This is a genomic window from Labrenzia sp. PO1 (genome assembly GCF_012273635.1).
Lineage (GTDB): Bacteria > Pseudomonadota > Alphaproteobacteria > Rhizobiales > Stappiaceae > Roseibium > Roseibium algicola.
In genome coordinates, this window is the sequence record NZ_JAAXCR010000008.1 from 1 (window position 1) to 91,101 (window position 91,101).

At 59.5% G+C, this 91,101-nt stretch carries 75 protein-coding genes; 37 read left to right on the forward strand and 38 right to left on the reverse strand.

Annotated elements, in window-relative coordinates; all coding sequences use genetic code 11:
* Nucleotides 1–200: 200 nt before the first annotated feature.
* The 7 genes from HCG46_RS27620 to HCG46_RS27650 form a co-directional block, all read right to left on the reverse strand.
* A complete protein-coding gene (locus HCG46_RS27620; RefSeq protein WP_168688090.1) occupies nt 201–956 on the reverse strand; it encodes an SDR family oxidoreductase in 756 nt (251 codons plus the stop codon).
* Nucleotides 957–1,031: 75 nt separating this feature from the next.
* Nucleotides 1,032–1,916, reverse strand: a complete 885-nt coding sequence (locus HCG46_RS27625; RefSeq protein ID WP_023000157.1) for a dihydropteroate synthase — start codon at nt 1,914–1,916, stop codon at nt 1,032–1,034.
* Nucleotides 1,917–2,015: 99 nt separating this feature from the next.
* Nucleotides 2,016–2,414, reverse strand: a complete 399-nt coding sequence (locus HCG46_RS27630; protein ID WP_055661569.1) for a dihydroneopterin aldolase — start codon at nt 2,412–2,414, stop codon at nt 2,016–2,018.
* A gap of 117 nt (nt 2,415–2,531) precedes the next feature.
* Entirely contained in the window at nt 2,532–3,713 is a 1,182-nt protein-coding gene (uxuA, locus tag HCG46_RS27635) for a mannonate dehydratase (protein WP_023000155.1), read from the reverse strand.
* Nucleotides 3,714–3,793: 80 nt separating this feature from the next.
* Nucleotides 3,794–4,534: an FCD domain-containing protein gene (locus HCG46_RS27640; protein WP_075283622.1), complete on the reverse strand. Its 741-nt coding sequence runs from the start codon at nt 4,532–4,534 to the stop codon at nt 3,794–3,796.
* Complete coding sequence (locus HCG46_RS27645) at nt 4,531–6,351, reverse strand: glycoside hydrolase family 2 TIM barrel-domain containing protein (protein ID WP_168688091.1); 1,821 nt, start codon at nt 6,349–6,351, stop codon at nt 4,531–4,533. The genes HCG46_RS27640 and HCG46_RS27645 overlap by 4 nt, the downstream gene beginning before the upstream one ends.
* 40 nt (nt 6,352–6,391) lie before the next feature.
* Nucleotides 6,392–7,372 carry a TRAP transporter substrate-binding protein gene (locus tag HCG46_RS27650; RefSeq protein ID WP_031269012.1) on the reverse strand — a complete coding sequence of 327 codons (981 nt, stop codon included), beginning with the start codon at nt 7,370–7,372 and terminating at the stop codon, nt 6,392–6,394.
* 247 nt (nt 7,373–7,619) lie between these two features.
* Here HCG46_RS27650 and HCG46_RS27655 point away from each other — a divergent pair, with 247 nt between their 5' ends.
* Genes HCG46_RS27655 through HCG46_RS27670 form a run of 4 tightly spaced genes read left to right on the forward strand, consistent with a single transcriptional unit; the run spans nt 7,620 to nt 13,303 of the window.
* Nucleotides 7,620–8,144 carry a TRAP transporter small permease gene (locus HCG46_RS27655; protein WP_088665207.1) on the forward strand — a complete coding sequence of 175 codons (525 nt, stop codon included), beginning with the start codon at nt 7,620–7,622 and terminating at the stop codon, nt 8,142–8,144.
* Between the two features lie 25 nt (nt 8,145–8,169).
* Entirely contained in the window at nt 8,170–9,471 is a 1,302-nt protein-coding gene (locus tag HCG46_RS27660; RefSeq protein WP_168688092.1) for a TRAP transporter large permease, read from the forward strand.
* 8 nt (nt 9,472–9,479) lie between these two features.
* A complete protein-coding gene (locus HCG46_RS27665) occupies nt 9,480–11,870 on the forward strand; it encodes a TIM-barrel domain-containing protein (protein WP_168688093.1) in 2,391 nt (796 codons plus the stop codon).
* Nucleotides 11,867–13,303: a mannitol dehydrogenase family protein gene (locus HCG46_RS27670; RefSeq protein WP_168688094.1), complete on the forward strand. Its 1,437-nt coding sequence runs from the start codon at nt 11,867–11,869 to the stop codon at nt 13,301–13,303. The genes HCG46_RS27665 and HCG46_RS27670 overlap by 4 nt, the downstream gene beginning before the upstream one ends.
* 42 nt (nt 13,304–13,345) lie before the next feature.
* Here the strand turns inward: HCG46_RS27670 and proC are convergent, their stop codons facing one another.
* The 12 genes from proC to HCG46_RS27730 all read right to left on the reverse strand — a co-directional run bounded on the left by proC (nt 13,346) and on the right by HCG46_RS27730 (nt 26,587).
* The gene (proC, locus tag HCG46_RS27675) at nt 13,346–14,206 is read right to left on the reverse strand and encodes a pyrroline-5-carboxylate reductase (protein WP_353621846.1); all 861 of its coding nucleotides are present in this window, start codon (nt 14,204–14,206) and stop codon (nt 13,346–13,348) included.
* 436 nt (nt 14,207–14,642) lie between these two features.
* Nucleotides 14,643–16,340 (reverse strand): hypothetical protein, encoded by a 1,698-nt coding sequence (locus HCG46_RS27680; RefSeq protein WP_168688096.1) that lies wholly within the window; start codon nt 16,338–16,340, stop codon nt 14,643–14,645.
* A gap of 136 nt (nt 16,341–16,476) precedes the next feature.
* Nucleotides 16,477–17,502, reverse strand: a complete 1,026-nt coding sequence (locus HCG46_RS27685) for a proline racemase family protein (RefSeq protein WP_023000145.1) — start codon at nt 17,500–17,502, stop codon at nt 16,477–16,479.
* Nucleotides 17,503–17,527: 25 nt separating this feature from the next.
* The gene (locus HCG46_RS27690; protein ID WP_152505445.1) at nt 17,528–18,631 is read right to left on the reverse strand and encodes a cis-3-hydroxy-L-proline dehydratase; all 1,104 of its coding nucleotides are present in this window, start codon (nt 18,629–18,631) and stop codon (nt 17,528–17,530) included.
* A 22-nt stretch (nt 18,632–18,653) separates the two neighbouring features.
* A complete protein-coding gene (locus tag HCG46_RS27695; protein WP_168688097.1) occupies nt 18,654–19,904 on the reverse strand; it encodes an FAD-binding oxidoreductase in 1,251 nt (416 codons plus the stop codon).
* Nucleotides 19,905–19,981: 77 nt separating this feature from the next.
* Nucleotides 19,982–21,412 (reverse strand): aldehyde dehydrogenase family protein, encoded by a 1,431-nt coding sequence (locus HCG46_RS27700; RefSeq protein ID WP_168688098.1) that lies wholly within the window; start codon nt 21,410–21,412, stop codon nt 19,982–19,984.
* Nucleotides 21,413–21,431: 19 nt separating this feature from the next.
* Entirely contained in the window at nt 21,432–22,364 is a 933-nt protein-coding gene (locus HCG46_RS27705) for a proline racemase family protein (RefSeq protein ID WP_168688099.1), read from the reverse strand.
* Nucleotides 22,355–23,314 (reverse strand): dihydrodipicolinate synthase family protein, encoded by a 960-nt coding sequence (locus tag HCG46_RS27710; protein WP_031269009.1) that lies wholly within the window; start codon nt 23,312–23,314, stop codon nt 22,355–22,357. Before HCG46_RS27710 ends, HCG46_RS27705 begins: the two co-directional genes overlap by 10 nt.
* Nucleotides 23,315–23,406: 92 nt before the next feature.
* Nucleotides 23,407–24,129 (reverse strand): amino acid ABC transporter ATP-binding protein, encoded by a 723-nt coding sequence (locus HCG46_RS27715; RefSeq protein ID WP_023000139.1) that lies wholly within the window; start codon nt 24,127–24,129, stop codon nt 23,407–23,409.
* Nucleotides 24,126–24,788, reverse strand: a complete 663-nt coding sequence (locus HCG46_RS27720; RefSeq protein ID WP_168688100.1) for an amino acid ABC transporter permease — start codon at nt 24,786–24,788, stop codon at nt 24,126–24,128. Before HCG46_RS27720 ends, HCG46_RS27715 begins: the two co-directional genes overlap by 4 nt.
* 10 nt (nt 24,789–24,798) lie before the next feature.
* Nucleotides 24,799–25,461 carry an amino acid ABC transporter permease gene (locus HCG46_RS27725; protein ID WP_055661559.1) on the reverse strand — a complete coding sequence of 221 codons (663 nt, stop codon included), beginning with the start codon at nt 25,459–25,461 and terminating at the stop codon, nt 24,799–24,801.
* A 325-nt stretch (nt 25,462–25,786) separates the two neighbouring features.
* Nucleotides 25,787–26,587, reverse strand: a complete 801-nt coding sequence (locus tag HCG46_RS27730; RefSeq protein ID WP_055661558.1) for a transporter substrate-binding domain-containing protein — start codon at nt 26,585–26,587, stop codon at nt 25,787–25,789.
* 391 nt (nt 26,588–26,978) lie between these two features.
* Here HCG46_RS27730 and HCG46_RS27735 point away from each other — a divergent pair, with 391 nt between their 5' ends.
* Complete coding sequence (locus HCG46_RS27735) at nt 26,979–27,638, forward strand: GntR family transcriptional regulator (protein ID WP_055661557.1); 660 nt, start codon at nt 26,979–26,981, stop codon at nt 27,636–27,638.
* Nucleotides 27,639–27,655: 17 nt separating this feature from the next.
* On the opposite strand, the gene HCG46_RS27740 is transcribed toward HCG46_RS27735, so the two are convergent.
* The 4 genes from HCG46_RS27740 to HCG46_RS27755 form a co-directional block, all read right to left on the reverse strand.
* Nucleotides 27,656–27,982: a hypothetical protein gene (locus HCG46_RS27740; protein WP_168688101.1), complete on the reverse strand. Its 327-nt coding sequence runs from the start codon at nt 27,980–27,982 to the stop codon at nt 27,656–27,658.
* 32 nt (nt 27,983–28,014) lie between these two features.
* Nucleotides 28,015–28,695 (reverse strand): L,D-transpeptidase, encoded by a 681-nt coding sequence (locus tag HCG46_RS27745; RefSeq protein WP_168688102.1) that lies wholly within the window; start codon nt 28,693–28,695, stop codon nt 28,015–28,017.
* Nucleotides 28,692–29,639, reverse strand: coding sequence for a glycine betaine ABC transporter substrate-binding protein (locus HCG46_RS27750; RefSeq protein ID WP_353621847.1), 948 nt, complete (start codon nt 29,637–29,639; stop codon nt 28,692–28,694). The genes HCG46_RS27745 and HCG46_RS27750 overlap by 4 nt, the downstream gene beginning before the upstream one ends.
* A 161-nt stretch (nt 29,640–29,800) precedes the next feature.
* Entirely contained in the window at nt 29,801–31,165 is a 1,365-nt protein-coding gene (locus HCG46_RS27755; RefSeq protein WP_205838737.1) for an MBL fold metallo-hydrolase, read from the reverse strand.
* Between the two features lie 390 nt (nt 31,166–31,555).
* On the opposite strand from HCG46_RS27755, the gene HCG46_RS27760 reads away from it, so the two are divergent.
* Entirely contained in the window at nt 31,556–32,698 is a 1,143-nt protein-coding gene (locus tag HCG46_RS27760) for a patatin-like phospholipase family protein (protein ID WP_081713373.1), read from the forward strand.
* An 18-nt stretch (nt 32,699–32,716) separates the two neighbouring features.
* On the opposite strand, the gene HCG46_RS27765 is transcribed toward HCG46_RS27760, so the two are convergent.
* The gene (locus HCG46_RS27765; RefSeq protein WP_077291668.1) at nt 32,717–33,403 is read right to left on the reverse strand and encodes a TetR/AcrR family transcriptional regulator; all 687 of its coding nucleotides are present in this window, start codon (nt 33,401–33,403) and stop codon (nt 32,717–32,719) included.
* A gap of 253 nt (nt 33,404–33,656) precedes the next feature.
* Between HCG46_RS27765 and HCG46_RS27770 the strand changes: the two genes are divergently transcribed.
* From HCG46_RS27770 to HCG46_RS27780, 3 genes are read left to right on the forward strand one after another with little or no spacing between them, the layout of a single operon-like run.
* Nucleotides 33,657–34,775, forward strand: a complete 1,119-nt coding sequence (locus HCG46_RS27770) for an efflux RND transporter periplasmic adaptor subunit (RefSeq protein WP_205838739.1) — start codon at nt 33,657–33,659, stop codon at nt 34,773–34,775.
* Entirely contained in the window at nt 34,775–37,912 is a 3,138-nt protein-coding gene (locus HCG46_RS27775; protein ID WP_168688103.1) for an efflux RND transporter permease subunit, read from the forward strand. The genes HCG46_RS27770 and HCG46_RS27775 overlap by 1 nt, the downstream gene beginning before the upstream one ends.
* A 10-nt stretch (nt 37,913–37,922) precedes the next feature.
* Nucleotides 37,923–39,428 carry an efflux transporter outer membrane subunit gene (locus HCG46_RS27780; protein ID WP_055661550.1) on the forward strand — a complete coding sequence of 502 codons (1,506 nt, stop codon included), beginning with the start codon at nt 37,923–37,925 and terminating at the stop codon, nt 39,426–39,428.
* A gap of 50 nt (nt 39,429–39,478) precedes the next feature.
* Here the strand turns inward: HCG46_RS27780 and HCG46_RS27785 are convergent, their stop codons facing one another.
* Nucleotides 39,479–40,369, reverse strand: a complete 891-nt coding sequence (locus tag HCG46_RS27785) for a LysR family transcriptional regulator (protein WP_156912416.1) — start codon at nt 40,367–40,369, stop codon at nt 39,479–39,481.
* A 99-nt stretch (nt 40,370–40,468) separates the two neighbouring features.
* Here HCG46_RS27785 and HCG46_RS27790 point away from each other — a divergent pair, with 99 nt between their 5' ends.
* Together HCG46_RS27790 and HCG46_RS27795 are read left to right on the forward strand one after the other, a co-directional pair.
* A complete protein-coding gene (locus HCG46_RS27790) occupies nt 40,469–42,031 on the forward strand; it encodes a proton-conducting transporter membrane subunit (protein WP_168688104.1) in 1,563 nt (520 codons plus the stop codon).
* A 15-nt stretch (nt 42,032–42,046) separates the two neighbouring features.
* On the forward strand, nt 42,047–44,425 hold the full coding sequence (locus HCG46_RS27795; RefSeq protein WP_168688105.1) for a DUF2309 domain-containing protein: 2,379 nt from the start codon (nt 42,047–42,049) through the stop codon (nt 44,423–44,425).
* Nucleotides 44,426–44,480: 55 nt separating this feature from the next.
* On the opposite strand, the gene HCG46_RS27800 is transcribed toward HCG46_RS27795, so the two are convergent.
* The 3 genes from HCG46_RS27800 to HCG46_RS27810 form a co-directional block, all read right to left on the reverse strand.
* Entirely contained in the window at nt 44,481–45,164 is a 684-nt protein-coding gene (locus HCG46_RS27800; protein WP_168688106.1) for a YafY family protein, read from the reverse strand.
* 65 nt (nt 45,165–45,229) lie between these two features.
* Nucleotides 45,230–45,625, reverse strand: a complete 396-nt coding sequence (locus HCG46_RS27805; protein WP_168688107.1) for a RidA family protein — start codon at nt 45,623–45,625, stop codon at nt 45,230–45,232.
* Nucleotides 45,626–45,841: 216 nt separating this feature from the next.
* On the reverse strand, nt 45,842–46,273 hold the full coding sequence (locus tag HCG46_RS27810; protein ID WP_055661544.1) for a nuclear transport factor 2 family protein: 432 nt from the start codon (nt 46,271–46,273) through the stop codon (nt 45,842–45,844).
* A gap of 171 nt (nt 46,274–46,444) precedes the next feature.
* Between HCG46_RS27810 and HCG46_RS27815 the strand changes: the two genes are divergently transcribed.
* From HCG46_RS27815 to HCG46_RS27865, 11 genes are all read left to right on the forward strand, one after another.
* Nucleotides 46,445–46,954 carry a sigma-70 family RNA polymerase sigma factor gene (locus HCG46_RS27815; protein WP_051990203.1) on the forward strand — a complete coding sequence of 170 codons (510 nt, stop codon included), beginning with the start codon at nt 46,445–46,447 and terminating at the stop codon, nt 46,952–46,954.
* Nucleotides 46,951–47,715, forward strand: coding sequence for an anti-sigma factor (locus HCG46_RS27820; RefSeq protein WP_168688109.1), 765 nt, complete (start codon nt 46,951–46,953; stop codon nt 47,713–47,715). The genes HCG46_RS27815 and HCG46_RS27820 overlap by 4 nt, the downstream gene beginning before the upstream one ends.
* A 154-nt stretch (nt 47,716–47,869) precedes the next feature.
* Nucleotides 47,870–48,667, forward strand: a complete 798-nt coding sequence (locus HCG46_RS27825; RefSeq protein ID WP_168688110.1) for a substrate-binding domain-containing protein — start codon at nt 47,870–47,872, stop codon at nt 48,665–48,667.
* 187 nt (nt 48,668–48,854) lie between these two features.
* Nucleotides 48,855–49,952 (forward strand): LacI family DNA-binding transcriptional regulator, encoded by a 1,098-nt coding sequence (locus tag HCG46_RS27830; RefSeq protein ID WP_152509413.1) that lies wholly within the window; start codon nt 48,855–48,857, stop codon nt 49,950–49,952.
* Nucleotides 49,953–50,351: 399 nt separating this feature from the next.
* The gene (locus HCG46_RS27835; protein ID WP_062491318.1) at nt 50,352–51,404 is read left to right on the forward strand and encodes a sugar ABC transporter substrate-binding protein; all 1,053 of its coding nucleotides are present in this window, start codon (nt 50,352–50,354) and stop codon (nt 51,402–51,404) included.
* Nucleotides 51,405–51,499: 95 nt separating this feature from the next.
* The gene (locus HCG46_RS27840) at nt 51,500–52,306 is read left to right on the forward strand and encodes an ATP-binding cassette domain-containing protein (RefSeq protein ID WP_055661540.1); all 807 of its coding nucleotides are present in this window, start codon (nt 51,500–51,502) and stop codon (nt 52,304–52,306) included.
* A gap of 14 nt (nt 52,307–52,320) precedes the next feature.
* On the forward strand, nt 52,321–53,568 hold the full coding sequence (locus HCG46_RS27845; RefSeq protein WP_075283601.1) for an ABC transporter permease: 1,248 nt from the start codon (nt 52,321–52,323) through the stop codon (nt 53,566–53,568).
* A 27-nt stretch (nt 53,569–53,595) separates the two neighbouring features.
* The gene (locus HCG46_RS27850) at nt 53,596–54,324 is read left to right on the forward strand and encodes an SDR family oxidoreductase (RefSeq protein ID WP_023000112.1); all 729 of its coding nucleotides are present in this window, start codon (nt 53,596–53,598) and stop codon (nt 54,322–54,324) included.
* A 3-nt stretch (nt 54,325–54,327) separates the two neighbouring features.
* Entirely contained in the window at nt 54,328–55,944 is a 1,617-nt protein-coding gene (locus tag HCG46_RS27855; protein ID WP_168688111.1) for an FGGY-family carbohydrate kinase, read from the forward strand.
* A gap of 32 nt (nt 55,945–55,976) precedes the next feature.
* Entirely contained in the window at nt 55,977–56,630 is a 654-nt protein-coding gene (gene fsa, locus HCG46_RS27860) for a fructose-6-phosphate aldolase (RefSeq protein ID WP_168688112.1), read from the forward strand.
* Nucleotides 56,631–56,756: 126 nt separating this feature from the next.
* Nucleotides 56,757–57,050, forward strand: coding sequence for a hypothetical protein (locus HCG46_RS27865; RefSeq protein ID WP_168688089.1), 294 nt, complete (start codon nt 56,757–56,759; stop codon nt 57,048–57,050).
* Nucleotides 57,051–57,077: 27 nt separating this feature from the next.
* Here the strand turns inward: HCG46_RS27865 and HCG46_RS27870 are convergent, their stop codons facing one another.
* The 7 genes from HCG46_RS27870 to HCG46_RS27900 form a co-directional block, all read right to left on the reverse strand.
* On the reverse strand, nt 57,078–57,761 hold the full coding sequence (locus tag HCG46_RS27870; RefSeq protein ID WP_023000108.1) for a hypothetical protein: 684 nt from the start codon (nt 57,759–57,761) through the stop codon (nt 57,078–57,080).
* 318 nt (nt 57,762–58,079) lie between these two features.
* Nucleotides 58,080–59,591, reverse strand: coding sequence for a caspase family protein (locus HCG46_RS27875; RefSeq protein ID WP_209009654.1), 1,512 nt, complete (start codon nt 59,589–59,591; stop codon nt 58,080–58,082).
* A gap of 324 nt (nt 59,592–59,915) precedes the next feature.
* The gene (locus HCG46_RS27880) at nt 59,916–61,256 is read right to left on the reverse strand and encodes an HlyD family type I secretion periplasmic adaptor subunit (RefSeq protein ID WP_031269001.1); all 1,341 of its coding nucleotides are present in this window, start codon (nt 61,254–61,256) and stop codon (nt 59,916–59,918) included.
* 42 nt (nt 61,257–61,298) lie between these two features.
* Nucleotides 61,299–63,260 carry a type I secretion system permease/ATPase gene (locus HCG46_RS27885; protein WP_168688114.1) on the reverse strand — a complete coding sequence of 654 codons (1,962 nt, stop codon included), beginning with the start codon at nt 63,258–63,260 and terminating at the stop codon, nt 61,299–61,301.
* A gap of 12 nt (nt 63,261–63,272) precedes the next feature.
* Entirely contained in the window at nt 63,273–65,237 is a 1,965-nt protein-coding gene (locus HCG46_RS27890; RefSeq protein WP_168688115.1) for a hypothetical protein, read from the reverse strand.
* Nucleotides 65,238–65,449: 212 nt separating this feature from the next.
* Nucleotides 65,450–66,202 (reverse strand): hypothetical protein, encoded by a 753-nt coding sequence (locus tag HCG46_RS27895; RefSeq protein WP_023000103.1) that lies wholly within the window; start codon nt 66,200–66,202, stop codon nt 65,450–65,452.
* A gap of 137 nt (nt 66,203–66,339) precedes the next feature.
* The gene (locus tag HCG46_RS27900) at nt 66,340–67,065 is read right to left on the reverse strand and encodes a hypothetical protein (RefSeq protein ID WP_023000102.1); all 726 of its coding nucleotides are present in this window, start codon (nt 67,063–67,065) and stop codon (nt 66,340–66,342) included.
* 730 nt (nt 67,066–67,795) lie between these two features.
* Here HCG46_RS27900 and HCG46_RS27905 point away from each other — a divergent pair.
* Complete coding sequence (locus HCG46_RS27905; RefSeq protein ID WP_168688116.1) at nt 67,796–68,515, forward strand: response regulator transcription factor; 720 nt, start codon at nt 67,796–67,798, stop codon at nt 68,513–68,515.
* Nucleotides 68,516–68,517: 2 nt separating this feature from the next.
* Nucleotides 68,518–69,027: a hypothetical protein gene (locus HCG46_RS27910; protein ID WP_286185567.1), complete on the forward strand. Its 510-nt coding sequence runs from the start codon at nt 68,518–68,520 to the stop codon at nt 69,025–69,027.
* Nucleotides 69,028–69,261: 234 nt separating this feature from the next.
* Here the strand turns inward: HCG46_RS27910 and HCG46_RS27915 are convergent, their stop codons facing one another.
* Nucleotides 69,262–70,755: an aldehyde dehydrogenase family protein gene (locus HCG46_RS27915; protein WP_168688117.1), complete on the reverse strand. Its 1,494-nt coding sequence runs from the start codon at nt 70,753–70,755 to the stop codon at nt 69,262–69,264.
* A gap of 2 nt (nt 70,756–70,757) precedes the next feature.
* A complete protein-coding gene (locus HCG46_RS27920; protein WP_168688118.1) occupies nt 70,758–71,864 on the reverse strand; it encodes a mandelate racemase/muconate lactonizing enzyme family protein in 1,107 nt (368 codons plus the stop codon).
* Between the two features lie 130 nt (nt 71,865–71,994).
* On the opposite strand from HCG46_RS27920, the gene HCG46_RS27925 reads away from it, so the two are divergent.
* The 7 genes from HCG46_RS27925 (at nt 71,995) to HCG46_RS27955 (ending at nt 80,607) form a co-directional block, all read left to right on the forward strand.
* On the forward strand, nt 71,995–73,482 hold the full coding sequence (locus HCG46_RS27925; RefSeq protein WP_055661528.1) for a PLP-dependent aminotransferase family protein: 1,488 nt from the start codon (nt 71,995–71,997) through the stop codon (nt 73,480–73,482).
* 115 nt (nt 73,483–73,597) lie between these two features.
* Nucleotides 73,598–74,674: an extracellular solute-binding protein gene (locus tag HCG46_RS27930; protein ID WP_023000096.1), complete on the forward strand. Its 1,077-nt coding sequence runs from the start codon at nt 73,598–73,600 to the stop codon at nt 74,672–74,674.
* A 128-nt stretch (nt 74,675–74,802) separates the two neighbouring features.
* Nucleotides 74,803–75,927 (forward strand): ABC transporter ATP-binding protein, encoded by a 1,125-nt coding sequence (locus tag HCG46_RS27935; protein WP_168688119.1) that lies wholly within the window; start codon nt 74,803–74,805, stop codon nt 75,925–75,927.
* Complete coding sequence (locus HCG46_RS27940; RefSeq protein WP_023000093.1) at nt 75,924–76,796, forward strand: ABC transporter permease; 873 nt, start codon at nt 75,924–75,926, stop codon at nt 76,794–76,796. Before HCG46_RS27935 ends, HCG46_RS27940 begins: the two co-directional genes overlap by 4 nt.
* Before the next feature lie 12 nt (nt 76,797–76,808).
* A complete protein-coding gene (locus HCG46_RS27945) occupies nt 76,809–77,669 on the forward strand; it encodes an ABC transporter permease (protein WP_055661526.1) in 861 nt (286 codons plus the stop codon).
* Nucleotides 77,670–77,677: 8 nt separating this feature from the next.
* Nucleotides 77,678–79,300: a choline dehydrogenase gene (locus HCG46_RS27950; RefSeq protein ID WP_168688120.1), complete on the forward strand. Its 1,623-nt coding sequence runs from the start codon at nt 77,678–77,680 to the stop codon at nt 79,298–79,300.
* Nucleotides 79,301–79,308: 8 nt separating this feature from the next.
* Complete coding sequence (locus HCG46_RS27955) at nt 79,309–80,607, forward strand: FAD-binding oxidoreductase (RefSeq protein WP_168688121.1); 1,299 nt, start codon at nt 79,309–79,311, stop codon at nt 80,605–80,607.
* 54 nt (nt 80,608–80,661) lie between these two features.
* Here HCG46_RS27955 and HCG46_RS27960 read toward each other — a convergent pair whose 3' ends face one another.
* Nucleotides 80,662–81,582 (reverse strand): LysR family transcriptional regulator, encoded by a 921-nt coding sequence (locus HCG46_RS27960; RefSeq protein ID WP_168688122.1) that lies wholly within the window; start codon nt 81,580–81,582, stop codon nt 80,662–80,664.
* A gap of 167 nt (nt 81,583–81,749) precedes the next feature.
* Here HCG46_RS27960 and HCG46_RS27965 point away from each other — a divergent pair, with 167 nt between their 5' ends.
* The 6 genes from HCG46_RS27965 (at nt 81,750) to HCG46_RS27990 (ending at nt 90,681) form a co-directional block, all read left to right on the forward strand.
* Complete coding sequence (locus HCG46_RS27965; protein ID WP_023000088.1) at nt 81,750–82,547, forward strand: alpha/beta hydrolase; 798 nt, start codon at nt 81,750–81,752, stop codon at nt 82,545–82,547.
* A 59-nt stretch (nt 82,548–82,606) separates the two neighbouring features.
* The gene (locus HCG46_RS27970; RefSeq protein WP_023000087.1) at nt 82,607–83,797 is read left to right on the forward strand and encodes an efflux RND transporter periplasmic adaptor subunit; all 1,191 of its coding nucleotides are present in this window, start codon (nt 82,607–82,609) and stop codon (nt 83,795–83,797) included.
* A 123-nt stretch (nt 83,798–83,920) separates the two neighbouring features.
* Nucleotides 83,921–87,109: a multidrug efflux RND transporter permease subunit gene (locus tag HCG46_RS27975; RefSeq protein WP_168688123.1), complete on the forward strand. Its 3,189-nt coding sequence runs from the start codon at nt 83,921–83,923 to the stop codon at nt 87,107–87,109.
* 362 nt (nt 87,110–87,471) lie between these two features.
* Nucleotides 87,472–88,611: a TRAP transporter substrate-binding protein gene (locus HCG46_RS27980; RefSeq protein WP_209009655.1), complete on the forward strand. Its 1,140-nt coding sequence runs from the start codon at nt 87,472–87,474 to the stop codon at nt 88,609–88,611.
* Between the two features lie 182 nt (nt 88,612–88,793).
* Nucleotides 88,794–89,369: a TRAP transporter small permease gene (locus tag HCG46_RS27985; protein ID WP_031268996.1), complete on the forward strand. Its 576-nt coding sequence runs from the start codon at nt 88,794–88,796 to the stop codon at nt 89,367–89,369.
* Complete coding sequence (locus HCG46_RS27990) at nt 89,335–90,681, forward strand: TRAP transporter large permease subunit (protein ID WP_205838738.1); 1,347 nt, start codon at nt 89,335–89,337, stop codon at nt 90,679–90,681. The genes HCG46_RS27985 and HCG46_RS27990 overlap by 35 nt, the downstream gene beginning before the upstream one ends.
* The last annotated feature ends 420 nt before the right edge of the window (nt 90,682–91,101 follow it).

Below are 91,101 nucleotides of genomic sequence, written 5' to 3' on the forward strand. Positions count from 1 at the left end.
CTAGGACCAATTTTCTGGAATTAAGGTCACAAAACCCTGTCGCCAGCGACGTTGCCGCCGTCGATGAACCGGGTTATACGCAGACCAACCCAACCCGTCAACACCGGTTTTGATTTTTTTTGAAAGAAAATTTGCCCCACTTTCGAGGCAGTGGATATTAACCATTCGCTAACCATGAAATCCCAAGGATTTCCTCAGTTTCATCCGATTGGCGCGTTTCCGAAGCCCATCAGCCGCTGCCCGGCATCCACCACCAGCGTATGTCCGGTCACCTGTTTGGCCCCAACCAGATAGATCACCGCATCAACCACATCATCAGGCCCGAGGCCCGGCCCCATTGGCGTCAGCTTCTGCCTAGCGTCAAAGTTTTCCTGGGTCTGGTCGCTCGGCAGGATCAGGCCCGGAGCAACCGCATTCACGCGAACGCCCCTGGGTCCCAGATCGTAGGCCGCCAGACGGGTTGCCCCGTCGAGCGCGAACTTTCCGCAAAAATAACTGAACCGTTCCGGGGACGCCGAAAGCATCTGGGTGTCGAGCATGTTCACGATCGCGCCGCCTGCCGGCAAGGGATCCTGGTTGGCGAATGCCTGCATCAGGAATACCGGCGCGGCCGCATTGACGTTCATCAGGAACTGCCAGGTATCGATCGTCAGGTCAGACAAGCTGTCTGTGTTGAATGCGGATGCGGAATTCACCAGCACCTCGACCGGTCCACCCAGTGCAGCGGCAGTGTCCTCGATCAGGCCACCGGCCGTCTCCGGCCGGCTCAGGTCTTTCTGCAAGAGTGCGGCCTTGCCGCCCTCGGTGACAATCTCGTCGTGAAGCTCCTGCGCACCCTCGGCAGAAGAGTTGTAATGGAGGCCCATGGCATAACCCTCATTCGCCAGCCCCCTGGCGATGGCCTTGCCGAGCCGTTTGCCGGCCCCTGTCACCAGTGCGATCCTGTCGGTTGCCATATGCGCTCCTCCGGTTGGCTCGGGCTTGTCTCGGCTTGCCCCTCAAGAAACAGACTCTAGGAAGCGGCCAACTCTTCAGGCGAAATCCTGCAGGTTCAGGACCGGCTGCACGCGCGGCACTTCATGGCTGCGCACCAGGTTTGCCCTCGACATGACGGCCAGAGTTGCCGCGCTGGTCTGCGCGACCCGAACTTCATCACGGAACAGATACACTGCCCCGGTCAACTGCACGGTCACCGGCCAACCGAGTTCCCGCAGGCGGAACGACTGGAGAATACTGTCGGTCTGATACCGGATCCGGTCCGGCCCGTCCGGCAAGTGCAGCGCAAAGCCGAAGCCGGGATCAACCCACAGCCGCTCGATCCCGGCTTCCGTGGCCAGATGGACCCTCTCGCGGAAGAATGTGAGCTGGTGATCGAAGATATCTTCAGCTGGCGGCAGGTAATCGTCGGAACGGGCATTCTTGCCCGGCGTGTAACACAGGACGATACCGGCCTGATGCTTCGCAATCGCCTCGTAGAAGGCCGGGTCGTCAACGCGTCCCGTCAGATTGACCACTCCTGCTCCGGCCTCCAGCAGGGCGACGCCCACTTCCGGATGATAGGTTTCAACGGAAACAAGAATGCCTTCGTCGGCAAGAGCCTTTACGACCGGGCGCATGCGGTCGATCTGCCGCTCGGCCGCGACGATGTCCGCAGTCTCGCCGGTCGACTCCGCGCCGATGTCGACCATCGCCGCCCCCTCCAGCGTCATGCGCCGGCCACGATAAAGCGCCGCTTCGAAGGTATGGCAGACCGTTTCGCGATAGGTGCTGTCCGGTGACAGGTTCAGGACGCCCATCTGATAGGTGCGGTCCTCGAACCGCCGGCCAAACTTTTCAAATTCGAAGGTTCGGATCGGTGCTTCGAGAGCATCGCGATATTTGAGCCAGAGAGGCAGCAGGCGGTCGGCGGAAATCATGTGAGGCGGGGCTCCCGGTGTCGAACCTCTTGCCCGGAAAAGCCGGGCGGGATCAGGCAGGTTTCAGGGCAGATAGGAAAATGCGGTGAGAGGGCAAGGTCAACGGGACGGCCGGCGGCGCTTGATGCGAATGCCGACACCCGCGGCTTCCTCAAAGATGTCCGGCTTGGTGACCTTCACGCTGACGCCTTCAACCAGCTCATTCGTCAAAACGAAATCCGCAACGGCTTCAGCCCAATCCTCGACCAGGTCGATATGACCGCCGGAGGCTGCCTTCTGCAGAATGAATTCGACCGCGTCGGCATAGGAAACAAACGCACCCGTTTCGCGCACAATCCGGCGATAGCCGGTAACGGTCTGCATTTCGATATCGAAGCAGACGGTTTGTGTCCGGTTTTTCTCGCTGTCCAGAATGCCGATCTGCGTCGCGACTTTCAGTCCTTCTATGAGGATGACATCGCGCCCGTCCTCTACAAGGGTATCGACATTCTTTTCCATTCAGGTCTCCGGGATCTCGGGCATGACCGGTGCCATCGCCATTGCCGTGAAGTTTCTCAGCAGATGGATGTAATCGGATACCGCGCCCGGTCAAGGTTGTTGCCTTGCCCGAATGACCTATTCAGCCGCCGCTTCGACTGTGTCCAGAATATCAACCGCCCGGGTCACACCGCGCAGCTCCGCCAGTCCCCGCAACCGGCCGATCGCCGGATACCCGGGCGTCGAGGTTCCGCTGAGATCGTTCAATATGCGATGCCCATGATCCGGCCGCATCGGGATCCACTTACCCGTTTGTCGTTCCATGCGCCGCAGTGCACGAATGATGGCGACCATATCGACGTCGCCCTCAAGATGCGCATCTTCGCGGAAACTGCGGGGATCCTGCTCGCGCCTGGTTGCCCTCAGATGGGCGAAATGGATCCGCTCACCCAATGCATCGATGATTTCGGGAATATTGTTGCCGGCGCTGACACCAAGCGACCCGGAGCAGACGGTAAAGCCGTTTGCCATTGACGGGTTCATGCCGGCAATTCGCTGCAGATCACCGAGCGATCCGACAATTCGCGGCAAACCGAAGAGAGACCTCGGCGGGTCGTCCGGATGGATGGCCAGGACGGCACCCTCCTCCTCGGCGGCCGGCACGACGATTTCAAGGAAGTTCTGAAGGTTCCGGAAAAGCTCTTCCCGGCCGATACCACAATAAGACGCGAGGCGGTCCCGGAATGTCTCCAGCGTGTAGCTTTCTTCCGAACCGGGCAGTCCTGCAATGATATTGGCGGTCAGCCTGTCCCGCTCCTCGATGGACATCCGGGCAAAGCGTTCCTCGGCAAGCGCAATATCGGCAGCATCATAGTCCGCCTCAGCGCCCTCCCGCTGCAGGATGAACAGATCGAAAGCGGCATAGGCCGCGAACTCGAACCGCAGGGCGGTTGCACCGTCTTCCAGTTCGTAGTCGAGATCCGTCCGGGTCCAGTCCAGCACGGGCATGAAATTGTAGCAGATCGTCCTGATGCCCTGGCGCGCGAGGGCGCGAACCGTCTCCGCCCAGTTTACCGCCCACTTTTCCCATCCGGGCGCCCCGGTCTTGATGTCCTCATGCACCGGGATGCTCTCGGTGACGACCCATTCCAGGCCGGCTGTCTCGATCATGCGACGGCGGGACGCGATTTCCTCTTCCGGCCAGAAGGTGCCGTTGGGAATATCATGCAGGGCGGTGACGATGCCGCGTGCACCTGTCTGGCGGATATCCCTCAGGGAGATGGGGTCCTGCGGTCCGAACCAGCGCCAGCTTTCGATCATCGCCTGAAGTCTTTCTTGTTGTTATCGCTGCAGCGTTTTGTGTTTGGGGTCTTGTGTATGGCGCACATGATGCCCGGCGCTCAGGGCGCGGCCTGTGCCGGGGTATAAAGGTAACCGTCGAAATCAGGATCGCCGACGTCCGAAAGCTCAAGCAGAGTCAGGCGAACGTTTTCCAGGTGCTGCCACATGGCAAGGCGCGCCTTCTCGGAGTTACGGTGGCGCAACGCCTCCAGAATTTCGGCGTGATCATCCAGCCATTTGGCCCGGTAGCTGAGATCGAAGATGCGGTCATGCAGCCGAGCCCACATGGAACTGTTTTCACGCTTGTTCCAGAGGTCTTCCACCTGGTCCACCAGAACACTGTTCTGGGTTGCCTCGGCGATCTGCCGGTGGAACTGCCGGTCGGCGGTGTAATCTTCCTCACCGTGCTCGATCGCCCTGCGCTCCAGATCGAGCGTCTCCCGCAGATGAATGATGTCGCTTTTGGTGATCGTGGTGGCGGCAAAGCCGGCAATGCTGCTTTCAAGGAGTTGGCGGGCCTGCAGCAATTCGAAGGGGCCGTAGTCTGCTTTCGGAATATGAAGCGAAATCTTCTCGCCGGCGGCCACATAGCTGCCGGACCCCTTGCGCACATCAAGATAGCCCTCGATTTCAAGAACGATGAAAGCTTCGCGCACCAGGGACCGGCTGATGCCGAGTTCCACGGAAATCTGCCGCTCGGTCGGAAACTTGTCGCCGGGCCTGTAGCCCTCCTCCTCGATACGCCTTGCGAGAAGTTCGGCGATTTCCTGGTACCGGCGCTTTGCAGCATCGCTGGTCATGAGGCCTTCCTTGCACCCTCCCCGGCAGCTGCAATCTCGCGATAATAGTCGGCCAGGATATGGAATGCTTTTTTCTTGGTTTTCTTGTCGGCGGCAATCAGCCCCTTGTGGTTATAGCCGTTCTGGAAAATATTTTGGCGCCGTTCGACACGAAAATCGTAAAGTATCCACGGCGACATGCCTTTGATATATCCAAGTTCGCGCAGAGTTGCGATCTGCCTGATGTAGACTTCGGCCATGTAATCTTCGCTGAAGAGGCCAGACTTCGGACCTTTCTCACCGATAACGCCGTCAGCGCCCGTTTCCGAAATCACCACCGGACGGTCCGGGTCCGAGTTCTCCCCGATCGCGGCAAGGTCATCGAAATTCTCTTCATACCAGCCGTAATATTCGTTGAGGCCGATGATATCGATATGCGCCGCGAGCCTGTCTTCGATCCGGTTCCGGGCGTGGTTCACCAGACAGGCTGCGGAAGTCAGCCGGGTCGGGTCGAGACGTTTGCAGGTTTCGGCAAGGCCTTTCATGAAGGTAAGCCGGGCATCCGTGTCAGGATTCTCGTTTCCCACGGACCAGATGACGACACTTGCCCGGTTGCGATCCCGCTTGATCAGTTCCGACAACTGGTTTTCAGCATCGCGATAGGTCGCCGGATTGGCGAAATCGATGGCCCAGTAGACCGGGATTTCCTCCCACAGCAAAAAGCCGAGTTCATCAGCAATCTGAGCCGCCCGTTCGTGATGCGGATAATGTGCAAGTCGCAGATAGTTGCAGCCCAGTTCGCGCGCATGGGCAAAGCGGCGGCGCAAATCATCCTCATTTGTCACCTTGCCGAGGAGTGCATCGTCCTCGTGGACGGAAATCCCGCGAAGGAACAGAGGCGCCCCGTTCAGCAGAATATCCGTGCCGCGGCGCTCGATCTGGCGAAAACCGATCCGGTCGCACACACGGTCTTCGCCGCACGAAACGCTGACATCATAAAGGACGGGCGCTTCCGGGCTCCATAATTGCGGCCGGGCTGAAATGTCGAGCGTTCCCTTGCCGTCCGCATCCAGCACAATATCTTTTTTGATGCCAAGCCCGGGAATGGAAAGCGTCACAGCACCAGCCGGCACACCGTCGACGGTGACTTCGGCTCGCAGCGTGGAGTATGTGCCGTCCGGCACAAGGTAGAGAAAGAAGTCCTTGATAAGGGTCTTCGGTGTTTCGAAGAATGAGACTTCCCGATAGAGACCACCGTAGTTGAACCAGTCGGTATTGCGCATCGGCACCCGGTCGCGTGTCCGGGTGTTGTTGACGCAGGCCATGATCCAGTTGCGGCCGGTCTTCAGTTTGCCCGTCAGCTCGACGCAGAAAGGTGTCGACGCACCGTAGTGGTTGCCAAGGAACTCGCCGTTCAGGAAGATCTTGCAGTCGTAGCTCGCGGCACCGAACCTCAGAAACTGGCGTTTGGAACTGTCCACCGTCTCCATGTCGAGAGCCCGCGTGTACCAGGCGCTGCCTTCGAAGAAGTACCACTTCTCCTTCATCGTCGCCCAGTTGGATGGAACCGGCACCGTTTCCCCCATGTAGGGATCATAGTCCCAGGGTTCAGTGCGGTTTTCCGGCGCCTCCGGCAGCATGGCGAACCATTTCTGCCGGAGGCCGGTGTCGAGCAGATCGACACAGAAAGTCCAGTCGCCATCAAGGCTTTCCGATGCCCGCCCACCCATGAAGATCAGGCCGTCATGACACAAGGACTGCGTGTTGAAGGGCACGTCATAGTCTTCGTCATGCAGCGCCTGCAAGGCGTTGTCGGCGAGATGGGAGCGTTCGAGCATCGGTCAGGTCTCCGGCGGGACTTTAAGGTGTTTTCAGATGTTATTGCGCAGCTGCCTTGATGCGCTTGATCAGGTCGGCAACGACCGGAGACTTGGCCGCCGCTTCCTCATGCATCGGCAGGACCGCTTCGATGAACGGGCCCTTTTCCACTTCAACGAATTCCACACCGAGTTCGCTCTTCGCGGTCTCGACCGCTTCCGCACTCATGGCATCCCACTGCTCGCGGTGGAAATCCATGGATTCACGTGCGGCCGTGCGCATGGCTTCCTTCTGCTCGTCGGTCAGATCGTTCCAGGAGCTGGTGGAAATCATCACGACGGACGGGATCATGGTGTGGCCGTCGTCGGAATAGAACTTGGAAACCTCGCCGTGACGGGCGGAAGTAAGCGCGATCGGGTTGTTTTCAGCGCCATCGACAACACCCTGCTGCAGGGCGCTGTAAAGCTCGCCCCAGGCAATCGGGGTCGGGTTGGCACCGAGCAGCTCAACCATGCGAATGGCGGACGGGCTCGGCTGAACGCGGATCTTCATGCCTTTCAGGTCGGCCGGGGAATGGATCGCCTTGTTGGCGTAGAAGGAACGTGCGCCCTCGATGTAATAGGCAAGGCCGATGAAGCCCTTGTCTTCGGACGAGGCAAGAATGTCCGCGCCGATGTCATTGGTCAGAACGTCGTAGTAGTGGTCGGCACTGACGAAGATGTAGGGCAGGTTGAGCGCACCGTAGGATTCCTCGAAGGCCTCCAGCTCGGATGCGTTGGAACGGGCCATGTCCAGGGAACCGTTCTGCATCAGCTCCATGGATTCACGCTGGGTACCAAGCTGGGCGTTGGCATAGATGCGGATTTTCAGATCGCCGTCTGTCAGCTCTTCAACGCGCTCGGCCATGAACTGCATCGACTTGTGCAGCGGATGGTCTTCCGGGTTGTTGTGGTTGAGGCGCAGCGTCTTGGCGCTGGCGGCAGAACCCAGAGCGACGACGCCCGCGGCAAGAACAGCCGCCAGCTTAACGAATTTCGACATGATTTCCTCCCAATTGCAGCCTTGGCCGCAGGACTTGCGTTCCGTGCCGGAACGGATCGGTTGGCCGCGGGACTTGCAAGGCCAGACCGCCGCGGATGAGGAATTGTTCGTCCAATTTTCAAAATCAGTCAACCTTTTTTGGAAAATTGGTTGACCAATTTAATTTCCTGACGCATGTCTTAAAGTGTCGGAGCCCACGCCGCGCCTGTTGCCGCGGCAAGAACGAGGCCTGCGCGGGAGGAATATCGTGACAGTCATCACCAGAGGCGTGGACATGGTCCTGCGTCTCGTCATCACCATCGCCTTCGCCGTCCTGGTTGCCTGTGTCGTCTGGCAGGTCGTCTCGCGCTACGTGCTGCAAAGCCCGAGCACGGTGACAGATGAAATGGCCCGCTTCCTGTTCATCTGGGTTGCTCTGCTGGGCGGGGCTTACACCTTCGGCCAGCGACGACACCTTGCCATCGACCTGCTGCCCGTCATCACCACCGGCATCCTGCGCCTTCTTGTCAATGTCGGCATCATTGCCGCCATCGCACTCTTTGCAGGGGTCGTGATGGTCTACGGCGGGCTCGACCTGGTCAGCCGGACGCTGGAAACCCAACAGGTATCCCCGGCGCTGCGCCTCCCCATGGGCCTCGTCTATATCGCGATCCCGTTCTCCGGGCTCTGCATTCTCTACTACTGCCTGACATTTCTGGCCGACCTCTTTCGCACTGGCCGCGGCCCGAACGAACAGGAAGGTACCGCCAGCGTTGGCGGCCCTCTGGACTGAAACCTGACCGGGAACGAGTAACTTCATGGATATCCAATCTGTCCTCGTCCTGTTCGGGACATTCGCCTTTCTGATGATCCTGGGCGTACCGATCGCCTTCGCCATCGGTCTTGCAGCTTTCGCCACCTTCCTGCTGTTCATGTCGTTCGACCAGTCGGTCTATATCGTCGCGCAGCAGGTCGCCTCCGGTCTCGACAGCTTCACCCTGCTGGCCATTCCGTTCTTCATTCTGGCGGGCAACATCATGAACCGGGGCGGCATCGCCATGCGCCTGATCGAGTTCGCCAAGGTTCTGGCCGGCCGCCTGCCCGGCGCGCTTGCCCACTGCAACGTCATTGCCAACATGATGTTCGGCTCCATCTCGGGCTCAGCCGTTGCCTCGGCCGCCGCTGTCGGCGGCGTGATGTCTCCACTCCAGAAGAAGGAAGGCTACGATCCGGCGTTCAGCGCGGCGGTCAACATCGCCTCCTGCCCGACAGGCCTTTTGATCCCGCCGAGCGCAACCTTCATCATCTATTCGCTGATTACCAACGGCACCTCCATCGCGGCCCTGTTCGTTGCCGGATACATTCCGGGCATCCTGATGGGGCTCAGCTTGATGGTCGTCGCCGGCATCATTGCCAAGCGCAGGGGATACCCGGTTGCCGAACGGCCCAGTGGCCAGGAAGTTATCGCCAAGACGCTGGACGCCATGCTGCCGCTTGGCCTGATCGTGATCGTCATGGGCGGCATCATCGGCGGCATCTTCACCGCAACCGAAGCTTCAGCCGTTGCTGTTGTCTATACGCTCTTCCTGGGCGTGATCTGGTACAGGGAAATCTCGCCGCGCGAACTTCCGGGCATCATCCTGGAAAGCGCGGTGACAACGTCCATCGTGCTGCTGATGATCGGCTGTTCCATCGCCATGTCGAAAGCGATGGCCTTTGCGGATATCCCCTATTCGATCTCCGACACGCTGCTGAGCCTTTCTGAAAATCCGCTCGTCCTGCTGCTGATCATCAACCTGGCGCTGCTTGTGGTTGGCACCTTCATGGACATGACGCCCGCATTGCTGATCTTCACCCCCATCTTCCTGCCGGTGGTGGAAGATCTCGGCATGGACCCGGTGCATTTCGGCGTCGTCATGACCTTCAACCTGTGTATCGGCATCTGTACACCGCCAGTGGGGTCGGCACTCTTTGTCGGCTGCTCGGTCGGCGGGGTGAAGATCGGCCAGGTACTCAGACCCATGCTCGGCTTCTACGCGGTGCTGGTCGCTCTCCTGCTGCTGGTCACTTACGTACCTGCCCTCAGCCTGTTCCTGCCGCGCGTTCTCCTCGGCTACTAGGATCTGTCATGAAAGCCCTCAAAAACTGGCGTTACCTGGGCCGCTCCAGCGCCGGGATCGCACTTGAAGTCGAGAACCGGCACCGCCTGGTGGTCAAGGTTCTCGAAAATGCGCTCATCCGCGTTGTTCTGCTGAAGGACGGGACCTATCGTCTGGACCGGACCTGGGCCATCGCACCGGAAGGCGACGTGCCGTTCGACGGCCGTACGCGGGACGACCTCGCAGGCTTTTCCTGCCCCGACTTCATGCTGGAAGAGCAGGACGGCAGGCTTGTCCTGGAAACGGAAAACCTGCGCCTGACCATCAATACTCCGCTTGCCTTCGTTTGGGAAAGCCGGCCCGCTGCCGGCGAACCCTGGCAGGAGATCGCCCGCGACCGGCCCCAGGACGCCTACATGATCGGGCGCCGCGACCATCGCAATCATCATTTCATGCGGCGAAACCCGGATGAGCGATACTACGGTCTCGGCGAAAAGGCCGGTGGCCTGGAGCGCACCGGCAGGCGGTTCGAGATGCGCAATCTCGATGCCATGGGCTACGACGCGCAAACCACAGACCCGCTCTACAAGCACATTCCCTTCACCATCACCGACAAGGGCCGGCTCGGCGCAGTCGGGCTCTACTACGACACGCTGGCTCCCTGCTGGTTCGACCTCGGCAACGAGAAAGACAACTACCACCTGCCTTTCCGCGCCTTCCGCGCTGCCGATGGTGACCTTGACTATTACTTCAGCTGGGCACCGAGCGTTCTGGATATCGTCAAGCAGCATCACGGGCTGACAGGCGGCACCGCCTTCATGCCACGGTGGGGGCTTGGGTACTCCGGCTCGACCATGGCCTATACCGATTCCGAAAATGCACAGGAACGGCTGATGGAGTTCCTTGGCAAGCTGTCGGAAGAAGACATGCCATGCGACAGTTTCCAGATGTCGTCGGGCTATACAGCCATCAAGGGCAAGCGCTACGTGTTCCATTGGAACACCGACCGCTTCCCCGATGTCGAGACCATGACCCGGGCCTATGCCGAGGCCGGCATCAACCTCATCGCCAATATCAAGCCGGTGCTTCTGGACGACCACCCGCTGTTCAAGGAAGCAGCCGAGGCCGGGCTCTTCATTCGCGACAGTGAAACCGGCACACCCGAGCAGTCACCTTTCTGGGACGGCTATGGTTCACACCTTGATTTCACCAACGAGGACACCGTCCGCTGGTGGAAGAAGAACCTTGAAGAAAAGCTCTTTTCCAGAGGCATACCCTGCACCTGGAATGACAACAACGAATATGAGGTGTGGGACGACGAAGCGGTCTGCGCCGGTTTCGGAAAACCGATACCGGTCAATCTGATCCGTCCGCTGCACAGCCAGCTGATGACACGGGCCTCGTTTGAGGCCCAGGTTGCCCACCAACCGAAAAAGCGGCCCTACCTGATTTCCCGCTGCGCCTGCCCCGGCACGCAACGCTATGCCCAGACCTGGACGGGCGACAATTTCACCAGCTGGGACACGCTGCGCTGGAACATTCCGATGGGCCTCGGCCTCAGCCTCTCCGGCTTCTACAACATCGGCCACGATGTCGGCGGCTTTGCCGGCCCGCGGCCGGAGCCGGAGCTGTTCCTGCGCTGGGTACAGAACGGCATTTTCCATCCGCGTTTTACGATCCATTCCTGGAACGACGACGGCACCGCCAACGAAGCCTGGATGTATCCGGAAATAACGCCGCTCGTGCGCAACGCGCTGAAGTTCCGGGCGCAGCTGATCCCTTATCTTTACGGCCTGCTGCACCGTGCCGTGACCGAAGGCGAGCCGATGCTGCGGCCTCTGTTCCTGGATTATCCGAACGACCCTGCCTGCCGGGAGGCTGAATTCGATTTCCTGCTGGGCCGGGATCTTCTGGTCGCGACAGTGGTCGAGGAAGGCGCAACGTCGCGGCGCGTCACGCTGCCTGCCAACGAAGAAGGCTGGTGGGCCTTTGACGGCAGCAGCTGGTATGAAGGCGGCCAGATGATCGACGTTCCGGTGGCTCTTGATACCATTCCGCTGTTCGTTCGAGGCGGTACGGTGCTGCCGATGGCAGCCGAAAACCTGAGGTCGACACCGTCTTCCGACACCTTGCGCACGTGGCGTATCTACCCACAGCCGGAAGGAACACCGGACAGGCACTCGCAGTTTTATGACGATGACGGTGATACGGTGGACGCACTGGCTGGCGAGAGCTGTTTGACCCGGCTTTGCCTCTCCCGAACAGGGGAAACAGTCCATCTGGATTGGCAAATATCCGGCAACTGGCAACCCGCCTTCGACAAGGTCACCCTTTGGCTGGCCGGTGCCGGCACCTTGGCCATCAACGGGACCGAGCGGAAAACGGGCGAAACAATCGCCTTCACGGTGAGCCAGTCATGAGCAGCGTCAGTCACTTGGTTGAAACGGTCGACTACGACCGGACAAAGCTGCGCATCCGACTGCTGCACATCGGTTTTGGTGCCTTTGCCAAGGCGCACGTTCTGGTGTTTCACGACGAGATGCTACGCGGAACGAAAAGCGACTGGGGCGTCGCAGTTGCCCGGCTCAACTCCGGTGCGGACGAACTCACCGGCCTTGACGAGGCGGACCGACTTTTCACTGTCGGCGAGATGTCCGGTGACGATCTCTTCTTGCGCCAGGTCGGCGCTATCTGTGCGACGGTACACCCCAAGCGTGATGGCGTCGATGCCTTGCCGAACCGGATCGCCGATCCGGATCTCGCCGTGATCACACTGACAATCACCGAGAAAGGGTATTGCCTGAAGGACGGCAGGCTGGATGAAGACAATCCCGGCATCCGGCGAGACCTTGCAACGCCAGATGCCCCTTCCACGGCCATCGGCGTGCTGGTGGAAGGCCTCAGGCGGCGACAGGCAGCAGGTCTCGCCGGTTTGACGATCCTGTCGTGCGACAATCTCCCAGCAAACGGCGAGCTGTGCCGCCGTGCGGTTCTGGATTTCGCCGCGCGGCTCAACCCGGATTTGGCAGAATGGATCGAAGGCAATTGCACTTTCCCCTGCTCCATGGTCGATCGCATCACACCGGCAATGACCGACAGTTCGTTCGCAACGCTTGAGAACGCACTAGGTCACGCTGACCGGAACGGTATCCTGTGCGAGACATTCCGCCAGTGGGTAATTGAAGACCGGTTTGCCGGCCCACGTCCGGATTGGCATCTGGCAGGTGCTGAATTCGTTGAAGATGTGGCGCCGTTTGAAGACATGAAACTTCGGATGCTGAACGGCAGCCATTCGTTTCTCGCCTATCTTGGGGCGCTGGCAGACAAGGAAACGATTGCCGACTGCATGGCCGATCCGGCCTTCCGGCAGGCAGCCCTCACCCTGATGCTGAGTGAACAGGCCCCGACGCTGTCCGTGCCGGACGGTGTCGATATCAAGGCCTATGCCGAAGCCCTGATTGCCCGGTTTGAAAACACCGCGCTTCATCACAAGACCACCCAGATCGCTTCTGACGGCAGCCAGAAACTGCCGCAACGGCTACTGGCCCCGATCCGGCAACATCTGAAGGACAACAGCCCCTGGCCGCTATCGGCACTCGCCGTTGCCGCATGGATGCTCTATTGCCGCGGTGTTTCAAGAACGGGCGCCTCGCTGCCGTTGAACGACCCCCTGTCCGCAAGGATTGGCACCATTGTGCAGGAAACGGACGGCAATGCGTATGTCGACAGGATGCTGTCGCTCTCGGAGGTTTTCGGAGACGACCTGCCAGGGTCAGCGGCCTTTGGCAGCACAATCCAATCTGCGTACCAACGGCTGCAAACCTCGGGTATAGCCTCAGTTCTGAAGGCCTAGAGACCTGCGGAAGAGCCAGGTGGCTTCTGCTGGAAACCGCCGCTAGTCCCTGACGAGCCGCAGGGTTCTGGGCTGCTCGGCAGGTTTCAGTCCGGACAGTTCCTTGCAGCGCTCGGCAGCGGCTTCAACCGTGCGGCGGACGAGATCCTGAATGCCGTTCTCGTCAGCCATGAACTCCAGCATGCCTGCTTCGGTCGTGCCGCCTTTGGACGTCACGGCGACGCGGAACCCGGTCGCATCCGCGTCCGGCTGCGCAAGCATGCGCCCGGCTCCGGCCACTGTGCGCACGGCCAACTCATGAGCAAGGTCCTCCGGCAGACCAAGGCGTGCCCCTGCCGCGGCAAAGGCCTCGGCCATGGCAAACACATAGGCAGGCCCCGCACCGGACAAGGCAGTAACCACCGGCAGCAGGTCTTCGTCCGGCAATTCAACAACCGAGCCGAAGGCGGCAATTAGCTTGAGGGCTTCCACCTTCTGGCTGGCAGTCAGCGCCTCGTTGGCAACAAAGGTCGAGACAGCAGAGCCGACCGTTGCCGGCAGGTTGGGCATCGCGCGAATGATTGGCGTTCCATCCGGGAATTGCTTTTCCAGCACCGAAATCGGTTTGCTGGCCGCAATCGACAGGATCACCGTTTCGCCACCACCGAAGGAGCCGAGCGGCGCCAGAACCTTCTCCACGATCTGCGGACGAGTGGCGATGACAATCGCGGCCGGAGACTCCGGGAAAGGCTCGTTGATGTTGACGCCCGCCTGGCTTTGCAGCCAGCCGGATGGTCGGGGATCGCGCACGTAGATGGAACCGGCAGGCATTCCCTTTGCCAGCCAGGCTTCCACCAGAGCCTTGCCCATGAAACCGCAACCAATGAGGCAAACGCCTCTTTTCGCCAATTTGTCCATAATCATGCGTTCGCAAATATTCAGGTCTTTGCGCTAATAGAATGCTTTCCTGCACCACTCACAAGTCTTAACCGGTCGATACTGGTAATTTTTCCTTTCCTCCAAAATTCACTTTAGAGGAATGGAGTTGAGGAATTCAGTTTACTTAACGTTTTTCCTTATAGACGAATGACGTAAGGAAGCTTGCCAGTAGATCCATATCGATATTTATGACAAGTCCCGCTAGGGAAACACCCCAACAAGACCAGTCATTCTCTACGTCACCTCAGCCGACAGTCACGCAACTCAGGTGTCGCTGAGCTTGTAGCCGCCCGGCCAGGGGTCGCTTGGGTCGAGCATGTGTTGGTGAATGCAACTGAAGAGACAGTCTTTAGAATGCAAAGAAAAATAATCTTAATCGAGACACACCAGCATACTTTCGATGACCAGCTGCTGAAGTGGCTTATTGAGCATACTTGGCTGGCAGAGTGCCGTCTAATGCTTCGGCGATGGACAGAAAGGACGCAGCCTTGGCTTTAAAACTCATCTTGTTCGCCAAAATGTAAGCCTGTTTCAACGTGGCATGCGCATCGTCCACAAAACCTAGCTGAACCTGTTTTGCACCTATGCCGCACAAGCGGAAAACATCATAGCCAGTTCGGCTTGCTGTCCATTCGAAATTTCTGATCCTGTGATTGCTTCTGGCCCATTCATGCAGCTCATTTAGCAACCTGCGTGCTTCTGAAGTCGACGTTTTGCTGGCAACGGCAAAGACACCTCTTGCCCTGACAACCCAGGTATTTGCGCTTTCAGCGACTTGTTCAGCGCGTTCGAACTTTCCGGCTTCAATGTCTTTTTCGATAAGAGGCAACATCAGATCATCGGTAACATTGTATCGGCGATCATTTGCATCAAGCGCAATGATCGCCTGATACATTTCCTCGTCGAATCCAGCATCGAGCAAAGGCTTCACTTCGGACAACAGAGATCGCTCAAAAGTCTTCTCTGTGCGAAGGATCCTGTAGATGACTTCCCGGTCGGATTGCGTGGCCTCACGAGGTCCGGCCAGAACCTTGTTAACATGAAATGCCATGCGGGCCTCCTGCCCCTTGGCACTTCGTTCCAAATGAAGTTGTTCAGCCTGCTCAAAGGCGGCACGCCCTTTATCAACCATGCCAGACCAAACGAGAAAGCGCCCCGCAACGGCCAGACGCCGAACTTTGTCATCATTGGAAGTCCCTGTTGTCTGCTTTGCTGCCCCAGAAGCTCTTAATGCCATAACCTGAGCAGACTTTCTGTTGCCAAGCTTTAGCAGCAAATCTGCGGCCTCTACGAAGACTTGAAACTCTGTGTCTGTTGCCTCGTTGAGGTCAGGAATCAATCCCATCGTTCGTTTTGAGGCGGTGACTTCCCCTGCTTCCAGCTGGCCACGCGCTATAGCGAGATAAGCCATATAAACACGGGGCAAAAAATGAGGATCAACCAGCGCCAAGGTTTTTAGCGAATGCGCCACTCTGAGTGCCGCCTCAAATTCCTTCCTGAAAACGAGCCTCACCAGGATTTCGCTCAGAACAGCCGCTCTATGAAAATGGCGGGTAAGGTTGTCAGCAATTTTCAGAGCCTGCTCATGATTGCCGCGATCAAGCAGGTGCTTCACTATGATCAGATGAGCTTCCAGCCGCTCATTCCAAACATCACCAAGGCTTCCAGCAGCCTGTATCGCCAGCTCGATTTCTCCCTGCTCAAGTTGAGCGAGTATCATTTGTTTTATGAAGATTCCCCTCGGCGATCCGAACTCAAAGATCGTACTTTTATGGTATTCAAGAAATAGCCTTTCGGCTTCTGCCCATTGTCCGGCATCAAGCAGCGTTTCCACCGTTGGCGGGCTCATATCCCTGAGTTGCTCAGAGCGAATTTCGTCGTCTGCATTAATTCGCCAAAGGAACGACTTGAACAGTTTGCTCGAACCGGTACGCCGGTCTTCCTCATAAGCTTGGCCCAATGCCAACGTGTGCAGACAATCCTTCGAGAGCGCTTTCTCACATTGAAATCCGGCGTCTTTTACTTCCTGTCCGGAAGGAGGATCAAAGTCCTTCGCCTGAGCATGTTCCAGAAACAGAACGAGTGAAACCGCAAAAATAATATTCTTTAAAAGTCGCATATTGCTTGCTCGGAGGAGACGGCACACCAACGGCTAATGCTTCAATCGAGCCAATTTGAGGCCACCTTCCACGAACTGAATTTTCGGCAAACTCTCCGATCAATATTGGCACTCACGCTTCACCAGTCTTCAGCCGTCACGCACCCCAGGTGTCGCTGAGCTTGTAGCCGCCCGGCCAGGGGTCGCTTGGGTCGAGCATGTGTTGGTGAATGCCGGTGACCCAGCCACGCCCGGAAATTTCCGGAACAATCCCAGCCCGGTCGCCCGCCATCTGTTGTGAAACGATGCGGCCGGTGAAGGTGGACCCGATGATGGAAACGGCTTCGAAGGTGTCGCCGACGTTCATTTGCCCCTTCGCCGCCATCAGCGCCATCCGGGCAGAAACGGCCGTACCCGTTGGGGAGCGGTCGACCTTGCCCGGCTGGATGGCAACAGCGGACCGTCCGGAGAGGCCCGTCGGCGTCTTCGACAGCGGGCCGCAGAAGGCGCAGAAGGAGATGTGGTTCCAGTCGGCATTTTCCGGATGGGAAAAGCCGAGCTGTTCGTTGGCTGCATTGGTGATCCGGACACCCAGGCGGGCAATGTCCTTGGCCTCGTCTTCGACGATCCCGAACCCGAGCGCCTCGGCGTCGACAACCACGAAACTGTCGCCGCCATAGGCAGTGTCGACTGTCAGCGTGCCGATGCCTTCCACTTCCAGCGGCACTGACAGTTTGTCGGCAAAGCTGGTGACATTCTGGACGAAGATGCGCTCCGCCTTGCCATTCCGGCATTCGGCCTTCACCCGCACCAGTCCACCGGGCGCTTCCAGAACCATCTCCGTGACCGGTTCGACCATCGGAACAATACCGCCGTCAAGCAGTACCGTGGAGACGCAGATGGAGTTGGATCCTGACATCGGCGGCGTGTCTTCCGGCTCCATGATGATGAAGGCGGCATCCGCCTCCGGATGTTTGGGCGGGACAAGCAGGTTCACATGCCGGAACACACCCCCGCGCGGTTCGTTCAGCACGAAATTGCGCAGCGTCTGGTCCTTCGCGATGAAGCTTCTCTGTTCCCAGAGCGTTTCGCCCGGCGGAGGGGCGACGCCGCCGACGATCACGTCGCCGACCTCGCCTTCCGCGTGGCAGGAAATCACATGGATGGTCTTGCTGCTGCGCATGTCTCTGCCCTTGAGGTCAGCCGGTTCAGGAATAGCGAGCGACAGGTTCGCCCAAAGCATCAAAGATCGGCGTGATGCCGAGACCCGGCCGCTCGGAAGCCGTCATGCGGCCATTGACACGCTTGGGCGCGCCTTCCGCGATATCGACCGTGCCGTAGCTGTTGAAGTCCGTTGCCGAGAAAGTGAAATCCGATGGGGTCGAGCGCGCCAGATGGGCGATCGCCGCCGTGACAATGTCCCCGCCCCAGGTGTCTTCGATCGTCATCGGAATACCGTGGGCAATGCAGAGATCACGCATCAGCTTGGCCTTGGTCAGGCCACCGACCTTCGAGATCTTCAGGTTGATGCAATCCATCGCGTCTTCGGCAATGCCGCGCACCAGCGTGTTCGGCCCGTCGATCACCTCGTCCAGAACGAAGGGCAACGCCGTCCGGCGGCGAATGGAGACGCTTTCCTCATACGTGAGGCAGGGCTGCTCGATATAGACATCAAGCGAGGACACAGCCCCGACGACGCGCGCGGCTTCATGCCGGGTCCAGCCGGTGTTGGCGTCGGCCACCAGCAGATCCGATTTCTTCAAAACTTCGCGGGTGGCGTGGATGCGGTCGATATCGTCATTGGCATCGCCGCCGACCTTCAGCTGGAACTTGGTATAGCCTTCGGCCGCATACCCCTCGATCTTCTTTGCCATGATCTCCGGCGCTTCCTGGCTGATCGCCCGGTAAAGCACCACGTCGTCCTGGGCTGCACCGCCAAGCAACGTATAAAGCGGCTGGCCTGTCGCCTTGCCCAGCAGGTCCCAGCAGGCGATGTCGATCGGCGCCTTGGCATAGGGATGACCGCGCAGCGCAGCATCCATCACCCGGTTGATTTCACCGATATTGAGCGGATCCTTTCCGATCAGGTGGGGCGCCAGTTCCTGAAGTCCTGACCGCACCCCAAGGGCATAACTCGGCAGATAGGCAGACCCGAGCGGGCAGCATTCGGCATAGCCCTTGAGGCCTTCGTCGGTCTCGATCTCGACAACGGTGCTGTCGAAGACTTCCACGAAATTGCCGTTGGACCAGCTGTAACGCCCTTCTTTCAGGGGAAGGTCGACCTGAAAGACGTTGATGGCCGTAATTTTCATGAAGTTCCTCCTCCAAAAGAGTTTAGAAGCGCCGCGCGGAAAAGGCGGCCATATCGACGGGGTTTTGTGTATCGGATACGAGATTGGCGACCAGTTCGGCCGTCCCCGCGGACTGCGTCAGGCCGAGGTGACCATGCCCGAAGGCATAGACGATCCGGCGGTCACCGGGTGAACGGTCGATGACGGGCAGGCTGTCGGGCATTGAAGGCCGGAAGCCCATCCATTTCTTGCCGCCGTCTGTCTTCAGGGCGGGCAGGAACCGCCTGGCCTTGTCCAGCAGGATGTCGGCGCGCTTGAAATTCGGCGGAAGCGTCAGCCCGCCCAGTTCGACGGCCCCTCCGACACGGACGCCGCCATTGATCTTGGTAACGACGAAGCCGTGACCGGAAAAGGTCAGGTGGGTTTTCAGGTCAAAGGAGCCTTCCGGCAGCGTCGTGTTGTAGCCGCGTTCGGTCTCAAGAGGGATGCGGTCGCCGATCGTCTTTGCAAGGTGGTGCGACCAGGCACCTGCGGCCACGACGACCTGTTTCGCCATCCAGGCCTTATCGGAAGCGTCGATCTGAACACTGTCTTCACTCGGCTTCAGACCTGATACGTCAGCGCTTTCGATCCGTCCGCCCCGCTGCAGGAAGACAGACGTCAGATGCGCCAGCCAGCGGGCGGGATCACAAGTGTTGGTCCAGTCCGGCGTGAAGGCGGCATGAGTGAAGCGACGGTCAAGACCCGGCTGAATGGCGGCGATAGCTTCCGGGCTCTCAAGCAGTTCGAAGCGGATGCCATGTTGCTTGCGCAGCTCCCAGCCGGGCAGGCTGGCACGGAATTCCGCTTCGCCTTCATAAAGCTGCAGCTGCCCTTCGGCCTGGATCAGGGAGGCTGCTCCGGTGTCCGAAACCTGCCGGGCAAGCGCCTCCTGCGCCAGCTTCATCAAGGCGGCCTGTGCCGACATCGACGCCTGGTAGCGATCCGGCCAGCTTGCCCGCCAGAACCGCAACATCCAGGGTGCGATCTTGAGGGCATAGGCGGGCGGAACGGAGAGCGGACCCAGCGGATCGAGCAACCATTTCGGTGCCTTGCGCATGATGCCGGGCGTTGCCAGCGGAACGATATCGGTAAAGGCGAAAGCTCCGGCATTCATCTCCGATGCGCGTGCCGTTTCCGCCTGCCGATCCAGCACAAGCACCTGCCGCCCCCTTGCCTGCAGGGCAAGCGCGGAACTGATGCCGATGATGCCGGCGCCGATCACGATGATATCCTGGACGGTCTCGTCCGCCATTTTCAAAGTCTTTCAAAAAAGGCCTGCGAGGCAGGGCGAAGTGCCCCGCAGGCAGTTTGCTGCCCGTTGGCCACACTTTAGGGGAGCGTGTAGGCAGTCTTGACCGAAGTGTAGAATTCAGCGGCGTAACGGCCTTGCTCTCGCGAGCCGAAGCTGGATCCTTTGGTGCCGCCAAAAGGCACGTGATAATCGACACCTGCCGTCGGCAGATTGACCATCACCATGCCGGCCTCGGCATTGGCCTTGAAGTGGCTGGCATGTTTCAGCGACGTGGTACAGATACCAGCGCTCAACCCGAATTCCGTATCGTTGGCGACAGCCAGCGCTTCCTCGTAATCCTTCACACGAATAACGGATGCGACCGGGCCGAAGACCTCTTCGGTGTTGATCCGCATGGCGTTGTCGGTTTCGCTGACCAGGGCCGGCGCCATGTAGAAACCTTCCGTGTCGCGGTTGAGCTGTTCCCCACCCTGCACCTTGCCGCCTTGCTTTGCTGCGATATCGACATAGGAAAGGTTCTGCTGCAGTTGCCGCTCATCGACCACCGGCCCCATCTGCACGCCATCTTCCAGGGCGTTGCCGACTTTCAGCGCCTGCATGCGCTCGGCAAGGGCTTCGACGAACCGGTCGTGAATGCCCTCGGTCACGACCAGCCGCGAGCTTGCGGTGCAGCGCTGACCGGTCGAGAAGAAGGCACCGTTGAGCGAAGCTTCGACGGCGATGGCAAGGTCGGCATCGTCCAGAACCACCATCGGGTTCTTGCCGCCCATTTCCAGCTGCACCTTCTTCAGGTGCTGACCACAGGCCGCGGCGATCCCCCGCCCCGTCGGCACCGAGCCGGTAAAGGAAATCGCCTTCACCTTCGCACTTTCCACCAGGCGCGGACCAATCTGCGAGCCACGTCCCATCACGAGGTTGACCACGCCTTCCGGCAAGCCGGACCGGGACAGGATCTCGATGAGCGCATGCGCGCAACCCGGCACCAGTTCAGCCGGTTTCAAGATGACTGCGTTGCCGTAGCAAAGTGCCGGAGCAATCTTCCAGGCAGGGATCGCAATCGGGAAGTTCCAAGGTGTAATCAGCCCGACAACCCCGATCGGAAACCGGGTGACGTCAACTTCGATACCGGGCCTGACGGATGCCAGTCTGTCGCCAGCGAGGCGCAATGCTTCGCCGGCAAAGAATTTGAAGATCTGCCCGGCGCGCGCCACCTCGCCAATACCTTCCGGCAATGTCTTGCCTTCCTCACGCGAAAGCAGACGGCCTAATTCGGCCTTGCGAGCCAGAAGTTCTGTCCCGACGAAATCCAGCACATCAAAACGCTGTTGCGGCGTCGACGCCGCCCAGCCGGGAGCTGCCTGATGCGCTGCATCGATGGCCTGGTCCAGCTGATCGACACCGGCCTTCGCCGCGTAGCCGAGGATATCGCTGATATCGGACGGGTTGACGTTGGGCGTGCTGTCGGTTGTTTCGAGCCACTGCCCGCCGACAAAATTCCTGTAATCCATGACTTGGCTTATCCGGGGCTTAAAGGCGTATCCCTGCGCGGTAGGGGTCCGCCGGATTGAAAATCAGGTTGGCATCGGACGTGACGAAGGCCTGTCCGGTGATCGTCGGAATAACGCCGCCGCCCGGGCCGGGCTGGTAGCTGATCTTGTAGGTGCTGCCGATGACGCTTTCCTGCAGATAGTGCTCACCCGGTGCCAGCGCACCATCGGCGGCAAGGCAGGCCAGCTTGGCCGAACAGCCTGTTCCGCAGGGCGAGCGGTCATACGCACCACCCGGGCACAGCACGAAGTTGCGGCTTTGAGCGGACGGGTCTTCGGCCGGCCCGAACAGCTCGATATGGTCAATCCAGGCACCGTCCTTACCGGTAACACCGGCCTTTTCCAGCGCATCGCGGATCTTCAGCGTGAGGTCGGTCAGCGGGCGGATATTGGCACCCGTCAGGGCAACCGGGCTGTTCTTGACCAGGAAGAACCAGTTGCCGCCCCAGGCGACATCACCGGTGACCGGACCAATGCCTTCGACCTCGACCGTGACATCCTTCGCCAGCCGGTAGCTCTCGATGTTGACCACCGACACCGTGTTGGCGTCGATCAGATCGATCTCGACCACGCCCACCGGCGTTTCAAACTTGTGCCGCCCCGGCCCGATCCGGCCGAGGTGCGCCAGGGTGACACCAAGGCCGATGGTGGCATGGCCGCACATGCCAAGGTTCTGCAGGTTGTTGAAGTAGATCACACCGGCAACACAATCCGGATTGGACGGCGGCACCAGCAGCGCACCGATAATGGCATCGTGACCGCGCGGTTCCAGAACGACCGAAGCGCAGAAATCGAGATGCTCGGCTTCCAGCCGGGCGGCGCGTTCCGCCAGTGTCCCCGATCCGAGATCGGGGCCACCATCAAGCACGACGCGGGTCGGTTCACCCGCGGTATGGCTGTCGATTACGCGCATTCGGCGATCACGCCACCTTGCGTGCTCCAGTCGGCGTACCAGGTCTTGAACAGCTTGTACTGCGCTTCGACATAGTTGCGCTGCGCATCGTTGAGGGCATCGGTCTCGTTGAAGTGCAACGTGTATTCGGTGTCGCCGTTCAACACCATCAGGTGCTTGTAGTAGAGCACCAGGTCCGGGCCTTCATCGAAACTGGACAGAACAGCCAGCGCCTCTTCCAGTTCCTTTGCCCGCAGTCGCGCTTCCGCATGACCTTCTGCAGCCTTCTTGCAAAGCGCCACCAGATGCAGGACTTCCTTGGGAATGGCATTGCCGATACCTGTGATCGCACCGGTCGCACCACAGTTGATGAAGCCGTGATAGACAGCGGTGTCGACACCGACCATCAGCGTCACCTGGTCGTCCTGCGAAGTGATGTTTTCAGCCGCATAGCGCAGGTCTGCAAGGCCGCCGAATTCCTTGAAGCCGATCAGGTTCGGGAATTCCCGGCGCAGGTCGAAGAACAGGTCGGCGCGGGTGGCGAAACCGTAGTAGGGGCTGTTGTAGATCACCGCCGGCAGGTTCGGAGCCGCCTTCAGGATATCGCTGAAATGGTTGCGCTGCGCCGACACGGAGATGCCGCGAGACAGAACGCGCGGGATGACCATGAGACCATGCGCGCCAACCTTTGCCGCATGAGCGGCATGGGCAACAGCGGATTTGGTGTTGACCGCACCGGTTCCAACGACCACCGGTACACCTGCCTTCACCAGACGCTCGACGCCTTCCATGCGCTGCTCGTCCGTCAGGAGAGGCCAGTCGCCCATGGAGCCGCAATAGACGACGGCGGACATGCCGGCTTCGATCAGTTCCTTGCCCTTCTTCACGAGGGCATCGAAATCGGGCGAACGGTCGGCCTTGCACGGGGTCATCAGGGCAGGCATGCAGCCGGAAAAGATATTGGACGTCATCATTCACTCCTGGATGGGTCAGGCCTGTCGGTTGGCTCCCACGTGCGAAGCACGGGTCTTGAGGCCTGACGGTAAGGTCTAGTTGCGCCGGGTCAGCGCACGTTAGCAAGAAATTTTCGGGTGTTCTCGGATTCAGGCTGACCGAAGATCTGGGCCGGCGGGCCGATCTCCTCCATTACGCCCTTGTGGAAGAAGGCGACCCGGTCGGAGACGTCCCGGGCAAAGCCCATTTCGTGGGTAACGCAGATCATCGTCATGCCTTCCTCGGCCAGCAGGCGCATCGTGTCCAGCACTTCGCCGACCAGCTCCGGATCGAGAGCGGATGTCGCCTCGTCGAAGAGCATGTAGGTTGGCTCCATGGCCAGTGCCCGCGCAATCGCGAGACGCTGCTGCTGCCCGCCCGACAGATTGTTCGGATACACCTTCAGCTTGTCCGCAAGGCCGACATGGCGAAGCTGCTTTTCCGCAATCGCCTCGGCTTCCGCTTTCGATTTGCCTTTCACGATCCTCGGCGCCAGCGCAACATTTTCCAACGCGGTCAGATGCGGAAAGCTGTTCCATTGCTGGAACACCATGCCGAGCTTCTGGCGCAGCTTGTTGATGTCCGTCGCCTTGGCGTGAACGTCGGTGCCGTCGACCACCACCGATCCCTTCTGGATCGGCTCCAGGCCGTTGATGCAATAAAGCAGTGTCGACTTGCCCGACCCGGACGCGCCGATGACGGAAAGCACTTCGCCCTTTTCGACATCAAGGTCGATGCCCTTGAGCACCTGAAGAGCGCCGAAATATTTCTCAAGGCCGCGTATCTCGATCATTGGGCCCACCTTTTTTCCAGTTTTGCGGCATAGCGCGAGATCGGGAAGGACAGCGCGAAGTAGAACGCGCCGGCGAGGGAGAGGATCAGGAAGGGTTCCTGTGTCCGCGTGATCAGGATCTGGCTGGCCTTGAGCAGCTCGACATAGCCGAGCACGGACACCAGCGCGGAATCCTTCATGACGCCGAGCGCAACACCGACCCAGGCCGGAAAGACGGCCCGCCCGCCGATGGGCAACACCACGTAGCGCATGTCCTGCCAGTAGCTGAGCCCCAGCGAACGCGCCGCCCGGCGCATCGGCTTGCCGACAGCCTCGATGCCGCCGCGGGCAACGTTGGCTACCAGAGAAGCGGTGTAGGCGGTCAGGATCACCACGCCCGACGCAAACGGATCGAAATCCAGACCCACGATGGGCGCAAAATTGTAGAACAGCACAAGCTGGATAATCAGCGGCACGGAGCGGAACACATCCAGCACCGGCCCCAGCAGCAGCGTCGCCGCCAGCCGGCCCTCGTAAAGCATCCAGCCGAACAGACCGCCGAGCACGGTCCCGATGGTAATCGAAACAGCCGAGATCCAGAGGGTCCGGAGTGCAGCTTCACCGAGGAACCAGAAATCGTGAATGTTGAAGCCTGAAAAGAAGCTGATGGTTTCTTTCATGTCAGCCCCCTCAGTACCGGAACAGGCGCATGGCAAGGAGCCGGGACGCCGCCAGGATGAATTTGACGATCACGTAATAGATGACGGCCGTGACTGCGAAATATTCGAAGATGCGGAAGGTGCGGCTGGCGAAGAACTGGGTCTCGCCTGACAATTCGCGGAACCCGACCAGCATGCCGAGCGAAGACATCAACACCGCCCAGACCATCTGGTTGGTGACCGGGTGATAGACGATGCGAAAAACCTGCGGGATGACGATGCGGGTATAGGCCTGCCAGGAGGTCATTCCCAACGACCGTGCCGCCCGCAGCTGCGTCTCGGGCACAGCCTGAAAGCCGCCGCGAAAGTTCTCCGCCAGATAGCCGGCACAGTTGAAGCTGAGCCCGGCAAGTACGATGAAAAACGGCGTCAGGTGAATGCCGAAGGCGCCGAGCCCGAAGCCGAAGAAGAACAGCTGGAACAGCGCAGGCGTATTGCGCGCCAGTTCCACCCACGTTGTCGCAAGCCAGTAGAGCGGCCCCTTCAGCTTCAGCCGGATCAGCGCCAGCGCAAGACCGACCACGATGCCGATCACCATCGACAGGGTCGCGACTTCAAGCGTCAGCAACCCGGCCTCCAGCAGATCGGGCAGGCTTTTCAGCACCGGCCGCCAATGGAAATTATAGTCGAACATTTGTTACGAATTGCTCCGGCTATCCCGCCTTATCGGGGCAAGGCATACGCATTCGTGAGATCCCGTCAGACAAGAGCAATGCCGAGGTTGGTATTCCGGGTGTCACCCCGGACAAGCGCGGCGCAGATCCGGGGCCTTCTCTTGGTGAAACTTGCTGAAGCCGCGGATCTCTTCGCCGAGGATCAGCACACGCTTCAAACTTTCCGGGGGTGAGTGAGCCCCGGGTCTCCCTTCGGTCGCCCGGGGTGGCACTGTATTTGTCGCAAGTAGCAGGTGACCCCGCGCTCATCCGAGGAGGATAGGATCACCCGTCACGGCATCACCCTCAGTACATCACGCCCGGGATACGCAGTTCCGGAGCTTCGCCACCGACATATTTGCCCCACAGCTCGGCATAGCGGCCGGAGCGGACCTGGTGGGTGACGAAGAGGTTGAGGAAGTTCAGCCAGGTCACGTCTTCGCGCTTGGCGACAACGGAAGTGTAATCCGTGGTCCAAGGCATGCGCGGGCCGGGCTCCAGCGTTTCATACTGGTCGGTGACCGGCTTGACGGCGGTGTTGGTGGTCAGGCCGATATCGGCCTTGCCCTGGGCAACAGCAAGAAACACTTCGTTTTCGGACTGATAGCCCTGGTAGAGATGCTCTTCGCCCCATTCGGCCGCGATCTTGAGCCACTCCTGCTCCGGCACGGTACCGATGGCAGCAGCGACACGCTTGCCGCGAATATCTTCGAATGCGCTGATCCCGCTTTCCGTGTTGACGACGCCCTGCGCGTAATAGATCGCGTAGGGAATGGTGAAACCAACGGTACGAGCACGGGCGAGACTGTCGGAAGTTGCGCCGAACACCACATCCGCGCGGCCGGTCACGATCACCGGCAGGCGCTCGGCCCAGGTTACCGGATAGATGATCGGTTCGACTTCAAGCGCTGCGGCGAGGTCATTGCAATATTCCACGTCGAAACCGGCCGGCTCGTTGTTCTCGTCCCGATAGCCGATCGGCGGAAAGTCCAGCACGACGCCGCATTTCAGCTGACCGCGATCGACAACATCGTCCAGCGTGTCGGCTTTGACCGGCAGCGCGGCGGCGAATGAAAGGGCTGCGGCAGCCACGAATTTCCTGATCATGAGTTCCCCTCTTCCTTCTGAAGCATTCTGGCCCCGGCGCTTGCTCGCTCCGGGTTTTTTCTTGCCCGGCCGGCGGGTTTCCCGCTCGATCCGGACCAGGTCTTTGCCCGACAGTCTCCCGTGCTGTCGGGGTATTCCGGCTCAGCCGCCGGACGGCAGATGCGCCTCCCGTCGGTCTTCGCTCATCGTGCGCCGGGCCTTCCAGCCTTCGGTGCACCGCACCCGGATCTCGCAGCAGCTGTTCCATCAACTGCTGCCTGCTGCGTTCCCCAGGGCTCGAGATTGATAAACCAAATTGGATCCAATATTCAATATAAAATATTCGAAATCATTTTCACTTCACCAATCAAGGGCGATCCCGTAAAAGGTGGCTTCAGGGAGAATTGGTCCTATGAAACTGAAAACGATGGATATTTCCGCGACTGCTTCGGCATCGTCGATTGTGTTCGACGCGCTGCGGAAAGCCATTATCGAGGGCCAGCTTGAAGAAGGCGAACCTCTCCGCCAGGACGAAATCGCCCGCTTGTTCAACACCAGCCGCATTCCGGTGCGCGAAGCGATCTCCCGCCTGGAGGAACAGGGCCTCGTCAAGACCCAGCGCTACAAGGGGGCTGTCGTCGCCGGTCTGTCACCAAGGGAAACGGCGGAAATCTTTGACCTGCGTGCGCTGGTCGAACCGGAAATCATTCGCAATGCCGTTCCGCTGATGTCGAAGGAGCTGCTGGCAGACGCAAGGGAAAAATGCGCGGCGTTCTCCTCGGCCACCGATCCGATGGCCTATGGCGACCTCAACCGCGATTTTCACGAAACACTCTACAGTGCCAGCGATCTGAAGTTCTTTCAGGAGATTGCCGACAACGCCATCGACCGGGTGGAACGGCAGATCCGGGCCCAGCTGGTCATGTCCAACGGCATGGAACGGGCAGGACGCGAACATTTCGCCATCCTGGAAGCCTGCGAAAAAGGCGACGCGGACCTCGCCTCCAACCTCACCCGGGAACACATCCACGGGGCCAAGGCTTCACTCTTGAAGCATCTGCCGGAGGCTTGAAGCCGCCCGACTCTTCCTTAAACGCGATTGATCGACTGAACGGTGCCAGCTTCGTCAATGACGCAAACCGCCTGCCCGCCATCGAAGGTCAGGTTGACCTGATAGGCGTTTTCGCCCGAAGGCATGGAGCTGACGGGCAGAACATTGCCGCCGGAAACCTGCAGCTCTTCTGCGGCCTTCGAGGCACAAAGCAGTTGCAGGTCGGTTGGTGCGGTTTCGCCTGACGAGCGCACGGCACCGGCGGTCGGTGTCTGGTTGGAGCTGGTGTTGCAACCCGCGACGACGGAAAGACAAAGCCCGGCAGCCAGTCCCGCAGCAAGCCTGTTCGATACCCTGATGTTCATTTCAAGTTTCTCCCACCCTTCACCGACAGGTCTCAGACGCCCTTGTAAAGGGCAGCCCCCTGCATCAGCACAATCACCTTCGCGCCAACTTCCACGCGGCTGTAAAGATCCGAGACATCCTCGTTGTTCAGGCGAATACAGCCCGATGAGATATTGAGACCGATCGTCCAGGGCTGGTTGGTGCCATGGATGCGGTAGATGGAATCCTTGTTACCGATATAAAGATACATCGCACGGGCGCCGAGCGGATTGTCGGGCCCGCCTGGCATGCCGCCCGCCCACTGGGCGGATTCAGGATCACGGGCAATCATTTCCGGTGGCGGTGTCCAGGTCGGCCATTCCTGCATGCGGCCGATCTTGACGATGCCGGCCCAGCCGAAGCCGTCGCGGCCCACGCCAATCCCGTACCGGATCGCCTGAAAGTTGGGCTGAACCAGGTAAAGGAAGTGCCTGTCTCCATCGATGATGATGGTACCGGGCTTTTCAGCCGTGCGGAACGGAACCACCTGGCGCCGGAATTCTTCAGGCGACTGGCCATGCCGGTTATAGAATTTCGCCGCCGCGCGCGGGGTATAGTCCACCCATTTGCGTGTCGTCGGATCGTAGATCTGCGTCTGGAAGGATTGCGCCAGCGCCATGCCGGCAAAGGCCAGCACCGCAATGGCCGGCACCCAGTTCAAGACAGTGCGAAATGCGCTCGGCAGCCTGATCATTTGGTCCACTCCCCGATCCTGTCCGCATTCGCGGCAATCCAGTCCCTTGCAACATCTTCTGCCGGTTTGCCCTCGACAACGACGGCATAGCTCATCCCGGTCACATCGGCCGGTGTCAGTTCCATGGCAGACAGGAACGAGGCCACTTCGGGCATGCCGCTTTCAAGGGACGTTGCAAAGGCAATCTTGAAACTGGAAGTGTCCCAGGCGGTGTCGGCGTGTGACTTTTCCAGCCAGTCGTTGTCCTGGGCGCGGGTGACGATTGTCCAGCGTGCCGGGTCGTACGCGGGTTCTTCCAGCTTCACGATGTCATGAAGTTCAAAAACATGGTGCGGTCCGTAGCAATAGAAGACCACGGGCTTGCCGAAGGACACGGCAGCATCAACGGCGGCCATGGCGACATCTTCCGGCATTTCCAGCAGCGTCATTGTCTGGTCGTAGCCGTAGGAATGCGCCCTGATCTTTTCGATCTCCGTTGACGACCAACTCGGGGCGCCAATCCAGATCTCGCCCTTGCCATCGCCGTCACTGTCGAATTGCGCGGCCATCTCGGGCTTCACGAGGTCTGCGACCGCCTTGATGCCGGTTTGTTCAACCGTTGCGCGTGTCGCGCAGATATTCTGCGTCGCGGCGACGCTCTTGGGGCTGAGCGACAGAACATGTTTTTCCTCGCTCAACCGCCCTGCCATTGCAGACAGGTTGGGGAACCAGACTTCCGGATGTACCTGGACCTCGCCCCGGCCGATATCGGAGAGAATCGTCAAGGTGCCTCGGTCACGCAGTTCCGTCTCTACACCGAGGCGCTCTTTGAGAATATCATCGATGATGTAGGCGGTGACCTGAGCCGAGGGCCAGGCGGGTACGCCGATCACAACGGCATCGGCCTTGGCAGACGTGACGGCGGCGACCGCCATGATCGAGGACATGAGAACAGAACGCCACACAGCCAGTACTCCCTACACACCTTGGCCCCTACCTTAAACACTGCGACAATTCTGACGCAACGGCAAATAGCAGAAACAATTATTTCCAGTGCCTCGCAGATTTCGATATCGGCATTCATTCCTGCTGTAGGGAAGCTGGGAGAAGGAGCGCTTGGCGATCGTTATTCCAGTTCAACGTCTTCCCGGTAGTCCGGCAGCCAGCACGGCCAATCCATCTCGCTCTCGATCCTGTAGCGCAGGGCGTCGGCGGCATCCGGTTCGCCATGCGTGATGTAAGTCATCTTTGGCGGCCGCTCGAAGTTTCCCAGCCACCGCATGATTTCGTCCGCATCCGCATGCGCTGACAGCATGTGCAGGTTGCCGACTTCAGCCCGGATCGGTACGTCGGAGCCATGGATCCGGACACTTGCCGCACCGGACGTGATCGCCGCGCCTCTCGTCCCCCCTGCCTGAAAGCCCGCGAACAGGATCATGTTGCGATGGTCGGGCGCATAGTGTTTCAGGTGATGCAGCACCCGGCCGCCGGTCGCCATGCCGCTGGCCGAAACGATGACCTTGGGCATGCGATTGCGATCGAGATCCTTGGATTCTTCCACATCGGCCACATAATGCGCCGCCCCGTTGGACCAGTCGCATTCTTCCGCCGTCAACCGGTGGTCGTCCGGGTGTTTGCCATAGATGTTGGAGGCGCTGACGGCCATGGGACTGTCGAGAAAGATCGGCAGGTCGGGAATTCGGCCTTCTTCCTTCAGGCTCTGGATATGGAACAGCAGTGATTGCGCCCGGCCGACCGCAAAGGAGGGGATGACAACGGTGCCACCGCGCCGTGCGGTCTTGGTGATGGCTTCGGCCAGGATGTCCTCGGCATCAAGGTTTTCGTGCCGGCGGTTGCCATAGGTGGATTCGACCAGCAGGTAATCCGCCTCGCGGATCGGCGACGGATCGAACATCGTCGCATCACCGTAGCGCCCGAGGTCTCCGGAAAAGACGATCCTTGTGCCACCCCAGGTCAGCTCCACAATCGCCGCCCCCAGAATATGCCCGGCCTTGCGGAAGGTAACGCTGAAAGCGCCCAGCATTTCATGCACGTCATCGAAGTCCACTGGCCGGAACCGGTCCAGCGACACTTCCGCATCCTTTTTCGTGTAGAGCGGCAGGGCCGGACGGTGCTTCGAGAACCCGTGACGGTTGGCGAATTCCGCGTCCTTTTCCTGCAAGAACCCACTGTCCGGCAAGAGGATCGCGCACAGATCCCGCGTCGCCCTTGTGCAGACAACCGGCCCCTTGAAGCCGTTGCGAACCAGGAGGGGCAGATAGCCGGAGTGATCCAGATGGGCGTGCGTCAGGATGACCGCGTCGATTGTTTTTGGATCGACAGGCAAAGGCGCCCAGTTCTTGAGCCGCAATTGCTTATAACCCTGGAACAGGCCGCAATCGACCAGCACACGCGTGCCGTCTTTCTCCAGCAGATATTTCGAACCTGTAACAGTGCCGACGCCTCCGAGAAAAGTCAGTTTCACGCTCATTGCGCTGCATCCTCCCGATCGTCTGCACAAAGTTTCAGCCAAAACGACATCACCTGCCCGTGCATTCCGGGAAGGTATCTGAATTCAGACATGGAATCAGGAACTTGCGCAAGCCTCCCTTTTGTCACGCAGACTTCGAAACATCGCATCGCAGCAGTATTTTTCCCGCGGAAGGCTGCCGTTTCTCACCGTAAAAGCCTGTCGAAACACTTGCACGCATTGAAAGATGCTGCATTGCAGCATATCTTAGTCTTCCGATGCACCGGCAGGCCGTAAAATGGTTTACCGCCGAAATCCGCTCACCAGCGGCCGAGCACGAAACTCAAGCAAAAAATATCACGAGGAAACGTTTCGGGGCTGGACACTACTTCGTGGAAAGGAACCCGGACCTTGAAACATACTGTTTCACATAGCGCCAAGGGAGCGCGCAGGACACGTGTGAACCTTGCGCTCCAGGGTGGCGGTGCCCATGGCGCCTTCACCTGGGGCGTATTGGACCGTCTCCTGGAGGAAGAGACACTCGAGATCAACGCCCTTTCGGGCACATCCGCCGGCGCGATGAATGCGGCGGCTCTGCTGACCGGCCTAATGAAAGGCGGGCGCGAAGAAGCGCGCACGTCACTGGAGGGCTTCTGGAAAACGGTTTCCAAACGAAGCCGGTTTACCCCCTTCAACATGACGACATCGAGAGCAGTGCTCGGTGGATTGGGAATAGATTTCGAAAGCCTGCCGTTTCTCTTCGGCGCGGGAATGAACTTCCTGTCGCCCTACGATCTCAACCCGGCAGGCTTCAACCCTTTACGGGAAATCATAGACGAAACGATCGACATCGACGCCATTGCCCGCTCGGCCATACCGCTGCATGTGACCGCGACCCATGTCGGTTCGGGTGAAGCGCGCATCTTTTCCAACGGCGCCGTCAGCACCGATGTGCTTCTGGCATCCGCCTGTCTCCCGTCCCTCTTTCACGCGGTCGAAATCGACGGCGAGCATTACTGGGACGGCGGCTATACCGGCAACCCCAGCCTGATGCCTCTGGTTCTGGAGCCGGGTGATGCGGATCTGTTGCTGGTCCAGACGAGCCCCACCGAACGAGCTGCCCTGCCGCAGGATGCCCAGCAGATCGCCGCGCGCGAAAAGGAGATCTCCTTCAATGCGCCTTTGATCAAGGAACTGCGGTTGCTGGCGGAATTGCAACATCAAGCTGGCGCTGGCACACAGTCGCCCCGGCAAGGTTTCCTGCCGAGCCTGACAGGCCTCAACGCCAATCGTGCCGCCAGCCCGGTTTCCAATCCGGTCGCCAACCTGCGGATCCACCGGATTGCAGGTGCCGGCATGAATGGCCGCAGCGGTCAATCCAAACTCAACTCCACCTGGCCGTTCCTGGAGGAACTGCGCGAGGAAGGCCGCACTGCTGCCGATGAGTTTCTTGAAAAGAACCGTGCAGAACTTGGTCAGCGGTCGACGCTGGATCTCGGTCACTGGCTGCAAAGAGCTGATCCCGCCCCTCTTCGCAAGGCCAAGGCATCCTGATGCATCCCTCCTGAACGGTCAGCGTGGCAGCAGGCCGTTCAGGATGAGCTGGATCGTGTGATTGAGGTAGGTGCGAATATCCGACAGGCCCGTGATCATGTCGGGCGTCTTCGGGCGGAACAGCCGAGCCGCAATGAGGACATCCAGAAGATACTTTGCCGTGTCGCGCGAAGACTGGACCACGATCCGGCCTTTTGCGACCTCGTCCTCCACCCAGGCAGTCACCACATCATGCAGTTCGCTGCCGCAGTGTTTCCTCAAAAGCATGCCCAGCTCTTCGTTCGCGACCGCCTCCACATAGAACAGACGCATTTCGGCAGCCTGCTGATTGTGTTTTTCATCGCTCTGGTCAACCTTGAAGACCGCCCTCAGAGCTTCTTCAAGGGTTTCGGCCTTTCGGCCTGCCGGCACATCAAGAAGATTGGCACGGTGGCGTATCGCGAGTTCCGCGAAGAGCTCGATTTTCGACGGAAACAACTCGTAAAGCGTCCGCTTGGAAATCCCGGCATTCTTGGCGACCAGTGCCATGGTCGTGCCGTTGTAGGAATGCTTCTGGAACGTGCCGAAGGCGACCTCGACAACGCGCGCCTTCAGCGTCGCCTCGTCATGGACCTTCTGCCGTCCGCGTTGCCGCTGCTCGTTACAGTCATCAAGTCCGCCTGGACAGGAACCCGTTTGCACAATTTTTGTTCTTGAAGAGCTCATTTTGTCTCCTCCCCGTTACGAACTGATACCGAAATTCGATTGACGAGGGAACCTTGAAGCGAATAATGGTACCCGAGAGTTTTCTAATACTCCACAGCATTCGCTTCCAAAGAGGTTCCTCCCGGAAATGACGTGTACCCCTCTCGGTTCGAGCACTGCGTACCTGTGCTCTACGAAGAAGCCGTTCCGTGCTTTTCTCTTCGCTTTCCTGATTTCCACCAGCCTGGGGTCCGGCATTGCTCAGGCCCAGCAGATGCGAGGCGCCGCGCCCAAACCGGAAGTCGGCGTTGTCGAACTTGAGCCCGAGTCGGTCGCGATCACGGCCAAGCTTTCGGGCAGGATCGCAGCGTCCCTGGATGCGGAAGTCCGGCCCGAGGTCGGCGGCATCATCAAGGAACGCCTGTTCAAGGAAGGCACGGAGGTCACCGCCGGAGACGTGCTCTACCGGATCGAGGACGATCTCTACAAGGCAGCACACGACAGCGCCCAGGCTGCTCTCCAGAAAGCGGAAGCCGCCCTGCCGAGCGCCCAGACCAAGGTTGAGCGCTACGAGGAACTGATCACGCAGAACGCCGTGGCCAAGCAGGAGCTGGACGACGCCAAGGCGGCGCTCGCCCAGGCAAAGGCGGACATCGCCTCCGCAAAGGCCAGCGTGCAGACTGCAAGGATCAATCTCGACAACACCGTCATCAAGGCACCGATTTCGGGCCGCATCGAAGCCTCGACGCTGAACGTCGGCGCATTGGTGACCGCCAGCCAGTCGGCCCCGCTGACCATCATCCGTCAGCTTGACCCGATCAATGTCGACGTCACCCAGTCGAGCACCAACCTGCTGAAGCTGCGAAAGGCCGTACGCGAAGGCCGGATCAAGTTGTCCGGCGATAACGTGCAGGTGCGCCTGCTGCTGGAAACAGGGGAGGAATACTCCGAAACCGGCAAGCTGGAATTTTCGGAAGCCCACGTTGACCCGACAACCGGCACCTACACGCTGCGCGCCGAATTCCCGAACCCCGATCGTTTGCTCCTGCCGGGCATGTACGTCCAGGCGATCGTCGAGGAAGGCATTGCGCAGAACTCGTTCCTCGTGCCGCAGCGCGCCGTATCGCGCAACGCCAGAGGCGAACCGACGGCATTGTTCCTCGACCAGGACGGCAAGGTGGAAGAGCGCGTCCTGAGGGTCGAAGGCGACATCGGCAACAACTGGCTGGTCAACGAAGGCATCTCGGAGGGAGACCGGGTCATCGTTGAAGGCTCGCTGTTCGTGCGGGCCGGCCAGGAGGCAACAGGCACTCTGGTGACCATTGACGAAGCGACGGGGGAGGTGGAAAGCCGCGGTGAGGCGGTGTCGAACACAAGTGAGACTTCCGACTGATGTCAGCTTTCTTCATCGACAGGCCGATCTTTGCCTGGGTTATTGCCATTGTCACGATGCTGGCAGGCGCACTGGCCATCACGACCCTTTCCGTTTCGCAATATCCGCAAATTGCACCGACCACCGTCAACATCAGCGCCAATTATCCGGGCGCCGATGCGGCGACGGTCGAAAACTCGATCACCAAGGTGATCGAGCAGGGCATGTCCGGGATCGATTACCTGGACTACATGACCGCGACGTCTTCGAACTCCGGTTCAGCCCAGATTTCGCTGACGTTCTCCTCCAAGGCGGATCCGGACGTTGCCCAGATGCAGGTGCAGAACAAGCTGCAGCTCGTCTCCAGCCAGCTGCCGCAGATCGTCCAGAACACGGGCATCACCGTCACCAAGTCGACTTCCGGCTTTCTGATGGTGCTCGGCTTCGTTTCGACGGACGGACGCCTGACTTCCACCGACATCGCCGACTATGTCGACAACACGCTCAACGACACGCTGAAACGCGTCGAGGGCGTCGGTGAAACCCGGCTGTTCGGCTCCGGCTATGCCATGCGCATCTGGCTCGACCCGACGAAACTGCTGAAATACAACCTGATGCCGAGCGATGTCAGTTCCGCCATCCAGGCCCAGAACACCCAGGTTTCCGCCGGCCAGCTTGGCGGTCTGCCACAGGCCGAGGGTCAGCAGCTCAACGCAACCATAACCGCCTCCAGCCGCCTGCAGACTGCACAGCAGTTCCGCGACATCATTCTGAAGAGCTCCGAAGACGGTTCTGTCGTTCGCCTCAACGATGTCGCCCGGGTGGAAGTTGCCAACGAAAGCTACAGCACCTCTGCCTTCTACAACGGCATGCCGGCGTCCGGCCTTGCGGTCTCGCTTGCGACCGGTGCAAACGCCATCGACACCGCCCAACGGGTACGCGACACCATCGACCGGCTCTCCTCGACGCTGCCTGCCGGGGTCGATGTGGTCTATCCCTATGACACCACCCCCTTCGTGAAGCTCTCCATCGAGAAGGTGGTCCACACACTGCTGGAAGCAGTCGTGCTGGTGTTCCTGGTGATGTATCTCTTCCTGCAGAACCTGCGCGCGACCATCATTCCGACACTTGCCGTGCCCGTGGTTCTGCTCGGCACCTTCGGGGTGCTTGCGCTGTTCGGCTATTCGATCAACACGCTAACGATGTTCGCCATGGTGCTCGCCATCGGGCTATTGGTGGATGACGCCATCGTCGTGGTGGAAAACGTCGAACGCGTAATGGCGGAGGAAGGTTTGCCACCACGCGAGGCAACCCGCAAATCCATGAACGAGATCACCGGTGCCTTGATCGGCATTGCGGTGGTGCTGTCCGCCGTCTTCGTGCCGATGGCGTTTTTCGGCGGCTCCGTCGGGATCATTTACCGCCAGTTCTCGATCACCATCGTTTCGGCCATGGTGCTGTCGGTATTCGTTGCGCTCATCCTGACGCCTGCGCTGTGCGCCACCATGCTGAAGCAGGGTGACCACGGCCATAAGCGTGGTCCCTTCGCCTGGTTCAACAAGGGTTTCGACGCAAGCGCAAACGGCTACAGGGCGGCAAATGGTGGCATCCTGAAGCGTGGCAAGCGCTTCCTTGTGCTGTTCATCGCAATCGGCGTTGCCATGGGCTGGATGTTCAATCGCCTGCCAAGCTCCTTCCTGCCGCAGGAAGACCAGGGCATTCTGATTGCCATGGTCAACCTGCCCGTTGGCGCGACCCAGGGCCGGACACTGACCGTGCTCGACAAGGTACGCACCCACTTCATGGAGAACGAGCCGGATGCGGTCGACAGCGTCTTCACCGTCGCCGGCTTCGGTTTCGGCGGTCAGGGACAGAATGTCGGCCTCGCCTTCATCCGCATGAAGGACTTCACCGAGCGCGAAGAGCCGCGGCTTGCCGCCCAGGCAGTTGCCGGCCGTGCCATGGGAGCCTTCTCGCAGTTCAAGGACGCCCGTGTGTTCGCCCTTGCCCCGCCTGCCATTCAGGGCATGGGCAACACCAACGGCTTTTCGTTCTACCTGCAGGACATCAATGGCGCTGGTCATGACCGGCTGATGGAGGTTCGCAACCAGTTGCTGGGCATGGCGGCACAATCCGGCAAACTGGCGGCGACACGGCCCAACGGCCAGGAAGACCAGCCACAGTTCAAGGTCGACATCGACACGCAGAAAGCGCGCCTGCTCGACCTCGGCATTCCGGACATCAACGACACCCTGTCGATTGCCTGGGGGTCCGACTACGTCAACGACTTCATGGACCGTGGCCGCATCAAGCCGGTCTATGTGCAGGCCGATGCACCGTTCCGCATGCAGCCGTCCGATCTGGACCTGTGGCACGTGCGCAATTCCAATGGCGACATGGTGCCCTTCAGCGCTTTCGCCTCATCGCGCTGGACCTATGGTTCCCCGCGGCTCGAGCGCTTCAACGGCGCGTCGGCTGTGGAACTGCAGGGCCAGGCGGCTCCCGGCATCAGCTCGGGTGACGCGATGGCGGAAATCGATGCGCTCGTGGCCCAGCTTCCGGCAGGCTTCGTTCATGAATGGACCGGCCTGTCCTATCAGGAACGGCTTTCAGGCGATCAGGCCGCATCGCTTTATGCGATCTCGATCCTGATCGTGTTCCTGTGCCTTGCCGCCCTTTATGAAAGCTGGTCGATCCCCTTCGCGGTGATGCTGTCGGTCCCAATCGGCGTCTTCGGCGCCCTGGCGGCGGCCCTGATTTTCGGGCAAACCAACGACGTCTACTTCAAGGTCGGCCTGCTGACGACCATCGGCCTGGCGGCGAAGAATGCCATCCTGATCGTGGAGTTCGCCATCGAACAACAACGCCAGGGCAAGGACCTGCTGCAGGCGACACTGGACGCCGCTCGCCAGCGGCTCCGGCCGATCCTGATGACGTCCTTCGCCTTCATCCTGGGTGTGACGCCACTGGCGATTGCCACCGGGGCAGGTTCGGGTGCGCAGAACTCCATCGGCATCGGCGTCATGGGCGGCATGATCGCCTCCACCGTGCTCGGCATCTTCTTCGTGCCGCTTCTGTTCGTCACCGTGCGGCGCATCTTCAGCCGCAAGCAGACGAACGAAGCAGCCCCCGACACTTCAGGCAGCAAAGCCCATTGAGAGAGTTTCGATGACCCTTTTCAAACCTGAGACCGGCTCTGCCTGCGCCGTCCCCTCTCGACGCCGCAAGACCTGGTTGCGGCTGGGTGCGGGCCTGATGGCGGCGACCCTGCTGGGTGCCTGTTCCGTCGGCCCCGACTACCAGCGCCCGGATGTCTCCGTGCCCGGCAAGTGGCGCAACACGACAGGCGAAACGCCTGCCTCCGTGCCGCAACTTGCCAACTGGTGGACGCAGCTGGGCGATGCCCAGCTCAACAGCCTGATCTCGCTCGCGGTTCAGAACAACCTGGATGTCCGCACCGCCAAGGCCAAGGTGCGTGAAGCCCGGGCCAGTTACAAACAGGCCTCCTCATCGCTCTTTCCGAGCCTTGACGGTGCGGCCGGCTTGACCCGCTCCAAATCGAGCGGGTCCGACAGCGTCGGCACGCTCTGGAACGGTGGTTTCGATGCCGCATGGGAGATCGACATCTTCGGCGCCAACCGCCGAGCAAAGGAAGCGGCCAAATACGGTCTTGATGCTGCCGAGGAAGAGCTGCGGGCAAGCTTGCTGACCCTGATTGGCGATCTTGCCACCAACTATGTCGAAGCGCGCGGCTTTCAGCAGCGGCTGAAACTGGCGCAGGACACCGCGAAATCGCAGCAGTCCTCGGCCGATCTCATTCGCAAGCGGTTCCAGGCTGGTTCGTCCTCCGGTCTCGACGTTGCCAACGCGGAAGGTCAGGCGGCATCGACAGAGGCCAATATTCCGGCCCTGAAGACAGCTCTTGCCGCTTCCATGCACCGGCTGAGCGTTTTGACCGGTCAACAGCCGACTGCCCTTACCGACCGGTTGCTGGCAAGCAGCCGGATTCCGACACCCAAGCTGCCGATCCCTGTCGGGATTCCGGCAAGCATCCTGCTGACCCGCCCGGACGTTCGCCTGGCTGAACGCCAGCTTGCGGAGGCAACCGCGAAAATCGGTCAGGCAACGGCAGCACGCTATCCCTCGGTCAGCCTGACAGGTTCCATCGGCACCGCCGCAGCCGACATTGGCGATCTCGGCAAGAATTCCTCGATCAGCTGGGCCTTCGGCCCGTCGCTGTCCGTGCCGATCTTCAATGCAGGCAAACTGGCGGCAGGCGTCGAGATTGCCGAAGCCCAGCGCGATCAGTATTTCCTCGCCTACCAGGCATCGGTGCTGACGGCACTGGAAGATGTCGAGAACGCTCTTGTCGGCTTCACCCAGGAACGCAAGCGTGTCGCCAGTCAGCGGCGTTCGGCGGAAAGCTACAAGTCGGCCGCCGAGCTTTCCAGGTCGCTCTACCAGACCGGCGCCGCCAGCTTCCTCGATGCCCTCGATGCTGAACGCTCGACCTACTCCGCCGAAGACACGCTCATCCAGAGCCGTGTCCGCCTGACCACCTATTACATCGCCCTGCAAAAGGCGCTTGGCGGCGGCTGGACCGGCAAGGTTGAAACCGACAAGCCGGAAGTGGTCGACAAGAACACCGGCCCGCATTTGTCGGTTGCGTACTGACGCGACCTCGGCACCACCCTTCGGACTGGGCAAAGGCTTGAAACCCTTGCTCAGTCCGTCTTGTTTTTGAAAGCCTGAAGCAAGTCGGCGACCAGCGGGTTCGGGAAGCGCCGGTGCAGCGTGACGGCGAAGAACTCCTCCTTGAGCCCTTCCAGCCTGCCCAGCTCGATCAGCCGTCCCGAAGCAAGCTCGTCTCTCACGACGATCGGCGGAATGACGGCAAGCCCCGCGTGCGCACGCGCAAGCAGACGGATCATCGCCATGTCGTCGGCTTCCGCGGCAACTTTGGTGACGACACCCAGTTGCTCGACCATCGCGTCGAAAGATGCCCTTAGGGCCGATTCCGGCGTCGGCAGGATCAGCGGCTGCGAAGACAGAAGCTCAGGCAAGGGGAGCCCCGCCAGATCGACTGCGGTTGCGGGTCCGATCAGGCTGACCGGCTGTTCGGAAAGTCCATGTACGAGATAGGGACTGGAGGCATCGCGGGCGGGCACAAGGTTTGTCAGGACCACATCGATCGCCAATGCTTCCAGGGCCCTCAGAAGGTCTGCCTGAGCTCCGGAGCGCAGCACCACTTCGACATCTGATCGTCCGATCAGGGGTTCCAGGAAGCCGATCTGGAAATTTCGCGAAAGCGTTGCAAGTGCCCCCACCCGCAAAGCCTTGCGCTCGGTGCCCGTGTTGCGCAGGGTCGCCGTCAGGTCCTCGGCGGTCCGAAAGATCGCTTCCGCGTGATCAAGAGCGATCCGTCCGGCCTCCGTCAGCACCAGCCCACGTCCGCGTCGTTCAAACAGATCGTGTCCAAGGGAGGCTTCCAGCGTCTTGATCTGCGAGGATAGTGCCGACTGCGACAGGTTCAGCACCCTGGCAGCCCCCGTCAGTGTTCCATCCCGTGCAACTGCCCGGAAAAGCCGCAGATGATGAAGGTTCAGCACGAGGATACTTCCAAATTATAGAACGATTTCGATTATAATATGTAATTTTTTGCAAGAAAACGAGACGGTATATCCACGGCGTCTTTCAGCGTTCGTGAGGTTCCCATGCCGTATCTGTTCCCCCTGCCCCTTCTTGCGCCGGTGCTGTTGCTGGCTTCAGCGGCCGTTTCAACAATGTGTCCGGGCCGCCGCCCAGGGCTCTATCCCAAGGCTTCGGAAGCAAGTGCATTTATCGCCCTTGTTCTTGCCCTTGCCGGTCTGGTGCAGCTTCTGGTCTTGGGAGCAACGGAAGTAACCTTGTTCGAAGGTCCGTTTACGCTTGTTGTGCGGCTCGACCCCATCAGCGTGACGATGACCCTGTTGGTCGCCTTCATCGGCTGGGTGGTGATGCGTTACTCCCGGACCTACCTCGACGGCGAAACGCGAGAAGGGGCCTTCCACGGCTTGATGCTCACGGCACTTGCGGCCGTACTGGTGGTCGTCCAGTCGGGCAGCCTGTTCCTGCTTGTCCTCGGCTTTGCCGGGATCGGCCTCTGCCTGCACAGGCTTTTGCTGTTTTACCCGCAGCGCGCCGCCGCCCAACGAGCCGCTACCAAATTCGCGCTTGTCTGGCATGCAGGTGACATCTCGCTGCTGCTGGCCGCCGGGCTGTTCATGGCAAGCGCCGGCACCGCACAGCTTGGACAGCTTTCTGAAACGGTCGGGCCTGATCTCTCCTTCGTCGAACATCTGGCTGTGGTGTTCCTGGTGCTGGCAGCCGTACTGAAAACGGCCGCCTTCCCCCTGCACGGCTGGCTGACGGAAGTCATGGAGGCGCCGACCCCGGTTTCCGCCCTGCTTCATGCAGGCATCATCAACGCCGGCGGGTTTCTTCTGATCAGGACGGCAGATCTGGTTCAGGCCAGTCCTGGCGCCATGGGCACGCTCGTGGCTCTTGGTGGCCTGACCGCTCTCTTCGGGGCAGTGGTCATGCTGACCCAAAGCGCGGTGAAGACAGCCCTTGCCTGGTCAACGATTTCCCAGATGGGTTTCATGCTGTTGCAGTGTGGTCTCGGTCTTTGGCCACTCGCGCTGCTCCATGTGGTCGCGCACTCCCTCTACAAGGCCCATGCCTTCCTGTCCTCGGGTGGAGCGGTTCTGGCCGTGGCCACGCTGCGGCGTCCCGGCCCGATCGCAATTCCCAGCGTTGCCAACGTGCTCCGGTCCTTCGCGATCGCCTTGTTTCTCTACGCGATAGTCTCCTTAGCCTTCTCGATGATCGCAGGCCCGAAAACCCCTCAGGCGCTTGCCATCGGAGCAATGCTCATCTTCGGTGTGGCCTATCTGGTGGCGCAAGGTCTTGCAGATGCGGCCCCCGCTGAACTGACGTATCGCACCTCGCTGGCCGCAGTCATCGTTGCCTTTGCCTATTTCGGCTTCCAGCAGGTTGCCAACCTTCTGTGGGGCGCAGCTCTGCCGCAGGCACCTGTCGCCGGCCCCCTCGAATGGGCACTGATCGTCCTGGCGGTGCTTTCCTTCGGCATCGTTGCCGTTGCGCAGACGCTTTTTCCGCTCTGGTCACACCACCCGTCGACCGCCGGCTTACGCGTTCACATCGCCAACGGCCTTTACCTCAACGCCCTCCTCGACCGCTTCATCGGCGGATACCGGGTTGCGAACTCCAAGTAAGACGAGGCATTTCAGATGTTTATCAAGCACACCCAATTCAGCTCGCTACGGGTTTCGGGCATCCTCGAGGCAGGCACGTCAGCCATACGGGCCATCCCGCCCGCCTTTCCGCTGGATGCAACCGTTGCCGTCAATCCCTTCCTCGGCCAGGTTGGAGAAGGCCTCGCGGAAGCATCCGCGCGCCTTGCCAGAACGAGCGGCATCAGCCTGACCCGGCCCAGAAGCAGCTACGGCGCCGAGATCGCCTGTGGCCGCATCTCGGATGAAGACCTGACGGCCGCCCTTGAGGCAAGCAACGCCGGCAACAAGCCGGCAGATGTCGCGCAGCTCAAGGCATTCGCCCAAATGGATGGACCGGCACCGGCAGCCGTACCAACCATTGCCGAACTCGCAGCTTCTGTATCCGGCATCGACTGGCCGTCGGTTATCGAAAAAACCGTTGGGCTGTGGGCCGCCGGTTACTTCGACCGCGGCCAGGCGCTTTGGTCTCCAGCCCCGGGCGAGGGCGCTTATGCTGCCTGGCGGTCCTGGGCGAGCCGTGACCTGACACCCGAAATTGCCGGACTGACGGGGTTCTGCTCCCATGTAACCACGTCTCCGGACACTTCCGAACAGGCAATACTGCGGGTAACCGACCGGCTGGGCATCAGCGTTCCGGCTGCCGAAACCCTGTTTCACCGGCTGCTGATGGACCTGGGTGGCTGGGCGCAACATGCACGCTGGCTGCTGTGGCGTGCAGAGCAGGACGGCACGACGGACGGCACGCTCGGCGACCTGCTGGCCGTCCGGTTGATCTGGGAAGAGGCGCTTTTCAACCGCTTCCCGGCTGTCGCCGACCAATGGCAAGCCACGCTTCAGCTTCATGCCGCACCTCTTGTTCCGGACCGGGACCAGGTTATCGATGCCATTTTGCAGGACGCGGCAGAGCGGGCATACCAGCGGTCTCTCGGCCAACAGCTGAAGGCGCCGACAAAGAACATCGGGGAGCGCCCTGCCCTTCAGGCGGCGTTCTGCATCGACGTGCGCTCGGAAGTCTTCCGGCGGGCGCTGGAAAACCAGAGCCCATCGATCGAAACATTCGGGTTTGCCGGTTTCTTCGGTCTTCCTGCTGCTCACAGAGACCACGGCTCCGATGTTGAAGAAAATCACCTGCCGGTCTTGCTGAAACCGTCCATGACCTCAACTTGCCACGGTTCTCCCGGTGAGGAAAAGACGGCACGCATCGGTGCGCGGGCCATACGGGCACTGGACAGGTTCCGCCAGGCCGCTGTCTCGTCCTTCGCCTATGTGGAAGCTGCCGGCCCTCTGTATGTGACCAAGCTGGTGAAGGATTCCCTCGGCCGCCCCACAAGAAAGGTCTCAACGAGTGCCGCCCCCAGGCTCGACCCGGCGCTTGATGCCGAGACGAAATCAGCGACCGCCGCTGCGATCCTGAAGGCCATGAGCCTCACGAACAATCATGCGCAGGTGGTTCTGCTTGTTGGCCACGGAGCCAATGTGAAAAACAATCCGCATGAAAGCGCTTATCATTGCGGCGCATGCGGTGGTCATTCAGGTGAGGTTTCAGCGCGGTTGCTTGCAAGCTTGCTGAACGATGCCGAAACCCGCTCCGGCCTTGCTGCTCACGGTATCGACCTTCCTGACGACACCCGGTTTGTCGCGGCGCTCCACGACACGACAACGGACGAGATCACCCTGTTCGACAAGGACCAATCCGGCCCGATGAATGAATTCGATCTTCTGCAAAAATGGTTGAAACGGGCGGGAGCCGAGGCACGGGCCGAGCGCGCCTTGCGCTTGCCGGGCACGAATGCTGCCTCCATTGCTGCCAGAGCATTCAACTGGGCCGAAATCAGGCCGGAGTGGGGACTTGCAGACTGCGCCGCGTTCATCGCTGCCCCCAGACATCTGACATCGAAGGCCAATCTGGAAGGCCGGGCCTTCCTTCACAGCTACGACTGGCAGACGGACGAGGACTTCAAGACGCTTGAACTTATCCTCACCGCCCCGGTGGTCGTGGCGAGCTGGATCAGCCTTCAATACTATGGCTCTTCAGTCGCGCCGGATGTCTTCGGTGGCGGCAACAAACTCATCCACAATGTGGTTGGCGGCATTGGCGTTGTGGAAGGCAACGGCGGGCGCCTGCGGCCCGGCCTACCTGCACAGGCACTGCATGATGGCGAGAAAGGGATGCATACCCCTCTCCGGTTGTCGGTTCTGATCGAAGCCCCCGAAGAGGCAATATCTGCCATTCTGGATGCGCACCCGGATGTCCGGAACCTTTTCGAAAATGGCTGGCTGCATCTGTTCACGCTTCGGAACGGACGTATGGCAGCACGCTACCAGCCGGACGGTTCCTGGGCAGAGGAAGAGATGACCAGCCTGGCAGCCTGAACCTGAAAGGGCAGGTCCAGTGGCCGGTGGTCGCTGGACCTGTAGGAGGCTCCGGCTATCCCTCTTCCTCGCAAGGCTCGGTTGCCAGGAAAGCACGCAGTCCTCTTGTCTCGTCGTCCTCGAAAACCGTGCTTGTGACACTCAGTTTTACGACACGGTCGAAACGGAAGGTTCGGAAGGCCTGCCGCATTTCGCACCACGCACTGAACATCCACCCGTCTGTCATGTTCCAGATGACAAGCGGTCGGACGCTGCGCTCCGTGGGTTTTCCATCGGCATCCTCGTAACAAATATCGACAACGAGCTGCATCCGGATGGCCTCGCGGATCAGACTGACGGTCGGTGGGGTGCTGTTCTTGATCTGCAGGCTGAAATACGGCGCGTCGGCCAGCTTGCGTTTATCGGGATCCGGCATGCCGGCCTGGATCATGGCACGCACTTCATGTGCCGCCGATGCCAGCGCCGGGTCGCCCGTGCGTTCCACAAAGGAAAGGCCGATCGCCAGCGCATCGACCTGATCATGGGTAAACGTCATGTTGGGCAGATCGAAGCCCGGACGCAGCAGATAACCGATACCGGCCTCCCCTTCGATGGGAAGGCCGGACGCCTGAAGGTGGGCGATGTCACGGTAAATCGTGCTGAGGCTGACTTCGAACCGTTCGGCAAGTTCTGCGCCCCGGATTACGTCGCGGGTCCGCATCTCGTTGATGATCCGAAACAGTCTTTCCGCGCGTCGCATTCCGTTTCCTCACGCTCCAGAAAACCGGATGCAGCCGCTTCGAGACTGCTTTCAGGTGTCGGGCCTCAGTCGGCAGCGATCGCTTCGATCTCGAACATGAGAGGAGGAAGCGCAAGCCGGCTCACGCCAAGTAGTGTCATTGGCGGCGCAGCGTCAAGACGGCCGAACCGCGCTCCCAGGACGTCGAAATTCTTCAGGGCCTCGTCCACATCCGTTGTGTAGACCTTGACCTGAATGACGTCGGCAAGGGTCATCCGCGCTTCGGCCAGTACGGCTTCCAGGTTGTTCAGTGAAAGCTCGATCTGACCGCGCATATCCGCGGCATGCTGAGGATTTCCCTCCCCGTCGACAGCGGTCTGTCCGGCGCAGATCAGCTGCCTGCCCATGCCTTCAACAATTTCGGCCTGATTGTAGCCGAGCCTGAGCGACCAGGGCCAGGGATTGACGGGTGTTCTGTTCATGGGGCGTCCTTTCGATCTTCCAAAACAAGAGAACGCCTATCAACCACAGGCCTCCTGTCACCGTGGTGAGAGGAGTGATCGCACCTGGGCCAGATTTTGCAGAACCTTGGCCTTGCCCTGCACAAAAAGACATCCTGCGTTCTTGCAAACGCAGGATGCTTGCGCGCCGGTTTCCCCTGCCATGCAGGCGGGAACAGCAGGCAGGGAAATGCCGGCTTACTTCGCGAGCTTGGGGTCGATCTGCCAGACTTCGCTTGCCAGCTTGCCGCTCCGATAGGTCAGGACGTAGCGGACCGGGATCGTGTTCTTGCCGGAAAAGCGAACATTGGCGGTCACCGTCACGCCAGCTGGATTTGCGTTTTCCTGAACATTCGAGACATCCACCTTCAGCTTGCCCTGCGCGCCTGTGAACTTGGTCCAGACCGTGCCTATGTCTGCAGCACCGGTATAGACACCATCCAGCGGGCCACCGACCCATTCCAGCACGGCCTTGTCGGAATAGGACGCCTTGAGGGCATCGACCTTGCCGGTTGCGATGTTGTTGAAATGGGTACGTGCCAGGTCTTCACCCGGCCCTGCCAGGGCTGCGGATGCAAACAGAACCGTACCTGCGAAGGCAGTAGCGGCAAATTGACTGATCGGCTTCATTTCAGATCTCCATTCGTTCACTGTTCCAGATGCGATCGGCCGCATCCGGTGCTGTCCACGCAGGTGGTGGTGTTTTCCTTCCCAAAGGAGCCGAAATATCTTTTTCACCGGCGACGGAATAATTCGCGCAGCACAGGCGTTGGTGTCAGTAGTGTCCACGAGGAAGAGCTCTTGCCCGACAAAACCCAAAACCTGCTCAGGGAGACGCCGGCGCTGCATCGATACGCGGTAACGCTGACCTGCGACCAGGCGGAAGCGGAAGACCTTGTGCAGGACTGCCTGGAACGGGCCTTGCGCAAATGGAGCCTTCGCCGGTCGTCTGTACCACTGCGGCCGTGGCTCTTCCGTATGATGCGCAATCTTCACGTCAGCCGCTGGCGGCGCTTGCGGCGCCATTCGAACCATATCGACCTGGACGATCTGGAAAACCAGCTTCAGGCGCCCGCCTCGCAGCAGGACAGCGCCGAGCTCAAACATCTACTGAACCGCATGCTGGCCTTGCCCGAAGACCAGCGCGAAGCACTGTTCCTGGTCGGCGTGGAAGGCTTTACCTATGCAGAAGCCGCCGCAATCCTGAACGTTGCCGAAGGAACCATCATGTCGCGCATCAGCCGCGCTCGTGCCAGACTGAGAGAAGACCCCCGCGCCTCCGAGCGTCCCCATCTAAGGAGCGTGACATGAATTCCCAGACGGTGCCTCCCATCCGGGAGGAAGACCTCGTTCGATACGTCGACGACGAGCTGCCTGCGGACCGCAGACGCGAGGTCGAAACCTATCTCAGGGACAATCCGGAAGCTGCCGCCCGGGTTGAGGCGGACCGCCGGATCTCGGCAAACCTGAAGTCAGCCTATTCCCGCGTCACTGCAGAACCTCCCGGCCTGACCGCGCCTTCAGGGGGCAGATGGCTGCCGCGCGCCGGCATGGCTGCCTCCATCGCTGCGGCCCTGCTGGTTGGCGTCTTTGCCGGCTGGTCCCTGAAACCGGATGCAAGCCTGCCAGCGTATCAGCCCTTCCTGACCGACGCCCTGACGGCTCACCGAACATTCACCGTTGAGGTTGCCCATCCGGTCGAGGTGGCAGCCAGCGACCAGCGGCATCTGGCAACCTGGCTCGGCAATCGGCTGAACCATCCGTTCCGCATTCCCGATCTGCGGGTTGCCGGACTGACGCTGATGGGCGGACGCCTGCTGCCCAGCGGGGCGGATCCGGCAGCACAGCTCATGTATGACGATGCGGACGGCAACCGGGTGACCGTCTATCTGCGCCGCGGGGTCGACGGTGAACCGAAATTCCAGTTCGCGGAATCCGGCACTGAACAGGCGTTCTTCTGGAGCGACACCGGGTTCACCTACGCGGTGACAGGCGACATGCCGCGCTCACAGCTTTTGAACCTTGCCCACCTGATCCAGACCCAGCTCGACCCGGCGCAACAATCGAACTGAAAGTCGCCAGATCATTCTGAAAGAGACCTCGCGCTTTCGTGACCCAGCTCTTGGGAAGACCAGGCAGCCGGCCAGCGTAGTCAGGTGCGGGGGCGGTGCAAGACCGCCTCCGGCGCGCATGCGTCACAAGCCAACAGAATTCAGGAATTCCGATATGAAAACCTCCCTTTGTGCTCTCGCGCTGCTGGTTTGCGCCGGCCCTGCACTCGCCCAGGAAAGCGCACTCGCCGATCCATCCATCAAACACCGCCCCGCCGACGGAGTTGTCAGGCTTTATGGTGCGGGCGGCCCGCACACGGCGTTCCAGAAAGTTGCAAAGGCCTTTGAAGAAAAAACCGGCAACAAGGTCGAAATCACGGCCGGCCCGGAAACCACCTGGTCCGCAAAAGCCCAGGCGGATGCCGATATCCTCTGGGGCACATCCGAACAATCGATGACGGCGTTTCTGGAAACCTATGGCAATTTTGACTCTTCCCAGGTTCAGCCGATCTACATCCGGCCTGCCATCATCGCCGTGCGCGCAGACAATCCGAAAAAGATCGAGGGCTTTGAAGACCTGCTCAAGGACGGGATCAAGATCGTCGTGACCGAGGGTGCCGGTGTCGCCAACACATCCGGCACAGGTGTCTGGGAAGACATCGCCGGAAGGACCGGAAATCTCGGTGACGTGTCGGCGTTCAGATCGAACATCGTCGCGTTTGAAAAAGGCTCCGGTGCCAGTTTCCGGGCCTTCAAGGACCTTGAGGCCGATGCCTGGATCACCTGGCCGAACTGGCCTATCAACAACCCGGACGTTCTGTCCCTTGTCGAACTGGACGAAAACCGCCGTATCTGGCGCGATGTCAACGTCGTGCTTTCCCCCGACGCCGACCCGCAAGCCAAGGCTTTTCTGGACTTCCTCCAGACCCCGGAAGCCGCGGTCCTGATGAAAACCGAGGGTTGGAAGCGCTAACACCGCGCTTTCGCCTTTTGCCAAGCCCCTCTGCGCGCCCATGCCTCCCAGGGCGCGCAGAGGGGGACGCAACGCCTTTCCGAAACGCGCTGAGCCTACCTTTCCCATTTTTCCGCTTGCCAACCTCAAACCGCACTGTTAAACGTTTAACTGTAAAACGTTTAACAGCGTTGGGAGGCGCTGGCAGATGTCCAGGAAAAAACCGTCCATCAAGGAAGTCGCCGCTCTTGCGGGCGTGTCGATCGCGACGGTATCGAACGTCTTTTCCGGGCGCAAACCGGTCAACGACGAGCTGAAGGAGAGCGTGCACAAGGCTGCGCGCGAACTCGGTTACCAGCTCGACCGGGCCGCTTCCCAGCTGCGCTCGGGCCGAACCCGTATCATCGCGGTAATTGTCCCCGACCTCACCGACACCTTTTTTGCCACCATCGTCTCCAGACTGGAAACCGCCGCATCAGCGGAAGGTTACGACGTGATCGTCGCCAGCTCCCATAACGACCGCGCGGTTGAATCCTCACGTCTGAAGGCGTTGCTCGCATGGCGGCCGGAAGGGCTGATTGCCGTGCCCTGCTCAAGCACCATGCCGCCGGAACTGAAGGAAGCAAAATCCACCTTGCCGATGGTTCTGGTCGACCGTGTTGCTGCAGAAGGGGCAATTGCCGATACGGTGACCATCGACAACCGCGAGGCAGGCGAGATTGCCGCAAGGCATCTGCTGGAGCGTGGCCACCAGAACATTGCAATCGGCGTTTCCGACCTGGATCACCCTCCGATCCTGGAAAGAACGGAAGGGGCTGCCGCCATCATCGAGGCGCAAACCGGCAAACGGCCGACCATTCTCAATCTGGGTTCCGATATCACCGCAGGCACCAGAACGCTCCTGGACTGGATGGAACGCAATCCCCTGCCGGAAGCAATCATCGCGCTTACCAACGTCACGACACTCAGCGTGTTGTCGGCCCTCGCCGAGCACCGGATCGACATCCCGAGCCGCGCGTCTGTCGTCGCGTTTGACGACTATGCCTGGATGTCCGCCCGCAACACCGGACTGACGGCCATCCGACAGCCTGTCGACAAGATCGCGGAAACCGCCTGGCGCCGGCTGCTGCAGCGGATCGAGGGTGACAGCAAGGCACCCGTTACACCGGCAGTGCTGAACGCGAGCCTGATCGTCCGTGCCTCGGTGCGCGATCTCGAAGCAGGCGAAGACATGCATTCGCAAACACACACCCCGGCACCGAGGGACAGCGCCTCGGCGGAAGGGCAGGAAAAGAAGATCCACTGATGCCATCCGCCACAACTGGGCACGACGGCAAACAGGCGGCAAAGACCGCACGGACACATGGGAGGAAGAGGAGGAAAATCGGACTTCAGGATCAACGGACACTTAAACGCTATCAGTCCCGTTGATCCGGACGAGAAACGCGCGGAGTGCGGTGAGCAACCCCGCGCGTCGGCAAGATCGTCCTGAAATACCCACTAACCGAAGCGGCAGGTAGATCCTCTCATCCGCCGGAACCCGTAAAGACGCCCCGTGCCGTTGCACCGGCTAAAGCGTCAGGGTTTCTGCGCGGACTCGATCATGCTCGGCCAAGATTAGCAGTGGTCTTTCAGGAAACCAACCGGTCTTGAGCGCACCCGAGGACGGGGCCGACGGACCGTTTTATTGATGGAGGAAACTGAAATGAACCCGATGAACAAGAAACTTGCCGGCGCGGCCATCGTTGCCGCCGCCCTGCTGCAGGGAACCGCTGTCCAGGCTGCATCCGGCACCGTCGCATTCCTGATGCCAGACCAGGCATCAACCCGCTACGAGGAACATGATTTCCCGGGCTTCAAGGCGGAAATGGAGAAGCTTTGCCCGGATTGCACCGTCATCTACCAGAACGCGGATGCAGACGTGGCGCGCCAGCAGCAGCAGTTCAACTCCGTTCTGACACAGGGCGCCAAGGTGATTGTGCTTGATCCGGTGGATTCCAGCGCGGCCGCCTCGCTCGTCGCCCTTGCCCAGAGCCAGGGCGTGAAAGTGATCGCCTACGATCGCCCGATCCCGGACAAGACCGCCGACTACTATGTCTCCTTCGACAATGAAGGCATCGGCAAGGCAATCGCCGAGTCCCTGGTGCGCCATCTGGAAGAACAGGGCATCTCACCGGAGGCAGGCGGCCTGTTGCAGATCAACGGCTCGCCCACCGATGCCGCTGCCGGCCTGATCAAGGACGGTATTCATGCAGGTATCGCCACCGGCAAGTACAAGACCCTGGCCGAATTCGACACGCCGGACTGGGCACCGCCCAAAGCCCAGGAATGGGCCAGCGGCCAGATCACCCGCTTCGGCGATCAGATCGTCGGCATCGTAGCGGCCAATGACGGCACCGGCGGCGGCGCCATTGCCGCCCTGAAGGCTGCCGGCGTCGACCCGCTTCCGCCTGTAACCGGCAACGATGCCACCATCGCGGCCCTGCAGCTGATCATCGCCGGCGACCAGTACAACACGATCTCCAAGCCTTCTGAAATCGTTGCCGCGGCGGCTGCCAAGGTTGCCGTGCAGTTCCTGAACGGGGAAACGCCGGAAGCCAAGACAACGCTCTACGAAACACCTTCCGAGCTGTTCGTTCCGGCCGTGGTCACGCGCGAGAACCTGAAGGAAGAGATCATCGATATGGGCATCCAGACGGCTGAGGAACTGTGCACGGGCCGCTATGCCGAAGGCTGCAAGGAACTCGGCATCCAATAACTCCTCCTCCCAAGCAGGCCGCCCGACCCCAAGGGTCGACACCCGGAAGGCCGGGCGGCCATCCAGAGGACCCAGAAAACCATGAGCCGGACAAGATGACCGCCACTTCTCCCCAATCCGCCACGGATCGGCAGCCGATCCTGAGCCTCAAGGGCATTTCGAAGAACTTCGGCGCGGTGTCGGCATTGACCGATATCGAGCTGGACGTCCATCCAGGTGAAGTCGTTGCCCTTGTCGGTGACAACGGCGCCGGAAAATCGACCCTCATCAAGGTGCTCTCCGGCGTCCACGCGCCGACTTCCGGCACCATTCACTTCGAAGGCAAGCCGGTGACGATGCACGGGCCGAGCGACGCCCTGCACCTTGGCATCGCAACCGTGTTCCAGGATCTCGCCCTGTGCGAGAACCTCGACGTCGTTGCCAACATCTTCCTGGGCCAGGAACGCAGTCCCTGGCATCTGGATGAAGTGGCCATGGAAGTCCGCTCCTGGGAGCTGCTCAACGAGCTGGCGGCCCGCATTCCAAGCGTGCGCGAACCGATCGCCTCGCTGTCCGGCGGCCAGCGCCAGACCGTCGCCATTGCCCGATCCCTGCTGCTCAACCCGAAGATCATCATGCTGGACGAGCCGACCGCCGCCCTTGGCGTTGCCCAGACGGCGGAAGTGCTCAACCTGGTGGAGCGGGTCCGCGACAAGGGCCTCGGCGTCATCATGATTTCCCACAACATGGAAGACGTGCGCGCGGTCGCAGACCGCATCGTGGTGCTGCGGCTTGGCCGCAACAACGGTGTGTTCTCGCCGCAATCGTCCAACGAGGAACTGGTCGGAGCCATTACCGGCGCAACCGACAATGCCGTCACCCGCCGCGCCAGCAAACGGGCGGCCGCAGGCGCCACGGCATAAACAAGGAAACCACCATGAACGGCTCCGCTCCCGAACCCCGGCTGCTCGACCGCAGCGATACGCGCGTCAAGCATGCCAGCAGCCTGACCGACGTCATCAGCGCCTTCATCGATCGTGTGAAGGCAGGCGACCTCGGCTCCCTGCCCGTCATAGTCGGCCTCATCGTCATCTGGACAGTCTTCACCATTCTCAATCCGCTGTTCGTTACGCCGAACAACCTTGTGAACCTCTTGTTCGACTGCTCGACAGTCGGCGTCATCGCGCTCGGTATCGTCTGCGTGCTGATGCTCGGCGAGATCGACCTCTCGGTCGGCTCCATGAGCGGCGTCGGCTCGGCCCTGATCGGCGTGCTCTGGGTCAACCAGGGGGTTCCCCTGCCACTGGCGATCCTGGCGGCGCTCAGCACCGGCGCGGTCATCGGCTCGGTCTATGCGCTGCTGCGCACTCAGCTTGGCATGCCCAGCTTCGTCTCGACCCTCGCCGGTCTGTTGGCGCTTCTCGGCCTGCAGCTCTACATGCTCGGCTCCACCGGCTCCATCAACCTGCCCTACGGCTCCTGGATGGTGAACTTCGGCCAGCTTCTGATGATGCCGGCCTGGGCCTCTCACGCAGTCGCACTGTTGCCTGGCGTCGCCATTCTCGTGATGGGAATTCGCAACCGGCGCCAGCGCCAGGCAGCCAATCTCTCCGTTGGCTCTGTTGGCGGGCTTGTGTTCAAGGCGCTGTTCACCACCATCGCCTTCGAAGCCGCCGTCTTCTATCTGAACCTCGGTCGCGGCGTGCCCTGGATGTTCGGCCTCTTCGCCCTGCTTGTCGTTGTCATGAACTATGTCTTCACACGCACCCAGTGGGGGCGGTCCGTGAAGGCCGTCGGCGGCAACGCGGAGGCTGCGCGCAGAGCCGGCATCAATGTCACCTTCACCTACCTCACGTCCTTTGCGCTGTGCTCGCTGCTGGCGGCCCTCGGCGGTGTTCTGTCTTCCGCACGGCTTGCCTCCGCCAGTCAGCAGGCAGGCACCGGTGACGTCAACCTCAACGCTATCGCAGCCGCCGTTATCGGTGGAACCAGCCTGTTCGGCGGACGCGGGTCGGCATGGTCGGCGCTGCTTGGCATCATCGTCATCCAGTCGATCTCCAACGGGCTGACGCTTTTGAACATGTCGTCCTCGCTCCGCTACATGATCACCGGCTGCGTGCTCGCCATTGCCGTCATCGTCGACAGTCTCGCCCGCCAGAGCCGCGTCTCTCACGGCCGCGCCTGACCGGATTTCAATTCAAGGATTTCGAACATGACCGATGAACTCAAAGGCAAGGTCGCGGCCATTACCGGTGCCGCGTCCGGGATCGGCCTGGAATGCGCCAGGAGCCTGCTTGCAGCCGGCTGCCGGGTGGTCCTGATCGACCGTGCCGAAGACAGACTGAATGCGATCTGCCAGGAGCTCGGGCCGGACGCCATTCCACTGGTGGTCGACCTGATGGACGGGCCCGCAGTTGATGGCATGCTGGACCGGATCGTGGAAAAGACCGGACACCTCGACATCTTCCACGCCAACGCGGGAGCCTATGTCGGTGGCAGCGTCGTCGACGGCGACCCGGACCAGTGGGACAAGGTGCTCAATCTCAACATCAATGCCGCGTTCCGCTCCATTCGCGCCGTGTTGCCGCATATGGTGGAACGCAAGACCGGTGACATCATCGTCACCAGTTCCATCGCCGGCCTTGTGCCGGTCGTCTGGGAGCCGATCTATACCGCCTCGAAATTTGCCGTGCAGGCCTTCGTTCACACGGTACGGCGCCAGGTCGCCGAACACGGGGTGCGCGTTGGAGCGGTCGCGCCGGGACCTGTGGTTACAGCCCTTCTCGATGACTGGCCCAAGGCAAAGATGGACGAAGCCCTTGCCAACGGCAGCCTGATGCAGCCTCGGGAAGTCGCTGATGCCGTCCTGTTCATGCTTAGCCGCCCGCGCGGCGTCACCATCAGGGACCTTGTCATTCTGCCGCAAAGTGTGGACCTTTGAGGCATGAGCAAATTTCTGATTGGTATTGATGTCGGCACAGGCAGTGCCAGGGCTGGTCTGTTCGACCAGTCCGGCAATCTGGTTGCATCGGCAAAACGTGACATCGCCCTCTTCAACCGGGGCCCAAACCTTTACGAACAGTCATCCAACGACATCTGGCAAACCGTGGCCGCCACCGTACGCGAAGCGGTTGGCACGGCCGGGATCGATCCGGGCGATGTGGCCGGGATCGGCATGGACGCCACCTGTTCGCTGGTGGTCATCGGCCCGCAAGGCAGCCCGCTGCCGGTAGGCGATACGGACCATCCGGAGCGCAACATAATCGTCTGGATGGATCACCGCGCCCTTGACCAGGCCGAACGCATCAACGCCGGTGGCCACGACGTGCTGCGCTATGTCGGCAGCCAGATTTCACCGGAAATGGAAACTCCGAAGCTGCTCTGGCTGAAAGAGAACCGGCCAGAGATCTTCGGCAAAGCCGAGCATTTTTTCGACCTGACCGATTTCCTGACATGGCGGGCAACCGGCAGCCTTGCCCGGTCCATCTGCACGGTTACCTGCAAATGGACCTACCTTGGTCATGAACGCCGCTGGGACGCCGATTATTTCCAGTCCATCGGTCTTGCCGAACTCTGCGCGAATGATTTTGACCGCATCGGCACCACCATTGTCGATGCGGGAACGGCTCTGGGCAACGGACTGACGGCAGAAGCGGCGGCAGACCTGGGTCTGCGTGAAGGGACACCCGTTGCTGCCGGGCTGATCGATGCACATGCGGGCGGTGTCGGCACGGTCGGGTGGCAGGACCAGACAGAGGCGGGATCGGCGACAAGCCGGATGGCCTATGTCTTCGGCACCTCTGCCTGCACCATGACCTCGACAACAGAACCGGCCTTCGTGCCAGGCGTCTGGGGACCTTATTTCTCCGCGATGGTTCCAGGCCTCTGGCTGAACGAGGCGGGCCAGTCGGCGGCAGGTGCCGCCATCGACCATCTGGTCCGTTTCCACCCGGCCTCCACTGAGGCCCTCAAGCAGGCAAGGGAAGCAGGTCTCGGCCTCAACCAGTGGCTTGCTGCGGAAGCCGAGCGGCTTGCACCGGAGGGGACAGACATATCAAGGCTGGCAGACGGTCTGCATGTGGTCCCTGAATTTCTCGGCAACCGTGCACCGTTTGCCGATCCGGAAGCCAAGGCCGTCATTGCAGGCCTCGATATGGACACATCCATTACCGCTCTCGTCAGGCTCTATGTCGCGGGCATCTGCGGTCTCGGATACGGCCTCAGACAGATTGTCGAGGCACAGTCCGCAAAGGGCATCCGGACGGACACCATCGTCGTCAGTGGCGGTGCAGGCCAGAGCCCTTTGGTGCGCCAGCTTCTGGCGGATGCCACGGGCCTCGTGATCGCCGCTCCCAAAACCGCGGAACCGGTCCTTCTCGGCTCGGCCATGCTCGGCGCTGTCGCTGGTGGCCTGCAAAAGGACATTCCGGCCGCCATGGCCGCCATGTCGGCAGCCGGCGAAACCTATGCACCCGGCGGCGCCGAGGCCACATCCTACCACAACAAGCGGTACGAGGCTTTCGAGCTGCTGCAGCAGGCCGCCCGCAAGATCCGCGGATAACGCTGCCCGCCATTCCAAACGGAAAGAGAGACATGAAGTTTTTTGTCGACACGGCGGATGTCAGCGACATCCGCGACCTCACAGAACTCGGCCTTATCGATGGTGTTACCACCAACCCGTCCCTGATCCTCAAGTCCGGCCGGGACATCACCGAAGTGACCCGCGAGATCTGCTCCATTGTCGAAGGTCCGGTTTCCGCCGAAGTCACGGCGACCGAGTTCGAGGCAATGGTGCGGGAAGGCAAGACGCTTGCAAGGATCGCCCCCAACATCTGCATCAAGCTACCGCTGACGTTGGATGGTCTAAGAGCCTGCCGTGCACTGACTGCCGAAGGGTTCAAGACCAACGTCACCTTGTGCTTTTCCGCCAATCAGGCGTTGCTGGCGGCCAAGGCCGGAGCAACCTTCATTTCCCCGTTCATTGGCCGACTGGACGATATGGTCATGGACGGAATGGATCTGATCCGCGAGATCCGGCAGATCTACGACAATTACGGCTTTGAGACCGAAATTCTTGCCGCCTCCATCCGAACGGTCAATCACGTCAAGGAAGCCGCGTTGATCGGCGCCGATGTGGCAACCGTGCCGCCGGCAACGATCAAGGCGCTGGTCAAGCACCCGTTGACCGACAAGGGACTGGAGCAGTTCCTTGCGGATTGGGCAAAGACCGGCCAGACCATCACCTGATCGACTGAAGAGTACGTACAAGCAACTTGCCGGTTCCACCCATTGGCGGAGCCGGTCAATCCACTCGAATTGAACCCGATGACGGTTCGGGCGTTTCCAATGGAGAGACATCCATTGGAGGATAGTATGCGCCCGCACGAAAATGTCCGGACGATTGCAGCCCTTGCCACCGCACTGACCCTTGTGTGCGGCACCGCTCTTGCAGACAACAAGAGCGACGACTGCAAGGTTGAGCCCGGCGCAAAGTCGCAAGACAGGGTTCCCACCGAGACTGAAGAAACTGCCAGCCTCTCTGACTGCGATGGTGTTTTGAAGCCAGCCCCGGTCGGAGACCGCGAGCTTGTCGAACCTGCCCCCGATGTCGGTGAAACGCCGGTCATCACTCCGGAGGAGATCCCGGATCAGCAGCCGGCGGACTGAGGCGACCGCCAGCCAGGTCGATGATACTTAAGACCGCAGCAAACGCTTGGTGGACCCGACAGCGGTTGCGATCTGGGAATAATGCGTCTTGCGCTTTTCCGAGTTTCCAGCAGAACGCAGCAGCTTGGTGACGCTCTCGTCGATGGCTTCCGATGCTTCACGGCGAGCCTGCTCGAGATTGGCCGTGGAAACGGCCCGGTAGGTACGCTGACCCACGGCCGCGCGCGGAGCGCTCCGGTCCTGGTATTTCGAAACAATGCCATCGAGCTTGCGGGAAAGGCTCCGCAATTCCCGCGCCGCGTCGCGATAGTTTGGCCGGTTTTCAATTGTCGAGGCGGCGCGCCCCAGAACATTCCTCAAACAGTCGAAGCGGTATTCGGGCCGGATGGAATTGCGACACTCGTTGCTGCCGTTCTGGATTATCCAGATGACACCGCGGGTGACCCTTTCGTCGAGATCATAGGATGCGCTCAGCTTCGGGTCGCGTTCCTGCCTATCGACATCATAGGAAGGGCCAGACGGCTCGCTACTCATGGAAGAGCTGTACTGGGCAAGCAGAAGCTCCTCCAGAACCGAACCCAATGGATCTGCCGGCGCAAGCGACTGGCCACCCGGCACGGCGACCGCATAAGCAGGCACACTGGCAGCCGTCACGACTTGTCCGGCGAGCACGGCAACGGCCACACCTGCGCAAAACCTGTTTCCAAACATGACTTCCTCCAATCAACTATTCAAACACATCGAACAAATCACCAGAGACAACTGATCGAACCGGGCAGCAATCACGATTGGCGCGACACCTGCTATCGGAAAAGCAGCAAAAATCTGCAATAAGACTTAGAAAAACGTCTGCACTGTCTACATTGAAATCAGGGATTGATATTTCCCGAAATGTTTCTTTTGATTGTTCTTTTTCAATTTTAACCCCTTGGAATAAAAGAACAAGTCAAAAATTACCTTGCGTCATGCAACGCGCAACAAAGGCTTTGGAAGGCGGAAATCGATCTCAGCCGGAAAACGCTTTGGCCCCTATTCGGAAAGCCCGTAAGCTTTGCGCAGACCTCTCTGGGTCTGCGGGCCGAACTGGCCGTCGATGGTCCCGGTATAGAAAGAGCGTTCTGAAAGTTTCCGTTGAAGGGAGCGCCGTGTCGTGGCCTTGAACATCTTCGGGTTTTCCGAGAGCTGGCTCAAAACTTCTTCGTTGCCGGATCTCAAGGCGCGATAAAGATATTCTGCCGCATCGTCCGGTTCCTTGCCATCGACCACACCGTCATCGATCAGGGCTGCGTAATTGAACATTGCTTCCGGGTGCCGCTGATCGGCAGCCTTTCCGAACAGCTCGATTGCCTTTTTCGGATCACGCGCGATCCCCAGGCCACCCTGATAATAAAGGAACCCGAGATCGTTGATGGCATCCGCAAAGCCCTCGTCTGCGGACTTGCGAAACAGTTCCAATGCCTTTTCGACATCCTGTTCGACGCCAATGCCGCGCTCATACATGCGGGCAAGCTCGAACATGGCTTCAGGATCACCCGCTTCCGATGCGGTTTCCAGAAATGCTGCCGCACGGGAGGGATCGTAGCGGTCCTCGCTCGGGTTGAGGCGCATGTAGGCAAGGCCTTTCAGCGCCCTGCTGTCGCCCTCCCTTGCTGCCACCTGCAACTGCTCTTCCTGGCTGATTTCAAGGCGCCCCCAGGCGTTAAGACGGTCTGCCGCCGCAAGCACGTTGACCTCCTGGCTGCCGCCCGCAAGGAAGTAGGGTTTGCCGGACAGTGAACCGTAGGTGTGCGGCTCCTGCGCGTTGGCGGTGGCTTTCAGCACGGAATCGCGCACCTGCCGGAAGGCAAGGCCTATTTCCAGATCCCTGATCTTCAAGGTCTGGGCCAGTGCCGATGCAAACGGACTGTTTTCACCCGCCCCATCCAGTGCAACGGCTCCTGCTTCGGCGGCGTAGGCCACCAGCGTGCCGCGTTCGGGAGAAGGTGCTGCCAGCCCGCGGCGGTAAGCCCCCTGATTTACGGTGAGCGTTTCCTGCCCGCCCACATCGGCAAACGGGTCGTTCCGGCAGGAATCCAGGATCACGATCCTGAGCTGCCGCGCCTTGTCGACCGCTTCCAGAATGTCATCGAGAGAAATCGAGGTATCGGCAACCTGCTGCCGGCTGCCGGCCTTGGCGTCGGAGGGAACCAGGAAATTGCGTCCGCCGACTTCGATCCCGTGTCCGGCAAAATAGACGAGAGCCACATCCGCCGTCTCCGCCTCGAAGGCGAAACGGTCCAGCAGTTCCCTGAACTCCGCAAGCCCGATGTTGAAATGCTCGGACACTTCGAAATTCAGTTCGTTCAAGGTATCCGAAATCAGCTTGCCGTCATTGGTGGTGTTGCTCAGATCGGGAGCGTTCTCATAGCCCGCAATGCCGACCACAAGCGCCATGCGCCGTTCCGCGAACGGGTCCGTCGCCGCGTGAGCTGACAGGCCCGTCAGCACCAGAAACACCACAACAGACCAGACAGCCAATCCGTTGATTTTAAAAGTCTTCAACAGCAGTTCGACCCGGTTTCGCATTTGGCGCAATCACATGAAAACCCTGTTTCCGGCTTGGTACAAGTCCTGGAAACACCGCTTTCATAATTGGCGGATTACCTTGCGAAAACAAGCCCTCTTTTCGCAGCGTCACCTGACTGCAGCTGTCCCACTTCAACCAGTACAATCCCAAAAAAGCGGCCGGTCCGCGACTAACGAACCGGCCAAGGCGGACATTGCCTGAAGACCACATCAGACAATCCGGGTTGATCAGCCACCTTGCGCAGTCCCGCAAATCTTGCGCTGAAAAGCGGCTGTCGACCGTAAAATGCTTCCAGTTGCCTACTCCTCCCGGAAGGCACGTGACATGCTGTCGACGATCGGCTTGGTCAGATACTGCATGAAGGTTCGCTCGGCCGTCTGGATCATGATTTCCGCGGGCATGCCCGGGGTCGGAACGAAGTTAAGCACCCTTGTCAGTTCGCCCGGCGAGATATCGATGCGAGTGACGTAAACTTCACGCATGATGCCCGTACTGTTGTCGGTGATTGCATCTGCAGACACATATTGCACTTCGCCTTCCAGCACCGGAGTGGTGCGTTGATTGAGGGCGGACAGGCGAACAGTGGCCTGCTGGCCGATATGAACGCTGTCGATATCGGTTCGCGAAATCAGTGCCTCGATGATCAGCGGTGCGTCGGACGGCAGAATCTCGACAATCGTCTTGCCGCTTTCGATAACCCCACCGGCTGTGTGGTAGTGCATGCGTACGATGGTGCCCGAAACCGGTGCCTGAATGACGGCACGTTCAAGAACGTTGCGCGCCTTGCGGGACTGCTCTCTTGCCGCATCCAGCTCGGCCTCGATCGATTGCAGGTCATCAAGCACCTTCTCGTTATAGGCAGCCCGTGTCTGCTTGACCTGTTCCTGGTGTTGCAGGACCTGGGCATTGGCCTCCTGCATGGACGATGCCAGTCTCCCGATCTGCCCTTCCGCTTCTGCGATCGCTCTTTCCAGTGCATTCAGGGTCGGCTTCAGTAGAAGGCCTTTTTCGAAGAGAAGTTTCTTGCCCGTGTGTTCTTCCTGCAGGATCGCAAGCTGCCTGATCATGGCATCATGCTGTTCACGGTAGCCGTCGCGGCGGTGCTGAAGGGATTCGATCGTGCTCTCCAGAATCCTGATATCGCTCGTCAGCTTGGCCTGGGATCCGATGAAACTCAGCTTCTGGCCGGCGATGATGGTGGCAATTTCCTCATCGTCCTTCAGGTCCAGCAATGTTTGCGGGAATTCCACCTCCTTCAGCCAGAGATATTCGGCGCGCAGACGGGCGTTGATCGCTTCTAGCCGCGCCAGCTTGAGTCCCAGCTGTCGCTCGTTTGCGGATGCGACGGTTTCGTCGAGACGAACAATCGGATCGCCTTTTTGAACGCGCTCGCCTTCCTGCACCAGGATCTCCTTCACGATCCCGCCTTCGTAGTGCTGAATCTGCTTGTTCTGTCCGGTTGCGACAAAGGTTCCGCTTGAAATCACGGCGGCTGCCAACGGCGCGGTAAAGGACCAGGCGGCAAAGCCTCCTATGAAGAAGACCAGCATGAAAACGCCGATCAGCGTGTGCCAGAAAATCGATCTCGGCACTGCCGAATACCAGTCCATCGGTTCGTGATGTGTCAGAGCGTTGCTCATCTTTTCCCCCTGGCTTGAGCCGTCCCTGGCGGCTGCCAACGCTTATCCTTGTTGCTGAACCGCTCTTTGTTTCTTCCGGTCGGCAAGGAGTTCCAGCACCTCGTTGCGGAAACCGAACATGCTGATGGAGCCGTCGGCCAGAACGAGGATCCGGTCGACACATTTCAGCAGGGACGGCTTTTGCGTGATCGCGACGACGGTGATGCCTTCGGCCTTGGCATGTGCCATTGCCCGTGCAAGCGCTTCGTCGCCATTGGTGTCCAGGTTTGAGTTGGGTTCGTCCAGAACGACGAAACGTGGATTGCCGAAGAACGCCCTGGCAAGCGCGATACGCTGCTTCTGACCGCCTGACAGCGGTGCACCGTCGGCCGCAACGACCGTTTCGTAGCCGTGGGCCAATTCGGAAATCATGGCGTGCACGTCGGCCAGACAGGCAGCTTCGTAGATCTGCTCGTCCGAAGCATCTTCGCGCATGCGGCCGATGTTCTGCTTGATCGTGCCCGGGAAGAGCTGAACGTCCTGCGGCAGATAACCGATGTTCTCACCCAGCTGCCGCTGGTTCCAGTTGCGCAGGTCCATCAGGTCCAGACGCACCGCGCCCGATGTCGGCAGGATGGATCCCACCAGCATCTTGCCGAGTGTGGTTTTTCCGGCTCCCGAGTTGCCGATGATCGCAAGAGAGTCCCCGGCTTTCAGCGAGAAGGTGATGCTGTTGAGCACGACCCGCTTGGTCCCCTGCGGCACGTAAAGCAGGCGTTCGACATCAAGCCGACCTTGCGGCTTGGGCAGAACGAGACGTTCGGAGTTGAGCGGCGAGGATTTCAGCAGTGTCGAGATCCGGCCATAGGAATTGCGCGACAGCAGATACTGGTTCCAGCCTTCGATCGCACCCTCGATGGGCGACAGAGCCCGGCCGCCGATAATGGAGGCGGCAATCACCATGCCCCCGGTCAGTTCACCCTGGATGGCAAGGAAGGATCCCCACCCGAGCATCGCCACCTGCGTCAGAAGCCGGACAGCCTTGGTGATGGAGGCCGAGACAATGTTTCTGTCCTGCGCACTGACCTGCGCGCGCAGCGAAGCAGCCGTATCGCGCCCCCACAGGTGAACCGCTTCCGGGATCATGGCCAGGGCGTTGATGATCTGCGAATTCCTGGACATGGCATCCAGATGCAGGTTCGCCTTGCTCTGGTTCTGGTTGGCATCGCTGAAATGCCGGGACGTGATCTTCTGGTTGATCACCGCGATCACGAGCAGGATCACACAGGTGCCGCCGACGATCATCCCGAGGTGCGGATGAATGAGGTAGATCGCGACCAGGAAAAGCGGCGCGAAGGGACCGTCCAGAAATGCCATCATGGTGCCGGACACCAGAAAACCCCGCAATTGCTGCAGGTCGTTCAGGATCTGGTACTCCTTGCCGTTGCTGTTGAGCGAAGCTCGTGCGGCGGCTGCGAGGATGGGTGAACCCAGTTGCGATGCGAGTTCGACCGCCGTGCGCATAAGAATGAAGCGGCGGATGGCATCGAAGGCTGCCTGCAGCAGGACCGCCCCGACGATCACGCCTGTCAGCATCACCAGCGTGTCCAGCGAGCGGCTGGTCAGGACCCGGTCCGAGATCTGGAACAGATAGACCGGAATTGACAGCACAAGCACATTGATGACGCAGGAAAACATCAGCACGATGAGAAGATTGCGCCGAACGGCGGCGACGCCGTTTTCGAGTGCCTTGGAAAGATCGGGCGGTGTCGTCCGTCGGTGGAACTCGGGCTTTTCAGCCTTGGCTTTGCCAGTGCCAGTGCCTGTGCCTGTCCGGGCGGACTTGCCGCCGTCCGCCGGTTTCGCTCTTGCGTCTCCCGACTTCAGGGTTGGTCCGCCCGCAGCGGCTGCTGCCTCTGCGCCGACAAGTCGTGCATCACCCTTTTTCGCATCGGGGCCCAGCACCTGCGGCTCACCCGCCCGGTTCGTCCGCTGCCCATCGGCAACATCATATGAAATGGTCATGAGCTGCCTCCCCTAAGCGACCATTGTCGCCATCGGATCGACACAGACCTCGTCCGGCACCTGGTTCAGGTTGACGGATTCAAGATCGTTGTCACCATTGGTCAGCATGCCGTCGGCCAGGAAGACAACGGCCTCCGACGCAAGACCCGCCCCGCCGTGATCAGGTTGCTCGACATCTGCGGTCAGGATCTCCGCCTGGTAAAGCAAAGCTTCCGAATAGGTGTCGCCACCGACGCGAACAACATTGTCCACGCTGGCTTCCTGGATCACCGCGGCATTGTAGAGAAGGTTTGAATCGCCGTTGATGCTGGTGCCTTCGCTTGAGACATCGACCCCAAGCGTGGCGATGCTGTCGCTGTCGCCCAGGATATTGACCTGTTCGAGGTAATTGATGTCGTAGACATCACCGGAGATATAAAGAACGTTCAGCTGGTTGAAAGGCGAAGCTTCCCCGCTGAAGAGCCCGGACAGGAAGTCATCGCCAAGATCCTCCTCACCTGCCGTTGCGAGCCGGTTCGCGCTTGCCGGATCCAGGTCGACGACGGAACTGTTGTAGTTGGAAACGATATAGGCCTCGTTCCAGAGCAGATTGTCGATCTGCCCGTCAGGCATCGGCATGGAAGCGTCTTGTGTACCTTCGGCAATGACCTGATCGAAATTGACCATGACGTTGGTCTGGCTGATCACATTGGCCGAGTAATAGTCGCCTCCGATCAGGATCAGATCGAAGAAGGTGCTCAGTTCCGTAAGGTTGAGAGCATTTGTCAGAATATTGCCACCGGACATGATCGTCGTGCCCGAGCCGTCTTCCTGGTAGACGATGGTATCGTTGTCGACCAGGTAGTTCTTCTGGGTCAGCCAGTTCACGAAGGTCATGTCGCCGTCGTGGAAGGTGATATCCCAGAGTGAATGATTGCCGACCGGAGCAACATCCATGGGCAGATCCGAACCGGTGTTCATGATCGATGCGATGTTGTAGCTGCCGGTACTCGGATCCGTCGCCCACTCGCCAAGACCCGCCAGATGCGGCGCTGCCAGAACATTTGTCTGGCTGATAATGTCGAGATCGTAATAATCGCCGGCCACAGCTATGGTCGCGGCCTTGCCCCAGACGTCCACCAGAATGGCCTGATTGATCAGTGTGTTGTTGCCGGCACTGATTTGCAGCGAAGCGGAAGTTCCGGCGGTGTCCACCAGCGAAGCGAACTCGCCCGAGACACTTTGCGGTCCCTCGAGTACCACGTCATCGGAGTTCGCTTCGGCGTCATCGTCCGGAGCACGGCCCCTCAAATGCTTGATGACTTCGTCAAGACGGGCGGCTTCCTCGACAACGATACCGTTCTGATAGAGCTGCCCGGTGTCATCTCCGGTTGCCAGAACCTGTTGCCCGACACCGGGAGCGCCGGTTTGCATGGTTTGGGCTGTTTCCGTCCAGGCGGCGACGGTCGCGCTCAGATTGCCAGCCGGATTGTCTGCTTCCGTAAAGCTGAACCAGCCGGTGATCCCGGCAGCCTCCAGCGCATCGAGGAAGGAGAGGAGCGATGGTGCTTCGTAATCGAAATGATAGTGGAGACCCGTGTTGGACAGATAGTCGTTGTCCTCCAGCACGTTTTCGGACCGGGACACAACGGCGAAGCTGTTGGGCAGCACTTCGTGCTGGAACGTTATGAAGCGGACACCGCCTGTCAGCGCGATGGTGTAGGGATTGAAAGTCCCCTCAACCGGCGGCGGCATCAGATGTGCCCGCATGCCAATGCCATCCCACTCATAAAAGTTCAGGGCGGCGGGAACGTCGTCGTAGTAGCTGTAACCATCGAATTCGTAATGGATATTCGGATTGAGGTCGAGCAGCTGATAGTCCGGCCAGACTGTCGGCAGCGCCTCCATCGTCTCACCTTGCTCTGCCTGTTCGGCAGCAAGCTGTGCCGCGCGGAATTCAAGATACTCAAGGCGGGCGCGAGCCTCCTCGAGTGACATGGAAAAGCTTCCTACAAAATGCGAAATCGCTTCACGCGTAAGGTCATCATAAAAAAACATGTCAGCCCCCTAATCTGAATGAAGGGTCGTTTTCGCGGTCAAACTCGCGCGAATCCAATAACGAGAGGCCGCGTTCAGCAGGCGCGGAGCAAGTGAGCTCCGCGCCTGCTGCTGTTTTCCGGAATTGAAAATCAATTCAGGAACAAACCGGATCAGCTCAGGGAGCCGAGATCTTCACCGGTCATCAGGCTGTCCATGTTGCCGCCGACAATGGTCATGTCGACAGAGTTGTTCAGGATGTTTTCGCCCTGCACAAGCGTGTTGGTGAATGCCGATGCATCGTTGGAAGCGGATGCTTCAGCCGCATTCATGCCCTGGACGAGCGCATCGTCATCAGCAATGACGCTGACGCTGCCGGAACCGAGGTCATCGATTTCCAGATTGCCTTCCAGGTCGACCGACATGCCATGGAAACCGGCATGACCGAACCAGGTGCCGACATGGCCACCGAATGCCTGCATGTCAGCATCGACGTATGCCGACCCGCTGGAGCCGCCTGCCGAAATACCGTCATCGGTTTCGGCATCGCCACCCTTGGCACTCAGGGTCTGGTTGAAGCCGGCGTTGTTGGTTGCCGTCGTACCGTTGGCCCAGTCGTTGTCTTCCAGCTGGTTGCTGTTGTTGAGCACGACACCGGCATCATTGCCGCCACCATTGAGGGCTTCGTTCAAAATGTCTTCAACGGTGATGTCGTCGCCCGGGCTGTAGTCGATGCCGCCGTTGACGCTCACGAGCATCTCGTCGACTTCAGCGCATTCTTCCAGGTCGATGTCCACGACATCGTCGTCGTCATAAACAAATCCTTCTTCGAAGTTCATCACGACTTCGGCCTTGTTGATGATCTTCGAGTCATCGACTGCATCGAAATCAGAGTAATTGAATTGAGTTCCACGCTTACCAGACATGATAATAGTCCTTGTTCATCGCGGCGAGCCAGGTCTCGCAAGACCGGCGTTCACACCGCATTCTGACTTGGAAACGGGCGCAGCTGGCGTTTCGGAAACAGGTTCGAAACAGAAAACCGCAGCGCCGATCGAACATCTTAGAGCTCGTCTTCACCAACGCTGTCGGTGTAGAGATCACCGCCGACAATCGTCGTGTCGACCGAGTTGTTGAGAATGTTCGCACCCTGCACCAGCTCGTTGACGAACGCTTCGGTTGCGTTGGCGGCATTGGCAGCGGCCATCACTTCACCAATCACCGTCGCATCATCGAGGGCGTCCACGGTCATGGACGACCCACCGAAAGCCAGACCGTCGTCAGCTTCCGCCGAACCGCCGTTGGCAGTCAGCTTCTGCGTGAAGGACCCTTCATTGGCGACAAAGGTGTCTTTTGCCCAATCGTTGTCTTCCAGCTGGTTGCTGTTGTTGATTGCAATGCCGGTATCGTTCCCAAGGCCGTTCAGCGCATCATTGAGGACGTCTTCGACCTTGATATCGTCGCCCGGGTCGAAGTCGATGTTGCCTTTCGCAATCAGAATGTCCTCGACACTCGCATGGTCGCCGATGTCCAGGTCAATGTTGTCGACGTCCGAAGGACCGTTCTCGAAATCCACATTGATCACGGGATCGAAGTCACTGTCGACATACTTGAACACCTGGTTGTTCACATCCTGGGTGTTGTCGTCGTCCGAGTATTCCCACTCGTAGCTCTTCGAATTGTCGATGTTTATTTCGTGATTATAGTTGGTGTTGTACTCGCTAGAATAAGTCGGATTGAACGACTTATCGATGTTCAGCTCGTTTTTATGCCAAACGTATTCGCTCATGGTTCTGTCCTCAGATCGGACAGCTCGGCAGATCGTCTTCTATCGATTTGCATAGGGCTGTCGTGGTTAAGAGGAGCGTTACCGCCCCAGATCAAATGGAAAATGGCAAAAACAACCACATCAGCTAATCAAAATAGATTTAGCTGCTCCATTTACTCTTCGGCTGGAAGTCAAATTTGAGGATAGGGATCCACAAACCGAGGATTTACACAAATACGAGAATCTCCCAGCCGATGAAAACAATGACAGAACAGGGGGCTTGCAATAAGCCGGAAATCTTAACTAAACATTTACCATTCAAGTTTCGCGGATATCTAGCGACATAGGTAAATCACGCGAGGTCAAAAAAAGTATTTAATTGCAATATCTTGAAGCAAAATCTGATCCGCGACTAGATCGAATTATTAATATAACCTAAGGTAAGTTTGTTATATACAAGTTATGGGTGAGGAGAAATTCAGACTAGGGGGTCACTGCACAAATCCCTGTTAATACTGCGATTTGGACGGCATGTTCATTTTCCGACAGCCACCCATTTCCCACACCTATCCTTGGTCTGAACAAACAAGATAAGAAATTTTATTATTTTAAGAACCGCATGGCTAATGCCGACGGCAGAATAAGCCGGATGAATATTTACAAAAACGCTTCTCCCAGGCCCTGTTTCTGGCAATTGCAAGTGAAAGAGAGTCCAAATTAAATTTTATCTTAGTTTGTAGGGGTGACAGTAATGACTAGCGTAAATTACGAGAATAAAGGTTCAATCTATTATATTGGAGCGTCCGAAAAGTTTCCGAAGGAACTGGAAGGAGTAATCGACCGGGAAATAGAAGATGGACGTTTTATCCGTATCACTCAGAAAATCGATCTTTATCGCTCGGAGCGCCGTGGGGAATTTTCAAAACGCCTTTTCCTGATTGACGAAGGCTTCAGCGCGGAGCGCAAGGAAGCTGTTGCCTGCCTGCGGAAAAACTTCCCCGAAGCAAACCTCTGCATGCTGATCAATGACGATCTGTCGTTCCCCTCGATCATCAGCGATTATTTCCAGGAAGGCCTGATCAAGAGCGTGCTGCCGATGAACCTTCGGATCGATCTCTGGCTAGGCGCTATCCGTCTCATGCTCAACGGCGGCCATTATCTGCCGGCTGATGCCATCAAGTACATGGGAATGGAAAGGCCTTACGGCGCAGCCCCGGCCATGCATCAGCGCAGGCACCGCAGCCGTACCAGGAACCGCTTCGGCAAGCTGACGAAACGGGAAACCGAAGTTCTATGCCTCATCTCCGAGGGATATCAGAACAAGAATATCGCCGAAAAATTGTCCCTGTCGGAGCACACCATCAAGCTCCATATTCATCACATCATTTCAAAGCTCGGCGTTTCAAACAGAACGGAAGCAGCCGCGATCTACATTCAGACGGAACAACGACCACCCAACCTAGAGGCCTGAAGATGAGCGCGGCAGATGCGCCCACAATGGCGGACGAATTCCAGACGTTTCTCGCCCTCATGGGCCGGCTGAACTATACGTGGACCAACACGGAGAGCCTGCTGATCCACATGATCGCGGGCCTCGCCGGCGTCACCAAGGAAGTCGCGACGGTGATCTTCCTGACCCTCAACACGTCGCGTGCCCGAATTGATCTGGTCGAACGGTTGGCCAAGCTCGACGAGCAGAAACCGGACTTGAGGGAAGAGGTGCTGAGCCTAACGCGGGACATGCACAAGACGTTGAAATTGAAAAACAAATATAATCACTGCATCTATTCGTTCGACAACGAGGGGCGCAATGCCTCAACCATCCTGATGCGCATCAGCGACCAGAAACACAAGATCGAATACGGCAAGTCCAGCCCGATCAATGCCCGGGAAATCACGCTCGTCAGGGAAACGATCCAGAAGACACAGACGCTGAACAAGTCGCTCTGGGAGTTCTTCAAGCAGCGCAAGTTTCCGGTGTGAGATCATCCCGCGCTACACGCAGCCTCAACAAAAAAGAGGCCGGATCGGTAAACCGAACCGGCCTTTCAGGGGAGGTAACAGGATGTTTGAGCAGGTTCGGATCGCTCTGATCCGGCTGACTGAACTCTGCCCTGGAGCGTGCCGCGTCTAACTGGAAAGATCTTGCATCGCTTTTTGCGCCGAAATCCCCGATTTCAGGCAGTGAAAAGCGTTTCCGACAAAACGCGACAAGTTCTAGCCGATCCTGGCGGCAATGCTTTTGGTCTTGCAGTAGCTCTTGAGACCTTCGAGACCTTTTTCGCGGCCGAAACCGGATTTCTTGTTGCCACCGAACGGCACCTCGATCCCGCCGGCGAAATACTCGTTGATGTAGATCTGGCCGGCATCGATCTTGCGCGCGAGCTGATGGGCTTTTGCGAAATTCGACGTGTAGATGCCTGCGACCAGGCCGTACTGGCAATCGTTGGCAAGTGCCAGTGCGTGATCGGCATCATCAGCCACCTGCACCGTCAGCACCGGCCCGAAGATTTCCTCCTGCGCCAACTCGTCACTCGCAGAAACGCTGTCGACGATTGTCGGCTCATAGAACCAGCCCTTGCCGGTTTTCGGGTCGGCGGCTATGGCGCCACCCGTCACGATATCAGCTCCCCGCGCCCTGGCTCGATCGACAAAACCGGCAACCTTTGCAAGATGCTCCACCGAATTGACCGGGCCGACATCAGGGTTGCCGAGGCCATGCCCGAGCTTCAGGGCCTTGGTGCGTTTGACCAGTTCCGCAACGAAGTCCGCGTGAATGTTCTTCTCGATCACGAGACGAGATCCGGCGGAACAGATCTGGCCGGCATTCTCGTAGATCGCACCGAGAACACCGGATAGCGCCTGTTCCCGGTCACAATCGCCAAGCACCACCACGGGCGATTTGCCACCAAGCTCCAGCACCACGCGGGTGATCTCGTCAGCTGCCGCCTTCATCACCGCTTTGCCCGTCTGGACCGAACCGGTGAACGTGATGTGGTCGACATCCGGATGGGATGTCAGTGGAGCACCGGTTTCGGCGCCGGTTCCGGTCACGACATTGCACACGCCTGCCGGCAATCCGGCATCATGCAGGATCTTCGCGAGCAGCAGCGCTGTGAACGGCGTCTGTTCGGCAGGCTTGGCCACAACCGTGCAGCCGGCTGCAAGCGCCGGCGCAAATCCGCGCGCAGCGGTGGAGATCGGAAAGTTCCACGGAATGATGTGGGCCGTGACCCCGACCGGCTCGTGAATGGCGTAACCGACATAATTCGGCCCAAGGGGAAAGCTGTCTCCCTGCAGCTTGTCGCAAGCGCCCGCGTAATACTCGAACGTACGCGCAGCACCGCGCACATCGCCTTGAGCTTCCTGCAGTGCCTTGCCGCTGTCCAGCGTTTCGGCAACGGCCAGAAGATCGAGATTTTCCAGGATAAGCTTGGACGCTTGCAGAAGGATCCGGGACCGCTCCACCGGCGCCATGTCTCGCCAGACCGTCTCAAAAGCAACCTTTGACGACTTTACCGCCTGATCGACATCCTCGGCGGTGCCCGCCGTGAAGCGGGCGAAGGCTTCGCCCCGGCCCGGATCGAAACTTTCCATGGTGCGGTTATGGGACGGCTGCGTGAAGCTGCCGTCGATGAAATGGCCGAGGGGCAACGCCTTCAGCGTGCCCGTGGCCTGATATTCCGCGACGAGTTCGCTTGCTCCGGACATCGTTAGCCTTCCAGGGAACTGATCTTGTATGTGGATTTCGCCAGCCACTCCGGACTGATCTCGACACCCCACCCCGGCGCATCGGTCACCGTGGCATGCCCGTCGACAATCTCGTATGGCGACGCGGTGAAGAGGCCGTATTGCCAGGGATAATAGTCGGCTTCCTCGATGGAGAATTCGAGATATTTGCCCGCATTCGGGATCGCCCGCAGCAGATGCATGGTGAACAGCGTCACCAGCGACAGGTTGGCCGCATGCGGTGTGCAGGGAATGCCTGCCTCATGCGCCATTTGTGCCACCTTCATGGTGCGAACCATGCCGCCGAGATAACAGACGTCCGGCTGAATGATATCGACAACCCGGTCATCGATCATGCGCTGCCAGTCCACCAGCGAGCAATCCTGCTCCCCCCCAGTCACATCGATGTCGAGAGCGTCTGTCACTTGCCTGGTCTGGTCATAATGCCAGTAGGGGCAAGGTTCCTCGTAATGGGAAATGCCGTTGGCTTCCAGGAACCGGCCGATCTCGATGGCCTTGGCTGGCGAATAGCAGGAGTTGGCATCGACCAGCAGTGCGGTGTCGTCTCCAAAGGCCTTGCGCATGGTCGGCACGATTTCTTCCGTCCTGCCCGGCCATTCGTCCTTATCGCGGCCGCATTCGGCACCGATCCGGAACTTGAAGGCATCGAAGCCGTAAAGGTCCTGCTGCTTCTTGAGGCGATCCGCCTCGTCTTTCGCCGTGATGTCACGCTTCATCGACGACCCGTAGGCCCGCACCTTGCCCGGCGTTCCGCCGAGCAGTTCGCACACCGGCTTGCCTTCCAGCTTGCCGCGCAAGTCGAACAGGGCAGTGTCCAGTCCCCCCATCGCCCGGCGCAGATAGGAGCCGGGAAACTTGTGCTCCCGTTCCGGGATGATCTCCATCAGGTGTTCAATGTCGAAAGCGTCTTCGCCCAGCGCATAAGGTGCAACCTGACGGTGGACGACCTCCGCGGTGATATCCGCGTAGTAAGGCGCTACCTGCCCCCATCCGGTCGCACCGTTTTCGGCGGTTGCACGAACGAAACAGACAAACTCATTGGTAAATGTTTCTATTGATTGTATTTTCATTGTCTTATCCGGTCCTCGGACGGACGGTCCCGATGGATAGGGGTTGGCTCGTGAACCGACCCTTATCCAGAATTGGACTTGATAGAAGGTCCGTTTTGCGCAAACTCTCATACCAATTTGGGAGAATGCGATGAAACGGCATGCCGGCGCTGTGCTCTCGTCGATCAAGATCGACAAGACGGCCGAAAAGAAAATTTCGATCCAGCTCTACATGGCCCTGCGCGACCTGCTGCTGACGGGGGCATTGACCCCGGGTGACCGGATGCCGGCCACACGCACCCTGGCGCAGGAGATCGGCGTCTCCCGCACGACGGTAATCGATGCGACCGACCGCCTGATTTCCGAAGGTCTTCTGGAGGCAAGGGTAGGCGCTGGCACGTTCGTGAGTGAAGCGCTGAACGCCCGCCTTGCACCGAAGCCGTCACAGGAGGCCAGCGACATCACCCCCGTCGTGCCGCGCCTTTCCCACGCGACCCGGCATGCCATCCCGGACTTCACCTTGCGCTCGCGCCTGCCGCACAAATCGCAGGCCTTCGTCACAGCCCTGCCGGCACTCGACGCCTTCCCGATGGCGCAATGGGCAAAACTCTCCGCACGGCACTGGCGCAAGGACCGCGACCACATTGCCGGCTACGGCGAGCCCTTCGGCTACATGCCGCTGCGCCGGGCGATTGCCCGTCAGCTCAATGCCTCCCGCGGAATCAAGTGCGACCCCGAACAGATATTCATCACCAACGGCGCCCAGCGCGCGTTTTCCCTGGTCGGCGGCATGCTGGTCAATCCGGGCGAGCCGATCTGGTTTGAAAATCCTGGCGCAATTGGTGCGCGCAACGCTTTTGTTGCCATTGGCGCAAGGCCAATTCCTGTCGCTGTTGACGAGGAAGGCCTTTGCATCGAGGACGGCCTTGCCAAGGCGCCCTACTTTCGGCTCGCCTTCGTAACGCCATCCCACCAGCAGCCGCTTGGCCACGTCATGAGCCTTTCCCGCCGCCTGGCGCTTCTGACAGCCGCCAATGAAGCCGACGCCATGATCGTGGAGGACGACTACGACGGCGAGTTCTATTTCGGCGACCAGCCACCACCAACGCTCAAGAGCATCGATACCCACGGCCGGGTAATCTATGTCGGCACCTTCTCCAAGTCCCTGTTTCCGGCCCTCAGGCTCGGCTTCGTTCTGGTGCCGGAAGGCCTGGTGGAAAGCTTCGAGCGGGTCTGCCTGACCTGGCTTGCCGGTGTTCCGACCGTCACCCAGGCGATCGTTGCCGAATTCATGGATGAAGGCATGTTCGCAACACACATCCGCACCATGCGCCAACTCTACAAGCACCGTCACGATACCTTGATGGCAGAAAGCGCCAGTCTTGCAGGAGACATAGACCTGCAGCCAACCAGCAGCGGCTTTCACGCTGTCGGCCTTTTGTCGAACCGATACGACGAAGACAGGATCGTCGCTGAAGCGGCCAAACACGGCATCACCACCGCCCCCCTGTCTCGCTACGCTCTTGGCCGGATACCGCAGCGCGGCATTGTCCTCGGCTTCGGCAGCTCCGCGCAGGATGACATCCGCAAAGGCATGAAGGTTCTCAAGAAAATCCTGCCTGTTTGCTGCACCAGCTAAGGTGCACCCTCGGTCAATTGGACTGCTAAATTATCTGCAATGGATATATTTGGCAGGCCAATTCCAACCTAGGCTTTTTTCCGGTTAGTACGCTGAGTGCATTCAGGAGGACGTCATGCATTTGAAAACAACACTAACCGGCCTGTTGGCCGCAACCATGCTTGCCGGTGCCGGCTCTGCCCAGGCAGAGACCCTGCGCCTGTTGACCTGGGGGTCTTACGCTCCCGACGAACTGGTCCAAAAATTTGAAGAAGAATATCCGGACATTGATGTTGAAGTCACCTTCTCCAACAACGAGGAAATGATTGCCAAGCTGCGCGCCACTGGTGGTGCCGGCTTCGACCTTGCCCAGCCAAGCCACGACCGCATCTACGCGGCCCAGCTGGAATATGACATCTACAAGCCGCTGGATCTTTCAAAGATCGACACCGGTGCGATGGAAGCCAAGCTGCTTGACGGCGTGAAGGCAAACACGACGATCGAGGGTGAAGTCTACGCGGTTCCCCACCAGTGGGGCACATCCGGCCTGATGGCCGACAAGACAAAGGCCCCGGACCTTTCGAGCTGGGCCGACCTTTGCGACCCGGCCTACAAGGGCAAGACCTCGATGCGCCTGAAGCGCACGATCCTGCTCGGCACGGCCTTCTCGATGGGTGAAGATCCGTTCGCGGCCTACGCAGACCTTGAGAAATACCAGGGCATCCTGGACAAGGTCGCCGACAAGCTGATCGAGTGCAAGGACAACATCAAGGCTTACTGGAAAGGCGGCGACGACCTGTCCGCCATGATGCTGTCGGGCGAAATCGTGGCGTCCGAAACCTGGGATTCCACCGCCTACAAGCTCTACGACCAGAACCAGAACATTGTCTTCGTTCCGCCGAAGGAAGGCGCACTAGCCTGGATCGACACCTTCGCCCTGCCGCGCAAGGGCAAGGCGGATGATGCCGCCTACAAGTGGATCAACTTCGTGCTGCGGCCTGAAAACGTGACCATCATGTCCGGCAGCACCGGCGCGATTGCCGCGGTCAAGGGTGGTACCGACCTGCTGCCGGAAGACAAGAAGGCAGCCGTGAATGCGGCCTTCACCGCAGCCGACATCGACAATCTCAAGTTCTTTGCCAACATTCCTCCCGGCGTGGAAGACATGGAAGGCAAGACCCTCGAGAAGATCAAGGCAGCCACAGGCGGCTGATCAGGTTCAGGGCTGCCGGAACCATTCCGGCAGCCCTTTCCTTTTTTGAAAAAATCAAAACACCGGAGAGAAGCAACCGGGAACACCCGGCGCTCCAAACCCCGATCCCTTCCAGTTGGTCCGCATTGATGAAACACACCTCACCCGCCTACGATCTTGAATGCCTCGACCTTGCCAAGAGTTTTGGAGGATTTCGCGCCGTCAAAGGCGTCTCCTTCGAGATCCCGAGCGGTTCGTTCTTCTCCATTCTCGGTCCGTCGGGCTGTGGCAAGACAACCCTGATGCGCATGATCGCGGGTTTCGAGGACCCGACCTCCGGCGATATCAAGATCAAGGGCAAGTCGGTACTCGGCGTGCCGCCCAACCGGCGCAACGTCAAGATGGTGTTCCAGCATCTGGCGCTGTTCCCGATGATGAACGTCTACGAGAACATTGCCTATGGCCTCAGGTGCGCAGGCGTGGGCAATGCGGAAATAAAGCGCAAGGTCCAGGACGTGCTGGAGCGGATTGCCCTGCCCGACGTTGGCGAGCGGGAAATCCACCAGTTGTCCGGCGGCCAGAAACAGCGCATCGCCATTGCTCGCTGCATGGTGCTCGATCCGGATGTACTCTTGCTCGATGAACCGCTCGGCGCGCTCGATCTGAAGCTGCGCGAAGCGATGAAGATCGAGTTGAAACTTTTGCAGCACCAGTTCAACACGACCTTTATCTACATCACCCACGATCAGTCGGAAGCTCTGGTGATGTCCGATAACGTCGCCATCATGAACCAGGGCATTTTCGAACAGATCGGCACGCCGCAGGATCTCTATCATCACCCCAAGACCGCCTTCGTCGCCGGCTTTGTCGGCGACAGCAACCGCTGGTCCGGCACGGTGAAATCCGCGGATGGCACGGGTGGCAAGGTGGAAACGGATCAGGGGCTTTCGATGAGTTTCAGTGCCGGCGCGGATCAGACCATTCGTGATGGCGACAAGGTGGAGATTTTCGTGCGGCCGGAATTCATCCGCACGGTACGCTCATCCGAAGCGGACCAGGCCGTGACAGAAGGCGACAACCAGATGAGCGGTGTCATCGACAGCCTGCTCTTCAACGGTGCCAACAGCCGTGTTCTCGTACGGACCGGCAGCGGCGAGCTTATCGAGTCCGATGTGACGGTAACCGGCAACAACGACCTGAAACCCGGAGAAGACGTGCGCCTGATCTGGTCGTCCCGGCAAGCCATGTGTTTTGCCCGCGCGGAGAGCGCATGATGCAGAACAAGGACATCAAACGGCTGTCGCTGATCCTGCTGTTTTCGCCATTCGCGCTCTGGATTCTGCTGCTGATCATTCTGCCGCACATCGGCATGGTGCTACTGTCCTTCCGCGAGAAAGTGGCACCGCGCGTCTATGAGTACAGCTTCGCCAACTATCTGGATTTCATCAACGAACCGATCTACTGGAACACGCTTCTGCGAACCGGATCCATGTCCCTGCTGGTCACAGCCCTGGCGCTGCTGATCGGCTTTCCCATTGCCTACTACATCGCCAAGATCGCCGGCCCCAGGGCGCGCGGTGGTCTGTTCCTGCTCTGCCTGATCCCGCTCTGGGTCAGCGACCTGATCCGTTCCTTCGGCTGGATCCTGCTGTTGCGCGAAACCGGTGTGATTTCGAATTTCCTGCTCTGGACCGGACTGGTCGGCCAGCCTGTCGAATTTCTCTACAACGACATCGCGGTCATCATCGGCCTCGTCTACACCGTGATCCTGTTCATGATCGTCCCACTGGTTTCGACGCTGGACGGCATGGACAATTCAATGATCGAGGCCGGGTACAATCTGGGCGGCAGCGGCTTCACAGTGCTGCGCAGGATCATCATTCCCTACGCGATGCCGGGCATCGTGGCCGGCTGTATCGTCACCTTCATGCTGACGGCAGGTTCCTACCTGACGCCGATCCTGCTCGGCGGCAAGAATTCGAGCTGGTTTACCGAACAGATCTACAACCAGTTCATCACCCGCTTCAACTGGGAAGGAGGCGCGGCCTTCGGCATGCTGCTCCTGATTTTTACCTCCGTCGTGATCTGGCTCGGCCTGAAACTCTCCGGTCAGACCCTCGCCAACACCGTGGCCAAGAGCTGAGGAGGACAGACGATGCTTGCGCAAAAGAACTCCTCTCCGTTCCTGATGGGCTACCGACTCTATGTCGTTGCCTTCTTCATCTTCCTGGCAGCGCCTCTGATTTCAGCCGGAGCCTTCGCCTTCAACGACAGCCTGTTCCCGGCACTGCCCTGGCAAGGTTTCACGCTGGACTGGTTCTTCAGCGACACCGAACCAAAACTCGGCATGTTCCATGACCGGCGTTTGCTGCAGGGGCTTTATTATTCCTTCGTCATCGCAATCTTCGTGGCGGCACTCTCCGTCTTCGTCGGCACGACCAATGCGTTTCTGTTCGTGCGTGGCGAGTTTCCGGGCAAGAACTTCTTCTACATTCTGATGGTGGTGCCGCTGGTGATCCCGGGTGTCATCCTCGGCATCTCCATCCTGGTCCTGGCCAGCGACACCGCGAACTACATGGAAAACAGGTTCGATCTGGAGCTTGAGTTCCTGAGGCCAGGCCTCCTGCTTGTCGTGTTCGGGCAGTTTTCCTTCATCACCACCATCACCTCGCTGGTGATCACGGCCCGGCTGAAGAAATTCGACGCCACGATGGAAGAAGCCGCCTTCAACCTGGGGGCAAGCCGGGTCCGCGTGTTGCGCACCGTCACGCTGCCCTTCCTGCGTCCGGCGATGATCGCGGCCGGCATCGTTGCCTTCCTGGTTTCGTTTGAGAACTTCAACACCACGCTATTTCTTGTCGGCTCGGAAGCACCTCTGACGATCACCATGTATGACCGGATGGCAAAGGTCGGCTCGACGCCGGTCCTCAATGCCGTCTCTTTCGTGCTCATGGTCGGGTCCGGACTGCTTGCGCTGCTATCGATTGCCATCCAGCGCGACAAGACCTCTCAATAGGAGCATTCATGGCGGAGTTCGACTTTGTCATCGTCGGCGCGGGCTCGGCAGGCTCGGTGCTTGCCGACCGGCTGTCGGAAGACGGCAAATACACCGTCTGCCTTCTGGAGGCGGGCGGCTCGGATCTCAATTTCTGGATCTGGATGCCGATCGGCTACGGCAAGGCTTTCTATAACCGGAACATCAACTGGATGTACCACACCGAGGCGGACCCGGGGCTCAACGACCGCTCCGGCTACTGGCCGCGCGGCAAGGTGCTGGGCGGGTCCAGCTCGATCAATGCCATGGTCTATATCCGCGGTCAGCATGCGGATTTCGAGGACTGGAAGGCCCTCGGCAACACCGGCTGGGGCTGGCAGGACGTTCTGCCCTATTTCAAGCGCTCGGAAACCAATTGCAACGGTGCCGACGACTATCGCGGCGGGGATGGCCCCCTTTATGTCTCCTCCATGGACAAGGACGTCCACCCGCTGTGTCAAAATTTCCTGGCAGCCAGCGAGGAAGCCGGCTTCAGCCGTAACGCGGATTTCAATGGCAAAAGCCAGGAAGGTGTCGGCCTCTACCAGATAACCGCGAAAAACGGGTTCCGCATGTCGACGGCCCGCGCCTATCTTTCACGCGCGAAAAAACGTCAGAATGTCTCGATCCTGACCAACGCACACACGACCCGGCTGATCGTTGAAAACGGACGGGCGACCGGCGTCGTCTACAGCCGAGGCGGCACCGAGCAGACCGTGAAGGCCCGCCGGGAAGTGATCCTCAGTGCAGGCGCTGTCAACTCGCCGCAAATCCTCATGCTGTCCGGAATTGGTGATGGCGCGGAGCTGCAGGCCAAGGGCATTTCCTCCACCTTGCACAGCCCTGCTGTCGGCAAGAACCTGCAGGACCATCTTGGCCTCGACTATCTCTACCGGTCCAAAGTGCCGACGCTGAACCAGCAGCTTTATCCCTGGTGGGGCAAGCTCGCCCAGGGCATCCGCTATGTCCTGACCCGCAGTGGTCCGCTGTCGCTAAGCGTCAATCAGGCTGGTGGCTTTGTCAGAAGCAATCCGGATTGTGAACGGCCGAACATCCAGCTTTATTTCTCGCCCGTCAGCTACACCAAGGCGCCGAAGGGGAAACGTCCGCTGATGAACCCGGACCCGTTCCCCGGCTTCCTCCTCGGCTTTCAGCCGACACGGCCAACCAGCCGCGGCTATATCTGCCTGCGCTCCACCGATCCGTTCGACATGCCGGAGATCCACCCGAACTCGCTCAGCACCAACCGCGATCTCACGGAGATGATCGAAGGCAGCAAGCTGATGCGCAAGATCGCCGAAAGCCCTGCCATGCAATCGGTTATCGACGAGGAGATCACACCCGGCCCGGGTGTCCAGACCGACGAGGACATGCTGGCGGATGTCCGCAGCCGCTGTTCCACAGTCTTCCACCCTGTCAGCACCTGCCGCATGGGACCGGACGCGAGCGAAAACGTCGTCGACACGCGTCTGCGGGTTTACGGGGTCGAAGGGCTTCGGGTTGTCGATGCCTCGATTTTCCCGACGGTCACGTCCGGCAACACCAACGCACCTGCGATCATGGTCGGCGAAAAAGGCGCGGACCTTATCCTGGAAGACACACGAGCGGCTTAAGGCACGTAATGACTCAGGCTCTTTTTGCGGACAACTACAAGACGACACCATACTGGCAGGATATCGCCCCCAAACTCGCACTGCCGGATACCGGTTTGCCGGCAGAGGTCGATGTGCTGGTGGTTGGCGGTGGCTACACCGGCCTGAACGCCGCACTGCAGACCGCCCGTGAAGGCCTCGGCACACTGGTTCTCGACGCGGAAGATCCGGGTTGGGGCTGCAGCATGCGCAATGGCGGCCAGCTTTCGACCAGCCTCAAGCCGTCCTTCTCCAACCTGGCGGGCCGTTACGGCAGGGAGCTCGCCACCCAGCTTTGCCTGGAAGGCCAGGCGTCCCTCGACTACATGCACGCACTTTCAAGGGAAGATGGATTGGAGATGGGCCTACGGGAAACCGGCCGCTTCCACGGCGCCCACAAGCCCCATCTTTACGAAAGCCTTGCCAGAGACTGTGCCGCCGGACACCCCGTATGGAAGACCGATGCCTTCATGGTGCCGAAAAGCGACATGGCACGGGAGCTTGGGACCGACGCCTATCATGGCGGTATCGTCAATCCGCATCATTGCAGCATCGATGTCAGCAAGTACCATCCTTCACTTTTGAACAAGGTGCTGGCGGAAGGTGCGATGGTGCGCGGCAAGTGCCGGGTGGTGTCGCTTGAACGCGAGACGTCAGGCTTCAAGGTCCTGACAAGCGACGGCTCCCTCAAGGCGGGCAAGGTCATTCTGGCGACCAATGGTTACTCCGGCCCCCTGTCGCCCTGGCTTCAGCGGCGGCTGATCCCGATCGGCTCCTACGTGATCGCGACGGAAGAAATCCCGAGTGAAACGATCGACCGGCTGTTTCCAACGGACCGGGTCCTCTCCGACACCAGAAAACTGGTCTATTACTACCGGCTGTCCCCCGACCGGAAGCGCGTGCTGTTTGGCGGCCGGGTCTCCTTGAGCGAAACGGACCCGCGCAACAGCGCGCTCAAGCTCCACCGCGATATGACAGCCCTCTTTCCGGAACTTGGCTCCGTGCGGATCAGCCATGCCTGGATGGGGTTTGTCGGCTACACCTTCGACACGCTCGCCCATGCTGGCGAAGACAACGGTCTGTTTCACGCGGGCGGCTATTGCGGGTCCGGGGTAGGTATGGCGAGTTATCTCGGCATGCGTATGGGCCAGAAAGCTACCGGCCGTGAAAAATCACTCTCCGCGTTCGAGAAGATCCCCTTCCCGACCCGGCCGCTATACCAGGGCAATCCGTGGTTCCTGGCACCATCAGTGCTGGTCTACCGACTGCGGGACAGGTTCGGCATCTGATTGGGGTCAGCCTCGCGGTGGATAGCCTTCTTGCGCTGCCCCCTTGCCAGCATTTCATACCGAAGACTGGGCGGGCGCCGGCACATCGGCAAGCAGGCGCACCAGCCAATCGACAAAAACGCGAACCTTGTTCGAAAGGTGCCGGTTGGGCGGGTAGACGATATAAAGCGGAATGGTGTCGGCAGACCATTCCGTCAACAGCGGCACGAGGTCCCCGCGCTTCAGCTCTTCCCGCACCATGAAGTCAGGCAACTGCGCGATGCCGTGACCGGCAACAGCCGCCGCCACATAGCTGCGGGCATCGTTGACCGAGCAATGATAGCGTCCGTCGACCAGAATTTCCTCACCGTCCTTGCGGAAGGTGAACGGGTGTGTGCGTCCGGTGGCGGCAACGAAATAATTGACGCAATAGTGGTTCGCCTGCACGTCTGCCGGGGTTTCCGGTGTACCTGCCCGTTCCAGGTAGGACGCTGCCGCGCAAGTGGTCAGGCCGACCTCCGCCACCCGCCGTGCAATCAGCGACTGATCAGCCGGCGCACCACCGCGCAAAGCACAATCGACATTCTCTGCCAGGTAGTCGACTGTCCTGTCACCGATCCCGAGGTCGATACGGATATCCGGGTATTTTTCGTAAAAACCGCCAAGCTCCGGTATCACGAACCAGTCGGCAAAGGCCCCTGACATTTCCACGCGCAGCCGCCCACCCGGATTGCTCTGGGCCTGGGACAGGCTGGCATCAAGTTCGTCGACCTCCGAAACGATCTGAACGGCCCGCTCATAATAAAGCGCGCCGTCCGTCGTCACGATCACGCGCCGCGTTGTCCGGTTGAGCAATTTGGTCTGCAGATGTTTCTCGAGATTCTGGATCAGGTTGGTAACCGTCGCCTTCGGCATCTGAAGGGAATCGGAGGCTCGGGTGAAATTTCCTGTTTCAACCACCCTCACAAAGGCGCGCATGGCGGAGAGTTGATCCATTTCTGAGCGTCCTGATCAAAAAATAGGCTTATTATTCGAAAATTCGAATAGTGAAACCAATAATACACCCCTTATTCCAGAGTTGGAACAACAATACCTATCGGACATGCAAGAGAGCTGGTGTACCCAGTTTTCCCTCAACCAACAGACACGAAACGGCGCTGAAAATGACGGTGCAGATCAAGGATATGACACTCGACAAGGTGGCCATCGGCCCCGTGGCGGCACGTGTCTACCAGGGCGCCGAATACAGCAAGTCGCCACCAGTCCTGATCTATTTTCACGGCGGCGCTTTTCAAGGCACCGTCCCGCAGGAAAGCGAGTTTGCGCATCTCATTGCCGAAACCGGCGCCATTGTCGTGATGCCGGATTACAATGTACCTCTTGGCAGCGTTTTTCCGAAGCCGCTGGAAACGGGTTTTTCGATCTTCTCCTATCTGGCGAAAAAGCGCGCTGGCCTTGGGAACCGGAAATCGCTGCTTCTTGTCGGCGGCGTCGAGGCTGGCGGCAACATCGCCGCAGCGGTCGCGCTGAAGGCGCGGGATCATTTCGCCGATGAACTTGACGGGCAGATCCTTCTGTCACCCCTGCTTGATCCTTTCATGGGCTCTGCATCGTTTCAGAAGGCCGGCGAGTTCGGCATGAAGGACATCTGGGCCGACGGCTGGAGCCACTATCTCAGCACCGGCATGTGCCACCCCTATGCGGCCCCATGCATGTGCTCACGCCTGACCGGCGTTGCCCCCGCGCTTGTTCTGTCTTCTCAGGACGATCCGCTCAAGGACGAAACACTCGGCTTTGCGACCTGCCTGAAAAATGCAGGCGTTGAAGTTCACCAGCACGTTCTCCCCGCCGGGACAGGCTGGCCATCACTCTACGGCGGAAAGACGGACGAGACCCCATCCTGGCAAGAAACCGTAAGCACGCAATTTTCCGGTTTCGTGCAGTCCGTCAGCGTCCACTGATTTGATATCCAAACCCTTCTGAAGGTTGTGTTTTCAGCAGGGTTTCCAAGGAGAGACCAATGACATCAAGAAGCAAGCGCTGGGCCCTGACGGGCGCCAGTCTGGCAGTTGCTGTCTCTGTTTCAGCCGCTGTCCTCATCATGAACCTACCGGCAAGCAGCCCTGCAACGGCCGCGGGAGGTACTGTCGCCATCCCGGCAGTGCCGGTGACCGTTGCCGAGGTCAAATCCCGAGAGATAACCGTGTGGGAAGATTTCTCTGGCAGGCTCGAAGCCGTTGACCGGGTGCAGATCCGCTCCCGTGTGGCCGGCTCCATTCAATCCGTCGATTTCCGTGAAGGCGCATTGGTGGAAGCAGGTGACCTGCTCTTCACCATTGACCCGGCTCCCTACGAGGCCGCCGTCGCTCAAAGGGAAGGTCAGGTTGAACTGGCGCAAACGCAGCTCAACCTCGCCAAGCTGGAACTGGACCGTGGCAACAAGCTGATCGAAAACCGGACCATCTCCCAAAGCGTTCTCGACCAGCGCCGCAACACCTACGCCGAAGCACAGGCCAACCTCAGAACCGTCAAGGCAGCTCTCAGGTCGGCCAAGCTGGAACTTGGCTACACCAAGGTGCTGGCACCCGTGTCGGGTCGTGTCGGCAAGATCGAGATCACCGTCGGCAATCTCGTTGCCGCGGGCTCCGCATCGCCGGCATTGACAACCCTTGTCTCTGTCGATCCGATCTATGCAAGCTTCAACGCAAGTGAAGACCTGGTCTCGCGGGTTCTGGCCGAGTTGCCGCAGACAGATGCTGCGGTGCCGCCACTGGACATGATCCCCGTCGAAATCGAAACCTCGTCAACCGCCGGGCATCCGGTGAAGGGCAAGCTGCAACTGGTCGATAACCAGGTTGACGCCGTCAGCGGCACCATTGGGGTCAGGGCGGTCTTCGACAATCCCGGCGGCAGGCTGATCCCGGGCCAGTTCGTGCGCATCCGCATGGGTGAGCCAAGGCCTGAACAGAAGGTCCTGATCAGCGAACGCGCCATCGGCACCGACCAGGACAAGAAATATGTCTATGTCGTCGGTGACGACAACAAAGTGGCATACAGGCCGATCGACCTGGGCAGAACCGCGGAAGGTGCACGTATCGTCGACAGCGGCCTCGAACCGGGTGAACGGATCGTCGTCAACGGCCTGCAACGGATCCGCTCTGGTGCACTTGTCGATCCTCAGCTCGAAAACGACGTTGCCGCTGCAAACTGAGTGAACAGGTGGAGCGCCTTGCGCTCCACCTCCCCTCTTCAACAATTCAAGTCATGATTGCCGGTGGCGCCGCCACCGGCCGGGGACGTGTTGTCCCGATTTCCGACCGGAAAGGGCCTGGATATGAATATCTCGAGATTCTTCGTCGACCGCCCGGTCTTTGCCGGTGTGCTGTCTGTCCTCATCCTCATCGCCGGCCTGATCGGTCTGCGGGCGCTGCCGATCTCCGAATACCCCGAGGTGGTGCCGCCATCGATCGTCGTGCGCGCCGCCTATCCGGGGGCGAACCCGAAGGTCATTGCCGAGACGGTGGCAACGCCGCTGGAAGAACAGATCAACGGTGTCGAGGGCATGCTCTACATGTCCAGCCAGGCGACCTCTGACGGCGTCATGACACTCACGGTGACGTTCGAGCTCGGCACTGATCCCGACCAGGCCCAGCAGCTTGTCCAGAACCGCGTTTCGCAAGCCGAACCCCGTCTTCCGGCGGAAGTAAGAAGTCTTGGCATAACCACGGTGAAAAGTTCACCCGATCTGATGATGGTCGTGAACCTGACCTCGCCGGACAATCGCTACGACATCACCTACCTGCGCAACTATGCCGTCCTCAACATCAAGGACCGGCTGGCCCGCCTGCAGGGTGTCGGCCAGGTGCAGGTGTTCGGCTCCGGCGATTACTCCATGCGTGTGTGGGTCGACCCTCAAAAGGCAGCCGGCCATAACCTGGCTGCCAGCGACATCACCAACGCCATTCGCCAACAGAACGTGCAGGCCGCAGCCGGCATTATCGGCGCTTCGCCAAACCTGAAGGGTGTCGACGTTCAGCTCAGCGTCAATGCCCAAGGTCGTCTTCAGACGCCGGAAGAGTTCGGCAACATCATTGTCCGTACTGGTGAAAACGGTGAGGTCACCCGGCTGCGGGACGTTGCCCGGATCGAGCTTGGTGCAGCCGATTATTCGCTGCGCTCCCTGCTCGACGGCAAACCGGCCGTCGCCATTCCTGTGTTCCAGGCACCTGGCTCCAACGCTATTGCGATTTCCGATGCAGTGGTCGAGACCATGAACGACCTTCAGGTCGCCATGCCTGACGGCGTCAAATACGAGATCGTCTACGACACCACAAAGTTTGTGCGATCCTCCATCGAGAAGGTGGTCGACACGCTGCTGGAAGCCGTGGTGCTTGTGGTCCTCGTCGTGATCCTGTTCCTGCAGACATGGCGTGCTTCGATCATTCCGCTGATCGCCGTTCCCGTGTCGATCATCGGCACCTTCGGCGTCATGTATGTCTTCGGCTTTTCCATCAACGCTCTCAGCCTCTTCGGGCTGGTTCTCGCCATCGGCATCGTAGTCGATGACGCGATCGTGGTCGTTGAAAACGTCGAACGAAACATCGAAAACGGGCTGAACCCGCGCCAGGCAACCTACAAGGCCATGAAGGAAGTCTCCGGACCGATCATCGCCATTGCACTGGTGCTTGTGGCGGTGTTTGTCCCGCTGGCCTTCATCACCGGCCTTTCGGGTCAGTTCTATCGCCAGTTCGCACTGACGATCGCGATCTCGACCGTCATCTCGGCCATCAACTCGCTAACTCTGTCCCCGGCCCTGGCCGCCCTTCTCCTGAAGGATCACCATGCGCCCAAGGACTGGCTGACACGTTCGATGGACTTCCTGTTCGGCTGGTTCTTCAAGGGCTTCAACCGGGCCTTCGGCGCCGGTTCCAACGCCTATGGCAAGAGCGTCGGCGGCCTGTTGTCCCGCAAGACCATCGTCATGGTGGTCTACATGGCACTTGCAGGGGCAACCTACAGCCTCTTCACAACGGTCCCCGGTGGCTTCGTGCCGGCACAGGACAAACAGTATCTGATCGGCTTCGCCCAGCTCCCCGACGCTGCCACGCTGGACCGGACCGAAGACGTCATCCGCCGGATGAGCGAGATCGCCATGGAGCAGGAAGGTGTCGAACACGCCATCGCCTTCCCGGGCCTGTCGATCAACGGCTTCACCAACTCTTCCAATGCGGGCATCGTCTTCGCCACCCTGACGGATTTCGAGGAACGCAAGTCTCCGGAATTGTCCGGCGACGCCATTGCGATGCAGCTGAACCAGAAATTCGGCACGATCCAGGATGCGTTTATCGCCATGTTCTCGCCGCCGCCTGTTCAGGGCCTAGGCACCACTGGCGGGTTCAAACTGCAGATCGAGGACCGGGCCGGTCTCGGCTACCAGGCACTCGACGCGGCCAACAAGGCCTTCCTGGCCAAGGCCTATCAGACGCCGGAACTGGCTGGACTGTTCTCCAGTTTCCAGATCAATGTACCCCAGCTTTATGCGGATCTTGATCGCACCAAGGCGGAACAGCTCGGCGTATCGGTAACGGATGTATTCGAGACGCTGCAGATCTATCTGGGTTCACTGTATGTCAACGACTTCAATGCCTTCGGTCGCACTTACAGTGTCCGGGTGCAAGCGGACGCCCAGTACCGGGCGCATGCCGACGATATCGGCAAGTTGAAGGTCCGCTCTGCCGCCGGCCAGATGATCCCGCTCTCCGCCCTGTTGAAGGTGGAGGCCACCACCGGGCCGGAACGGGCAACCCGCTACAACGGTTTCCTTGCGGCTGACATCAATGGTGGCCCGGCTCCCGGGTTTTCCTCCGGCCAGGCCCAGGCAGCGGTCGAGCGGATCGCGGAGGAAACCCTGCCCAAAGGCATTGCCTTTGAGTGGACAGATCTGACCTACCAGCAGATCCTTGCCGGCAGCTCCGGGTTCCTGGTCTTCCCTCTGGCCCTGCTTCTGGTCTACCTGGTGCTTGCCGCCCAGTATGAAAGCCTGATGCTTCCGGTGGCGATCGTCATGATCGTACCGATGGGTGTCCTTGCCGCCCTGACGGGCGTCTGGCTGACCCATGGCGACAACAACATCTTCACCCAGATCGGGTTGGTGGTGCTGGTCGGGCTTTCGGCGAAAAACGCGATCCTGATCGTGGAATTCGCAAGGGAACTGGAATTTGAAGGCCGAACGCCGGTTGAAGCGGCAGTCGAAGCCAGCCGCTTACGTCTGCGCCCGATCCTGATGACCTCGATGGCCTTCATCATGGGTGTGGTTCCGCTGGTGCTTTCCACCGGCGCCGGTGCGGAAATGCGAGCCGCGATGGGCATCGCGGTCTTCTCCGGCATGATCGGCGTGACCTTCTTCGGGATCTTCATGACGCCGGTGTTCTACGTGCTGGTCCGCAAGCTCTCGGGCAATCGCCCGCTTGCGCAACACGAGGAACCAGCAGAGCAGCCGCAAGCTCAGAACACGGCCGCTTGAAGCTGGACCAAATGACAAGAAAAACGCCCTGGAAGCACTCGTTTCCAGGGCGTTTTGCACTTGGGCAAGGTCTTCTCCTGCGCGGATAATGCGATCAGCTGGCGTCGGTGTCGACTGCACGCACGCTCCATGCGATCAAGGTAAGATCTGAACGCCTCCCCCGATACCCCCCGTCACGCAAGGTCGCCGCACTCAGAACACCCCTCACATCCCTGAGATGCAATGCCGGCAACGACACCCAAATTGCGGGTTCCCGCAAATGGATTGCGTGAATTGACCTGTCATATTTGGTTTCTGGCCGCGTAACGTGACGTGCCTGGCGTTGGCTAGCCAACTTGTGGCGATGTATGTGGGAGGAAAACATGCAATCGAATAATTATCACGAAGACACGAAAGCGATGCGCGGCGGTGTGCAATTTCAACACCTTGCAGCACGCATCAAACAAACTGTGACTGTGGAAGGAAGTTTTGCGCGTTTGTCGTCACTGAAGACCGGAATTCTAACAAGCTTGCTTGCCCTGTCGGTCTTTTCAGCACCGACCGCAGCAACGGCCGCCGACTACAACTGGACCTTCCAGACCTCGGAAACGGCCGGTGAACCCGGTTTCATCAACAAGCAGAAGTGGGCTGAAAACGTTGAGAAAATGTCCGGCGGACGGATCGAGATCGAGATTTTGCCGATTGGTGCCGTCGTCCCGCATACCGATACGCTTGATGCCGTTGGCACTGGCATTCTTCAGGGACATCTGACCGATCCGAGCTATTTCGCCGGGAAGGATCCCGCTTTTGCGATGATGGGCAACCTGGTCGGTGCCTGGAGCGATCCGTTCGAATTGATCGGGTTCATGCAATCCGGTGGCGGTCACGAGCTTTACGCCGAACTGGTCGAGCCCTATGGTGTCCATTTCATCGGAGCGGCAGCAACTGAGCCGGAAGCTTTCGTTTCCAGTGTTCCGATCCGCTCTGTGGAAGACCTGAAGGGCGTCAAGATGCGCGCACCGGAAGGCATGGTCTACGAGATCTTCTCCAAGGCAGGTGCCTCTCCGGTTGCACTTCCCGGTTCAGAGGTCTTCACCGCTCTCGACAAGGGCGTTGTCCAGGCCGCCGATTATACGGTTTTTGCAACCAACCAGTCGCAGGGCATGAACGACGTTGCCCACTATCCGTTGTATCCGGGCTTTCATTCCCTGCCGCTGATCGACATTTCGATGACCAAATCAATCTGGGATGAACTTCCGGACGACCTGAAGGCTGTCCTGAACGCCTCCGTTGACCAGTTCATTTTCGATCACGTTTATTCCGTACGCAAACTCGATGCGGCCGCAGTCGAGGAAGCCAAGGCAAACCCGGAGATCGAAATTGTCAACTGGTCCGGCGACGAGCGAGCGAAGTTCCGCAGGATCGCGCAGCAGGAATGGGAAAACTGGGCCGGCAAGAACGACCTCACCCAACGCTACTACGATTCGGTGGTCGCTTATCTGAAGGGCCGGAACCAGCTCTGATCTGACCAACGTTCCGTTGACGCAGCCGCACCCGGACCGAAAGGTTCGGGTGCGGCCTGACCTTGTTTCTATCTGTCCATAACGGGTGAAACGAGATGCCGGTGCGTGGCCGTCAGCTAAGACTGATTGGCCATCCCCTATTTCCACAACAGCTTGCCAACTGCGCGACGGGAGAAGAATCCATGCCGGACAATCCGGATGTGAGTGACCTGGAGGACAATGGCCAGGCGAACCTGCGAACCGGCCTGGACCGGTTCATTGCCGGGTCCGCGAAGCTCTTTGCCTGGGCTATCTTTCTGGCGTTTGCCATCAGCGTATATGAGGTTATCGCCCGCTACGTTTTTGATAGCCCGACGTATTGGGCTCACGAGAGCACGACCTTCCTCATAGCAGCCATCTTCCTGATCGGCGGCCCCGTAGCGCTCGCTCGCGACAAGCATATTCGCGTGCGCATGATTTATGACTCGGTTTCGCCTCGTGTGCGCCGATGGCTGGATATCGTCAATTCATTGATCGCGATGATCTTCTTTGCAGGACTGGGATACGCGGGCGCGACAATGGCCTGGAAGGCTACCCACCGACCAAACGGCGATATCCATCTGGAGGGCACGGGTACTGCGTGGAACCCACCGACACCGGCACTGCTGAAAATCATTATTCTGATTTGCGTTTGCCTGATGTTCGTTCAGACCCTGATGCACCTCATCAAGGCGATCCGCGGCGATGACGCTGCCTACAGCGAACGCGGAGGCCAATGACATGGGCCTCAACGATCTGGGTATTGAATACGGTACAATTCTGCTCGTTGGCAGCATCTTCGTGTTGTTGCTTACAGGCCAGCCTCTCGCCTGGGTGACGGGGCTCGTAGCCCTGGTTTTCACGTTCGGTTGGTTTGGAGAAAATGCGCTGCCGCTGGTTACGGCTCGCATCTTCGGCTTCATTACGGAATATTCCCTCGTCGCCATTCCGATGTTCATCCTGATGGCGGCGCTCCTCGACAGATCAGGAATCGCGAAGGACCTCTTCAACGGAATGAGGGTGCTTGCCGGACGGTTGCCAGGTGGTGTCGCCGTTCAAACGCTGATCGTCGCCACCCTGATGGCCGCCATGTCCGGCGTCATCGGTGGTGAGATCGTTCTACTGGGAATTCTGGCATTGCCCCAGATGTTGCGACTTGGATATGACCGCGACTTGTCAATCGGGGTCGTTTGCGCAGGTGGTTCGCTTGGGACCATGATGCCGCCCTCGATCGTTCTGATCATTTATGGGCTGGTGGCAAGTGTTTCCATTGCCGACCTCTTCGTTGCGGCAGTCACACCTGCCCTGATGCTGCTCGGCTGCTATATCGCTTATGTTCTTGTACGCTGTTTCCGAAACCCGGACCTCGGGCCACCAATTTCCGCGGAAGAACGCGCCGAAGAGACAATAGGAAGTGCGATCCGGTCCCTGATCGCCCCGGTCTTCATCGTGGTAGCGGTTCTGGGTTCCATATATGGAGGCATCGCCTCTATCACCGAAGCAGCTGCACTCGGGGTTTCGTCAGTGCTCATCATCGCACTGCTTCGCAGGGAACTTAACGCCCGTATGCTTCAGGACAGTCTGGTCCACACGCTGGAAACCTGCGGCATGATCATCTGGATCGGGATCGCCGCAGCCGTGCTCGTCGGTGTCTACAACCTCATGGGGGGCAACCGCTTCGTCTCCGCGGTCATGCTTGGTCTCGACGCGTCGCCCGTGGCCGTCATTCTGATCATGATGCTGATCCTGCTAGTGCTGGGCATGTTCCTGGACTGGATCGGGATTGCCCTTTTGACCTTGCCCATCTTCGTGCCGATTGTCGTTCAGCTGGGATATGATCCGATCTGGTTCGGCATCCTGTTTGCAGTCAACATGCAGGTCTCCTACCTGACGCCCCCCTTCGGTCCGGCTGCCTTCTACCTGAAAAGTGTCGCCCCACCGGACATTACACTCGGCAACATTTACGGAGCTCTGCTTCCGTTTATCGTGCTGCAGCTCTTTGTTCTCGCAATCTTGCTGTTCTTCCCTGGCATCGCGACCTGGATGCTTTGATGCAGATAGGTAAAGAATTCTGGTGTGCCGTATTCCTTCAGATGGATACGGCACGCCATTCCTCATGAAAGATCTTTTGCTTGGGCCGAGATTGGTTCTAGACGCAAAATAGCTAGCGTCTTCGCACTCTTTCGAACTCGTGCAAGGTGGGAAAGTTCCTGACGCCTTTTTCTGTCATCCTCCTTGGGACGATAGAAATGCACGATCGTTCATAGGCTCTTGTTGCTGCCCCGCTGCGTCGGTCTTCCGCCCTGCCGCGCGTGATCCAACAAAAAAGGCCGCCCTTTTGGGCGGCCTTTTGTTTATTTGGTTTCGGTATTTGGGTTTGAGCGTTTTTGTGCCAGTGCGTCGGGCATAGCGCTTTTTGTGGGAGCGCTGGTCAGTTTAAAATCTGTATCCGTTACCAACAAAAAACCCGGC

Excerpts from the sequence above, each read along its gene's own strand:
- HCG46_RS27620 (WP_168688090.1), bottom strand. The coding sequence starts at position 956 with ATGGCAACCGACAGGATCGCACTGGTGACAGGGGCCGGCAAACGGCTC.
- HCG46_RS27625 (WP_023000157.1), bottom strand. The coding sequence starts at position 1,916 with ATGATTTCCGCCGACCGCCTGCTGCCTCTCTGGCTCAAATATCGCGAT.
- HCG46_RS27630 (WP_055661569.1), bottom strand. The coding sequence starts at position 2,414 with ATGGAAAAGAATGTCGATACCCTTGTAGAGGACGGGCGCGATGTCATC.
- uxuA (WP_023000155.1), bottom strand. The coding sequence starts at position 3,713 with ATGATCGAAAGCTGGCGCTGGTTCGGACCGCAGGACCCCATCTCCCTG.
- HCG46_RS27640 (WP_075283622.1), bottom strand. The coding sequence starts at position 4,534 with ATGACCAGCGATGCTGCAAAGCGCCGGTACCAGGAAATCGCCGAACTT.
- HCG46_RS27645 (WP_168688091.1), bottom strand. The coding sequence starts at position 6,351 with ATGCTCGAACGCTCCCATCTCGCCGACAACGCCTTGCAGGCGCTGCAT.
- HCG46_RS27650 (WP_031269012.1), bottom strand. The coding sequence starts at position 7,372 with ATGTCGAAATTCGTTAAGCTGGCGGCTGTTCTTGCCGCGGGCGTCGTC.
- HCG46_RS27660 (WP_168688092.1), top strand. The coding sequence starts at position 8,170 with ATGGATATCCAATCTGTCCTCGTCCTGTTCGGGACATTCGCCTTTCTG.
- HCG46_RS27665 (WP_168688093.1), top strand. The coding sequence starts at position 9,480 with ATGAAAGCCCTCAAAAACTGGCGTTACCTGGGCCGCTCCAGCGCCGGG.
- HCG46_RS27670 (WP_168688094.1), top strand. The coding sequence starts at position 11,867 with ATGAGCAGCGTCAGTCACTTGGTTGAAACGGTCGACTACGACCGGACA.
- proC (WP_353621846.1), bottom strand. The coding sequence starts at position 14,206 with ATGATTATGGACAAATTGGCGAAAAGAGGCGTTTGCCTCATTGGTTGC.
- HCG46_RS27680 (WP_168688096.1), bottom strand. The coding sequence starts at position 16,340 with ATGCGACTTTTAAAGAATATTATTTTTGCGGTTTCACTCGTTCTGTTT.
- HCG46_RS27685 (WP_023000145.1), bottom strand. The coding sequence starts at position 17,502 with ATGCGCAGCAGCAAGACCATCCATGTGATTTCCTGCCACGCGGAAGGC.
- HCG46_RS27690 (WP_152505445.1), bottom strand. The coding sequence starts at position 18,631 with ATGAAAATTACGGCCATCAACGTCTTTCAGGTCGACCTTCCCCTGAAA.
- HCG46_RS27695 (WP_168688097.1), bottom strand. The coding sequence starts at position 19,904 with ATGGCGGACGAGACCGTCCAGGATATCATCGTGATCGGCGCCGGCATC.
- HCG46_RS27700 (WP_168688098.1), bottom strand. The coding sequence starts at position 21,412 with ATGGATTACAGGAATTTTGTCGGCGGGCAGTGGCTCGAAACAACCGAC.
- HCG46_RS27705 (WP_168688099.1), bottom strand. The coding sequence starts at position 22,364 with ATGCGCGTAATCGACAGCCATACCGCGGGTGAACCGACCCGCGTCGTG.
- HCG46_RS27710 (WP_031269009.1), bottom strand. The coding sequence starts at position 23,314 with ATGACGTCCAATATCTTTTCCGGCTGCATGCCTGCCCTGATGACCCCG.
- HCG46_RS27715 (WP_023000139.1), bottom strand. The coding sequence starts at position 24,129 with ATGATCGAGATACGCGGCCTTGAGAAATATTTCGGCGCTCTTCAGGTG.
- HCG46_RS27720 (WP_168688100.1), bottom strand. The coding sequence starts at position 24,788 with ATGAAAGAAACCATCAGCTTCTTTTCAGGCTTCAACATTCACGATTTC.
- HCG46_RS27725 (WP_055661559.1), bottom strand. The coding sequence starts at position 25,461 with ATGTTCGACTATAATTTCCATTGGCGGCCGGTGCTGAAAAGCCTGCCC.
- HCG46_RS27730 (WP_055661558.1), bottom strand. The coding sequence starts at position 26,587 with ATGATCAGGAAATTCGTGGCTGCCGCAGCCCTTTCATTCGCCGCCGCG.
- HCG46_RS27735 (WP_055661557.1), top strand. The coding sequence starts at position 26,979 with ATGAAACTGAAAACGATGGATATTTCCGCGACTGCTTCGGCATCGTCG.
- HCG46_RS27740 (WP_168688101.1), bottom strand. The coding sequence starts at position 27,982 with ATGAACATCAGGGTATCGAACAGGCTTGCTGCGGGACTGGCTGCCGGG.
- HCG46_RS27745 (WP_168688102.1), bottom strand. The coding sequence starts at position 28,695 with ATGATCAGGCTGCCGAGCGCATTTCGCACTGTCTTGAACTGGGTGCCG.
- HCG46_RS27755 (WP_205838737.1), bottom strand. The coding sequence starts at position 31,165 with ATGAGCGTGAAACTGACTTTTCTCGGAGGCGTCGGCACTGTTACAGGT.
- HCG46_RS27765 (WP_077291668.1), bottom strand. The coding sequence starts at position 33,403 with ATGAGCTCTTCAAGAACAAAAATTGTGCAAACGGGTTCCTGTCCAGGC.
- HCG46_RS27770 (WP_205838739.1), top strand. The coding sequence starts at position 33,657 with ATGCGAGGCGCCGCGCCCAAACCGGAAGTCGGCGTTGTCGAACTTGAG.
- HCG46_RS27775 (WP_168688103.1), top strand. The coding sequence starts at position 34,775 with ATGTCAGCTTTCTTCATCGACAGGCCGATCTTTGCCTGGGTTATTGCC.
- HCG46_RS27780 (WP_055661550.1), top strand. The coding sequence starts at position 37,923 with ATGACCCTTTTCAAACCTGAGACCGGCTCTGCCTGCGCCGTCCCCTCT.
- HCG46_RS27790 (WP_168688104.1), top strand. The coding sequence starts at position 40,469 with ATGCCGTATCTGTTCCCCCTGCCCCTTCTTGCGCCGGTGCTGTTGCTG.
- HCG46_RS27795 (WP_168688105.1), top strand. The coding sequence starts at position 42,047 with ATGTTTATCAAGCACACCCAATTCAGCTCGCTACGGGTTTCGGGCATC.
- HCG46_RS27800 (WP_168688106.1), bottom strand. The coding sequence starts at position 45,164 with ATGCGACGCGCGGAAAGACTGTTTCGGATCATCAACGAGATGCGGACC.
- HCG46_RS27805 (WP_168688107.1), bottom strand. The coding sequence starts at position 45,625 with ATGAACAGAACACCCGTCAATCCCTGGCCCTGGTCGCTCAGGCTCGGC.
- HCG46_RS27810 (WP_055661544.1), bottom strand. The coding sequence starts at position 46,273 with ATGAAGCCGATCAGTCAATTTGCCGCTACTGCCTTCGCAGGTACGGTT.
- HCG46_RS27820 (WP_168688109.1), top strand. The coding sequence starts at position 46,951 with ATGAATTCCCAGACGGTGCCTCCCATCCGGGAGGAAGACCTCGTTCGA.
- HCG46_RS27825 (WP_168688110.1), top strand. The coding sequence starts at position 47,870 with ATGAAAACCTCCCTTTGTGCTCTCGCGCTGCTGGTTTGCGCCGGCCCT.
- HCG46_RS27830 (WP_152509413.1), top strand. The coding sequence starts at position 48,855 with ATGTCCAGGAAAAAACCGTCCATCAAGGAAGTCGCCGCTCTTGCGGGC.
- HCG46_RS27835 (WP_062491318.1), top strand. The coding sequence starts at position 50,352 with ATGAACCCGATGAACAAGAAACTTGCCGGCGCGGCCATCGTTGCCGCC.
- HCG46_RS27840 (WP_055661540.1), top strand. The coding sequence starts at position 51,500 with ATGACCGCCACTTCTCCCCAATCCGCCACGGATCGGCAGCCGATCCTG.
- HCG46_RS27845 (WP_075283601.1), top strand. The coding sequence starts at position 52,321 with ATGAACGGCTCCGCTCCCGAACCCCGGCTGCTCGACCGCAGCGATACG.
- HCG46_RS27850 (WP_023000112.1), top strand. The coding sequence starts at position 53,596 with ATGACCGATGAACTCAAAGGCAAGGTCGCGGCCATTACCGGTGCCGCG.
- HCG46_RS27855 (WP_168688111.1), top strand. The coding sequence starts at position 54,328 with ATGAGCAAATTTCTGATTGGTATTGATGTCGGCACAGGCAGTGCCAGG.
- fsa (WP_168688112.1), top strand. The coding sequence starts at position 55,977 with ATGAAGTTTTTTGTCGACACGGCGGATGTCAGCGACATCCGCGACCTC.
- HCG46_RS27865 (WP_168688089.1), top strand. The coding sequence starts at position 56,757 with ATGCGCCCGCACGAAAATGTCCGGACGATTGCAGCCCTTGCCACCGCA.
- HCG46_RS27870 (WP_023000108.1), bottom strand. The coding sequence starts at position 57,761 with ATGTTTGGAAACAGGTTTTGCGCAGGTGTGGCCGTTGCCGTGCTCGCC.
- HCG46_RS27880 (WP_031269001.1), bottom strand. The coding sequence starts at position 61,256 with ATGAGCAACGCTCTGACACATCACGAACCGATGGACTGGTATTCGGCA.
- HCG46_RS27885 (WP_168688114.1), bottom strand. The coding sequence starts at position 63,260 with ATGACCATTTCATATGATGTTGCCGATGGGCAGCGGACGAACCGGGCG.
- HCG46_RS27890 (WP_168688115.1), bottom strand. The coding sequence starts at position 65,237 with ATGTCACTCGAGGAGGCTCGCGCCCGCCTTGAGTATCTTGAATTCCGC.
- HCG46_RS27895 (WP_023000103.1), bottom strand. The coding sequence starts at position 66,202 with ATGTCTGGTAAGCGTGGAACTCAATTCAATTACTCTGATTTCGATGCA.
- HCG46_RS27900 (WP_023000102.1), bottom strand. The coding sequence starts at position 67,065 with ATGAGCGAATACGTTTGGCATAAAAACGAGCTGAACATCGATAAGTCG.
- HCG46_RS27905 (WP_168688116.1), top strand. The coding sequence starts at position 67,796 with ATGACTAGCGTAAATTACGAGAATAAAGGTTCAATCTATTATATTGGA.
- HCG46_RS27910 (WP_286185567.1), top strand. The coding sequence starts at position 68,518 with ATGAGCGCGGCAGATGCGCCCACAATGGCGGACGAATTCCAGACGTTT.
- HCG46_RS27915 (WP_168688117.1), bottom strand. The coding sequence starts at position 70,755 with ATGTCCGGAGCAAGCGAACTCGTCGCGGAATATCAGGCCACGGGCACG.
- HCG46_RS27920 (WP_168688118.1), bottom strand. The coding sequence starts at position 71,864 with ATGAAAATACAATCAATAGAAACATTTACCAATGAGTTTGTCTGTTTC.
- HCG46_RS27925 (WP_055661528.1), top strand. The coding sequence starts at position 71,995 with ATGAAACGGCATGCCGGCGCTGTGCTCTCGTCGATCAAGATCGACAAG.
- HCG46_RS27930 (WP_023000096.1), top strand. The coding sequence starts at position 73,598 with ATGCATTTGAAAACAACACTAACCGGCCTGTTGGCCGCAACCATGCTT.
- HCG46_RS27935 (WP_168688119.1), top strand. The coding sequence starts at position 74,803 with ATGAAACACACCTCACCCGCCTACGATCTTGAATGCCTCGACCTTGCC.
- HCG46_RS27940 (WP_023000093.1), top strand. The coding sequence starts at position 75,924 with ATGATGCAGAACAAGGACATCAAACGGCTGTCGCTGATCCTGCTGTTT.
- HCG46_RS27945 (WP_055661526.1), top strand. The coding sequence starts at position 76,809 with ATGCTTGCGCAAAAGAACTCCTCTCCGTTCCTGATGGGCTACCGACTC.
- HCG46_RS27950 (WP_168688120.1), top strand. The coding sequence starts at position 77,678 with ATGGCGGAGTTCGACTTTGTCATCGTCGGCGCGGGCTCGGCAGGCTCG.
- HCG46_RS27955 (WP_168688121.1), top strand. The coding sequence starts at position 79,309 with ATGACTCAGGCTCTTTTTGCGGACAACTACAAGACGACACCATACTGG.
- HCG46_RS27960 (WP_168688122.1), bottom strand. The coding sequence starts at position 81,582 with ATGGATCAACTCTCCGCCATGCGCGCCTTTGTGAGGGTGGTTGAAACA.
- HCG46_RS27965 (WP_023000088.1), top strand. The coding sequence starts at position 81,750 with ATGACGGTGCAGATCAAGGATATGACACTCGACAAGGTGGCCATCGGC.
- HCG46_RS27970 (WP_023000087.1), top strand. The coding sequence starts at position 82,607 with ATGACATCAAGAAGCAAGCGCTGGGCCCTGACGGGCGCCAGTCTGGCA.
- HCG46_RS27975 (WP_168688123.1), top strand. The coding sequence starts at position 83,921 with ATGAATATCTCGAGATTCTTCGTCGACCGCCCGGTCTTTGCCGGTGTG.
- HCG46_RS27980 (WP_209009655.1), top strand. The coding sequence starts at position 87,472 with ATGCAATCGAATAATTATCACGAAGACACGAAAGCGATGCGCGGCGGT.
- HCG46_RS27985 (WP_031268996.1), top strand. The coding sequence starts at position 88,794 with ATGCCGGACAATCCGGATGTGAGTGACCTGGAGGACAATGGCCAGGCG.
- HCG46_RS27990 (WP_205838738.1), top strand. The coding sequence starts at position 89,335 with ATGACGCTGCCTACAGCGAACGCGGAGGCCAATGACATGGGCCTCAAC.